The sequence below is a fragment of the Actinomadura kijaniata genome (assembly GCF_014138665.1).
In the GTDB taxonomy this organism is placed as follows: Bacteria; Actinomycetota; Actinomycetes; order Streptosporangiales; family Streptosporangiaceae; genus Spirillospora; species Spirillospora kijaniata.
Window position 1 is genome coordinate 169673 of the sequence record NZ_JACJIA010000004.1, and the last position, 115343, is coordinate 285015.

Sequence of the window (115343 nt, forward strand, 5' to 3'; positions counted from 1 at the left end):
GGCATGACCACCGGCCCCTACCAGGCGTACGTCTACTCGTACCCCCACAAGACCGCCTACCGGCCGCTCGATCCGCGGCCGTCGCTGCGGGAGGTGTGGGCGGGGGAGGACACCCGCGCGCTCTTCCTGTACCTGCACGTGCCGTTCTGCGAGATGCGCTGCGGCTTCTGCAACCTGTTCACCCGCACCGGCGCGCCCGAGGAGCTGACCGGCGCCTACCTGGACGCCCTGGAACGCCAGGCCGCCGCCGTCTGCGACGCGGTCGGGGACGCGACGTTCGCGACGGCCGCGTTCGGCGGCGGCACCCCCACCTACTTCACCGCCGCCGAGCTGGAGCGCCTCTGCGACATCGCCGGACGCTTCGCCGACCTGCGTTCGGTGCCGCTCGGCGTGGAGACCTCGCCGGCCACCGCCACCCCCGACCGCCTCGCCGTCCTGGCCGAACGCGGCACCACCCGGATCTCCATCGGCGTGCAGAGCTTCGTCGACGCCGAGGCGCGCGCCGCCGTCCGCCCGCAGAAACGCGCCGAGGTGGAGACCGCCCTCGGCAACATCCGCGCCGCCGCCATCCCCGTCCTCAACATCGACCTGATCTACGGCATCGCCGGCCAGACCCCCGCGTCCTGGCGGTACTCCCTGGACGCCGCCCTCGCCTGGCGGCCCGAGGAGATCTACCTGTACCCGCTGTACGTGCGCCCGCTGACCGGCCTCGGCAAGATCGGCCGCGAGTGGGACGACCAGCGCCTGGAGCTGTACCGCGCCGGCCGCGACCACCTGCTGGAGGCGGGCTACGAGCAGGTGTCCATGCGGATGTTCCGGCTGCCGGGCTCGGCGGGCGGCACCGAGTACTGCTGCCAGACCGACGGGATGGTCGGCCTGGGGTGCGGGGCGCGCTCGTACACGTCGGACCTGCACTACTCGTTCGAGTACGCGGTGGGGGCGGGCCAGGTCCGCGCGATCATCGACGACTACGTGCGGGCCGAGGACTTCACCACGGCCCGCGTGGGCTTCCGGCTGGACGCCGCCGAACGCCGCCGCCGCCACCTCCTCCAGTCGCTGCTCCAGGCGGACGGCCTGGACCGGGGGCTCTACCGCGCCCGGTTCGGCACCGACCCGCTGGACGACTTCCCCGAGGGCCTCAAGCCGTTCGCCGACCGGGGCTGGCTGGCGGAGACCCCGGACCTGCTGCGCCTGACCCCCGAGGGCCTGGCGCACTCGGACGCGATCGGCCCGGCGCTGTTCTCGGCCGAGGTCCGCGCCCTGATGGACGCCTACGAGGCCCGCTGATGGACGCCGGGCACCTGACGATCCTCTACCGGGGTCCGCTGGCGAGCTGCGACTACGACTGCCCGTACTGCCCGTTCGCCAAGCGGCGCGACACCCCCGGGCAGCTCCGCGCCGACCGGGCCGCGCTGGAACGTTTCACCGCCTGGGTCGCCGACCGGGACCATCCGGTCTCGGTGCTGTTCACGCCGTGGGGTGAGGGCCTGGTGCGCTCCTGGTACCGCAGGGCGCTGGTCGAGCTGAGCCGCCTCCCGCACGTGCGGCGCGTCGCCATCCAGACCAACCTGAGCCACCGCACCGCCTGGACCGCCGACGCCGACCCCGCGCGCCTCGCCCTGTGGGCGACCTACCATCCCGGCCAGACGCCCTATGAGCGGTTCCTGACCAAGACCCATGAGCTGGCCGGACGCGGCATCCGGTTCAGTGTCGGGATCGTGGGACAGCCCGAGCACCTGGCCGACGCCTGCCGCCTGCGCGCCGACCTGCCCGGCCACGTCTACCTGTGGGTGAACGCCGCCGAGGGCCGCTCCTACACCGACGCCGAGGCCGCCGAGTGGACGGCGATCGACCCGCTGTTCTCCTACAGCCGTCACCCGCACGCGAGCCTCGGCCGCGCCTGCCACACGGGCGAGACCGTGGTCTCCGTGGACGGCGAGGGGACGGTCCGCCGCTGCCACTTCGTGCCCACCGTCCTCGGGAACCTCTACGACGGTTCGTTCCGCGCGGCCCTGGGGCCCCGCCCCTGCCCCCTGGACACCTGCGACTGCCACATCGGCTACGTCCACCTGAAGCCGCTCGGCCTCTACGACGTCTTCGCCGGAGGGATCCTCGAACGCATCCCCCACCTGGCCTGATCCGCGACGGAGGAGGCGGGCGGAACGGGTGTGAACCCGAAGGGGTGCTTGTGGTGATACATCTCCGACAAGTCCCCCAGAAGGGTCGTTTCCCCATGGACGTTCTCCGTTTGCTCCGCTGCCTGGGCCACCGGTTGGACCACCGCACTCCACCGACGATGGAGTTCCAGCGGGACCGGCTGCTCCGGGTGATCGCGGGGGAACGGTGAAGCGAGTCCTCGTCTGGGCGTCGGTCGCGACGGCGGCCGTCACCGTGACCGGCAGCCTGTCCGCCTACGGCTACTACTGGCGGCTGCAGAGCAGCATCCGGCAGGAGGACACCGACCGGCTGATCGGCGGCAACCGCCCGCCCAAGCTCAACGACGCCCTCAACGTCCTGGTCCTGGGCTCCGACACCCGCAAGGGCGCCAACGCCCGGTACGGCCGCGGGCACCAGCACGAGGCGCCCAAGTCGGACACCATGATCCTCATGCACCTGTCGCCGGGCGGCGGCCAGGTGCTCGGGGTCAGCTTCCCGCGCGACCTGCTGGTGCCGATCCCGCCCTGCGCCCGCCCGGACGGGACGGTCGTGCCCGGCGCGCCGCAGGCCATGCTCAACGAGGCGATCGGGCGCGCCGGGCCGTCCTGCACGATCAAGACGATCGAGAAGCTCGCCGGCATCCACATCGACCACTTCGTGCAGGTGGACTTCACCGGCTTCAAGGAGATCACCACGGCGATCGGCGGTGTGCCGATCTGCCTGCCGAAGGACGTCAGGGACAAGGACTCGGGGTTCCGCAAGCCCAAGGGCACGCACCGGGTGCAGGGCGAGGAGGCCCTGGCCTACTTCCGGCTGCGCAAGAACATCGGCGACAACTCCGACACCCAGCGGATCAAGCGCCAGCAGATGTTCCTCGGGGCCATGGCCAAGCAGGCGACCAGCACCGGCGTGCTCGCCGACCCGGGGCGGCTGAACGGGCTGCTGACCTCCGTGGCCAGATCGCTGACCACCGACAAGGGGCTCCGCCTGACGAACATGCTGAGGATCGCCCAGAGCCTGCAGGGCATCGACCCCGGCAGGATCCGGTTCATGACCGTGCCGAGCGGCCCGTGGGCGCGGGACCCGGACCGGATCGTGCTCAGCGACGGCGCGCAGCCGTTCTTCACCGCGCTGCGCAACGACACGACCGTGCCCGAGCCGGTCAAGGCCGCCGCCATCCCCGCCAGGGTCCGGGTGCTCAACGGCTCGGGCGTCCAGGGCCGGGCCCGCGTGGTCGGCGACCAGCTCGCCGAGCGGAAGTACACCGTCACCAAGGTCGGCAACCTGGCCGCCCCCACCGCCAGGACGGTGATCCGCCACGCCCCCGCCGACGCGGCCGCCGCCAGGGCCCTGGCCGCACTGATCCCCGGAGCCGCGACCAGGCCCGGTGCCAGGTCCGTCCCCGGCGTCCTCGACCTGGTCATCGGCGCGAACTTCACCCGCGTCAAGGGCGGCGGCATCCCCCGGCAGCAGGGCGAACACCGCGCCACCGACGACATCTGCGGCCCCACCAAGACCTGACCTCGCCGCCCCCGCTCCGGTCACGCCCCACCCGACCGTGACCCGGCCCGATCACAGCCCCGCCCGGTCGTGACCGTGGCTGGTCGTGGCCTCGGTCGGCGGCGGCTTCGTTCAGTCGCGGTTCCTGCTGGTCGTGGGTTCTGGTCGGGCGCGGGCCTTGGGCCGGGGCGGATGTCCCTTGGTGGCGTGGGGAAGTTGTCACCAAGGGACATCCCTCGCGGTCCCGGAAGGGCAGCTCTGGGGGAGGACGGTCAGCGCCGCTGCCGGGGGAGGCGGTCCCCCGGGCCCCCGCGGTGCCGGCTGACCGGCCCTCCTCGGGCCGCCGCGGTCCCGGCGGGACGCGCGGCCCGTCAGGTCTCCTTCTCGGGGCGGTAGTCGGCCTCGGATATCCCGAACGTCCAGGCGACGCCCTCGCGGGCCGTCCGCGTCGTCGGGGGGACCCGCAGGTGGTAGGTGCGGTACGAGCCGTCCGGCTCGGGGGTGGAGTTGACCACCTCGACCATCACCACCGGCTCGTCGCCCGGCAGGTCGATCCGCCACAGCACGCCGGTCTCGTCGCGGTGCAGCGGGCGGGCGCCGGTCTCGGCCAGGTACCGGTCGTAGCCGAAGATCTCCAGCATGACGCGGCGGAGCTCGGCGTTCTCCTCGGCGGCGATCCGCTCCACGGTGAGGTCGCCGAGGGTGCCGACGAAGTCGGCGGGGACCGGCATGCCGCGCCAGGCGTGCAGGGCGAAGCCGTCGGCGTAGGCGAGGGCGGGGCCGTCGCCGCGGTGCAGGCGGCCCGGCTCGTCGCGGTGCAGCTCCGTCGGGCGCTCCGAGACGATCACCAGGCGTTCGTAGGGCCACCACCAGCCCGCGTTCCGCGCGGCCTCGGCCAGCCCCGGCGGCAGCCGGTCCAGCTCGTCGAACTGGGCCAGCCAGGGCGCGTCGTGCTGGCCCAGCACCGCGTCCAGCGTCGCCGCGCGCAGCAGCGACTCGGCCCGCGAGCCCTCCTCGGCCAGCGCGCCGATCGCCTGCCGGACGCGGACGACGAGGTCCTGCGTCCCGGACCACAGCGGCGCGCCCGTGCGGGCCCAGGACCGGGCCCACCGCTGCGGGCCGAGCGCCTCGCAGGCGGCGGCGCGGGCGGCCTCCCAGGGGCGGGTGCGCACGGCGTCGCGGACCGACGCGCCCGCGTCGGCGGGCACCCGCGGCACCGCCAGCCCGGCCTCGCGCAGCACCTTCTCGTGCCCGGCGATGGCGGCGGCGGCCAGGGCGCCCCGCGCGGGGGAGGAGACCCACAGGAAGCGCTCGGGTGCGGGCAGCCCGGCGGCGGTGTAGGCGGCGGTGATCCCGGCCTCGGCGCGGGCCCGGTCGCCGGGGCCGGTGGCGAACGCGGCGGTCTGCCAGGCCAGCATCAGGCCCGCGTGGTCGAGGGGTTCGATGTCCAGGGTGTTCATGACCGGTGCTCTCAATCTGCGACGACGCGGACGCTGCCGGGCACGTACTCGCGCTGCCGGATCACCCGGTACCAGCCCTTCGGCAGCGAGATCGGGGCGTGCTCCTCGTGCGACAGCCGGCCCCCGGCGGGGAGATGGAGGTGGTCGGGCACCAGCGGGTCGGGGTCGCGCAGCAGCACGCCCTCGGCGGTCAGCGCGTGCGCGTGCCCGGTGGCCTCGCCCAGCGCCAGCACGATCCGGCCCCGCCCGTCGCGCGGCGTGGGCGGCAGGTTCCGAACGGTCTCCGGCACCGCCTCTTCGGCGACCGGCACGATGAGGATGTCTCCCTGTCGGTACATGTCGCGCAAGGTAGACGGCGCCACTGACACTTTGGCCCGGCCGCAGGTCACACGGCTGATCGCCGCGTCCGCCGCCGGGTCAGTAGCCGCGGGTGCGGCGGGCCGCCGGGCGGGCCCACCGGCCGCCCGCGCTGAGGCCGACCCGCTGGAACGCCCGCACCAGCTCGGTGCCCAGGTTCACGCCCGCGCCCAGGGCCAGCGCCGTGGACAGCGCCGCGACCAGGCTCAGCGCGCCCGCCGCGGCCTCCCCGGTGTTGAGCTCCACCATGCCCCGGTACAGCAGCGTCCCGGGCAGCAGCGGGGAGATCGCCGGAACGATGAACGGCAGCGACGGGGCGTTGCGCCGCCGGGCCAGCAGGCTGCCCAGCGCCCCGATCAGCACCGCCGACACCGCCGCCGCCAGCACCGGCTTGACGTGCGCGTTCAGCAGCAGCACGTAGACGATCCAGATCAGCGCGCCGCCGACCGCCGCCGGAAGCAGCACGTCGCGCGGCACCGCCAGGCAGATCGCGAACGTCAGCGACACCGTCGCCGCCGCCAGCACCGGGACCGGCGTCAGCAGCGCCGGGAAGTCGGGCAGGTGGGAGACGCTGACGTCGACGTCCAGCGACACCGCCGCGTACACGGCCACGCCGAGCCCCGCCACGATCGCGGTGATGATGAAGAAGACCTCCAGCAGCCGCGCGCCCGCGCTGACCAGGTCGCCGGTGATGCCGTCCTGGACGCTGGCGACCAGCGGGCGGCCCGGCAGCAGCGCCAGCACCGCGCCGGTCACGATCGTGGAGGCGCGGCCGGGGCTGTCGGCGGCCACCACCACGATCGCCGCCGCCGTCGCGCCGATCGCCGCCGCCACCGCGAGCTGGAAGAACTCGGCGATGCCGCGCCGCGCCAGCCAGGCGGCGGTGCGGTCGCCGCACAGCGTCGCCACGAACGCCGTGGCCGCCACGATCGTCCCGCCGCCCACCAGCACGCCCGCCGACGCCGCGATCAGCCCCAGCGACACCACCATCAGCCACGGCGGGTACGGGCCCCGGCCGCGCTTGATCTCGGCGAGCCGCCGGTGCGCCTCGTCCAGCTCCAGCATGCCGATGGACGCCTGCTGGACGAGCGCGTGCAGCTCGGTGAGCCGCCAGAACGCCGGGGTGCGGCGGCGGATCGCGCGGGCGGCGGTGACCGGCGGGGCCCCGTTGCCCGGATGCGCCGACACCATCAGGCTGGTGAACATCACCTGGACCTCGCAGCGCGGCAGCTCGTAGGCGACCGCGAGGCTGAGCATGGCCTCGTTGACGCGCTCGGTGGACTCGCCGCTGGCCAGCAGCAGCTCCCCGACGCGCAGCACCAGGTCCAGGGCGCGCGGATCGACGACCTCGCCGGGCTCGTCCTCGGGGGGCTCCGGCGGCGTCCCGTCCATCAGCACCTGCCAGCTGCGCCGCAGTCGTTCCGACGTCCCCATGGGTGAGCGCGTCCTCCGGCCCCTCGACTCCCGTTCCCGCCCGCGAGGCTACCCGCGATGATCTGTTCCTTATCCCCGGAAAAGGGGTGTCCTTTTCCACAGCGTCGAGGCGTGAACGCGCTCGGTGACCTTGGCGCGATCCGGCCACGCCCCTCAAGATCCGAACTTCTGCAGGTCAGAGGCCTTCTAACAGGGATCCACCCTCTACGGCAAGGAGCCGCAGTGAACATCCGACGCATCGCGGTGGCCGGTCTGGCCGCCGCCGGAGTCGCCCTCGGGGCGGCCGCGGTGGCGACGCCGGCGTCCGCCGACACCTCCCCCTACGCGGAGGGCACCACCCTCGGGCCCTGGCCCGTCCTCAAACGTCCCGTCAAGAACGAGAACGTCCGCGCCCTCCAGTGGTTCCTGAACTGCCTGGGCCACAAGGTCGACAAGCCCTCCAACTTCGGACCCGCCACCCAGGACAGGGTGAGGCGGTTCCAGCACACCTACCGGATCCCCGGCGGCGCCGACGGCAACGTGGGCGCCTACACCTGGACGGCCATCCTCGGCAAGGCCCGGCCCATGGGCTACAAGCAGCGCAACGACTGCGTCAGCGCGCTCCAGGTCCTGCTGAACAAGTGGGACTACGGCCACGACCTGGCCATCGACGGTGCGCACGGCGACAACACCCGGACGAAGCTCAGGCGGTTCCAGCACGGGCACGGGCTGCCCGTCACCGGCCACCCCGACACGAACACCCTCTACAAGCTGATCGCCACGCGGCCTCACGTCGCCAAGTGACAGGCCACCCTCCCCGGGCCACGCGACGGCTCCCCGCGACGGCGCGGCGGAGCCGTCCCTGACCCTCCCGATCCCTGACCGGGGATATCCACAGAACGCGGTTCTGTCACCCTGGTGTCGGCGGGGGCTGGTACCAAGGAGCGATGAGCACTCCAGCCGTTCCGGACGACGCCCTCCGCCACGAGGCCGAACGCGTTCTGCGCGCGCTCGCCGGGGACCACGCCCGGCTGCGCGACGACCAGTGGACCGCGATACGCGCGCTCGTCGTCGAACGACGGCGGGCGCTGGTCGTGCAGCGCACCGGCTGGGGCAAGTCGGCGGTGTACTTCGTGGCGACGCGGCTGCTGCGCGAACGCGGCGCGGGCCCCACGGTGATCGTCTCGCCGCTGCTGGCGCTCATGCGCAACCAGATCTCCGCCGCCGAACGCGCCGGGATCCACGCCCGCACGGTCAACTCCGCCAACGTCGACGACTGGGACGCCGTGTTCGCCGAGGTCGAGGCGGGCGCGGTGGACGTGCTGCTGGTCAGCCCCGAACGCCTCAACAACCCCGACTTCCGCGACCAGGTCCTGCCCAAGCTCGCCGTCGGCGCGGGACTGGTCGTGGTGGACGAGGCGCACTGCATCTCCGACTGGGGCCACGACTTCCGGCCCGACTACCGGCGGCTGCGGACCCTGCTGGCCGACCTGCCGCCGGGCGTCCCGGTGCTGGCCACCACCGCCACCGCCAACGCCCGCGTCACCGCCGACGTCGCCGAGCAGCTGTCCACCGACGACACCCTCGTGCTGCGCGGCCCCCTCGAACGCGACTCGCTGCACCTGTCGGTCGTCCGGCTGCCGTCGGCCGAACAGCGCGTCGCCTGGCTCGCCGAGCAGTTGGACGCGCTGCCCGGCTCCGGGATCGTCTACACCCTCACCGTCGCCGCCGCCCACGAGATCACCGCCCACCTGCGCGACCGCGGCCACGAGGTCGCCGCCTACTCCGGCCAGACCGACCCCGCCGAACGCCTCCAGGCCGAGCAGGACCTCCAGGACAACAAGCTCAAGGCCCTGATCGCCACCAGCGCCCTCGGCATGGGCTTCGACAAGCCCGACCTCGGCTTCATCGTGCACGTCGGGGCCCCGCAGTCGCCGGTCGCCTACTACCAGCAGATCGGCCGCGCCGGACGCGGCGTGGACCGCGCCGAGGTGATCCTGCTGCCGGGCCCGGAGGACCGCGAGATCTGGGCCTACTTCGCGAGCCTGGCGTTCCCGTCCGAGCAGGTCGTCCGCGCGACCCTGGACACCCTCGCCGACGCCGGGCGGCCGCTCTCCCTGCCCGCCCTGGAGACCCGCGTCGACCTGAACCGCGCCCGCCTGGAGATGATGCTCAAGGTCCTGGACGTGGACGGGGCGGTCCGCCGGGTCAAGGGAGGCTGGGAGGCCACCGGCCGGCCCTGGGCCTACGACCGGGACCGCTACGCCCGCGTCGCCGCCGAACGCGAACGCGAGCAGCGCGCCATGCTCGACTACATCGCCACCACCGGCTGCCGCGAGGAGTTCCTGCGCCGCCAGCTCGACGACCCGGAGGCGAGGCCCTGCGGCCGCTGCGACAACTGCACCGGCCGCCACCGCTCCGCCGAGGTCAGCGAGCAGAGCGCGAACCAGGCCCGCGAACGCCTCCACCGCCCCGGCGTGGACCTCGCCCCGCGCCGCATGTGGCCGAGCGGCGTCAAGGACGACCTCGGCGTCTCCGGCCGGATCCCCGCCGACGAGCAGGCCGAGCCGGGCCGCGCCCTCGGCCGCCTCACCGACATCGGCTGGGGCAACCGCCTCCGCCAGATCTTCGCCGAGGGCGCCCCCGACGCCGAGATCACCCCGGAGATGTTCGACGCGGTGGTGAAGGTCCTCTCCTCCTGGGGCTGGACCGACCGCCCCGCCGGCGTCGTGGCGGTCGGCTCCCGCACCCGCCCGCTGCTCGTGGGGAGCCTGGCCCACCGCATCGCCCAGATCGGCCGCCTGCCCTACCTGGGCGAGTTCGCCCCCCTCGGGGAGCCGGCCCCGCGCCGCCACAACAGCGCCCAGCGCCTCCGCTCGGTCTGGCACGCCCTGGCCCTGCCCGACGACGTGGCGGCGGCCGTGTCCGAGGCCGGCGGCCCGATCCTGCTGGTGGACGACCGCACCGACACCGGCTGGACCCTGACGGTGGCGACCCGCCTGCTCCGCAAGGCCGGAGCCCCGGCGGTCCTCCCCCTGGTCCTCGCCGTCCCGAACTGACCGCCCCCCTCCGGCCAAGCCCAGGAAAGGCGCCCGTCCACACCACAGCCACCCCTGACAGGCGGCTTCGGCCTGGGCCGTGTCCGGTGGATCTCGGTGTTCGGCTGAGGTGGATCCGTGTTCTGGGTCGTGATCGCGGGCATGGTGCGTCGTCATGAGCTGACGGCCACGGCGTGGGCACGGATCGAGCCGGTGGATTCCACGATCGTGCGGGCCCACCAGCACGCCGCCGGCGCCCGCAAAAGGAGGATGCGACCCAGACGAACCGGCAAGCGCTCGGCCGGTCCCGCGACGGGCTGACCAGCGAACCGCATCTGACGGTCGACGGCCGCGACCTGCCGTTGGCGCTGGTGGTCACCGCGGGCAACGTCAACGACCGCACCGCCTTTGAGTAGGTCACGAACAGCATCAACGTGCCCTGACCAAGGCGGGGACACCCCGCGCCCGCCCTGACCGCCCCGCCTTCCGCGGGGCCTGCTCCAGACCCGTCCGGAGTCCCACACCGAAGTCCAGCTCCAGATGCAGGTCCGTCCAGCATTGGGCCACCTGCCCACCGTGGAATTGGATCTTACTGACGGCCCAATCGTGCCTTTAGCGTCGTCCGGGTGACCATGGTTCGATATCCCGGGGCGGTCTCCCGTACGACTGTCCGGCCGTTCGGCGGAGCCTGCTCCTTCGCCGCCTGCGGCGTGTTCTGGTCGCACACCTACGGCCCTGCCCAGATCGCTGGCCCTGGCCGGCGCCGCCGGAGCACTCGCCGTCCTGTGGTCCGGCGGCCATCACCTCGCATGAACATGACCGTCTCCACATTCGGCGGCGTCGCCGGTGCGGCCGCGGGATCGGCTGCTCACGCCAGCGGCGGCTAGACCGCGACCTGTCTGTTCGGCGCGACCTTTCTCGCGACCGCCCTCGCCCCGACCCCCCGAACGGAGAACCCGTGAAACCCCGGCTGATCATCTTCGACAACGACGGCGTCCTGGTCGACAGCGAGCCCACCGCACACCGTGTCCTGTCCGACTACCTGACGGAACTGGGCTTCCCCTTCACCCTGGAGGAGTCCTACCGGTACTTCCTCGGCAACGCCGCCCGCACCGTCCACACCGTCGTCGCCGACCGATACGGCGGCACACTCCCCGCGGACTTCACCGCACGCTGCCACGAACGGGTCTTCACCGCCTTCCGCGAGGGCCTGGACGCCGTCCAGGGCGCCTCGACCGTCCTCACCGAGCTACGGCGCCGCGGCATCCCCTACTGCCTGGCGTCCTCCTCCGACCACGCCTGGATCGACCTCACCCTCGACCGATCCGGGCTGCGCCCCCTGCTGCCACCGGACGTGGTCTTCAGCGCCCAGGACGTCGGCGGCATCGGAAAGCCCGCCCCCGACCTGTTCCTCCACGCCGCCACCACGCTCGGCGTCCACCCGCGTGACTGCCTCGTCATCGAGGACAGCCCCAACGGCGTCCGCGCGGCGAACGCCGCCGGCATGCCCGTCCTCGGCTACACCGCCCTCACCCCGGCCGGCCGCCTCATCGAAGCCACATCACTCATCCCGCACCTGACCACTCTCCTCGACCACCTGGACCCACCGAGCCGCTGACACCCGGACCGGAACCGAGAGGATCAGCCACTCCTGCGAGGGAGTACGGCCAACCACAACCGTGATCAAGGCTGATGCCCGTGCCGGGCACCCCGTGCCCACGCCGCGTCCGTGAGCTCATGACGAAACACCATGCCCACCCTCACAGCCCAGGACAGAGATCGATCTCAGCCGGACACCGAGATCCACCGGACACGGCCCAGGGGTGAGGCGCCGGGTTGGCTTTCGGGGTGGGCTTGGTGTCGGGGGCGGTCGTGACGTTGGGTTTCGGGGTGGTCAGGGGGTCTTCGTCCACGGGGCCGCCGGTGGCGGGGGTGCTCGCCGGGGCGTTCGCCGTGGGGTGGCCGACCGGGGGTCGCGTGGCGCTGTCGGGCATGAGGACCGGTACGGCGGCGGCCGTGAGCAGGGCGGCGGCCAGGGCCGTCGCGGCGCGTCTCGTCGCGGGGCGGGCCAGGGTGTGCGCGGGCATGGGCTCTCCTGACGGATGGCGGCCGGGAACCCGATCCTTCGTCACGTGGCGTGACGAGGCAAGCGCCGTGCGGGGCGTGTCGCGGCGCGCGGCCGGGGGCCGCGCGCCACGGGGTCAGCTCTTGATCTGGTTGTCCACGGCTTCCAGGCTCGGGCGGGCCCCCAGGTGCTGCATGGCCTGGGACGCCAGGCGGGCGCCCGACGCCAGGGCCTCCTGCGGGGGCTTGCCGTCCAGCCAGGCCGGCAGGAAGCCCGCCACGAACGCGTCGCCCGCGCCCGTCCCGTCAACGATCTTGTCGACGGGCTCGGCCGCGACCGTGATCGGCTCGGGGCGGCCGTTGGTGAACCACAGCGCGCCGTCCGCGCCGCACATGATGACCACCTGCGGATACCAGGCGGTGAGGACCTTGGCGGCCTGGTCGGGGACGTCGCGGCCGGTCAGGACCTCGGCCTCGTCGGCGTTGACGACCAGCAGCCGGGCGCCCTGCGTCCACTCCAGGAACGGCTCGGCGCCCATCCGCTTGAGCGGGGAGGACGAGCCGCCGTCCACCGAGATCGACATCTGGGCCTTGCGGGCGAGCTCCAGGGCGTGGGTCGCGGCGGCGCGGGAGCCCTCGTTGATCAGGGAGTAGCCGGACATGTGCAGGTGGGTGCCCTGGTTGAACAGGTCCCGGCAGCGCTCGATGTCCTCGGGCAGCAGCGCCGCGTTCGCGCCCGGGTCCGACAGCATGGTGCGGTCGCCCTTGTGGGTGACCAGCACGACGCAGGTGCCGGTGGGGCGCTCCCCGTCCATGACCAGGCGGGCGTCGACGCCGTAGCCCATCAGTTCCATGTCCCGGTTGCGGCCCGCGATGTCGGAGCCGCGGCGGCCGACGAAGGCCACCTCGACGCCCTCCAGGGCGAGCCAGGACGCCACGTTGGCGCCGGAGCCGCCGCCGTGGGTGGTGACCGCGGCCGGCGTGTCGCTGCCCTTGGCGAGGGGGAACGCGGCACGTGCCACGGTGTCGGTCATCAAGTCGCCAACCACGACCACGCGCGTCATGGGAGTCATCACCTCGATCAACACGGCCCGCGTGAGCGGCAGACATGGGCGTGTGCTCGACCGTAACAGCTCTTGACCCCCGATTAGGTCTCGAACGCGCAGCGAAACACGGGAAGCCGCCGGTTTTTCCCGGCCGAGGCCGACGCGGAGCGGCCCGCGACGTGCCTTACCCTCGGGTACGTGACCGAGGAGTATCCGGATCATTGGGAGGCCGACGTCGTCCTCACCGACGGGGGGACGGCGCATCTGCGCCCCATCCGGAGCGACGACGCCGAGCTGCTGCGCGCCTTCTACGCCCGCCTGTCGCCCGAGTCGATCTACTACCGGTTCTTCTCGCCGCGGCCGACGCTGAGCGATCGTGAGATCGCTCACTTCACCACGGTGGACCACGACCGGCGGGTGGCGCTGATCGCGACGATCGGCGGCGCCATGGTGGCGGTGGTCCGCTACGACCGGCTCGCGGACCGGCCGGGGACGGCCGAGGTCGCGTTCCTGGTGGAGGACGCCCACCAGGGCCGGGGGCTGGGCGCGGTGCTGCTGGAGCACATCGCGGCGGCGGCCCGGGAACGCGGCCTGCACCGCTTCGTGGCCAGCGTGCTGCCCGACAACCGGCGGATGACCCGGGTGTTCCGGGAGGCCGGGTACCGGGCCGAACAGCGGTTCGAGGACGGTGTGATCGAACTGGTGCTCGACCTGGAGCCGACCGAGACCTCGGTGGAGGTGACGGCGGCGCGCGAGCACCGGGCCGAGTCGCGGTCGATCCAGCGGCTGCTGTTCCCCTCGTCGGTCGCGGTGATCGGCGCGAGCCGGTCCGAGCACACGGTCGGGCAGACCGTGCTGCGCAACCTGCTCGGCGGGGACTTCACCGGCCCCGTCTACCCGGTGCACCCGACGGCGACGGCGGTGGCCGGGGTGCGCGCCTACGCCTCGGTGCTGGACATCCCCGACGACGTCGATCTGGCCGTGGTCGCGGTGCGGGCCGACTCGGTGCACGAGGTCGTCGAGCAGTGCGCCGGGAAGGGCGTGCGCGGGCTGGTGGTGGTGTCGTCGGGGTTCGGCGAGACCGGACCGGAGGGCCGCGCCCGCCAGGAGGAGCTGGTGCGGCTGGCGCGCGCCTACGGCATGCGCGTGGTCGGCCCCAACTGCCTGGGCGTCGCCAACACCGACCCCGAGGTGCGGCTGAACGCCACCCTCGCGCCGACCATGCCGGGCCGCGGCCCCGTCGGGTTCTTCTCCCAGTCGGGCGCCCTCGGCATCGCGATCCTCCAGCGGACCGCCGAGCGGGGCATCGGCCTGTCCACGTTCGTCTCGGCGGGCAACCGCGCCGACGTGTCCGGCAACGACCTCATGCAGTACTGGGAGGAGGACCCGGCCACCAAGGCGGTCCTGCTCTACCTGGAGTCGCTGGGCAACCCGCGCAAGTTCGCCCGGCTGGCCCGGCGGCTCAGCCGCCGCAAGCCGATCGTGGCGGTCAAGAGCGGCCGCAGCACCCAGGGCGTCCCGCTGGGGCACGCCGCCGCGGCGCTCAGCCTGCCCGACCACGCGGTCAGCGCGCTGTTCGCGCAGGCCGGGGTGATCCGGGTCGAGGACCTGTCGGAGCTGTTCGACGTGGCGCAGCTGCTGGCCTACCAGCCGCTGCCCGCCGGGGACCGCATCGCGATCATCGACAACTCCGACTCGCTGGGGCTGCTGGCCCAGGACGCCGCCGTCGCGCTGGGGCTCCAGGTCCGGCCGCCGGTCAACCTGGGCCCGACCGCCCAGGGCCCCGAGTACGAGGCGGCGCTGCGGGCGGCGCTGGAGGACGACACCGTGGACGCGGTGGTCGCGCTGTTCACGCCGCCGACGATCGGCGGCTACGACGTGACCGTCCCCGAACGGATCCTCCAGCTGGCGGCCGGGAGCGGCAAGCCGATCGTGGCGACCTACCTGGGCTCCAAGGGCATGCCCCCGGACCTGCGGGTCGCCGGGCCCGACGGGAACGCCGCCGAGGGCTCGGTCCCGTCCTACCCGGCCCCCGAGGACGCGGTCCGCGCGCTGGCGTACGTGATCCGCTACGCGCAGTGGCGGCAGCGGCCGCCCGGCCGCCTCCCCGACCTGCCGGGCGCGGACCGCCGCCGCGCGCGGGCCATGGTGGAGGAGTGGCTCGGGGACGGCGGGCCCGTGGAGGCGACCCCGGACCAGGCCGTCGAGCTGCTGGGCTGCTACGGCATCGCCGTCGGCGGCGAGGGGACCGAGAACGGTGTCCCGGCGCGGATCGTGACGATGGAGGACCCGTCGTTCGGCGCGGTGATCTCGTTCGGACTCGCCGACGAGACCGCCGCGCTGCTGGACGACCGGGCCTACCGGCTGGCGCCGCTCACCGACGTGGAGGCCGCCGAGACGGTCCGCGCGGTCCGGACCGCGCCGCTGCTGCTGGGGCACCGGGGCGCCGAGCCGGTGGACGTGGCCGCGCTGGAGGAGCTGCTGCTGCGGGTCTCCCGGCTCGGCGACGACCTGCCGGAGGTGGCCCGGCTGGAGCTGGACCCGGTCACGGTGGACCCGTCCGGGGCCCTCGTCCGCCGGGTCGCGCTGCGGCTGGAACGCCCCCGCGGGCCCCGGCCCGAGCTCGGCCCCCGCAGGCTGGGCTGACCTTTCGGGGCCGGGCCCCGGAGGCCGGCCGTCAGGACGGCGGGGCCGGTTCCGGCTCGGGCGTCGGCGGGATCGGGTCGGGCGTCGGGGTCGGCGGCACCGGGTCGGGCGCGGGGCCCGGCGGCACCGGGTGCGGCGGTGACGGCTCCGGTCCCGGCGCGGGTCCGGGCGGCGGCTCGGGCGGCGGCACCGGAGGCTGCGGCGGGGGAGCCGGGTCCGGCGTGGGAGGCGGCACCGGCGGTGGCGACGGGAGCGGATCCCTGCCGGTCGGGGTCCGACCGGCCGTCTGTCGGAAGGTCATGCCCTCCCCCTACCCCGCCGCGCAACGAATGACCATGTTCGCGTGGGCCGCATGTGCGGCGCACACCACAGACAGGGCAGGATGGGCACCATGAGGGAAACCCGAGCGACGGCTCACGGGTTGCGCACGGCCATCGAGCGCAGCGGCTACTACCCGGCACTCGTCGCGGACGCGGTCGAGTCGGCCATCGGCGACGAGCGGGTGATCGCCTACGTGGTGCACCACGAGGCGACCTTCGACCCCGCCATGGAGGTGCGGCGGCACGTCACGGTGCTGGTGCTGTCGGCCGGGCGGCTGCTGGTCTGCCACACCGACGAGCACCCGCCGGGCGACGGCATGGCGCAGCCGCACGCCTCCACCACGACCGAGGCCGTCCGGCTGGACCGCGTCCAGTCGGTCGCGGTGACCCGGGTGGTGCCCGACCCGGCCTCCTACGCGCCGGGCACCCCGCCCACCGAGGTGGTGCTGACGATCGGCTGGGGCGCGATCGCCCACATCGACCTGGAGCCCGCCACCTGCGGCGACGAGAACTGCGAGGCCGACCACGGCTACACCGGCAGCGTCACCGCCGACGACCTGTCGCTGCGGGTCAGCGAGGCCGCCGACGGCGCGGACGCGGTCACGCAGGTGCTGGCGTTCGCCGAGGCGCTGTCGGCCGCCACCGCCAAGTGACCGCCGGGTGATCACCGGGTGACCGAACGAGCGGAGCGTTCATGAGCGAGGCCGTCTCCACGCGGGCCGTTCCCGGGCCGCCCGTCCCGCGCTACGGCGCGGGCGCGCTCGCCGACCTTCCGGGCTCGGTGCTGGCCGCGCTCGGCGTTCCGGGCGCGGCGAACGTGCTCGGCCTGCCGGAGCTGCCCCGCGCGTGCGTGCTGCTGGTGGACGGGCTCGGCTGGGAGCTGCTGCGCGCCCATCCGGAGGAGGCGCCGTTCCTCGCCTCGCTGGAGGGGCGCCCGCTGACCGCCGGGTTCCCGGCGACCACGGCCACCAGCCTGGGGTCCCTCGGGACGGGGCTGCCGCCGGGCGGGCACGGCCTGCTGGGCGTGCAGGTCGCCGTCCCGGGCACCGGGCGGCTGCTGAACTGCCTGAAGTGGCAGGGCCCGGAGGTCTCGCCGCAGGAGTTCCAGGCCGCCCCGACCGTCTACGAACGGGCCGCCGCCGACGGCGTCGCGGTCGCCTACGTGGGGCTCGGGCTGTACCGGAACACCGGGCTCAGCCTGGCCACCGCGCGGGGCGCGCGCTACCGGGCGGCCGACAGCCTCGGCCAGCTCGTGGGGCGCGCCGAACGGGCCCTCGCCGAGGGCGACCGGGCGTTCGTGACCGTCTACCACGCCGACCTGGACTCCACCGGGCACCGGTTCGGCGTGGCCTCGGCGGACTGGCGCCACCAGTTGCGGTTCGCGGACCTGCTGGCCGAGCGGCTGGCGGCGGTGCTGCCGCCCGGCGCCGCCCTGTACGTCACCGCCGACCACGGCATGACCGACCCGGCCGAACGCGTGGACGTCGACACCGACCCCGGGCTGAACGCGGGCGTGGCGCTGCTGGGCGGCGACGCGCGCGCCCGGTACGTCTACACCGAGCCCGGCGCGCGCGCCGACGTGCTGGCGGCCTGGCGCGAACGCCTCGGCGACCGCGCCTGGGTGTACTCCCGCGAGGAGGCGGTCGCGGCGGGCTGGTTCGGGCCGGTCGAGCCGGACCTGCTGGGCCGGATCGGCGACGTGGTGGCCGTCCCGCACGGCGACCTGGCGATCACCGCGTCCGAGCGCGAGCCGTGGCTGGACCGGATGGTCGGCATGCACGGCTCCCTGGTCCCCGCCGAACTGCTGATCCCGCTGCTGACGACCGCCCGCCCCTGAACCGCGCCGCCGGTGTCCGGTGGCTCTGTACGCTGCGGAAGCGTGACGAACCACGCTTCACCCCTCCCACATCCGGACACCGGGGTACAGACTGGCGATGTGCACCCTCTCATCGACGTGCCCACCCTGGAGCGGCTGCTGGGCGGCCAGTCCCCGCCGGTCCTGCTGGACGTCCGGTGGCATCTGGCCGGACCGCCCGGGATCGAGTCCTACCGGAAGGGGCACCTGCCCGGCGCGGTGTTCGTGGACCTGGACCGCGACGTGGCCGGGCCGCCCGGTCCCGAGGGGCGGCATCCGCTGCCCGCCGCCGCCGACTTCGAGCGCGCCATGCGCCGCGCCGGGGTCCGCGCCGACCGTCCGGTCGTGGTCTACGACGACGCCGACTCCACCGCCGCCGCCCGGCTGTGGTGGACGCTGCGGTACTTCGGCCACCCGCGGGTCCGCGTCCTGGACGGCGGCCACCGCGCCTGGACCGAGGCGGGGCTGCCCGAGACCACCGAGGAGCCGCCGGTCGAACCCGGCGACTTCACGGCGCGGCCCGGCCGGTTGCCGGTGCTGGACGCCGAGGGCGCGGCGGCGCTGGCCGGGGCCGGGGTCCTGCTGGACGCCCGCGCCGCCGAGCGCTACCGGGGCGAGACCGAGCCGATCGACCCGGTGGCGGGTCACATCCCCGGCGCGGTGAACGCCCCCACGCTCGGCAACGTCGGCGTGGACGGCCGCTTCCTGCCCGCCGACCTGCTGCGCGAGCGGTTCGCGAAGCTGGGCGCGACGGACGCGGCTGACGTGGGCGCCTACTGCGGGTCGGGCGTGACGGCGGCCCACGAGATCCTCGCGCTCACCCTCGCGGGCGTTCCGGCGGCGCTGTACGTGGGCTCCTGGTCGAACTGGGTGGCCGACCCGGCCAACCCGATCGCCACCGGCGAACACTGAGCCGCCGGACGGGGTGATCGAGCGTTCACCTGATGTCCGAACGAACAGAGGCTGATCGTTCAATTGCGATCAGCCTCTTGTGTTCGGAAATGTGCGTCTCTAGGGTCTCCTCAACGTCGGCGGAGATCCTCCGTTCCCGACGGTCCCGGCGCCGCAGCGAACGCGAGGTCACCGATGCCCCTGTCCCGACGCGGCTTCCTCACCGCCGCCGCCGGAACCGGCGCCACGCTGCTCGGCGGCGCGGCGTCCGCCGCCCCGGCGCGCGCCGCCGACGAGTTCGACGTCCTCCGGCAGCGCTGGCGCTCGCTGGTGCTGGGCGCGGGGTTCGACGCGGCGGCCGAGCCGTTCCGCGGCAGGCTCGCCGGGCTGGGCGCCGACGCGGCGGACCTGCGCCGGAGCATGGAGCCCGCCGCCGGATCACTCTGGCCCGACCTGGTCTACGCCGACCCCGAGCCCGACACCGACGCCGAGTCCGTCACCCGCTCCGCCGCCGTCACCGGCTCCCTCCAGCGCCTGGTGACCATGGCGCACGCATGGGCGCAGCCCGGCACCGGGCTGACCGGCGACGCCGCCCTGCTCACCGCCGCCACGACCGGCCTCGACCACCTGCACACCCAGGTCTACCGCGCCGGGCAGGCCCGTTATGGCAACTGGTGGCACTGGCAGATCGGCGCGCCGCGCGCCCTGTTCGACCTGTGCGCGATCCTCGGCGACCGGCTGCCCGCCGGCCTGGTCACCGGGCTGGTGGCGGCGGTGGGCCACTTCGTCCCCGACTCGGCGGTCGCGACCTACGGCGGCACCAGCACCGGCGCCAACCGCGTGGACCTGTGCCGCTCGATCGCGTTCACCGGCGTGGTGGGACGCGACGCCGCCCGGCTCGCGCTCGCCCGCGACGCGCTGTCGCCGGTGTTCCCCCACGTCACCACCGGCGACGGCTTCTACCGGGACGGCTCGTTCATCCAGCACGGCTGGGTGCCCTACACGGGCACCTACGGCAACGAGCTGCTCGGCGGCCTGGCGGTCCTGTTCGCGTTGCTGGCCGGGTCGGACTGGGCCGTCACCGACCCGAACCGGCGGCTGTTCCTGGACTCGGTGGAGCGCTCCTACGCTCCGGTGCTGTTCAACGGCCTGATGATGGACGGCGTCTCGGGCCGGGGGATCAGCCGGGGCGCCGCGCCCGGCGACCCCGCGCGGGCCCGCGACGACGACCACGTGCGCGGCCACGCCGTCATCGCCAACATCGCCCTGCTCGCCCAGGGCGCGCCGGCCGCCGAGGCCGCCCGCTGGAAGGGCATGGTCAAGGGCTGGGCGGCCCGCGACGCCTACGCGCCGCTGCTGTCGGACCCGCGCCTGGGCGTCGCCGCGCTGGCCCGCTGCCGGGAGATCCTCGACGACCCCGCGGTCGTGGCCGCCGCCGAGCCGACCGGGCACCGGCTGTTCGCCGCGATGGACCGGGCGGTGCACCGCCGGCCGGGCTGGGCGGCCATGGTGAGCATGTCGTCGGCCCGGATCGCCTTCTACGAGCACGGCAACGGCGAGAACCTGCGCGGCTGGCACACCGGCGCGGGGATGCTCTACTGGTGGGGCGCGGACTCCGGCAACGGCCAGTACTCCGACGCGTTCTGGCCCACCGTCGACCCCTACCGGCTGCCCGGCGTGACGGTCTCGCGCAAGGCCCTGGCCGACGCGGCGGGCGGCGCGTGGGGGGCCGACAAGCCGAACGCGGTGTGGGTCGGCGGGACGACCGACGGCGAGTTCGCGGCCGTCGGGCAGGACACGCGGGGCCTGCACAGCACCCTGACGGCCAGGAAGTCGTGGTTCCTGCTGGACGACGCGGTGATCTGCCTCGGCGGGGGCGTCGCCTGCTCCGACGGGACGGCGGTGGAGTCGGTCTACGACAACCGCAACCTCGGCGCGTCCGGCACGCACGCGCTGACCGTCGACGGAACGGCCCAGCCGGTCGCCCACCCGTGGTCGGCGACGTTCCCGGCGCCCCGCTGGGCGCATCTGGCGGGGTTCGGCGGCTACGTGTTCCTCGACGGCCGGGCCGTGGTGTTCCGCCGGGAGGAGCGGACCGGACGCTGGCGCGACATCAACACCGGCGGGAGCACCACCGCGATCACCCGGCGCTACCTGACGCTCTACCGGCACCACGGCACCGACCCGGTGTCGGGCGGCTACGCCTACCTGGTCATGCCGGGGGCGACGGCGGCCGCCACGGCGGCCCGGGCGGGCGCCCCGTGGGCGACCGTGCTGGCCAACGGGCCCGACCGGCAGGGGATCGCGGTGCCGTCCCTGGGCGTCACGGCGGTGAACTTCTTCGCCGCCGGGTCGGCGGGCGGCGTGACGGTGAGCGCCCCGGCCTCCGTGCTGGTGCGCGAGCGCGGCGACGGCACGGCGGTGGTGTGCGTGGCGGACCCGAGACGTTCGGCCACGACGATCGACGTGACGTGGGCGCGCGCCGTCGCGTCGGTGGTGTCCAGGGATCCGACGGTGACCGTGACCGGCACCGGGGCGTCGCTGGCGCTGCGCGTGAACGCCGCCGGGTCGGCCGGGGCCACGCATCGGCTCGTGGTGCGCCTCTGACCGCTCCGAGGCCGGGTCAGGGCGGGAACGCGGCGCGGTCGGGCTCCGGGAGCCACTGGCGTTCGGGGTCGAACGGCCGGTAGCCGTCCCGGAGGTGGGCGACCAGCAGCGGCAGCGCCGGGTGCCGGTTCTGCCGGTGCCACATCAGCAGCCAGGGGTAGGCCGGGGTCGGGTCGACGATCGGGACGTGCACGACGTCCGGGTGCCAGGGCAGGAGGATCTTCGACCCGACGAAGCTGTACAGGTCGTCGGACCCGCCGATGCGCTCCACGAAGTACTCCATCCCGAAGTCGGGGCCGGAGGTGTCGATGCCGACGCCGAACTCCGCGTTGAGGTACCGGTAGTACTCCGCCCACTCGGTGTCGTGGGCGTTGCCGGGCATCCACGCGGTGGTGCCCGCCAGCTCCGCCATCGGGACCCGCTCGCGCCCGGCGAGCGGGTGGCGGCGGCCGACCAGCAGCTCCAGCGGCTCCACGTAGGCGGGGGCGCGGGCGATCTCGGAGTCGAGGTCGGCGGTGGCGCGGCCGAGGAACGCGTCGATCGTCCCGGCCAGCAGCGCGGGGGCGGCGTCGGTCAGCCCGTCGGAGGTCACGACGTCGATCCCCACGTCCGGATGGGCCTCGTGGAACCTCCGCACCATCTCGATCGACACCAGCCGGGTGCGCAGCACGTCCACCCGCAGCGAGCGCAGGCGGCTGCGCACCAGCTCCACCGCCTGGTCGGCGAGGCCGAGCAGGGCGCGGGCGGGCACCAGGAACGCGCTGCCGTCCGCCGTCGGCTCGGCCCCGGCGCGGGTCCGGAACAGCAGCGTCGCGCCGAGGTCGGCCTCCAGCCGCGCGACCCGCTTGGAGACCGCCTGCTGGCTGAGGCCGAGCAGGTCGGCGGCGTGGCTGAACGACCGTTCGTCGGCCACGGTCACGAAGGCGCGCACCGCGCCCAGATCCAGGTCCACTCAGCTCCTCTTACAACGAACGGTTGTCGGTTCCCGGAGTGTCGAATGTTGGACTCCCCGGTCACCCTGCGGATGGGATGCGTTTCCGAGCAGAAACCTACAACCATGGGGAGTGGGCCGGGTGGACTCCTTCGCGCACCTGCACGTTCATACCGAGTACTCGATGCTCGACGGCGCGGCCAAGGTCGGCGCGCTCGTGGCCGAGGCCGCGCGGCAGGGCATGCCCGCCGTCGCGATGACCGACCACGGCAACATGCACGGGGCCTACGAGTTCCACCAGGAGGCGCGCGGGGCGGGCGTCAAACCGGTCCTGGGCATCGAGGCGTACGTGGCCCCGGCGTCGCGGCGGCACCGCGAGGCGGTGTTCTGGAGCGAGGACCCGGCACTGCGGAGGACCGACGAGAGCACCGGCGCGGGCGGCGACGTCTCCGGACGCGGCCTCTACACGCACCTGACGATGTGGGCGGCCGACGCCGAGGGCCTGCGGAACCTGTTCCGCCTCCAGTCCCGGGCCTGGCTGGAGGGGCGCGCCCAGAAGTACCCGCGCATGGACGACGAGCTGCTGGCCGAGCACGCGCGCGGGGTCATCGCCACGACCGGCTGCCCGTCCGGGGAGGTCCAGACGCGGCTGCGGCTGGGGCAGTACCCGGCGGCCGTCGCGGCGGCCGCCCGCCACCGCGACCTGTTCGGCGCGGAGAACTACTTCGTCGAGCTGATGGACCACGGCCTGCCGATCGAACGCCGCGTCCGCGAGGACCTGCTGCGCATCGCCAAGGAGCTGGGCCTGCGGCCGCTGGTCACCAACGACTCCCACTACGTGACCGAGGACCAGGCGCGGGCGCACGACGCGCTGCTGTGCATCGGGACGGGCAAGCGGCTGGCCGACACCGACCGGTTCCGGTTCTCCGGCAGCGGCTACCACCTCAAGCCCGCCGCGGAGATGCGGGCGGCGTGGGACGCGGAGGTACCCGGCGCCTGCGACAGCACGCTGCTGGTCGCCGAGCGGGTCGGCGACTACGCCGAGGTGTTCGCCCACCGGGACCTGATGCCGCGCTTCCCCGTCCCGGAGGGGGAGACCGAGGCGTCGTGGCTGCGCGCCGAGACGCTGCGGGGCGCGCGCCGCCGCTACGGCGACGACCCGCCGCGCGAGGTGCTGGACCGCATCGACCACGAGCTGTCGGTGATCGAGGACATGGGGTTCCCCGGCTACTTCCTGGTCGTCGCCGACATCTGCCGCCACGCCCGCGCCCAGGGGATCGGGCTCGGGCCGGGCCGCGGGTCGGCGACCGGCTCGATGGTCGCCTACTGCACCGGGATCACCGAGCTGGACCCGCTCGAACACAAGCTGATCTTCGAGCGGTTCCTCAACCCCGAGCGCGTCACCATGCCCGACATCGACCTGGACTTCGACGACCGCCGCCGCGACGAGGTGATCGACTACGTGGCCCGCCGGTACGGCGACGACCGGGTCTGCCAGATCGTCACGTTCAACACCATCAAGGCGAAGGCCGCCGTGAAGGACGCCTGCCGGGTGCTGGGGCTGCCGTACGCGCTGGGCGACCGGATCACCAAGGCGTTCCCCGCCGCCGTGGGAGGCAGGGAGATCCCGCTGTCGGCCGTGCACGACCAGGCCCATCCGCGCCACGGCGAGGCCGCCGAGCTGCGGCGGATGTACGAGACCGACCCCGACGTGCGGCGCGTCCTCGACACCGCCCGCGGCGTGGAGGGGCTGACGCGGGGCACCGGCGTGCACGCGGCCGGGGTGATCCTGTCGTCGGAGCCGCTGCTCGACGTGCTGCCGCTGGTGCGGCCCAAGGCCGACGGCCCGGTGGTCACCGGGTTCCCGTTCACGCAGGCCGAGGACATGGGCCTGCTGAAGATGGACTTCCTCGGCCTGCGCAACCTCACCGTCATCAACGACGCCATCGCGAACGTCCGGGCCAACAAGGGCGTGGACATCGACATCCTGAACGTCCCGCTGGACGATCCGGCCACCTACGCGCTGCTGGCGCGCGGCGACACGCTCGGCGTCTTCCAGCTCGACGGCAACGGGATGCGGTCGCTGCTGAAGATGATGCGGCCGACGGAGTTCACCGACATCGCCGCCGTGTCCGCGCTGTACCGGCCCGGACCGATGGAGATGAACGCCCACGTCAACTACGCGCTGCGCAAGACCGGGCGGCAGAAGGTCGAGCCGATCCACCCCGAGCTGGCCGAGGCGCTGGAACCGATCCTCGGCGACACCTACCACCTGGTCGTCTTCCAGGAGCAGGTGATGGCGATCGCCCAGCGGCTCGCCGGGTACTCGCTGGGGGCGGCCGACATGCTGCGGCGGGCCATGGGCAAGAAGAAGAAGGACGTGCTCGACGCCGAGTGGGACCGCTTCTCCGCCGGGATGCGGGAACGCGGGTTCTCCGGGGAGGCGACGCGGGCCGTGTGGGACGTGCTGGTGCCGTTCAGCGGCTACGGCTTCAACAAGTCGCACACCGCCGGGTACGGGCTGGTGTCGTACTGGACCGCCTACCTGAAGGCCAACCACCCGGCCGAGTACCTGGCGGCGCTGCTGACCTCGGTGGGGGACGACAAGGACAGGATGGCCGTCTACCTGTCGGACTGCCGCCACCTCGGCGTCCGGGTGCTGCCGCCGGACGTCAACGAGAGCGTGGCGGGGTTCGCGGCGGTCGGCGAGGACATCCGGTTCGGGCTGGGGGCGGTCCGCAACGTGGGCGCGGGCGTCGTCGAGGCGATCGTCGCGACGCGGGAGCGGACGGGGCCGTTCACCGACCTCGCGGGCTTCCTGGCCGGGGTCCCGGCGGTCGTGTGCAACAAGCGGGTGATCGAGTCGCTGGCGAAGGCGGGCGCGTTCGACGGGCTGGGGCATCCCCGCCGCGCGATCGTGGAGGTCCACGAGCAGGCGGTGGACGCGGCCGTGGACGTCAAGCGGCACGAGGCGCACGGGCAGGACGCGCTGTTCGGGGCGTCGGCCGAACCCGGCGGGGGCCTGACGGTGACCGTGTCCGACGCCGAGTGGGACCGGGCCACGCTGCTCGCCCACGAACGCGACATGCTCGGCCTCTACGTCTCCAGCCATCCGCTGGACGGCGCCGAGGGGCTGCTGCGGGCCCACCGGGACCTGCCGATCGCCGCCCTGCCGGCCTCCGGGCGCGCCGACGGGCACGTGCGCGTGAGCGGGATCATCGCCGGGCTCCAGCGCAAGGTGACCAAGCGCGGCGAGCCGTGGGCGATCGTCACCCTGGAGGACCACGACGCGTCACTGGAATGCCTGGTCTTCCCCAAGAGCCACCTGCTGTACGGCGAACTGCTCGCCGAGGACCGGGTGGTCTCGCTCCGGGGGCGCCTGAACCTGCGCGACGAGACGCTCGGCCTGCACGTGGAGGAGGTCGGCGTCCTGGACGTCACCGTCCGGGAGAGCCCGGTGGTGCTGTCGGTGGCGGAGGCCCGGGTGACGGTGAACCTGGTCCGCGAACTGCGGAACGTGCTCACCGCGCACCCGGGCGGCACCCCCGTCCACCTGCGCATGCGGCGCCCGCCGGGCGGCCGGGACGTGCTGTTCGACCTGCCGGGCTTCCGGGTGGAGCCCGGCCCGGCGTTCTACGGCGACGTCAAGTCGCTGCTCGGGGCGAACTCGGTCGAGTCGCCCTGAGGGGCGTCGTCGGTCTGGGGTTCGGGCGCCGCCCTGCGGGCGGCGCGCCGGTCGCGGCCCTCGCGCAGCACCCGGGTCAGCGGTTCGGCGGCGCGGGCCAGCAGCGGACCGGCGATCGCGAGGATCAGCACGTACGCGGCGGCCAGCGGCCCCAGCTTCGGGTTGATCCCGGCGGAGACGGCCAGCCCGGCGATGACGATGTTGAACTCGCCGCGCGGGACCAGCGCCGTCCCGGCGCGGGCCCGGCCGGTGGCCGACACGCCCGCGCGCCGGGCCGCGTACCAGCCGGTGGCGAACTTGCTCGCGACGCCGACCACCGCCAGCAGCGCCGCGACGCCCAGCACCGGCGGCAGCGCCGAGGGATCGGTGTTCAGGCCGAAGAACACGAAGAACACGGCCGCGAACAGGTCCCGCAGCGGCGACAGCAGCTCGCGCGCGGTGTGCGCCAGCGGCCCCGACAGCGCGATGCCGACCAGGAACGCGCCGACCGCCGCCGACACCTGCAACTGCTGCGCCACCCCGGCCACCAGCAGCGTGAACCCGAGGACCTTCAGCAGCAGCACCTCGTCGGTGGGGCTGGCGATGAACCGTTCGACCCACTGCCCGTGCCGCAGCGCCACCAGCAGGATCACGGTGATCGTCGCGGCGGCGATGGCCAGCGTGGTCGCCCCGGCCGCCAGCCCGGCCCCGGCCAGCACCGCCGTGAGGATCGGCAGGTAGGCGGCCATCGTCAGGTCCTCGAACACCAGGATCGACAGCACCGCCGGGGCCTCCCGGTTGCCCAGCCAGCCCAGGTCGCCCATCACCTTGGCGGTGATGCCGGAGGAGGTCACGTAGGTGATGCCGCCGAGCGCGACCGCCGCGACCGGCCCCCAGCCGAGCAGCAGCGCCGCGACCACGCCGGGGGCGGCGTTCACCACCAGGTCCACCAGGCCCGGGACGGCGGAGGTGCGCAACGTTCCCACCAGTTCCCCGGCGGTGTACTCCAGGCCGAGGGTGAACAGCAGCAGGATCACCCCGACCTCGGCGCCGATCGCGACGAAGTTCTCGCTGGCGCCCAGCGGCAGCAGCCCGCCGTCCCCGAACGCCAGCCCCGCCACCAGGTACAGCGGGATCGCCGACACCGAGAAGCGCACCGCCACGGCGCCCAGCAGACCCAGCGCGAGGATGATCGCGCCCAGTTCGATCAGCTGGACCGCCGCCTCCTGCGAACCGCCCGCCAGCACCGGCCCGGACGCGTGCCATGAGGAGGTCAGTGACATGCGCTCACTCGCCGGCGGTGAGGATGCGGGCGACGGCGGCGGCCCCCTCGGCGGTCCCGACGGCCACCACCACGTCGTCCCCCTGGAACACGAAGTCCGGGCGCGGGCTGGCGATCACCTGCCCGTTGCGCACCACCGCCACGATCGACGCGCCGGTCCGCGTCCGCGCCCGCGTGTCGCCGAGCGACCGTCCCGCGTAGGGCGACGCGGCCGAGATCGGGATCTGCTCGGTGACCAGCCCCTCGACCTGCCGGTTCAGCTCCGCCAGACGCTCCACGACCCGGCCGGTGCCCAGCAGCTCGGCCAGGGCGTTGGCCTCCTCCCCGGTGAGCTGCACCGACACGACGCAGGTGTCGGGATCGTGCTTGTCGTACACGACGAGGTCCCGCCGTCCGGTGCGGTGCGACACGACCCCGAGTTGGCGTCCCCGCTCGGTGGTGACCACGTGCCGCAACCCGATCCCCGGCAACGACGTCCGCTCGACGTCCATGACAAGCCTCCGTTTCCCTATACAGGACAGCCCGAAATGCAGCCCTATGCTCTCAGAGGTTGTCTCCGATCCCGACATGCCCATGGGAGGGGCCCAGCGCGGTGGGCAGGTCAGGAGCCGGTGAGGTCGTCGGGGAAGGACGCCTCGGTGGAGTCGGTGTCGGGCACGAGGACGGCGAGTATGTCCGCCGCGGCCTTCGCCTGGTCGGCGGAGCGCGGCAGCATGACGCTCTCGTAGGCGTTGAGCGCCGCGTCGATGGTGGGGTGCGCGATGACGGCCTGGGCGAGTTCGGCTCCGTCGAGCATGGCCAGGTTGGCGCCGACACCGACGGGTGGCATGAGGTGCGCGGCGTCGCCTAGCAGGGTGATGCCGGGGACGCGCTCCCAGGTGTGGGGGACGGGGAGGACGTACAGCGGTCGGCTGACGAACGGTCCCTCGTTGAGGCGCAGGAGGGCGAGCAGGCTGTCATCGAAACCTTCGTAGACATCGAGCAGGCGGGCGCGAACGGCGTCGCTGTCACCGAGGTCGAGGTCGGCGTTCCAGCCGAGCGGGCTGCGGAAGGCCGCGTAGACGCGGATGCCACCATCGCCGTCGCGCTGGGCGATCAGGGATCTGCGGCCCGCGTTGGCGAACAGGGAACCGTTTCCGACGAGGTCGGCGATGGCGGGGTGGCGCTCGTCGGCGTCGGCGAAGTGGATTTCGACGAAATCGATGTCGCCGTAGGCGGGCCGGGCGCCGGAAACGGCGGGACGGATCCGGGACCATGCGCCGTCCGCGCCGACGACCAGATCGAAATCCTCGACCGTTCCGTCGGCGAGTTCGAGGCGGGCCCTTCCGTCCGGGAGAGGAGCGGCGGCCCGTGCCGCCCGGCCCCAGCGAACGGTGCCGGGGGTCAGGGAATCCAGCAGGAGGGCGCGCAGCCGACCTCGGTCGATCTCGGGGGCGGCGACGTCGTCGGGCCGGGGGAGGTGATGGTGGAGCAGCGTGGCGTGGCGGTCCATCAGGCGCATTTCCTGGCCTTCGGGGCGCGCGAGGGCGAGGAACTCCTCGAAGAGGCCGGCGGCTCGCAGAGCGACCTGGCCGGTGTCGGCACGGATGTCGAGGGAGCCGCCCTGGGATCGGGCGGCGAGATCGGCCTCGCGTTCGAAAACGGTGACGGGTACGCGGTGGTTCTGCAGGACGCGAGCGCAGACGAGACCACCGGGGCCTGCTCCGACGATGGCGATGCGGGGGGCGCTGGACATGGGGGAGTCCTTTCGAGAACGAAGATTCGGTTGCTGCCGGAAAGGGGACGACGCCCGAGCGGTCGCCCCCGTGGGTATCGGCAGTGCGCGGCCCCGTTCGTTGATTCCTCGTCCGAGACGGGAGAAGCGTCTTGGGGCCAGCGCGCCGATCATGTCTATCGCATGGTCCGTCAGCGCGTAATCGATTTTTTTCGGGCCGTGGAGCGGGGCGTTCGTCTGAACCTCGATGTCCGTGAGGCCGGGACCGGTTCCTGATCGGGACGCTCCGGCCTGTTCCCGCGCCTCGCCATCCAACGCCATGACCTGCAGGTTGTCCCGCCAGAGGAGCCCTTCGCGAACGCCTCCGGACGCGAGGCGGCACCGCCTCGGTCGGCGGCCTCCTGGGCGGTGGTTCGGCTGCCTAAAATATTTAGGTAAACTCTTAATAGTTGTAGGCCAAGGGGAGGCTGTTATGGTTCGAGCGGGGCTGCCCGCGGGTGACAAGGGCGTCGAGATCTGGCTTCCGCACACGGAGACCAGCGAGCTGATCGCCCTGCGCGCCGACGCTCCCATCGAGCGGGCGCCGGACGTCGGGCGCCGGGTGTGGCTGCACCACGGCAGTTCCCTCAGCCACGGCTCGAACGCCCCCACCCGACCGCCACCCGACCGCCACCTGGCCGGTCCTCGCCGCGGTCCGGGCCGGGGTGGAACTGATCAATCCGGGGTTCAGCGGCGGCGCGCTGCTGGATCCGTTCTCCGCCCGTGCGATGCGGGACACCCCTGCGGTCCACGGCTTCCTCGACACCATCCGTGAGGGGCGTCCGACCACGCCGCTGCTGGTGGTGTCCCCACCCCGTGTCCGGCCCAGGAGGACACCTCCGGCCCTCTCGTGCCCGACCTCGGCGGCTGTCGATCCTCTGGCGGAGGGGAGCCTGACCGGCGGGCGACGGTGTGGTTCGAAGTGAGGGCATCCGATGCCAGCGAGGGATCCGTGGGCGAACACGAAGGACCCCGCATGGGAACGGACGTCTCTGATCTGGCCATGCGGAGCGCGTTGCCTCTGGCGGCTGCGATCCTTCGGGCCGCCTATGAGGAGGCGATGCGGTGCGGAGCCTGAGTTGAGCTGCGGCGCGTTGTCGGCAACGCGCCGCAACTCAATCGGGCGGGGTCAGCCTGCGCCGAAGCAGAGGAAGCCCGCCACGCCTGGAGGGCGCGGTGCGGAGGCCAGGGCTTGGGCGGGGGAGCGGCCCTCGGCGAGTGCCCTGTGGAACGTCGCCATCAACGCCGGGGCCTCCTCGTCGCGGATCGGGGTGACGCTGGCGACGACCGTCGCGGTGCCCCGGGCCAGGAGCGCGCCGACCATTCCTATCGCGGCATCGCCCGCTTCGGAGCGGCCGATGTCGCAGGCCGACAGGACGACGGTGCGGGGAAGGCGTTCCACCTCCTCAAGGTCGTGGACGAACAGCGGGCCGTCGGACAGCCGCAGGTGGGAGAAGAGGGCGTTGCCGTCGCGGAACTCGCCGTGCGCGGCCACGTGCGCCAGGGACGCGCCGTTCAGCGCGTCGCGGACGGTTTCGGCGTCGGCGTTCCGGCCCTGGAGGACGCGGGCGTTCGGATAGTGGTGGCGGAGGGCGTCGACCTCTCGTCCGGCATGGGTCAGGTCCGGGCCCGAGGCCAGGAGCACATGGCCGGGTTCCCTCTGACGTCGTACCGCGTGGAACCACGCCGTCGCCGAGGGGGCGACGGTGAACGGGCGGCCCGTCAGCGACGGCAGCGCCGCCCACGGAACGGTGTGCAGGGGACCGGTCGGAACCAGGACCAGTTCGCGGTCGGTCACCTCGGCCTGGAGCGGCTGAAGGATTCGGTCGTTCAGGTCCGTGCAGGTGATGGAGAGTCCCGTTTCCGTTCGGAGGTCCTCTTGCTCTGCGGCTCGTCGGACCGCCGCCCTTGTGAGGCTCGCCGCGCGGGCGATGTCGTTGAACGGGCCCAGGCGATGACGGCGTGGGCGGCCGTCGCGGATCGTCACCGCGTGCAGGTCCGCGCCGACACGGATCAGTTCGACGAGTACGCGTTCACCAAGGGCCGCCGCCACCTCCGGAGTCCCCGCGCGGGTCGACGGCTCCGCACGCGGGGCCGGGCGGCGGTAACGTTCCGTGCGGATCTCTCCTTCCAGGGCGTTCAGGCGCCGGAACAGGTCCGGCGCGGGCTCGCCGTCAGCCGTCGTCGCTGTTCGGGAACGGCTGAGCGCGCGGAGCCGGGCCAGCGCGGCGGCACGGTCGCTGTCCCGTGGCGGGCCGGGTTCGTGGGGGCGGCGGAGCAGGGTGCGGCGGCGTTCCTCCAGCGACAGCAGCTCGCGGGCCGAACGCGCCAGGCTCAGCCCCAGGTCCGCCAGCTCCGTGGCCAGGTCGGCGGCGCGGGCGCGGAGTTCCAGCGCGGCGAAGACCTCCGCGTGGTCCTCCACCACCCGCAGCCCCGACCAGACCGCCGCCACCGCGCCGTTGAGGTCGTCGCGGGAACGGCGCTCCAGCGCCAGCGCGTGCCAGGCCGCCGCCCGCAGCGCCGCCGGGCCCCGGACGCGGAAACGGCTCACCTGCTCCAGCAGGTGGCCGGCCGGACGTCCCAGGTCCAGGGCCGTGCGGGCCGCCATGATGCGCGCCTCCGCCGCCGCCTCCGTCCAGCCGCCCCGTTCTAGGCGGTCGGCCGTCGCGGTCGCCGAGCTCAGGAAGACCGGCGAACGCTCTCCCGCCGTCCAGCGCGCGCGAAGCAGGACGTGCTCGGCCAGCAGCATCCAGCCCGCCCGTTCCTGGGCCGCGAACGTCGCGCGCGCCCGTTCCGCCGTCGCCGCCGCGCGCTCGGGATCGTTGTCGGACAGCTCGGCGTGGGCCAGCAGGAGCAGGCCGTCGGCGAGGTCGCAGTCGTGCCCCTGCTCCGCCGCCTCGTTCAGGGTGGCGGCGAGCAGGGCCCTCGCCTCGTCGACCAGGCCCGCCATCAGCAGCGTCTCGGCGCGTTCCAGGCGGCACTGGGTCAGACGCTCGCCGACCAGCCCCGGCTCGGCCAGCGCGAACAGCTCCAGCGCCTGCGGCAGGTCGCCCCGGCGGGCCACCACGAACGCCAACGCGCCCCGGGCGATCGCCGTCTGGTAGGTCAGGTCGGCCCGCGTCGCCACCTCGACGGCTTCGCGCAGCGCCGGTTCCGCGCCGCACAGCGCCCCCTGCATCGCGCGGGACACGCCCAACGTCGTCAGCAGGCCCGCCAACGACGCCGGGTCATCGCTCCGGCGGATCCGCGACAGCACCCGTTCCGCCGTCTCCCGCGCCTCGCCGAAGCGCCCCGCCCGCGCCAGCGCGCACGCCAGGTTCGCCGTCAGGCGGTCCGCGTCCGCCGACGGCAGCTCCTCCCCGACGCCGGACGCCTCCACCAGCGCCGCCGTCACCTCTCCCCGCGCCGCCAGCAGGCCCACCAGGTGAACGCGGACCCGCGCCACCTCGCGTGGCCCCCGCTCCGCCGCCACCGACAGCGCCGTCCGCAGCAGCCCCAGTCCCTCGGTCAACCGGCCCCGCTCGGCGGCGGCCACTCCTTCGCGTTGCAGCTCGGCGAGGTTCAAAGGCGCACCCAGCTCGTCACGATCGACGCCGTGTCCGGCAGGTCGAACACCAGGCTCACCAGCCCGTCCGGCACCGCCGGGAACGCGAACTGCCCCGCCGGGTCGACGTCGGCCGTCCACTCCGCCGCCCCCCGCCGCAGGTGCCGCAGCCGCGCCCGCGCGGGCGTCGACGGCGTGACCCGGCCGGTGATCTCGTGGCCGTGGTCCAGCCGCGTCACCTCGATCTCGATGACCGCGTCCGTCCCGGTGAACGTCAGCCGCCGCGCCGTGCCCCGCAGCGCCGCCGTGGAGTAGCGCGGCTCCATCGTCAGCTCCGCCAGGACCGCGCCCGGGACGCGGGACGCCAGCGCGGCGCGCGCCGCCGCCGTCACGTGCGGCGGCACCGGGTCCAGGGCGTCGAACGCGGCGCGGACACGGGCCGTCAGGTCGTCGTCGTTCACTGTTCGAGCCTCCGGTTCAGGGCGGCCAGGCAGCGGGCCCGGGTCGGGCCGATGCTGCCGACCGGCATGTCGAGGAGGTCGGCGAGGTCGGCGTAGCTCGGCGCGGTCGCCAGCAGCCGCAGCAGCACCTGGCAGCGGCGCGGCAGCCCCTGGAGCGCGAGCGCGACCCGGTCGAGGCGGTCCCGGGCCAGCACCACCCGCTCGGGCCGCTGGTGCTCGGGGACGGGCGGATCGCCCGGGTCGTCCGGCCGTTCCCGCACGCGGCGGCGGGCCGCGCGCACGCTCTCGCGGCGCGCCGTGGTCGACAGCCATCCGCCGACCGCCGCCGCGTCCTCGACCCGGTCGAGCCGCTCCACCAGCCGAAGCCACGCGGTCTGCACGACGTCACCGGCGTCGGCCTCGTTCAGCCCGTGCGCACGCGCGATCGACCACAGCATGGCGCTGTGCCGCTCCACCAGGCGGTCCCAGGCCGCGCCGTCGCCGTCGCGCGCCCGCGCCACCAGACGGGCGATGTCGTCCTGTCCCTCCAGGGCCACGAAGTCTCCTCCCGGGCCCCCCGCTGAGCAGGACCCTAGACGCTCCGGTCACGGGCCGTCGCGGACGGTTACCGCATCGCGTCCAGGTTGTTCTCAAGAACTGATGGTTAAAGAGGGATGAGACGGGGAAACAGTGGCGACCGGGTCGCGCCCGGTGCGTTACTGGGAGAGTGATCGCGCGTGCTCGGATCGTGGCGGCCGTGGCCGGTGCGCTGCCGCTGCTCGCCTTTCCCGCGCCCGGACTCGGCTGGCTGGCATGGGTGGCGCTGGTGCCGGGAATCCTCGTGATCCGCGCCGCCGCGAGCGTCCGCGAGGCCGCCGCGCGGGGCTGGTGGTTCGGAGCCGGGTACCTGCTCGCCGCCCTGTACTGGACGCTGCCGAACATCGGCCCCGGCCTGCTGCTGGTGGCGCTGGTGTTCGGCGCGCCGTGGGCGGCGTGGGGCGCGGCCGTGCGGTGGCTCGTCCCCGAACGGCCCCTGGCCGCGCTCGCCGTGCTCCCCAGCGTCTGGGTCGTCATCGAACTCCTCCGCTCCTGGCCGCAGCTCGGCGGGCCGTGGGCGCTGCTCGGCGCGAGCCAGTGGGCGTACCCGCCGGTGCTCGGGCTGGCGGCGCTCGGCGGGGTGTGGCTGGTGTCGTTCGCGCTGGTCGTCGTGAACGTCGCCGTGGTGCTGGTCCTGTCCAGCAGACGCCGCTACGCGCTGGCCGCCGCGGTCGTCGCCGCCGGGCCCCTCGTCTCCGCGACGCGGGACGCCGAACCCGAACGCACCCTCCGCGTCGCTCTCATTCAGCCCGGTGTCATCCGCGATCCGGCCGCCCGTCTCGCCGAAGGCGAACGAATCACCGGAAACCTTCCGCCCGCCGATCTCGTCGTCTGGGGTGAGAGCAGCGTCAGCCACGACCTCAGGAGCCGCACCGACGTGACCGCACGACTGACCGCCCTCGCCGCGCGCGGCGAGCTGCTCGTCAACGAGGACGCCCGTGACGCCTCCGGCCGCATCTCCAAGAGCGCCGTGCTGGTCGGACCGGACGGTCCCCGCGCCCGCTACGTCAAGACGCGCCTGGTGCCGTTCGGCGAGTACGTCCCGTTCCGGCCGGCGTTCGGCTGGCTGACCCGCGTCAGCCGGGCGGCGGGAGAGGACCGCGTGCCCGGCACCGGCGCGACCACCCTCACCGCCGCCGGGACCACGGTCGGCCCCCTGATCTGCTTCGAGTCGGCGTTCCCCGACCTCGGCCGCGCGGTGACGCGGCGCGGCGCGCGGCTGCTGGTCTACCAGTCGTCCACCGCGACCTTCCAGGAGAGCTGGGCGCCGCCGCAGCACGCGTCGCTCGCGGCGGTGCGCGCGGCCGAGACCGGGCGGCCCGCCGTGCAGGCCGCGCTCACGGGGGTGTCGGCGGCGTTCGACGCGCGCGGCCGGAGACTGGCGTGGCTGGACACCGGACAGCGCGGCGCCGCCGTGGTGACCGTGCCGCTGCCACCCGACGACCCGACCCCCTACGTGCGGTTCGGGGACTACGTCGCGTACCTGTCCCTGGCCGTCTCCACCGGCGCTGCGCTGGCGGCGGCCCGGAAGTATCCAGAAAGTTCCATGATCTCTGGCACAAAGTGCCAGCGACGAAGGCGGCGGAGTGAGCAAGGGTTCGGCAAACAGCAAACGCGTGGTGGTGCGTCCGGTGTCCATGATGCAGAATGAGGGGCGCGGACGCCGTCTTCGGGACGGACGAGGCCGTAGGGGAAGACGAGCCTCGGTACAGATCCAGGAGGTCCGGTGACCGCACGTGGCGTCTTCTACGTCCACTCCGCGCCACCTGCGCTGAGCCCGCACATCGAATGGGCCGCCGCAGGTGTTCTCGGCGTGCCCGTTTCTCTAGAGTGGGCCGACCAGCCCGCCGCCCCGGGCACGCTGCGCGCCGAACTGCACTGGGAGGGGAAGGCCGGCACCGCCGCGGGCATCACCTCCGCCCTGCGGAACTGGAAGCTGCTGCGCTTCGAGGTCACCGAGGACCCCACGCCGGGCTGTGACGGGATCCGCTACAGCTTCACCCCGACGCTCGGCGTCTTCATGGGCGTGATCGGCGCCAACGGCGACATCATGGTCCCCGAGGACCGGTTGCGCGCCGCGATGGCCAACGCCGCCGTCGGCAAGACCACCCTGGAGATCGAGCTGGACCGCCTGCTCGGCACGCCGTGGGACAACGAACTGGAGCCGTTCCGCCGCGCCGGCGACGGCGCCCCGGTCCGCTGGCTCCACGCTGCTGTTTGATGGCCTTTCGGCCCGAACCCCTCGCCCGGGGGCTCGGGAACCGACCGAAAAGCGGGCGAGCGCTGCATCGCTTCGCGATCTTCCGCGGGGGGCCTCGCCTTCGGCTTTGACCCCCGCCTCAGCCTCCGGACGCGCTCGCGTGCGGGCTGAGGTTCGTCTTAACCGTGGAACCCCCACCGCCTCCAGGCGGTGGGGGTTTCCTCGTACGGACGCTCGAAGGCCCGGCGACCTGTGGTGGTCACCGGGCCTTCGAGCGCGTTCTTATGGCGGGTGTCGCCGTGCTGTGCGTCAGACGGCGCGGCGGAAGGCGACCGAGACGTTGTGGCCGCCGAAGCCGAACGAGTTGTTGAGGGCCGCGAGGGGGCCGTCGGGCAGTCGGCGCGGCTCGCCGCGCACGATGTCCAGGTCGACCTCGTCGTCCAGGTCCTCCAGGTTGGCGGTGGGCGGCACCAAGCCCTCCCGCAGCGTCAGGATCGTGATCACCGACTCCAGCGCGCCCGCGCCGCCCAGCAGGTGGCCGGTCATGGACTTGGTGCCGGTGACGGTGATCTTCTTGGCCTGCTCCTCGCCGAGCGCGGCCTTGATGGAGTTCAGCTCGGCGATGTCCCCGGCCGGGGTGGAGGTGGCGTGCGCGTTGACGTGCACGATGTCCTCCGGCTTCAGGCCGGCGTCGGTGAGCGCGCGGCGCATCGCCTTGGCCTGGCCCGACCCGCTCGGCTCGGGCAGCACGATGTCGTAGGCGTCGCCGGAGTAGCCGCAGCCGGCCGCGATCGCGTGGATGCGCGCGCCGCGGGCGCGGGCGTGCTCCTCCGACTCCAGGATCATGACGGCGGCGCCCTCGCCGAGCACGAAGCCGTCGCGGTTCTTGTCGTAGGGCCGCGAGGCGCGCTCGGGCTCGTCGTTGCGCGTGGACATCGCGCGCATGGAGCCGAACGACGCCATCTGCAGCGGGTGGATGCACGACTCGGTGCCACCGCAGATCACCACGTCGGCCCGGCCGGCGCGGATCATGTCGATGGCGTAGCCGACGGCCTCGGCGCTGGAGGCGCACGCGCTCACCAGGGCGTGCGAACCGGCCATCGCGCCGAACTCGATGCCCACGTGCCCGGAGGCGCCGTTCGGCATCAGCATCGGGACGGTGAAGGGCGAGACGCGCTTCCAGCCCTTGTCGCGCCAGTCGTCGTAGCTGTTGAGGGCGGTGTGCAGACCGCCGATGCCGGAGGAGATGACCACGCCGAGGCGGTCGCCGTCCACGGTGTCGCCCTCGGGCGCGGGCGCCTCCTCCTCGGCGGCCTTCCGGCCCTTCTTGGCGGGCGGCGCGAAACCGGCGTGGGTCCACGCCTCCCGGGCGGCGATCAACGCGATGGCCTGGTTGCGGTCCAGGCGGCGCAGCTGCGCGCGCGGCATGCTCTCGGCGGGGTCCACCGCCAGCTGGGCGGCGAACTTCACCGGGATCTGATCAAGGATGTCCCAGTCCAGCTTGCGCACCCCGGACTTGCCGGCGAGCAGCGCGGACCAGGTCGACGGCACGTCGCCGCCGAGCGGTGTCGTGGCACCGAGGCCGGTCACGACGACGGTGGTCTTGTCGCTCATCTGAGTGCTCCTCGCAAACTGGGGGTGCGGTCGCGGCGCGCCGTCGCCGTGACGACGGCGCGCCGCCCCTGCGGCCGACCTACTTCTGCAGGTTCTGGACGAAGTTGATGACGTCCTTGACCGTCTTCAGGTTGCGCAGCTCGTCGTCGGGGATCTCGACACCGAACCTGTCCTGGGCGGCCACGGCGATCTCTACCATCGACAGCGAGTCGATGTCGAGGTCGTCGATGAAGTTCTTCTCCGGGGTGACCTCGGACTTGTCAATGCCGACGATCTCGTCGATGATCTCGGCCAGGCCGTCGAGGATCTCCTGCTCGGTGGCAACTGCCATGGTGTTTCCGTTCTCCTTCGGTGGGATGGTCCAGAGCTCAGGCACGGTGACGGCCTAGGGGATCTGGATGACTTGGGCAGCGTAGGCCAGTCCGGCTCCGAACCCGACCAGCAGGGCCGGGGCGCCGGACGGGACCTCGCCGCGCTCGATCATGCGGGCGAGCGCCATCGGGATGGACGCGCCCGAGGTGTTGCCCGCGGTGACGATGTCGCGCGCGACCACGGCGTCGGGCGCCTTGATCTTGCGGGCGATCGCGTCGATGATGCGCAGGTTGGCCTGGTGCGGAACGATCGCGGCCAGGTCCCGCGGCGCCACCCCGGCGCGCTCGCACGCCTCCAGGGCGACCGGCGCGATGGCGGTGGTGGCCCAGCGGAACACCGCCTGGCCGTCCTGCAGGATGAACGTCTCGCGACCCTTGATCATGATGCGGTCGCTCTGGTCGCCCGCGCTGCCCCACACCACGGGGCCGACGCCGGGCGCGTCGCTGGCCGCCACGACCGCCGCGCCCGCGCCGTCGGCGAAGATGATGCAGGTCGACCGGTCGCTCCAGTCGAGCCACTGCGACATCTTCTCCGCACCGATGACCAGCACGTTGCGGGCCGCGCCGGTGCGGACCGCCGAGTCGGCGGCCGACAGCGCGTAGCAGAAGCCGGAGCAGGCGGAGTTGAGGTCGTAGGCGCCGGGCGCGTTGAGGCCCAGCCGGTAGGCGACGCTGGCGGCGTGGTTGGGCATCGGCGTCTCCGCCGAGCACGTCGCGACGATCACCAGGTCGATGTCGTCGGGCGTGAGACCGCTTGTGGCCAGCGCCTTCCCGCCCGCCTGGACGGCCATGTCGACGATGGTCTCCTCGGGCGCGGCGATGCGGCGCTCGCGGATGCCGACGCGGGAGCGGATCCACTCGTCGTTGGTGTCCACCATCTCGGCCAGGTCGTCGTTGGTGACGACCCGCGCGGGCTGGTAGTCGCCGAACGCCAGCACCCGGGAGCCGGGCACGGTCGGCGGGACGCGGAACGTGACGGGCCCGGTCATGAGGTGTGCGCCTTGATCAGGTCGCGGGCCTTGTCGAGGTCCTCGGGGCCCTTGAGGGCCAGTGTCTCGACGCCCTTGAGCTCGCGGCGGGCCAGGCCCACCAGCGTGCCCGCCGGGGGCAGCTCGATGATCGCGGTGACGCCGTTCCCGCGCATGGTCTCCATGCACAGGTCCCAGCGCACCGGGGAGCTGACCTGGGACACCAGGCGGCCCACGTACTCGCGGCCGCTGCCGACGGCCGCGCCGTCCCGGTTGGACAGCAGCGTGATCGCCGGGTCGGCGACCGGGGCGCCCGCGACGAGGCGCTCCAGCGTGGCGACGGCGGGCGCCATGTGCTCGGTGTGGAACGCGCCCGCCACCGACAGCGGACGCAGCCGCGCCTTGGCGGGGGGCTCGTCGGCCAGCGCCGCCAGCTGCTCGGTCGTCCCGGCGGCCACGACCTGGCCCGCGCCGTTGACGTTGGCGGGGGTGAGGCCGTGCTTGCCGATCGCGGCGAGGACCTCCTCGGGGTCGCCGCCCAGCACGGCGGTCATGCCGGTCTCGGTGACGGCGGCGGCCTCGGCCATGGCGCGGCCACGCTCGCGGACCAGCACCAGGGCGGCCTCGGGGGAGAGCACCCCGGCGATCGCGGCCGCGGCGAGCTCGCCGACGCTGTGCCCGGCGACCGCGTCGGGGCGGCCCTCGGGGTACAGCGCCTCGAAGGCGGCCAGCGCGGCGGCGACCAGCAGCGGCTGCGCCACGGCGGTGTCGCGGATCTCCTCGGCGTCGGCCTCGGTGCCGTAGCGGACCAGGTCCAGGCCGGTGACGGCGGACCACCAGGCGAGGCGGTCGGCGACGCCGGGTACCTCAAGCCACGGGTTCAGGAATCCGGGGGTTTGGGCGCCCTGGCCGGGCGATGCGAGGAGAATCACGCGACCCAGCCTGCCCGCCCGGGCCCCCCGCTGCCGATGCCGATCGGCACGAACTTTCGCCAGAGGGCTTTGTACGACCCCTACAAGGCGGCCGAAGCCGACATTGTGCTGTGGGTGCACCGGCCGGGCGGGGCCGTCAGTCCCGCGCGCCCCTCGACTCGAACCGTCCGAGGACGAGGGCGATCCGGAGGGTGAACGCGTTGCGACCGTCGGTGGGCGACAGGCCCGTCAGCTCGGAGACGCGCCGCAGCCGGTACCGGACGGTGTTGGGGTGGACGAACAGCAGCCGCGCGGTGGCCTCCAGCGAGGAGCCCTGCTCCAGATAGGTGGCCAGGGTGTCCAGCAGCGGCGCCCCGGCGGCCAGCATCGGTTTGTAGACCTCCTCCACCAGGTAGCGGCGGGCGGCCTCGTCGCCGTCCAGGGCCCGTTCGGGCAGCAGCTCCGCGGCCAGCACCGGGCGCGGGGCGTCCGGCCAGCCCGCCGCGGCGCGCAGCCCGGCGAGGGCGGCGCGGGCCGAGACGGTGGAGTCGTACAGGTCGTCCACGGGCGGGCCGACCACGACGGGGCCGGGCCCGCACTTGGCGGCGATCCGCCGGGCCGCCTCCAGCGGATCCTCCGCCCCACCGACGATCACGACGACGCGGCGGCCCTGCACCCCGGCCAGCACGTCCACGCGGGCGCGGCGGGCGGCCAGCTGCATCTGGTCGATGCTGGCCTCGGGCTCCTCGTCCTCGGCGGCGTACCCGGCGATGACGACGACGGGCTTGGAGGTCCACCCCAGCGCCGCCGCCCAGGAGTGCATGCCGTCGTCGACCTCGCCGTGCAGCACGGCGTTGACGACCAGGGCCTCCAGCCGGGCGTCCCAGGCGGCGCGGGTCTCGGCGGCCTGCGCGTACACCTGCGCGGCCCCGAACGCCACGTCGCGGGTGTAGCGCAGGATCGCCTCGCGCAGCTGGGCGGCGCCGCCGGGGGCGGCCAGCTCGTCCAGCCGGGTCTCCACCACGTCGATGATCACGCGGACCATGTCGATGGTGTGCTTGAGCTTGATCGACCGCATCAGCTCGCGCGGGGCGGTGCCGAACACCTCCGCGGCGATGGCGGGCCTGCTCTGCTCGGCGTTCTTGAACCACTCCACGAACGCGGCGATGCCCGCCTGGGCGACCAGCCCGATCCAGGAGCGCTGCTCCGGCGGCATCCGCCGGAACCAGGGGAGCTGTTCCTCCATGCTGGCCAGGGCCGCCGTGCCGAAGGTGCCCATCGCCTTCTCCAGACGCGCGGTCGTCTGCGCGCGGAGGGTCGCCTCGTTCGCGTTGTCCACGCCACCAGGGTGCCACCCCGCGGACGGTGGACCGTCCCGCCTGCCTGGTGGGAGCCGGTGCGCGGGCCCGCCGGCGGAAGGCGTCAGCGGTCGCGCCGACCGGTACCGGCCACGTCGGCGGAGCGGCCGAGGGCGACGGCGGTGAGGTTGCGCAGGGACGGGGAGCCGGGGGCGAGATAGTCGCTGTGACCGGCGTTCCCGGCGTCGAAGACCCGCGCGCCGAACGGCCGCGACACCGGGTCGGGGCCCAGCCCCAGCCCGAAGATCCGCACGTGCGGGACGCCCTCCATCCAGTCGGCGGCGCCGCGCCCGGCCCACACGCGGGCGGTGCGTCCCAGCTCGGCCGCCGAGGTCGCCGTGGTGCCGGGGCTGCCGAACAGCGCGATGTCGGTGACGGCGCGCCAGGCCGGTCCGTCGGGACCCCGGCCCTTGAGGGCGGCCCGGCCGCACACCACCGAGCCGTAGCTGTGGCACAGCAGCCCGACGGTGGCCGAGGGGTTGACCTTGTGCAGGTCGACCACGAAGCGGCGCAGCGCGGCGGCGCCCCGGTCGGCGCGCTGCTCGGTGAGCACGTCGCTGCTGAAGGTGCGGGGCGAGGCGTACCCGAGCCACGCCACCACCGCCAGGTCCGGGTCGCCGCCGGTCCGGCGGGCCTGCCCGTACACCGCGCGGATGCCGCCGCCGGGCGCGGACCAGGGCTTGCCCGCGTGGCTGTCGTAGGCGTTCAGGGTGGTGTCGGCGCCGGGCACCAGCAGCGCGACCCGGCGGGCGCGCGTCAGGTCGCCGATCACCTCGACCGCCTGGCCCCGGCCGCGCGCGTCGAAGCCCAGGAACCGCCGCCCGGATGTGAGGAACGCGCCCAGCGCGCGGGCCCGCTCGCGGTCGCCGACCCGGTGCGCGATCTCCAGCGCCCGTTCGATCGAGCGCCGCTCGGCGTCGAACCGGACGTCCAGCGTGGACGCCGCCAGCGACGGCGCCGGCAGGGGCGCCGCGTACGGGTCGGCGTGGCCGGTCCCGGCGGTCGTCAGCAGAACGCCGGAGATCGTCGCGGCGCAGGCCAGGGCTCTGCGCAGCCGTCGTCGGGCGCCCTTGGCAGGCGTGCGATGTGGCGGCATGGTCCGTCTTTCTACCGGATGCCGGGCAGTGGTCCGGGCACCGGGAGGTCGGGGGCGTTCTCAGCGGGGGGCTCTCCGGTGAGATGTACGAACGCGGCCCGAAGTTTGGCTCAAGATCGTTCGAGTCAGGCGGGGGAGCAGGCACAGCCCCGCGAGGACAAGGGCGAACGCGGGCAGCCACACCAGCCGGAGAGGAACCCATTCCAGGCCGTCGGGTGAGGTGTGCAGGCCCGCCAGCGGGCCGGTGGCCAGGAACGCCGCCGCTGTGACGAGCATCATGCCGCTCTGGTGCCACAGGAAGATCGTCATGGCGGCGAGGTTGGCCGTCGCGACCGCCGCCCAGGCGCGGGGGCGGCGGGTCCAGCGGGTGAGCGGGCCGCGCAGCAGCAGCGCCGCGCCGGTCTGCGCCAGCCCGAACGCCACCGCCGCCAGCGTCGGCGGGTTCAGGTTGGACACCGGCGCGCCCGGCACACCGACCATCGCGGCCGGGTAGCCCGCCCCGAGGACGAGCGCGGCGGCGGCGACGGTCCCGCCCGCCAGCAGGCCCGCCGCGGCGCGGCGGCCGCGGAACGCCCCGTCCGCCCACGCGACGCCCAGGGAGAACGGCACCAGCCAGCCGGTCAGCACGGTCGGCCAGCCGATCCACTCCGGCCCGCCCAGCCCGAACCGGGCCAGGTCGAGCGCGGCGGTCGCCGCGACGGCCGCCACCGGCAGCCAGACGCCGACCCGGCGCCACGCCGCCGCGACCAGCGGGGTGGCCGCGACCAGCACGGCGTAGACGACCAGGAACCACAGCGGGCTCAGCACCAGCTTGACCATGCGCCGGAGCGTGTCGCCGTCCAGCCCCGCCCACGCCAGCGCGGCGGTGAGCGGGACCCAGGCCAGCAGCAGGAACGGCACCGGCCGCGCCAGCCGGGCCAGCCGGCGCCCGGCCCGGCGCCGCCAGGAGTCGCCCGGCCGCAGCCCCCTGGCCGCGCCGTACCCGCCGACCAGGAAGAAGACCGCGAGGGTCTGGAACAGCCACGACACCGGGGTCAGCTCCGGCATCGTCCGCAGCGGGCTGGCCACGCGCATCCCGTCCGGGCCGGTGGCGGTGAACGCGGTCACCAGCCAGTGCCCCAGCACGACGCCGAGGATCGCGAGGGCGCGCAGGGCGTCCACGGCCCGGTCCCGGTGGGCGGGGGTGGCGGCCTCGACCCGCGCCGCGAACCGGGTGAACGCGCCGGGGCGCGCGGGCCGGTCGAGGGCGCGCTGGTAGCGGGCGGCGTGCCAGGCGGGCAGCGTCCCGTACCCGGACGTCCCGTACCCGGGCGTCCCGTGCTCAGCCACGGCGCACCTCCGCGTCCCGCCCGAGGGCGATCAGGGTGAGGTTGCGCAGGGCGGTCGAGCCGGCCCGGAGGTAGCCGCTGTGCGGACCCGTCCCGGCGTCGAACCGGACCGCCCCGAACGCCGGGGACACCGGATCGCGCCCGAAGCCGATCCCGAGGGCGCGGACCTTGGGCACGTAGGTCATCCAGTCGCCCTCCGACCGTCCCGCCCACACCCGCGCCGCCGTCCGCAGGCCGGCGGCCGATCCGGCGGTGGTGCCGGGGCTGCCGAACAGCGCGATCTCGTCCACCGGCAGGTCCGGCGCGGCCCGGCCGCACACCACCGAGCCGTAGCTGTGGCACAGCAGGCCGACCTTCGCGCGGGCGTTGACGGCGTGGATCCCGGCGACCAGGCGGCGCAGCTCGCGGGCCCCGTCGTCGGCGCGGCCGGCGGTCAGCACGACCGGGCCGCGCGTCGAGGGCGACGCGTAGCCCAGCCAGGCGACCACCGCCAGGCGGACGCCGGGCGCGGCGCGGCGGGCCTGGTCGGCCAGGGCCCGCGCGCCGCCGCCCGCCCACTTGGGCGAGTCGAAGTTGACCAGGTTCCCGTCGGCGCCGGGCACCACGACCGCGACCCGGTCGGCGCGCTCCAGGTCGCCGAGGACCTCCACGACGCGGCCGTCGCCGCGCGCGTCGAACGACAGGAACCGCCGCCCCGGCCTCAGGAAGCCCGCCAGGGCGCGGGCGCGGCCGGCGTCGCGGACGCGTTCGGCGGTGGCGTGGGCGCGGCCGATCTCCCGGTGGGCCGCCGCGTACCGGGCCGGCAGCGTCGCCGGGGCCATCTCCGGCAGCGCGCCGGGGGCGGCGTAGGGCTCGCCCCCCGCGTGCGCCGAGGCGAACGGGGCCGTGATCGCCAGGGTCGCCGCGGCGGCCGCGTATCTGCGCATCGGGGGGAGTCCTTCCTGGTCAGTGGCTTTCGCCGACACCAGGACGCTAGGAATCCCGACCCGTAACGCGGATCAACCGACGGTGCTCACCCGCGGCGTGGCACCAGGGTGTGACGCGGACCAATCCGCGTTTCGAAATCCCGACCCGCGGGCGCGGCCGAGGCCACTTCGGAACAGGCTCTAGTCACCGGGGCGCACCAGCCCCACCTCGTAGGCGTACACGATCGCCTGGGGGCGGTCGCGCAGCCCCAGCTTCATGAGGATCCGCCCGAAGTGGGTCTTGACGGTCTGCTCGGCCACGACCAGCTCGGCGGCGATCTCGCCGTTGGACAGGCCGCGCGCGACCAGCGCCAGCACCTCGGTCTCGCGCTCGGTGAGCTCGGCGAGCCGGGCGCGCGACGGGGAGCGGGGCGCGCCCAGCCGGGAGAACTCCGAGATCAGCCGCTTGGTGATGGACGGCGACAGCAGCGCGTCGCCGGCCGCCACGACCCGCACCGCGTCGGCCAGCTCGCCCGCCGAGGCGTCCTTGAGCAGGAACCCGCTGGCCCCGGCGCGCAGCGCCTCGTACACGTAGTCGTCCAGGTCGAAGGTGGTCAGCATCAGCACCTTCGGCGGGTCGGTGGCGTCGGGGGAGCCGTCCAGCAGGCGGCGGGTGGCCTCCAGGCCGTCCATGACGGGCATCCGCACGTCCATCAGCACCACGTCGGGCCGCAGGTCGGCGACGACGCGCAGGCCCTCCGCGCCGTTGACGGCCTCCCCGACCACCTCGATGTCGGGCTGGGCGTTCAGCAGCACCCCGAACCCGGCCCGCACCATTCCCTGGTCATCGACGATCACCACCCGGATGCTCACGAGGCACGCTCCTTCACGGGCAGGACGGCGGTCACGGTGAATCCCCCTTCGGGTCCGGGTGCGGCGGTGAGGCTCCCGCCCAGCATCGCGGCCCGCTCGCGCATGCCGGTCAGGCCGTGGCCGCCGCCGGGCGGCGACGGGGTGGGGCGCTGGCCGTCGGCGGGCGGGCCGTTGACGACGTGCAGGCGGACGTCGTCGTCGCGGCGTTCGGCGGCGAGCGTGACGTGCGAGCCGGGGGCGTGGCGCATGGCGTTGCTCAGCGCCTCCTGGAGGATGCGGTAGGCGGTGAGGCCGACGCCCTGCGGCAGGTCCGCCAGGTCGCCGTCGAGGTGCTCGGTGACGTGCAGTCCCGCGCTGCGGGCGTTGGAGACCAGCTCGTCGAGGCGCTCCAGGCCGGGCTGCGGGGCGGTCTCCGCGCCGCTCTCCGAACGCAGCACCCCCAGGATGCGGCGCATCTCGGTGAGCGCGTCCAGCGCCGTCGAGCGGATCTCCGACAGGTCCCGGCGGGTCTCGTCGGGAAGCTCGGTGACCTTGTAGGGGGCCGCCTCGGCCTGAATGGCGATCATCGACATGTGGTGGGCGACCACGTCGTGCAGCTCCCGGGCGATGCGCTGGCGCTCGGTCAGCACCGCCTCGGCCTCACGGTGCCGCTCCTCCTGCTCGGCCAGCTCCCGGCGGGCCACCTGCCGCTGCCGGACCAGGTAGCCCGCCAGCAGTGGCAGCAGCAGCAGCGCGATCGCGCCGGCGGCCGTCGCCCGGTCGATCAGCAGCACCCCGGCCACCGAGACCATCCCGACGCCGACGGTGACGTCGCGGGGGCAGCGCGCGGCGACCTGGTACAGGCACAGCATCGCCACGATCGTGCCGCCGGGCGTGTAGGGGGTGAACAGCGGCGGCCGGGGGTCGAACAGCAGCGTCGCCAGCGCGACCATCCGCCACGCCCCCAGCGGATGCCGCTGCCGCACCGCCAGCGGCACCGCCACCGCGACGGCGATGAGCAGCAGCGTCTGGGGGCCGGGAACGTCGGTGGGCAGGCCGGGGCGCACCGCGTTGTCCAGCAGCGCCTGCCGGTAGTCGACGGCCGAGTTCCGCAGCACCGACCAGGTGCCGAACAGCACCGCCAGCGTGACGCCCAGGTCGAAGACCTGCACGACCGCCCCGAACGGCAGCCGCCCGACCCTGATCGCCCGCGTCCAGCGCAGCCAGAACGGCCACGGCCGGTCGAGGGGCGGCGCGGGGTCGGGCCGCCCGGACCACAGGGCGGCGACCAGCGGGCGCCACAGCAGCGCGAGGGTGTCGCGCACGCCGGGGGACCCGGAGGTGTCGGCGGTCATGTCGCGCGTTCCCGGACGGGCAGGGCGGCGGTCACGGCGAACCCTCCTTCCGGCGTGGGCCCGGCGGTGAGGCTCCCGCCCAGCATCGACGTCCGCTCGCGCATGCCGGTCAGGCCGTGGCCGGTGCCGGGCGGCGAGGGGGTGGGGCGGTGGCCGTCGGCGGGCGGGCCGTTGACGACCTTCAGGCACAGGACGCCGCCGGTGTGGGCGACGTCGAGTTCGACGCGGGAACCGGGGGCGTGGCGCATGGCGTTGCTCAGTGCCTCCTGGAGGATGCGGTAGGCGGTGAGGCCGACGCCCTGCGGCAGGTCCGCCAGGTCGCCGTCGGCGGTCGTGGTGAGGTGGAGCCCGGCGTTGCGGGCGTTGGAGACCAGCTCGTCGAGGCGTTCCAGGCCGGGTTGCGGGGCGGTCTCCGCGCCGTTCTGCGAGCGGAGGACGCCCAGGATGCGGCGCATCTCGGTGAGCGCGTCCAGCGCCGTCGAGCGGATCTCCGACAGGTCCCGGCGGGTCTCGCCGTGCATGCCGGGGACCTTGTAGGGCGCGGCCTCGGCCTGGATGGCGATCATCGACATGTGGTGGGCGACCACGTCGTGCAGCTCCCGGGCGATGCGCTGGCGTTCGGTGTGGAGCACCTCGGTCTCGCGGTGCCGCCGCTCCTGCTCGGCCAGCTCACGGCGGGCCACCCGCCGCTGCCGGACCAGATGGCCCCACAGCAGGGGGACCAGCAGCAGCGCCACCGCGACGGCGGCCTTGGGCGGCGCGAGGACCCACACCCCCACCACCGAGACCATGCCGACGCCGACGGTGACGTCGCGGGGGCCCCGCGCGGCGACCTGGTACAGGCACAGCAGCGCCACGACCACGGCGTGGGGCAGGTACGTGCCGGGCAGCCACGGCAGGAAGGCCACCACGACCGTCACGGCGGCGCTCATCCGCCAGGCCCCCAGCGGGTGCCGCTGCCGCAGGGCGAGCGGGAGCACCGCCGCGAGGGCGAGGAGGAACAGCGCGCCGGACGAGTGGTGGGACGTGTGCAGCCGCGCCTCGTGGATCAGCCGCGAGTAGCCGGTGGACAGCAGGGACACCGCGACGACCAGGTCGACGGCCTGCGCGACGGCCTGCGCGACCGTCCCGAACGGCAGCCGCCCGACCCCGGTCCGCCGGGTCCAGCGCAGCCCCACCGGCCAGGGCCGGTCGCGCGGCGCGGGATCGGCGCGGCCGGTGAGCGCGGCGGCGACCGGCCGGGTCAGCAGCGCCCGCGTCTCCCGCGCCCCCCGCCGTTCGCCCCTCTCGCCGGTCACCCTCCCAGCCTAGGGATCCGCGGAACGGCCCGGATGCCCCCGCGGTGCCACGCGGCCGTCATACCGGGGTAGGGGGTCACAGCAGGCCGTGCCAGAGCTGCTCCACGATCAGCGACCACCAGTGGTCCTCCTCGCGCAGCGCCTCCCGGTCGATCCCGGCCAGCTGCTCCTGGAGCCCGGCCACGACCTTCCCCACCAGGTACGGGTCGCGCGCCGCCGCCATCCGCTGCCGCCCGCGCGTCAGCAGCGCCAGCGACCGGGCGAACGCCGCGACGTCGCCGTTGACGAACCGCGCCGTCCCCTCGTACGGGTCGACCGCCCGCACCCGGCCGTCGTCCGCCCCGACGCCCAGCACGCACATCCCGTCGCCGCCGAACGCCCACAGGTCGGCGAAGCGTCCGGCGTGCGGCGCGCCGGTCCGCCCGAGCGCGTCCGCCATCGGCCGCAGCGGGCCCAGGTCGAACAGGTAGGGGATCCGCATCGGCAGGCCCGCGCCGGTCAGGTCCGCCGCCACGTGCGGGGCCAGGCCCGCGGCCGACACCTCGGCCGGGGTGTAGCGGTGCACCGCGCCGTGCCCGAACACGCGGGTCAGCAGCTCGTTGAGCCGGTCGGGGCCGAGCGGCGCGGCGGGCGGGACGTCGGCGGGCGGCGGGACGGGCGAGGGCCCGGGCGGCGGCGGCTGCCCGGCGGCCAGCGCGGTCCGCGCGGCGTACCGGGCGACGGTGGCGACGGCGGCGGCCCGTTCGGCGCGGGTGGCGCCGTAGTCCTCGCTGTGGCTGAACTCGGCGTCCGGCGGGGCGATCCGCGCCAGGACGGCCTCGCAGTAGCAGCCGGGCAGGCGGCAGAACGCCAGCTCCGAGTGGACCGCGAGCACCGCCTCCGAGGGGACGCCGAGGCGTTCGAACTCCTCCCAGACCTGCCAGAACGGCGGCGGCATCCCCGGTCCCGACAGCTTGGCGACGAACGCCTCGCCGCCGTCCGGCGTCCGGTACCGGACGGCCATGGAGTTGCCGGGGCCGACGACCGGCTCCTCCGCCGGAGCGTGGCCGCGCTGCTGCATCCGTTCCGCCTCTCACCTCGGGTGACGTTCTCCGGAGAAGTCTGGCAGGTACCCGCGTGCCGCGCGGACCGGAGCGGGGTGTTCGCTGGGACCGGACAACCCCTGCGCGGCGACCTCCGGGAGGACGACCGATGACCGACATCACGCACCGTTTCGTGGAGTCCGCGAGCGGGCTGCGCATGCACGTGGCCGAGGCGGGCGAGGGCCCGCTGGTGCTGCTGCTGCACGGCTTCCCCGAGTGCTGGTACTCCTGGCGGCACCAGCTCCGGGCGCTGGCCGAGGCCGGGTTCCACGCCGTCGCGCCCGACCAGCGCGGCTACGCCCGCACCGGCGGCCCGGCGGAGGTGGACCAGTACACGATCCTGCACCTGGCCGGGGACGCGGTCGGCCTGATCGACGCGCTCGGCGAGGAACGGGCGGTGGTCGTGGGGCACGACTGGGGCGCGCCGGTCGCGTGGGCGGTGGCGCAGCTGCGGCCGGACCGGGTGCGGGGCGTGGCGGCCCTGTCGGTGCCGCACCGGCCGCGGTCGTCGCGGCCGCCGGTCGCGACGATGCGCGAGCTGTTCGGCGACGGCTTCTACATGGTGCACTTCCAGCGGCCGGACGTGCCCGAGGCCGAGCTCGGCCGCGACCCGGAGGCGACGTTCCGGGGGATGCTGTACGCGGCCTCCGGCGACGCGCCCGGCTTCCTGCCGGTCGTCCCCGAGGGCGGCGGCTTCCTGGACGTCTGCCCGCTGCCGGAGGAGACGCCCGCCTGGCTGACCGAGGAGGACATCGCCACCTACGTCGCCGAGTACGCGGACTCGGGCTTCGCCGGGCCGGTCAACTGGTACCGCAACCTCGACCGCAACTGGGACCTCACCGCCGCCTGGCACCGCGCCCCGGTCACCCCGCCCGCCCTGTTCGTCGCCGGGGACCGCGACGTGGTGGCGACCGGGGCCCGCGACGTCATCGACCGGATGCGCGACTTCGTGCCCGACCTGCGCGACACGGTCTGGCTTCCCGGCTGCGGCCACTGGACCCAGCAGGAACGTCCCGCCGAGGTGAACGAGGCCCTGCTGGGCTTCCTGCGCTCGCTGTGATCAGATCCGCCAGGTGACCGTGATCGGGGTCCCGCGCCGGGCCCGCTCCCCGGCGGCGGGCCGCTGCGTGTCGACCCGGCCGCCCTCGCTGGCGGTGTCGGGCAGCACCAGCCCGGCCCGCAGGGCGACCCGGCGCGCCTCGAGCTCGGTGAGCCCGACCAGGCTGGGCACGGTGACCTGCCCGCCGGAGGAGGGGGAGCCGGAGGGGGGCGGGACGGCCTCGGGACCGGTGGAGATCACCAGCAGGACGGGCGTCCCCTCGGGCACCAGGGCCCCGGCGTCGGGGTTCGTCGCGATGACCGTGCCCGCGGGCCGGTCCGACGTCCGCCGCCGCGCGGAGTGGCCCAGGCCCTCGGACTTCAGGATCGCGACCGCGGCGCCCTCGGAGGTTCCGATGAGCTCGGGCACCCGCACCTTCGTTCGCTCCGCGGCGCTGGGGGTGGCGCCGCTGCCGGTGCCGGTCCCGGTCCTGGTGCTGGTGCCGTCGCGCAGGTTCAGGTAGCCGAGGTAGCCGCCTCCGCCGAGCAGGCCGACCAGGACGGCGGCCGCGAGCCCCTTGCGGGCCCGCCCGCCAGAACGCCGCGGCGGGGGCGCCTGCGTCCTGTCGGCCGACGACGCGTCGCCGGGACGGGACGCGGGAGCGCGCGGGGCCGTGGTCTGCGGGGCGGGCGCGGCGGCGTGGGCGCTGCCCTGTTCGAGGAGGCCCTCCTCCGGGCGGGAGGGGGCGGCGGCCCGCTCCGTGTCCGGCTCCGCCGCGGCGGGGGCGTCCTGGCCGAGCAGGTGGTGCAGCAGTCCCATGGCGGTGGGGCGCTCGGCGGGGTCCTTGGCCAGGGCCCGCGCCACCAGGTCGCGCAGCGGCCCCTCCAGCGCGCCCAGGTCCGGCTCGGCGTTCAGGATGCGGCCGATCACCGCCGGGATGCTGTCCTGGCCGAACGGCGGGGCGCCGTTGGCGGCGAAGCAGAGCGTCGCGCCCCAGGCGAAGACGTCGGCGGCGGGGCCGACCGGCGTCCCGCCGCCCATCTGCTCGGGGGCCATGTACGCCGGGGTGCCCACCACCCCGCTGGTCACCGTGGCCGCCGCGTCCAGGGCCTTGGCGATCCCGAAGTCGATCACGCGCGGGCCGTCGCCGCCCAGCAGCACGTTGTGCGGCTTGAAGTCGCGGTGGACCAGGCCCGCGCGGTGGATCGCGACCAGCGCGGTGGCGGTGCCGATCGCCAGCCGCTCCAGCGCCCCCTCGCTCAGCGGGCCGTTGTCGGCGACCGCCCGGTTCAGCGGCGTGCCCTCGACGTACTCGCTGACGATGTAGGGGCGGTCCCCGGCCAGATCGGCGTCCAGCACCTGGGCCGTGCAGAAGCGCGCGACCCGCTTGGCGGCGGCCAGCTCCTGGACGAACCGCCTGCGCCCCACCGAGTCCTGCTCGGGCTGGGTGTGCAGCAGCTTCACCGCCACCCGCCCGCCGCCGGCGTCCTCGCCCAGCAGCACCACGCCCTGGCCGCCCTGGCCGAGCCTGCCGAGCATCCGGTACGCGCCCAGCCGCTCGGGGTCTTCCGGGCGAAGGGGGGAGGGAGTCGTCAAGGATGGCTCCTGGGGGCGAGCGCGTTCCGTCCGGGGCCGGCGCCGGCCGGACGGTGCCGATCGACATCGGCGGTCCGAATTATGCCTTCCGCTGGGCCGGAACCGGAGCCGCCGGGCGGGCCAACGGAAATGTCGGGGGCGGGGCGTACGGTCGGCGGAGTGAACCGTACCGACCGGCTGTACGCACTGGTGGAGGAGTTGCGGGCCTGCGCGCCGCGCCGCCGCACCGCCGCACCGCCCGCGAGCTGGCCGCGCGCTTCGAGGTCAGCGTCCGCACCGTCGAACGCGACATCGGCGCGCTCCAGCAGGCGGGCGTTCCCGTCTACGCCGACGTGGGCCGGGGCGGCGGGTACACGCTGGACAGGAGCCGCACCCTGCCGCCGCTGAACTTCACCCCCGCCGAGGCCGTCGCGGTCGCGATCACGCTGGGCCGGGCGGAGGGGTCGCCGTTCGCGCGCAGCGCCCGCACCGCCCTGCACAAGATCGTCACCGCGATGTCGGCCGCTGACGGCGAGGCCGCCCGCGAGCTGGCGGGCCGCATCCACTTCCTCACCGCCCCGGACGCCGCGGCCCCGGCCTCGGTCCCGGCGGTCCTGGAGGAGGCGATGGCGGCCCGCCGGGTGGTGCGCATCGGCTACGTGGACGCGGCGGGCGCCGAGACCGAGCGCGACGTGGAGCCGGTGGCGTTCACCTCCGGGGCCGAGGGCTGGTACCTGATCGGCTGGTGCCGGCTGCGCGGCAGGGCCCGCGTCTTCCGCACCGACCGCGTCCGCCGCGCCGCCCTGCTGGAGGAGGCGGTCCCCGACCGGGACTTCGACGGGTTCGGTGGCCTGCCGGACTGGCTGGAGGCACGCGCCCTGGAATTCCTCTGAAAACACCGACACAGGGTTGTCGCACAGGTGTTCGAGTATTTCGGGGACGGCAGGAACCGACCCTAGGAGCGACACCCATGAGCACTCCCGCCTTCAACTCGGTCGCGTGGTTCGAGATCGGCACCGACCGGCCCGCCGAGGTCGAGCGTTTCTACGGCGAGCTGTTCGACTGGACCTTCCGGGTGGACGAGAGTGAGGAGCTGGCCTACCACGAGGTCACCACGCCCGGCGCGGACGCCCCGAGCGGCGGCGTCTTCCCGTCCGGGGGCCGCTTCCCCGACTACGCGGTGTTCTACGTGGTGGTGAAGGACGTGGCCGCGACCGTGGCCAGGGCGGAGGAGCTGGGCGGCAAGGTGATCGTCCCGCCGACGACCGCCGACAGCGGCCTGGTCTTCGCCCAGCTGCACGACAGCGCGGGCCACCACTTCGGCGTCTTCTCCCCGCCCCCGGTGGACTGACGCGCGGCGGCCCCTCCGGCGAACGGCCCGGAGGGGCCGCCGCGCGTCAGTCCTCGCCGTAGCGCTCGTAGGCGTCGAACTCGCCGAACCCGTCCTCGATCCAACCCTCGTTCCGCCACGTCCCGGTCCCGTCGAGCGGGCCCTGATGGACGAGCACGAGATAGCTGCCCCGGTGACCGGCCAGGCGCACCCGCTCCCCGTGGCTGAACAGGAACAGGGAGGCGCTGACGTCGGGCTCCCCCGCGAAGCGCTGCATCCCCAGCACCCCTTCCCAGGCCGTCCGGAAGGCCGTCCCCGAGGGCGCCCGGCTCCGGACCCGGCAGGAGAACCAGTCGTCGGCCACGTCGAGGTCGACCACGGTCACCTCCTGGCCGAGGTACCGGCCGAGGCTCGCCACCAGCGCCGGGACGTCCGCGCCCCCGCTCACCGGTCCGGCCCCGGCGGCTGGGTCAGGGCCCTCAGGGCGGGACGCAGCAGGTCCGCGACGCGGTCGGGGGACGCGTCGCGGAGGGCGGGGAGGCCGAGCAGCCGGTGGCCGATGGCCGCGCCGAGGACCGTGGTCAGGGCCAGGGCGGCGCGCAGCCCGGCGTCCTCGCCGGGGACGGCGGCGCCGACGCTGTCGATCCGCGCGCCGAGGGCCCGGCGCGCGTGCTCGGCGGCGTCCGGGTCGGTGAGCATCGAGCGCATCGTGGCCAGCGTCCCCTCGGGGAGGCCGCCGAGCTTCAGGCCCAGGCCGGTCAGCAGGTGCTCGACGAGCGCGTCCCCGTCGGGGCCGACCGGGCCCGGCGGGGACGCGGGAACGCGCGCGGCCCGGGTGAACAGCTCGCGTTTGGTCCCGAAGTACTGCATCACGAGCGCCGGGTCCACGCGCGCCGCGGAGGCCACCGCGCGGATCGTGGTCCGGTCGAAACCGCGTTCGGCGAACAGCGTGCGGGCGCTGTCGAGGATGCGCGCCTCGGTGGCCCGGCGGCGCTCGGCGCGGGAGGTGGGAGGGCCGGACACGGCTTCACTCTACAGACGTTGACCGAACGGGGAGGGCGCCCATGCCACGGACGCCCGCCGAGGGCGGGGTGCACGAGTTCCCGTTCGCCTTCCCCGTCCTCCTCCACTTGGAAGGCCGGGCGCTTGTCCTGGCAGGGCTTGGTGGTAGGCCGGGGCTCGTCGTGGCTGTGTTCCATGCGGCCGTTCGTGGGATTCGGAGCGGTCCCGGAACGTCGAAGGGCGCCCCTCCGGGGAGGGGCGCCCTTCGGGGGGATCACGGCCTACACCTCCGTGATCCCCGTGGGGAACGTCAGGCGTCGCCGCCGGTGTTGCTCTCGCGGGTCTGGACGCCGCCCGCGAAGACCGTGCTGACGTCGGCGTTGAGCTGGTAGCGCTCGATCGCCTCCTTCAGCGCCTCCGGCTTCATCTCGCCCGCGCGGACCAGGCGGGTCAGCACCGCCAGGACGATCGACGCCGCGTCCACGTGGAAGAAGCGCCGCGCCGCCGCGCGCGTGTCGGAGAAGCCGAAGCCGTCGGTGCCCAGCGACGAGTAGTCGCCGGGGACCCAGCGGGCGACCTGGTCGGGGACCGCGCGCATGAAGTCCGACACCGCGACGATCGGGCCGGGGACGTTCTCCAGCGTCCGGGTGACGTAGGGGACGCGCTGCTCGGCGTCCGGGTGGAGCAGGTTCCACTCGTCGCAGGCCACCGCGTCGCGGGCCAGCTCGTTCCACGAGGTCGCCGACCACACGTCGGCCGCCACGCCCCACTCCTCGGCCAGCAGGCGCTGGGCCTCCAGCGCCCAGCGCAGCGCCACGCCGGAGCCGAGGATCTGCGCCTTCGGGGCGTCGCCGTTGACCTCGGGGGCGCCCTGGTAGCGGTACAGGCCCTTCAGCAGGCCCTGGACGTCCAGGCCCTCCGGCTCGGCGGGCTGCTGGTACGGCTCGTTGTAGACGGTGAGGTAGTAGAAGACGTTCTCGCCGTTCGGGTGCTCCTCCGACGAGCCGTACATGCGCCGCAGGGCGTCCTGCGTGATGTGGGCCAGCTCGTAGGCCCAGGCCGGGTCGTAGTGGACGCAGGCCGGGTTCGTCGCCGCGATCAGCGGGGAGTGCCCGTCGGCGTGCTGGAGGCCCTCGCCGGTCAGGGTGGTGCGGCCCGCCGTCGCGCCCAGCAGGAAGCCCCGGCCCATCTGGTCGCCGAACGCCCACATCTGGTCGGCGGTCCGCTGGAACCCGAACATCGAGTAGAAGATGTAGACCGGGATCATGTGCTCGCCGTGCGTGGCGTAGGTGGTGCCCGCCGCGATCGTGGAGGCCATCGACCCGGCCTCGCTGATGCCCTCGTGGAGCATCTGGCCCTGCGGCGACTCCTTCCACGACAGCAGGAGCTTGCGGTCCACGCCCTCGTAGGTCTGCCCGTGCGGGGAGTAGATCTTGGCGGTCGGGAACAGCGAGTCCATGCCGAACGTGCGGTACTCGTCCGGCGCGATCGGCACGAACCGGGCCCCGATGCTCTCGTCCTTGATCAGGTCCTTGAGCAGCCGGACGAACGCCATCGTGGTGGCGATGTTCTGCTTGCCCGAGCCCTTCTTCAGCTCGCTGTAGACGGCGTCGCCGGGCAGCTTCAGCGGCTTGGCCCGCACCACGCGCCGGGGCAGGAAGCCGCCGAGGGCCGCGCGGCGCTCGCGCATGTACTGGATCTCGTCGGAGTCCTCGCCCGGATGGTAGTAGGGCGGCAGCTCGCCCTCCAGGGCCGAGTCGGGGATCTCCAGGTACAGCCGGTCCCGGAACTCCTTCAGCTCCGCCTTGGTGAGCTTCTTCATCTGGTGGGTGGCGTTGCGGGCCTCGAAGTCGGTGCCCAGCGTCCAGCCCTTGATCGTGTGCGCCAGGATCACCGTCGGCTGGCCGACGTGCTCGCGGGCGGCCTTGAACGCCGCGTACACCTTGCGGTAGTCGTGCCCGCCGCGCGACAGCTTGCGCAGGTCGTCGTCCGACAGGTGGGCGACCATCTTGCGCAGCCGGGGGTCGTCGCCGAAGAACTTCTCGCGGATGTAGGAGCCCGACTCGACGGTGAACGTCTGGAACTGCCCGTCCGGCGTGGTGTTCATCTTGTTGACCAGCACGCCGTCGGCGTCCTGCGCCAGCAGCGGGTCCCAGTCGCGGCCCCAGACGACCTTGATGACGTTCCAGCCCGCGCCCCGGAAGAACGCCTCCAGCTCCTGGATGATCTTGCCGTTGCCGCGCACCGGGCCGTCGAGCTGCTGGAGGTTGCAGTTGACGACGAACGTCAGGTTGTCGAGCTCCTCGCGGGCGGCCAGGCCGATCGCGCCCAGCGACTCGGGCTCGCCCATCTCGCCGTCGCCGAGGAACGCCCACACGTGCGACCGCGACGTGTCCTTGATCTTGCGGTTGTACAGGTAGCGGTTGAAGCGGGCCTGGTAGACCGCGTCGATCGCGGTGAGGCCCATGGACACCGTGGGGAACTCCCAGAAGTCCGGCATCAGCCGCGGGTGCGGGTAGGACGACAGGCCGCCGCCCGGATGCGAGATCTCCTGCCGGAACCCGTCGAGCTTGTCCTCGGGCAGGCGGCCCTCCAGGTAGGCGCGGGCGTAGATGCCCGGCGCGGCGTGCCCCTGGAGGAACACCTGGTCGCCGGACTCGCCGTGGTCCTTGCCGCGGAAGAAGTGGTTGAAGCCCACCTCGTAGAGCGAGGCCGCGGAGGCGTAGGTGGCGATGTGGCCGCCGACGCCGAGGCCCGGCCGGTTGCCGCGGGAGACCATGACCGCCGCGTTCCAGCGGATGTAGGCGCGGATCCGGCGCTCGACGTGCTCGTCGCCGGGGAACCAGGGCTCGTGCTCGGGCGGGATGGTGTTGATGAAGTCGGTGCTGCTCAGCGCGGGAACGCCGACGTGCTGCTCGCGGGCCCGCTCCAGCAGGCGCAGCATCACGTACCGGGCCCGGCCGGGCCCCTCGGTCTTGATGACCGTGTCCAGCGACTCCAGCCACTCCCGGGTCTCGTCCGGGTTGATGTCGGGCAGCTGGCTCGGCAGCCCGTCACTGATGATGGAAAAGCGTTGACGTCCGGAAGCCACGGGGTCCCCTCTGTGCTTACCGTCAGGTGGTCGGAACGACTGTTCGTCGCCGTGGTTCGTGATCCATCGTCGCCGTTCGCGACGGCGGGCGCATCTCTACCAACCGGTAATCATTCTCGCCGGTCAACGTCGCTCTACACAGGCGTGTGGCCCGATTTTTCCGGACTCGTCCCCAGACCTTGCAAACCCCTCTCGACGCGGCGCGCCGGACGTACGAAGGTAGGACGTGAACACGCCCGGACGACCTTGGCGAGAGGCCGTACGCCTGGGGGAGCTGATGAACGCATCCGTGGGAGACCGGCTGCACGTGCACGGCAACACCGTGGGGCAGCCGGACAGGGCAGGCGAGATCATCGAGGTGCGCGGGCCCGAGGGCGGGCCGCCGTTCGTCGTCCGCTTCGACGACGGGCACACCGGCCTGGTATTCCCCGGGCCGGACGCGGTCGTGGAGCCGCGGACCGGTGAGGGGGTCCCGACCGAGCGTTAACCCCGGCCGACCGGGTAGACCTGTGATCATGAAGAGCACCGTGATCCAGGTGACGACCGGAAGCCGGGAGGCCGTGCACGACCTGACGTCCGAGTGCGAGCGGTTCGCCTCGGAGGCCGCCTCGGAGACCGGCGGTGACGGGCTGCTGCACGTGTTCGTGCCGCACGCCACCGCCGGCGTCGCCATCCTGGAACTGGGCGCGGGCAGCGACGACGACCTGCTGAGCGCGCTGGGGGACCTGCTCCCCGCCGACGACCGCTGGCGGCACGCGCACGGCTCGCGCGGGCACGGCCGGTCGCACGTCATGCCCGCCCTGATCCCCCCGTACGCGACCGTCCCGGTGCTGTCGGGGAGGCTGGCGCTGGGGACCTGGCAGTCGATCGCCCTGGTCGACCTGAACGTCGACAACCGCGAACGCCAGGTACGGTTGTCCTTCCTTGCGGGATGAGCGTGGGTTGTTACGCTCTGTTGATGACGGGTCACCGGGATCCGGTCGATCGGAGCGACGAGCCGAGCAAAAGCCGAGAAGACACTTGCGCAAGGGGCCCTTACTTGTGTGGACTGTCCCGCAAAACACGCGACGGAGCGGGGACCCGGCCACCACGTTCGGGAATGGAACACGACGACCCCGCCACCGGGCGGACTATCGACCATGGGAGGACTTTCGTGAGCGCGACCGCGGGCCAGGCGCAGTCTGAGCGCAGCCTGGCCGAACGGCTCGGCTTCAAGCCGGACCAGGTGGTGCAGGAGATCGGCTGGGATGACGACGTCGACGAGGACCTGCGCGACGCCATCGAGGCCGTCACGGGCAAGGAGCTGGTCGATGAGGACTACGAGGACGTGGTCGACGTCGTGCTGCTGTGGTGGCGGGAAGAGGACGGCGACCTGTTCGACGAGCTCACGAACGCCATTGTCCCCCTGGCCGACGGCGGCCACATCTGGCTGCTGACGCCCAAGGCGGGCCGGGACGGGCACGTCGAGCCCAGCGACATCGGCGACGCCGCCACGTCCGCGGGTCTGACCCAGACCAAGAGCATCAGCGCCGCCAAGGAGTGGTCGGGCACGCGCCTGGTCTCACCGAAGGTCCACAAGTAGCCGAACGGCCCGCCGCCGCGGGCCGCCCGGACATCCGCCCGTCACCCGGGGGTGGCAGACTGACGGTCGCCCCCACGCTCGTGGGGGGAACGACCCCCGCCCCGGGCGGGGCCGATCCGCGGGAGAGGCATTGGCGGTCAACGTAGGCGACGTCGCACCGGACTTCGAGCTGAAGGACCAGCACGGGACCCCGGTGAAGCTGTCGGACTTCCGGGGGAGGAAGAACGTCGTCCTGGTGTTCTACCCCCTGGCGTTCAGCGGCGTGTGCACCGGCGAGCTCTGCGCGATCCGCGACGAGCTGCCGACGCTCGTCGGCGACGACGCCACGCAGGTGCTGGCCGTCTCGGTCGACTCGATGTTCGCGCTGCGCGCCTGGGCCGACCAGGAGGGGTACCGGTTCCCGCTGCTGTCGGACTTCTGGCCGCACGGCGGTGTGGCGCAGAGGTACGGCGTGTTCAACGAGGAGAAGGGCCTGGCGAAGCGGGGCACCTTCATCATCGACACCGAGGGCGTCGTCCGCTGGAAGGTCGAGAACGACCTTCCCGACGCCCGCGACCTCGACGAGTACCGCAAGGCGCTCGCGAACCTCTGAGTGATCCGGGCCGGGTCCGGCCACCGCCGGCCCCGGCCCCGCACCTTTTGGAGGTGTGATGCCCTGCTTCCGCTGCGGGGCGCGGCAGACCGACCCGGCAGGCGGCGCGAGCCCGTGGAAACGCGGCGTCCGGGCCGACCACCAGGTGCTGGTCTGCCCTCTCTGCCAGACCGCCCACGACTGGACCGCCGACCTGGACCGCTGCGAGGACTGCGGCTCCACGGCGCTGCTGTGCCGGCTGGGCGAGGTCGAGTGCCGCGACTGCGGTCACACCCGCGAGGCGGTCCGGGAGCCGGCCGACGGGGACCGCCCCCTGGTCCACTCGGGCGGGCCGTCCTCGGACACCGCCCTGGCCGAGGAGGTCGCGGCGGCCCTGAGCCGCGTGCTGCGGCGCGGCGTCGTGGGCTGACCGGCCCTTCCGTCATGACCGGAACCGGCCAGCGTTCCGGTCACTGACCCGGTCACTTCCGGTCACCGCTACGGCGCCCGCGATGTGGCCGTTGCCACAGATTTGTCGCCGAATGGCGGTGACGTGGTCTTTTGTGGGTTGACGGCCCCGGCGCGCACTGGAACGTTGTATCGCAACATCCGGCGGCGACGGACGGGGAGGGCGCCATGCCGTACCTGCTCCTGCGGTTGATCAACCGGGTCGCCGACCGTGCCTGGCGCGTCCCCGCGGCGGTGCTGCTGGTGGCCGCGGTGGGCGGCTGGGCGCTGATGACGGCGTTCGAACCGGCGGACTCCAAGCTCAGGGACCCGCTGCACTACCTGTGGTACTTCTTCGTCAGCGGGACGACCACCGGCTACGGCGACCTGTACCCCACCACGACGGGCGGCCGGATCGGCGGCGCGATGGTGATCGTCGCCGGCCTCACCGCCGGGCTGGTGCTGTTCGCGGAGCTGACGCTGTGGATGGCGAAGGGCAGGACCATGAAGGCCACCGGCCGGGCGCAGTTGCACCACCGTGACCACCTGGTGGTCGTCGGCTACCACCGGGAGGGGCTGCGGGCGATCATCAGCCAGCTGCGCGCCGACCCGGCCTACGCCCGCGTGCCGGTCGTCACGGTGTTCTGGCCCGACCAGATGAGCGGGGAGAACCCCGACCCGGAGCTGTACGACGTGGTGCTGCGCGACGAGAGCGCCTACGCGCGGGCCCGCCTGGAGACCGCCCGCACCGTGCTGGTGGTCGGCCGCGACGACGACGAGACCGTGCGGGTCATGCTCGGGGTGCACGCCCACCTGCGCCGCACCGGCGGGCCGGTGCCGCACCTGCTGGCGGGCGTGCACGAGGGGGTGCGCCGCGCCGAGTTCGCCGAGGCGCTGGAGCTGATCGACCCCGACATCGAGCCGGTGGACGTGGACGACCCGGCCGTGGTCGCGGTGGCGATCCGCAATCCCGGGGTCGCCTCGATCTACCACAACCTCGCCAGCACGCTGGACGGCGACTCCTCGCTGTTCCGCCTGGACGTGCCCGAGGACGCGGGCGAGTGGCCGCGCGTCGAGGTGGCGATCTTCCTGCTGCGGCGGGGCTGCACGCTGCTGGCGGTCGGCGACTCGCACCGTCCCAACGCCCGCTTCCGGCTGTCGTCCACGCCGGACGAGACGGTCCGCGGCGGACAGTCCCTGGCGGTGGTGGCGGCCGAGCGCCCCGAGATCCGCTGGAAGGAGCTGGCGGCCGCGGTGCCGCCGGTCTCGGCCGCCTCCTGAGGGCGTCCCCGCACGGGAGAGGCCGGGAGGCCCCCGGCGCCCAGGCGGGGGGTCCTCCCGGCCGTGACGGAGCCGCGCGGCCCGGTGTCCCGGGGCCTCCCCGCGCGCCTCGTGGCCGCTACGCCGCTACGACCGCTACGCCGCCTGCTGCCGGCGGTCGGCGTCGAGCAGGTGGTACAGCAGCAGGAGCTGGGTGATGGCCAGCGGGTCGCTGGCGCCCGAGTCGCCGTACCGGCCCAGCGCCGCCGGGTCGAGGTCGGCGCGGCCCGCCAGCCGTTCCCAGATCGCCTTCTTGACGGGCCCGGACTCCTCGGGGGAGACGTAGCCGTGGACGTGCAGGGCGTCGACGGGACGGCCGTCGGTGTCGCGGTGCAGGCGCAGGTGCATGGCCGTGTCGCCGCCGGGCGGGGCCGCCTCCGCCAGGACCGGGCCGAGCTCGGGGTGGTCGATGGTGGGGCGCAGCAGCAGCTCGGCCGACAGCGGCGTGTCCGGCGGGTCGGCGCGGCCCGCGACCGGCGCGAACCGGACGACGATGTCGGCCCAGCGGCGCTGCGGGCGGATGTAGGCGGCGCTCTCGGGTTCGCGGCGGGCCAGCTCGGCGCGGACCTGCCCGGGGGTGTAGCCGCGGTTGGCGCAGTCGCGGCGGACCTTCCAGGCGTGGCGCAGCGGCTCGGGCGGGTCCAGGTAGACGGTGATGTCGAAGCAGGCGCGCGCCAGCCGGGTGTGCAGCGGCAGCAGCCCCTCGACGATCACGAAGTCGCGGGGCCGGACCAGCTCGGGCCGGACGAGCCGGCCGGTGCCGTGGTCGTAGACCGGTTTGAGGATCGGCTCGCCCAGCGACAGCAGTTGCAGGTGCTGCTCCATGATGTCGACGTGGTTGCAGTCGGGGTGCAGCGCCGTGAACGGCCTGCCCGCCCGTTCCCGCCGGTCGAAGCGGTGGTAGTCGTCCACGCAGACGGCGGTCATCCGGTCCGCCCCCAGACACCGCACCAGCCCCCTGGTGAGCGTCGTCTTGCCCGCCGCGCTGTCCCCGGCGATGGCGAGCATGACGGGGCGGCGGCCCGATCCGCGCGCCCGGAGCATGTGCACGATCCGATGGGGCACCTTGCCTCCTAGCGTGCCGACGTCGTCCGGTGCCCGGACGGTAGAACGGGCGGCGGGCCGCGGCCTCACCCGAACGGGGGAGAGCACGGGTGAAACCCGGGAGAAGCCTGACGCCACGGGGGCTACTGGCGGGTAGCAAGGGTTGTTATCGTGCCGGGATGGGCGTGCCCGTACGCGTCGTCCTGGTGGACGACCACGAGATGATCCTGGCCGGGCTGAAGGCGATGCTGGCCGGGTTCGCCGGGCGGGTGCGGGTGGTGGGGCAGGCGGGGACGTCCGCCGACGCCGCCCGGCTCGTGGCGGCGCTGCGGCCCGACGTGGTGCTGCTGGACGTCCGGCTGGGGCCGGAGAGCGGCCTGGACGTGTGCCGGACGCTGACCGGCCTGGCCCCCGAGTCGCGGGTGGTGTTCCTGTCGGTCTACGACGACGAGCAGTACGTCTTCGAGGCGCTGCGTGCGGGCGCCGGCGGCTACCTGCTGAAACGCGTCGACGGACCGGAGCTGGTGCGGCGGCTGGAGGAGGTCGCCCGCGGCGAGACCGTCGTCGATCCCACCCTCGCCGGGCGGATGGCGGTGACGGCGGCGCGGCTGCGGCGCGGCGAGTTCTGGCCGGGCGCCGACCGGGGCCTCACCCAGCGCGAGAGCGAGGTGCTGTCGCTGCTGGTCGGCGGGTTGTCGAACAAGGCGATCGCGGCGCGGCTGGTGGTCAGCGAGGAGACCGTCAAGAGCCATCTGCGGACCCTGTACCGGAAGCTGGAGGTGGCCGACCGGTCCGCGGCGGTCGCGCTGGCGCTGCGGGAGGGGCTGTACCGGTGACGGCCGCGCTGGACCTGCTGGCGGGCCGGGGACGGGACCTGCTGGTCCGGGTCGTCGCGGTCGCGTGCTCGGGGCGGACGCTGCCGTCGATGGCCGAGGAGCTGGCCGGGCTGGTGGTGCGGTCGGGCGAGGCGCTCGTGTTCTGCGACGCGTACGTCCTGGACGAGTGCGGGCGGGTCATGGAGGGCGCGGGCCGGGCCGTCCCGCTGGGGGAGGGGGACGTCGGGTGGGCCGCGGCGCACGGGCGGGCCCGGCGGCACCGCGACGGGCGCGGCGTCGCGGTGCCCGTGCACAGCGGGCCCGCGGTCATCGGGGTCCTCGACGTCCGGTCGGCGGGCCCCTGCCGCGAGCCGGACGTGGCACTGGTCGGGGCGCTGGCCGAGCTGTTCGCGCCGGTGCTGTGCTCGTGCCGCCGCCTGCGCACCGCCCGGGAGCGCGAGTTCGCCGCCGAGCGCTTCGCCGAACGCGCCGTCCAGGTCCAGGAGGCCGAGCGGTCCCGGCTCAGCCGCGAGATCCACGACGGGATCGCCCAGCGCCTGGCCAGCCTGGGCTTCCACCTGTCGGCGGCGCAGGCGGCGCTGGAGGGCCCCGGGCTGGACGGGCCCGCGCCGTCCGGCGCCCGCGCCCAGATCGCCCGCGCGCGCGAGCTGTGCGAGCTGGCCGCCGCCGAGACGCGGGCGGCGATCGGCGGGCTGCGGCCCCCGGTCCTGGACGACCTGGGGCTGCCCGCCGCGCTGGCGACGCTGGCGCGGGAGGCGGGCGCGCCCACCTCGCGCGGGGCGGTGGACGTGACCGTCACCGTGACCGGGGAGCTGGAGGAGCCGCTGCCCGACCACGTGCAGACCGCGCTGTACCGGATCGCGCAGGAGGCGGTCGGCAACTGCCTGCGGCACGCCGCCGCCACCTGCGTCGACCTGCTGCTGGAGCACGACCGCGACCGCGTCCGGCTGACCGTCGCCGACGACGGGGTGGGGTTCGCGCCGCGGCAGGGCCGCCGGTCCGGGGCCTACGGGCTGCGCGGCATGGCCGAACGCGCCGAGCTGCTGGGCGGCCGGTTCACGGTCACCAGCCGCCCCGGCGCCGGCACCACCGTCGAGGCGGTCGTCCCGATCAGGAATGGATCACCCGGAAGGTGATCCCGGCCTTCTGGAGGCGGTCGATCAGCGCGTCGCCCATCGCGACCGCCGTGGTGACCTGGCCGGAGCTCGGCGGCAGGTCGTCGAAGGCCAGGCACAGCGCCGACTCGGCCAGCATCTTCGCGGTCTCGCCGTAGCCGGGGTCGCCGCCCGCGACCTCGGTGACCACGCGCCTGCCGCCGCCCTCGCCGACGAACTTCACGCTGAACCACGCCTTGGCGCGCTTCTCCGGCGGCGGGCCCTCGCCCGCCCCGCGCACCCGCAGCAGCAGCGCGCGGGTCGGCGGCAGCTGCGCCAGCGCCGTCACGGCCGTGGCGCCGACGGCCAGCCCGACCGCCGACGGCAGCCGCCTGGTCGCCACGTAGGGGGCGTAGGAGAAGTCCGGGCCGTACCGGTCCAGCGCCGCCGCCGACCGCAGCACGATCTGCGGGTCGATCGTCGGCATCGGCAGCGTCCAGCCGTTCACCCCCGAGCGGGGCACGGGCCGCCGCGAGATCCGCACCCGCCGTCCCTCCGGCTTCGGCGCGGCGCGGTGGTACTCGCGCTCGGAGCGGACCATGCCGGGGATGTCGGCGAAGATCCCGACGGCCGAGTGCAGGGTGCCGCCGGAGAAGTCGCCCGAGCCCCGCACGAACCCCTCCACGTGCAGCGGAACGCCCGCCGGGAGCCGCTTGACGGTGAAGTACGCGCCCAGGTCCTGCGGGATCGAGTCGAACCCGCAGGCGTGCACGATCCGCGCGCCCGTGCGCACGGCCTCCTCGTGGTGGCGCACGTACATCCGGTTCACGAACGTCGGCTCGCCGGTCAGGTCCACGTAGTCGGTCCCGTTGCGGGCGCACGCGGCGACCAGCGGCTCGCCGTGCCTCACGTACGGGCCGACGGTGGTGATGACGACGCGCGTCCGCGCGGCCAGCTCCTCGACCGACGCGGTGTCGGCGGTGTCGGCGTGCAGCAGCGGCAGGTCGGCGCAGGCCGGGTCGATCGCGGCCAGCCGGTCGCGGACCGCCGCCAGCCTCTCCTGGTTGCGCCCGGCCAGCGCCCACTTGGCGAAGGGCGGCGCGTGCCGCGCCAGGTACTCGGCGGTCAGCCCGCCGGTGAAGCCGGTGGCGCCGAAGAGGACGAGGTCGTACGGGCGTTCGGCGGTCATCGTGGACCCCTTTCGCGTGGTCGCGGATGCGGGCGCCCTGCCCCCAGGGTTTTCCGAATCCGATTCTGTCGTGTCGTGGCCGCTCCGGCGCGCTCCGGTGCGCGATGTGACCGACCCCACGCGCCCGGCGGGGCGTCAGCGGGGCCGGGACCAGCCCGGGGCCTCCAGGAGATGATCCACGAACAGCCGGGTCGTCGGGGTCGGATCGGGCCCGCCCACGGCGTGCCAGGGGCGGTGCAGCGGCGTTCCGGGCGCGTCGATCTCGACCAGGGAGCCGTCCGCCAGGTGGCCGCGGACCGCGTCACGGGACAGCAGGGCGACGCCCAGCCCCGCCGCCGCGCCCGCGACCACCGCGCCGTTGGAGCCGAGGACCAGGCGGGGCGGGGCGACGTCGCGTTCGGCCAGGTACGCCTCGGCCGTCGCGCGGGTGCCCGAGCCCGGCTCGCGCATCACCCACGGCGTCGTGGCCGGGTCGAACGCCGCCGCCGGCGCGGGCGCGCCCACCACGACCAGGTCGTTGGGCCGCCGCGCCAGCACGGTCGCCGCGATGCCGGCGGGCGGCCGTCCGGCCAGCACCAGATCGGCCCGGTGGGCGGCCAGGCTGCTCCACACCTGGCGGCGCGGCCCCACCTCCAGGGCCAGGTCCACCTCCGGCCAGCGGGCGCGGAACGAGGCCAGCAGCTCCGGCAGGACCTGGTCGGCGGCCGTGGTCACCGCCGCCAGGCGCAGCGGGCCGCGCGCCGGGTCGGCCGCGCCCCGCGCCGCCGCGCGCCCCTGCTCCAGCAGGCCGAGGACCCGGCGGGCGTAGGAGGCGTAGACCGTCCCGGCGGGGGTGAGCGCCAGGCCGCGCCCCTCGCGGCGGACCAGCGCGACGCCGAGGTCCCGGGCCAGCGCCGCCAGCGCCGCCGACACCGCCGACTCGGTCACGTACAGCCGCCGCGCCGCCTCCCGCACCGACCCGGCGTCGGCCACCGCCACGAACGTCCGCAGCCGCGCCTCGGTCACGGCGACCTCCTGGTTCAAGCCCTCGCTCAGGTGTGGGCCGGAAACACTTGATGGACGATGCGAGTATCGCCGGGCGACGCTCGGGACGTCCACGAACCCCGACCCGAGCGGAGGGCCATGAGCGCGGGCAGATGGTCGGCGGGTGTGATCCCGTACGCGGAGATGGGCTACTGGCGGCCCGACTACCGGCCGAAGGACGGCGACGTGCTGGCCGCGTTCCGGATCACGCCGCAGCCGGGCGTCCCGCCGGAGGAGGCGGGCGCGGCCGTCGCCGGGGAGTCGTCCACCGCCACCTGGACGGTGGTGTGGACCGACCGGCTCACCTCCCACGAGAACTACCAGGCCAAGTGCTACCGGGTGGAGGCGGTGCCGGGGCGCGAGGGGCAGTTCATCGCCTCCATCGCCTACGACCTGGACCTGTTCGAGGAGGGCTCGATCGCCAACCTCACCTCCTCGATCATCGGGAACGTCTTCGGGTTCAAGGCGCTGCGGGCGCTGCGGCTGGAGGACATGCGGATCCCGCCGCACTACGTCAAGACGTTCCAGGGCCCGGCGCACGGGATCGTGATGGAGCGCGAGTACCTCGGCAAGTTCGGGCGCCCGCTGCTGGGCGCGACGGTCAAGCCGAAACTCGGGCTGTCGGCGCGCAACTACGGGCGCGTCGTGTACGAGGCGCTGCGCGGCGGCCTGGACTTCACCAAGGACGACGAGAACATCAACTCCCAGCCGTTCATGCGCTGGCGCGACCGGTTCCTGTACTGCATGGAGGGCGTCAACCGGGCCGTCGCCGCGACCGGCGAGGTCAAGGGGCACTACCTCAACGTCACCGCCGCCACGATGGAGGACATGTACGAGCGCGCCGAGTTCGCGCGCGACCTCGGCAGCGTCATCGTGATGATCGACCTGACCGTCGGCTACACCGCGATCCAGTCGATGGCCCGGTGGGCGCGGGCCAACGGGATGCTGCTGCACCTGCACCGCGCCGGGCACTCCACCTACACGCGGCAGAAGACCCACGGCGTCAGCTTCCGCGTGATCGCCAAGTGGATGCGGCTGGCCGGCGTCGACCACATCCACGCCGGGACGGTCGTCGGCAAGCTGGAGGGCGACCCCCACAGCGTCGCGGGCTTCTACGACACCCTGCGCCTCGACAGGATCGCCGCGGATCCGGTGAAGGGCCTGTACTTCGACCAGGACTGGGCGTCGATGCCGGGCACGATGCCGGTGGCGTCCGGCGGCATCCACGCCGGGCAGATGCACCAGCTGCTGCACCACCTGGGCGAGGACGTGGTCCTCCAGTTCGGCGGCGGGACGATCGGGCACCCGATGGGGATCGCCGCCGGGGCCGCCGCCAACCGCGTCGCCCTCGAAGCGATGATCAAGGCGCGCAACGAGGGCCGTGACCTCCTCGCCGAGGGCCCCGACATCCTGCGGGCCGCCGCCCGGCACAGCCGCGAGCTGGAGGTCGCGCTGTCCACCTGGGGCGACGTGACGTTCAGCTACGAGTCCACCGACACCCCCGACGTCGTCGAGACCCCTGTGAGCCTGTGATGCGCGTGACCCAAGGGACGTTCTCCCACCTGCCCGACCTCACCGACGACGAGATCGCCGCGCAGGTCGCCTACGCCCTGGAGCGGGGCTGGCCGTGCTCGGTGGAGTTCACCGACGACCCGCACCCGCGCAACGCGTACTGGGAGATGTGGGGCCTGCCGATGTTCGACCTGGCCGACCCCGCCGGGGTGCTGTACGAGGTCAACGAGTGCCGCCGCGCCTACCCGGGCCACTACGTCCGGGTGAACGCCTACGACGCGGGCTACGGGCGGCAGACGACGGCGTTGCAGTTCATCGTGCAGCGCCCGGCCGTCGAACCGGGGTTCCGGCTGGACCGGGAGGAGACCTCCGACCGCCGCGTCCGCTACCGGATCCACCCCTACGCGCTTGACCGGCCGCAGGGCGAGCGGTACGCATGACCCCGCCCGTCACCGCACCTTCGATCGCGACGTTCTTCGGTCCGGACCGGGCGGCGCCATGACCGGGCGGCCCGCCTTCGGCATGCGTTCGGCGGACGGCCCGGCGGACGGCCCGGCGGACGAGGCCCCCGCCGGGCCGCTGCCCCCCGACGCCCGCGTGGACCTGGCCCGCGAACGCGCCGAGTCCCAGGCCGACGAGGTCCTGGACTCCCTGGACCGCGACCTGGTCGGCCTGGCCCCGGTGAAGGCCCGCGTCCGCGAGATCGCCGCGCTGCTGCTGGTGGACCGCGTCCGGGCGCGCTTCGGCATCGACTCGGGCCGCCCCAACCTGCACATGTGCTTCACCGGCGGCCCCGGCACGGGCAAGACGACCGTCGCGGTCCGCCTCGCCGAACTGCTGCACCGCCTCGGCTACGTCCGCAAGGGCCACCTGGTGCCGGTCACCCGCGACGACCTGGTCGGCCAGTACGTCGGGCACACCGCGCCCAAGACCAAGGAGGTCCTCAAGCGCGCCATGGGCGGCGTCCTGTTCATCGACGAGGCCTACCACCTGTACCGGGCCGAGAACGAACGCGACTACGGCCAGGAGGCCATCGAGATCCTCCTCCAGGTCATGGAGAACCAGCGCGACGACCTCGTCGTCGTCCTGGCGGGCTACAAGGACCGCATGGACGCGTTCTTCGCCTCCAACCCCGGCATGAGCTCCCGCATCGCCCACCACATCGACTTCCCCGACTACGAACCCGCCGAACTGGAGGAGATCGGCCGCCTGATGATGGCCCGCGAGGGCTACCGGCTCGCCCCCGAGACCGTTCCAGTCTTCCGCGACTACCTGCGGCGACGCCGCGTCCGGCCGCGGTTCGCCAACGCCCGTTCGGTCCGCAACGCGATCGAGCGCGCCCGCCTGCGCCACGCCGGCCGGCTGCTGGCCGCCCCCGGCGAGGTGGACCTGGCCGCCCTCACCACCCTGCTGCCCGAGGACTTCCTGGCCAGCCGCGTCTTCGAATGAGACCGCGATCACACACGGACAAGGGATGCCCCCGCCCATGTCCTAAGGTTGAAGGGCTCAAGACATGAATGTGGGGGAGACGGTGCTGAACCCTGAGGATCTGTACGAGCTGGACGCCGACCTGCCGGAGCTGACGGGCCCGGTCCTGCTGCACAGCATCGACGGGTTCGTGGACGCCGGATCGGTCGGGCAGCTCGTGCGCGAACACCTGCTGGACGCCCTCGACCACCGCGTCATCGCGCGGTTCGACGTGGACTCCCTGATCGACTACCGGGCCCGCCGCCCGACGATGATCTACGACCGCGACCACTGGGCCTCCTACGACGCCCCCGAGCTGGTCCTGCGCCTGCTGCACGACGAGGTCGGCACGCCGTTCCTGCTGCTGACCGGGCCCGAGCCCGACCGGATGTGGGAGGGCTTCGTCGCCGCCGTCCGCTCGCTGGTGGACCGCCTGAACGTCCGCCTCGTCGTCGGATTCCACGGCATCCCGATGGGCGTTCCGCACACCCGCCCGGTGGGGATGACCTCGCACGCGACCCGGCCGGAGCTGATCACGCGCTCCTCGTGGTTCGACAAGGTCCAGGTGCCCGGCAGCGCCGCGGCCCTGCTGGAGTACCGGCTGGGCGAGTCCGGCCACGACGCGCTCGGCTTCGCCGTCCACGTCCCGCACTACCTGGCCCAGACCACCTACCCGACCGCCGCCGTCGCCGCCCTCGACGCGGTGATCGCCGCCACCGGCCTGGTGCTGCCCTCCGCCGCCCTCCGCGAGGCCGCCCTCACGACCGACGCCGAGATCACCGAGCAGGTCAGCGGCAACGAGGAGGTCGAGAAGGTCGTGCGCGCCCTGGAGCAGCAGTACGACGCGTTCGCGGGCGCCGCCGACCGCGAGAGCCTGCTCGCCGAGGCCCGGGACATGCCGACGGCCGAGGAGCTGGCCGCCCAGTTCGAACGCTTCCTGGCCGAACAGGACGGCGGCGACCCCCAGCCATGATCCGTTTCGCGCACCCACCCCGGAACCGGGTACGCTTTCCCGGTCACCGAGGCACGAACGTGCCCACGGGCGCGTAGCTCAGGGGTAGAGCACTCGCCTTACAAGCGAGGGGTCGCAGGTTCGAAACCTGCCGCGCCCACCAGCCATAAAGACCCCGTTTCCGATCATGGAAACGGGGTCTTTTCGCAGCCAGGGCGATCCTCCAAGGCTCTTGTCATACCGCCATGGATCGGGGCGCGGGCGTGCCCTGGTCGCGACCGTCGCCGTAGGCGTGCCATGCGGTGGCCAGGCGGCGCGCCGCCTCGGTCAGCGTGTCGGGGGCGGCGAGGAAGTGGATCCGGATGAACTCCCTGCTGCCTCCCGAGGCGTCCAGCCCGCTGCCGGGCAGCACGGCGACGCCGTGGCGGAGGGCTGTCTGCGCGAAGGAGTCGCCGTCGCCGCGGGGGAGGCGCACCCACAGGGTCTGACCGCCGGTGACGGGTGGGGCCTGCCACTGCGGCAGCCGCCGTGCCAGTTCCGCGCGCAGGTGGTCATGGCGGGCCCGGCGGTCCGCCGCGATGTCCTGGCACAGGGTCTCCAGGTGGGGCAGCAGCTCGGCGGCGGCGAGCTGCGCGGTGACGTTCCCCCCGAGGTCGTGAACCGCTCGGAGCCTGGCGAGGCGGTCGATCACGGGCCGCGGGGCCCGTATCCAGCCGATGCGCAGCCCGCCCCAGACGCTCTTGCTGAGCGAGCCCACGGAGATGACCGTTTCGCCGAACGCAGCGAGTGGAGGTGGTGTCTCCTGCCCGGGAAGCGCCAGGTGGGCGAGGATTTCGTCGTCGATGAGCGGCACGCTCGCCGCGGCGGCGGCGGCGACGAGCCGTCGGCGCGCCAGCGACGGCAGTACCGCTCCGGTCGGGTTGTGGTGGGTGGACACGAGGTAGGCGAGTTCCAGGCGGCGGTCAGAGGTCCGGACCCTCGCTTCGAAGCCGTCCAGGCCGACGGGGAGCGCCTCCAGGGACGTGGTCTGTTCGCGGAAGGCCTCGAGCGCGCCGGGGTAGGTGGGCGCCTCGACGAGCACCGTGCCGCCGGGCTCGACGAAGGCGCGGGCGAGCAGGGAGAGGGCTTGCTGGCCGCCGTTGGTGACCAGCACCTGCCCGGGGCCGGTCGGCACCCCACGCCCCGTGTAGTGGTCGGCGACCGCACGGCGCAGCCGCCAGTGGCCCGACGGGTGGTAGCCGATGTCGCTCGTGACCGTGGCCAGCTGGGGCAAGGCCCGCTCGTAGGCCGTCAGCAGCATCGCCGGCGGCGCGGACGGGGCGGCGCATGCCAGGAGGATCACGTCGTCGTCCCGGGGTTCGAGCAGGTGCAGGAAGACCGGCGCGCCCGTGCTCTCCCGGGGTCCGGGGCGCGGTGGCCCGGCCACGCGGGTCCCGCTTCCCTGGCGTCGGCTGATCCGGCCTTCCAGGCGCAGCTGGTCGTACGCGGCCACGACGGTCCCGCGTCCTACCGCGAGCACGGACGCGAGGGCCCGGTCGGGTGGCAGCGTGGTGCCGGACGGCAGCTCGCCCTCGTCGACGAGGCGCCTCAGCCGCGCGGCGAGCAGGAGGTACAGCGGTCCGCGGCCGGCGGACCACCGGCCCAGACGGTCGGCCAGCTCGGCCGGGTCCATCGACATGATCGAGTTCTTCCGGACGCGATCGAGATGATTGGTTCGTTCGACGGACCAATCATGGCGCATTGGCTCTGCCAGCCGTCCACGATGACGGCGAGGATCGCGACATGACCACACAACACGAGGACCTGCGGCAGCTCGCCGCGGTATCGGTGCCCGAGGCCGTCGCCGTGCTCCCGGGGCCCTTCCAGCAGCGCGATCTGGCAATGGTCAACGACACCACCGTCGTCCGCCTCGCTCGTCTGGAAGACGAGTTCCCCTGGCACCATCACGACGAGGACGAGCTGTTCCTGTGCTGGGACGGCACCTTTGAGATCCAGTTGGAGGGGCGGGACCCGGTGGTGCTGAAGGCGGGCGAACTCTTCGTCGTCCCCAGGGGCGTACGGCACCGCCCCGTCGCTGAGAAGGCCGCCCACATCCTGCTGATCGAGCACCCGGACACCAAGCAGTACGGAAGCTGACCCCGAGGGGCTTCACCGCCCGTGTCCGGTCCGGGCACTCGTCACCGGACGTCGGCTTGCCGCATGGCCCGGGAACGCGGCAGGCCGACGCTCCGTCCTTGCCCTCCGTTCGACTTCCTGGGCCCGGAGCACTCCGGCATGTCGCCGCGTCTGCGCTGTCAGGGGAGAGTCGTCCCTCCCCCGGACGCCGAGAGGTCAGGACGGGAGGGTGGCGCGTAGGGCTGTTATGCACTTGAGGACTTCGGGGCGGTTGTCGGCCGCTTTGATCCAGGCGGGTAGGCGTTCCAGGAGGCTGCCTGAGCCTGTCCAGCCTCCTCGTTCGCGTAGGCGGGCGGCCACGTAGGCTTCCAGCAGGTCCAGGTGGCGTTGGTTGTAGGCCCACAGGACGTGGCCGCAGCATGGGCGTTGCAGCCACAGCGGCAGGTCGAAGTAGGGGTCGTTCGGGCCGGTGAGGTGGGGGACCAGCAGGGGGCCGCCGTGGGTGAAGTAGGGGTCTCCGTCGTCGCCGCGCTGCCAGCGGCGTGGCGTCCACTCGGCGGTGTGGCCGCACCCCGTGCAGCTCAGCCGGTGCGGCGCCGTCAGGAGGCCGATCACGTAGCGATGGCCTTCGCGGTGGTCGGGGTGAACGACCACGACGGCCCGTGCGTCGCAGCGGGGGCAGCGGACCAGGATCTCGTCGCCGAAGTTCCAGAGCCGCCACCCCGGGTCCTGGAAGCGCTCGTCGGTCATGCTTGATCTTTCCATGGCGGCCCCGGACGCAGGACAATGCCCGGGTGGGCAAGGATTCCTCTCGGATGGTCGGCGCGTCGCTCGGTGAGCTGCTGGCCTGGCTGGTCGATGGGGAGCCTCGGGTTCGGAGGTTGGCGGCCGCTTATCTTGGGGACCGGCTCGTCCAGGACTGCCGGGCGGGGCTTGAGGTCTCGTCGGTCGTGATGCCGCTGGTCGAGGCTCTGTCGCGGGAGACCGATCCCGTGGTGCAGGAGGAGATCGCTCACTCGCTCGGGTATCTGGTCGAGTACGGCACCGTTCCGCAGAGTATTGTCCGGCCGCTTCGGGAGTGTCTGCCGCGGCTTCACGCCGGGGCCGCCGAGCATGTCAACGACGTCCTTGGGGCGGTGCGGTGACGCTCAGTTCGGGGACGGGCTGGCGAGTTCCTGGAGCAGGTCCAGCGAGCGGACGGGTTCCGCGCGCCGGACCCTTCCGGCCTCGACCAGCACCGCGAACGGCGTGCCCGGCACCCGGTACTCGTTGAGCAGGGCCTGTTCGCCGGTGTGCACCGGGATGACGTTCCCGGCGCCCATCGGCAGCGGGTCGCCCGCGAAGACGGCCCGCATCGGGACGACGTCGCCGGTGGCGGCCAGGTCGAGGGCCTTCTCCAGTACCGCCGGGCAGCCTCCGCAGCCCGAGCTGAGGAACAGCAGCAGCGTCGGGCCGGACGGCGCGGGGGCGAGCCGGTCCAGGCCGGGGGCGCGGGACCCGGCCGGGAGGCCCAGTTCGGGAACGCGCGCCCGGAGCGACCGGACCTGCCGGTTCATCCTGAGCAGGAGCAGGGTGAGCACCAGGAGGACGGCCCAGACGAGGACGTCGGTCTCGACATGATCCATGGCGCCGCCCCCTAGTTCGCCGGGCGCGGCGCGGCGAGTGCGGGCAGCTCCCAGACCAGGGCGCCGAGGGTGGCTCCCGCCAGGACCGCGACCAGGAGGTCCGGCGCGTCCACGGACGCCGCGTGCGCCGCGCCGCCGGCGGCCACGGCGGCGACGGCCGCCAGCGCCACGGCCCTGAGCGGGACCCAGCCGGTCATGGGCGTTCCCGCCGCCGAGCACCCGCAGGGCACCGCGGCCTCGCTGGTGCGGGTGACGTGCCAGGTGTAGGCGCCGTAGCCCGCCATCAGCGCGGCCGCGCAGACCATCGCGGCCGTGAGGGCTCCGTCGTGCCCGCCCAGCAGGCCGAACGCGCCGAGCCCCGCCGGTACGGCTTCGATGACCGGCACCAGGACCGCCAGCGGGCGGACGAAGCGCTCCGGCACCGTCGCGTGCGCGCGCAGCGCGTCCCGCAGGACGAACGGTTTCAGCGCGTGCCCCGCCGCGCCCGAGATCAGCACGAGCGTCACCAGCGCGGCCGCGATCGCATAACCCATTCGTGTTCACCTCCATGAATCCCCTGGTCGGTGCCGACTATAACCCGCGGCCAAGTGACGGCGCGGAAACCCGTCGTGACGTATGCGCGATGACCAGGCCGTTTCGGCGACGGCCGAAGTGACTGGTTCGCGGGGCGTCCGGTGGCACACGATGGGGGTGCGCCGAAAGATTGGGGTAGTGGATGGATCTGCGGTACCACGCCTATGCGATGGCCGATCCCGTCTTTTATGACTCGCCGTCCAGCGACACCCGGGAGACCGACGGCTACTCCGACGACCTCCCCCTGCCGGACGGCTGGGAACGTCGGCGCGTGGGGGTCTGGGTGATGCAGGGCCACGACGGGTTGACCATGCCTGACCAGGGCTGGAAGATCCATGTGTCGGCCGGTCTGGACAACGCCTGGCCCGTCCTCGAACTGGTCGCCAAATACTGCGTCGAGCAGGAAATGCCTTTCAAGTTCCTGCGCAGCAGAAGGACGTTGCTGGCCCGCAGCAGCAAGTACGCCGAACGCGGCGGCAGCGGAAAGTTCATCACGATCTACCCCGCCGACGAAGGCGCTCTGGAAAAGACCCTCCATGAACTCGGTGGAATGCTGGAAGGGCAGCCCGGCCCCTATATCTTGAGCGATCTGCGCTGGCGTTCGGGGCCGCTGTTCGTGCGCTACGGCGCTTTCAAGGAGAAATTCTGCCGGGACGGGCGCGGCGAGATGGTGCCCGCGATCGCGCGCCCGGACGGCGTGCTGGTGCCCGACGCCAGGGACCCGGTGTTCCGGGTGCCCGCGTGGGTGGAGGTGCCCGGCTTCCTGCGGGAGGCCATCGACGCCCGGGAGAACGGGACCGTCGAGGACTTCCCCTACCGGATCGAGAAGGCGCTGCACTTCTCCAACGGCGGCGGCCTCTACCGCGCCGTGGACGAGCGCACCGGCCGCAGGGTCCTGGTGAAGGAGGCGCGGCCGATGGCGGGCCTGGACCGCGCCGAGGACGACGCCGTCGTCCGGCTCGAACGCGAGCACGGCCTGCTGCTCCGCCTCGCCGACCTGGACTGCATCCCCGACCTGGTCGAGTACCGGAGCTGGTGGGAGCACCGCTTCCTCGTGCGGGAGTACGTCGAGGGCGAGACCCTCACCCACCACATGGTGCGCCGCAACCCGATGCTGCACTACGGCGCGACGCCGCAGGAGGTCGCCGGCTACACCGAGTGGGCGCTCGGCGTCGTCGACCGGGTGGAGAGCGCGCTCGGCCGGCTGCACGAACGCGGCGTGGTCTTCGGCGACCTGCACCCCGGCAACATCATCGTCCGGGACGACGACTCCATCGTGTTCGTCGACTTCGAGCTGGTCGCCGAGGCGGAGGAGGCGACGCACCCGGCGCTCGGCGCGCCCGGCTACCAGGCCCCGCCCGACTACACCGGGTTCGCCATCGACCGCTACGCGCTCGGCTGCATCAGGCTCGCGGTCTTCACCTCCCTCACCGCGACGCTGCACTGGGACGACCGCAAGGTCGAGCAGTTCCTCGACGTGATCTGCGAGTCCTTCCCGCTGCCGCCGGACTACGCCGACCGGATCCGCCGCGACCTCGCCCGCCCGGCGCCGGCGGACGGCGCGCCGCCGATCTGGCGCGAGCCGACGCCCGCCACCTGGCCGGACACGCGGGCCGGGATCGCCGCCGCGATCCTCGACACGGCCACGCCCGAGCGCGCCGACCGGCTCTTCCCGGGCGACATCGAGCAGTTCGCGACCAGCGTCGGTGGGATCGGGTTCGGCCACGGCGCGGCGGGCGTGCTGTGGGCGCTGGCCGAGGCGGGCGCCGGCCGCTTCCCCGACCACGAGGACTGGGTGCGGGACGCCGTCGCCAGGGCGCAACGGCCGCCGCCCGGCTTCTACGACGGCGTCGCGGGCGTCGCCCACGTCCTGGACCGGCTCGGCCGCGCCGACGAGGCCCGCGAGCTCATGGAGCACGCGCCCGCCGCGACGGGGGCGACCGACAACAGCCTCTACCGGGGGCTGGCGGGCATCGGCCTCAACCAGCTCCACTTCGCCCGCGTCACGGGCGAGGCGTCGTTCGCCGCGGCGGCCGAGGAGACCGCCGGCCGGGTGGTCGCGAACCTGCGCCGCAAGACGGAGGGCGCCTACCGGGCGGGCCTGATGTACGGCTCCTCCGGCCCGGCCCTGTTCCTCGTCCGGATGTTCGAGGCGACGGGCGACGGCCACTGGCTGGACGAGGCCGAACGCGCCCTGCACCGCGAGCTGGACGCCTGCAAGTGGACGCAGAAGGACAGCACGCTCCAGGTCGACGAGGGCTGGCGGGTCCTTCCGTACGTCGCCACCGGCAGCGTGGGCATCGGCATCGCGCTGCACGAGTTCCTGCGGCACCGCCCGGCGCCGCGCTTCACCGAGGCGCAGGAGGGGATCCGGAGGGCGGCGGCTCCCGCGTACTTCGTGCAGAGCGGCCTGCTCAACGGACGGTCCGGCATCCTCGCCTACCTGCTGCACGTCGGGGCCGGCCGGGAGGACCCGGTCGTCCGGACGCACCTGCGCAACCTCGGCTGGCACGCCGTCCCGTACCCCGGCCGGGGCGAGGACGCCCCGGCGCCCGGCGCGCGGCGGACCGCGTTCATCGGGGACCAGCTGCTGCGCCTGTCCATGGACCTCGCCACGGGCTCCGCCGGGGTCCTGGCCACGGTCGAGGCGGCCCTGGGCGGCCACCCCCTGAGACTCCCCTTCCTCCATCCGGAGGAAGGGGCGAGCACGCGACCCCGGGGGAGGAGGTGAACATCCACCATGGCATCCATCCTTGAGCTCCAGGACCTGGAGGTCGAGCGCGCCAGCTCGGCCGCCGACAGCAACGCCAGCGTCTGGGAGTGCTGCAGCACGGGCAGCTGGGTTCCCTTCACCTGCTGCTGACGCCCGCACACCGTTCCACCGATGAGAGGTGACAGTCCCATGGCGTCGATCCTGGAACTCCAGAACCTGGACGTCGAGCACGCCCGCGGCGAGAACCGCTCCGACTGGAGCCTGTGGGAGTGCTGTAGCACGGGAAGCCTGTTCGCCTGCTGCTGAACAGCGCTGACCGAGGCCGCCGAAGCGGCACCCATGTGAAACGACCGCCCGGGGCGGTGGGGACTCCCACCGCCCCGGGCGGACCACCATCAGCGAGGAGCACGACAGGAATGCACGCCGACCGGCTGCTCGTCCAGGCGCTGCGCGCCGGCCCCGGGTGGACGGCCCTCCTGGTCGCCGCGACGCTGCTGAACGCGGTGTGCGCGCTCGCCCTGCCCGCCGCGATCGGCGCGGTCACCGACGCGGTGCTCGCCCGCGACGCGGGCCGCGGCGCCGGGGCCCCGCTGGGCTGGCTGGCGGCGGCGCTCGGCGGCGTGGCGCTGGGCACGGCGCTGTCCCGGCTCGCCGAGGTGTACTGCGGCACGGCCGCGACCAGGGAGCTGCGGACGCGCCTGGTCACGCACGTGCTGGCCCTCGGGGTGCCGGGGACGCGCGCGTTCACGCCCGGCGACCTGGCCAGCCGCGCCGTCACCGGCGCGCCGCAGGCCGGCGCGGTCGCGCGGTCGGTGGTCAGCGCGGTCGCGGGGCTGCTGATGTCGGTCGGCGGCGTGGTCGCGCTGTGGCTGATCGACTGGCGGCTGGTGGCGGCGGTGGGCGGCGCGGTCCCGATCGGGCTGCTGCTCATGCGCGTCTTCGTCCGGGACGCCTCCGACCTGGTCACCGAGTACCAGGAGGCGCAGGGCGAGATCGCCGCGCGGATGACCGACGCGCTCACCGGCATCCGCACCATCCGCGCCGCCGGGACCTGGCGGCGCGAGGCCGACCGGGTCCTGGCCCCGCTGCCGGGCCTGTCGGACTCCGGGCGGCGGCTCTGGCACGCCTACGGGCGGATGCAGGGGCAGGGCCGCCTGATCGTCCCGCTGGCCGAGATCGCGGCGCTGGCCGTCGCCGGGCGGGGCGTCCTGACCGGTCGGCTGTCGGCGGGGGAGATGCTCGCGGCGGCGGGCTACGCCCCGATGGCGCTGGGCCTGGTCGGCCAGATCCCCCTGCTGCTGGCCCTGGCGCGGCTGCGGGCGGGGGCGCGCCGCCTGGCCGAGGTGCTGTCGGTCCCCGCCCCCGGCGGCGGCGACCGCGCGCTGCCGCCCGGCCCCGGCGCGCTGGTCCTGCGCGGGGTGACCGTGCGGACGCCGGACGGGCCGCTGCTCGACGCGGTCGACCTGACCGTCCCGCCCGGCCGGACGGTGGCGGTGGTCGGCCGGTCCGGCGCGGGCAAGACGACGCTCGCCGCCGTGGCCGGGCGCCTCCTCGACCCCGACGAGGGGCGGGTGCTCCTGGACGGGGTCCCGCTGCGCGAGCTCGCGCCCGCCGCGCTGCGCGCGCAGGTCGCCTACGCCTTCGAACGCCCCGACCTCCAGGGGACCACGATCGCCGACGCCATCGCCTACGGCTGCCCGTCCGCGCCGCCCCGCGCGGTCGAACGGGCGGCCGCGCTCGCGCGGGCGGACGGCTTCGTCCGGCTGCTCCCGGCGGGCTTCGACACGCCCGTCGCGGACACGCCCCTGTCCGGCGGGGAACGGCAGCGGCTCGGGCTGGCCCGGGCCTTCGTCCGGAACGCCCGCCTGATCATCCTCGACGACGCGACCTCCAGCCTCGACTCGGTGACCGAGGCGCAGGTGGCGGCCGCGCTCGCGGAGGCCGCCGCGACCCGCACCCGGCTGGTGGTCGCGCACCGCGCCGGGACCGCCGCGCGCGCCGACCTGGTCCTGTGGCTGGACTCCGGCCGGGTGCGCGCGCTCCGCCCGCACCGCGAGCTGTGGGCCGATCCGGACTACCGGGCGATGTTCGAGCCGGCGCCGGCGGAGCGCGCGTGACGGGGGGCGCGGCGCGCTGGTTCGCCGCCCAGCTGCGGACCGAACGGCGCGGCCTGGCCGGGGTGCTGGCGTGGTCGGTCGCGGCGGCGCTCCCGGCGCTGGTGTCCGGACGGCTGATCGCGCTCGCCGTCGACCAGGGCTTCCTGCGCGGACGCGGCACGGTCGGCCTGGCGTGGCTGGGGGCGCTCGCGGCGGCGACGGCGGTCGGCGCGCTGGGCGCGCGGCAGATCCCGCGCGCGCTCGGCGGGGCCCTGGAGCCGGTGCGCGACCGGCTCGTCCGCCGGATCGTGGCCGGCGCGCTGCGCCGCGCGCTGGCCGGCCGGCCCGATCCGGGCGTGGTCGCGAAGCTGACCGAGCAGACCGAGACCGTCCGGGACACCGGCGCGGGGCTGCTGCTCGGGATGCAGCAGGTCGGCATGGCGGTGGTCGCGGCCGCGATCGGGCTGCTGCTGCTCGCGCCCGTCACGGCGCTGCTGGTCCTCCCGCCGGTGCTGGCGGCGCTGCTGCTGCTCTCCCGGCTGCTGCCGGAGCTGATGGCGCGGCACCGGGCCCTGCTGGCGGCCGAGGACCGCGTCGCGGCGACCGTCGGCGGCCTGACCGCGGCGGTGCGCGACGTGGTCGCGTGCGGGGCCGGGCCCCGGGCCGGGGCCGAGGCGGCGGCGGTCTTCGCCGAGCAGGCCGCGGCCGAACGCGCCGTCGCCCGCGCCGACGCGCTGCGCACCGCGCTCGGCATCGTCGGCGGCCAGCTGTCGCTGGTCGTCCTGCTGGCCGCCGCGCCCTGGCTGGTGGCCTCCGGGCGGCTCAGCCCCGGCGAGGTGCTCGGCGCGCTCACCTACGTGACGACCGGCCTGCAACCGGCGCTGCGCGCGGCCGTGCAGAGCACCGGGGGTTCCGGCGTGCGGCTGGCGGTGACCCTGCAACGCCTCCTGGACGGCTCCGCGGACGAACCCGACCCCGCGCCCGCCGGAGGGCGCGTCCCGGGCCGCCTCGACCTGTCGGTGGAGGGGCTCACGTTCGCCTACGGCGCCGGTGCCGAACCGGTCGTGCGCGACCTGGACCTGACCGTGCCGCACGGGACGCACCTGGCCGTCGTCGGCCCCAGCGGGATCGGCAAGTCGACCCTGGCCGACCTGCTCACCGGGGTCGCCGTCCCGCAGGCGGGCCGGGTCCGCGTCGGCGGCGTGCCGCTCGCCGAGACCGATCCCGCCTGGAGGCGCCGGTCGGTCGCGATCATCCCGCAGGAGGCGTACGTCTTCAGCGGCACGCTCGCCGAGAACCTCGCCTACCTGCGCCCGGACGCCGCCGAGGCCGAGCTCGACGCCGCCGTCGCCGCGCTGGGCCTGGCGCCGCTGCGCGCCCGGCTCGGCGGGTACGGGGCCGCGCTCGGGCCGCGTTCGGGCCTGACGCCGGGGGAGCGGCAGCTCGTCGCGCTCGCCCGCGTCTGGCTCAGCCCCGCGCGGATCGTGGTGCTGGACGAGGCGACCTGCCACCTCGACCCCGCCGCCGAGGCCCGCGTGGAGCACGCCTTCCGGGACCGGCCCGGCACCCTGGTCGTCATCGCGCACCGGCTCAGCTCGGCGCGCCGCGCCGACCGCGTCCTGGTGATGGACGGGACCCGCCCCCGGCTGGGCACCCACGGGGAACTCCTCCGGGACTCCCCGCTCTACGCCGACCTGGTCGGGGCCTGGACCGTTCACCCCGCGGCGCGGTAGCCGCTCAGCCGGGCGGTTCGAGCCCGTGCTGCCGCAGCCGCGCCCGCCGCAGGTCGTCGGCGCTGATCATCACCGTCAGCGTGCTCGCCACCAGCACCAGCAGCGCGACCGCCACGCGCGCCCACCCTTCGGCGGGCAGCGCCGCGAACGCCGCGCAGACCGGCGCCATCAGCCCCAGGTGCCGGAGCAGGATCCGCCCGCGCCATCCGGCGTCGGTGAGGTCGTGCCGCACCCACTCCCGGTTCTGCGGCGGCAACCGGAAGCCGAGCGCGTAACGCACCCTTCCCCCCACTCCCGGATCCCCGGGCAGCCGACCCATACCGCTCCCCTTCCCCGACCGGAGGCCCCCGCGCTTAGGACATGAAGCGTCCTAACGCCCGGTTACCTTCCCCGCATGACCCACACCAGCGACACCTTCCTCGTGACCGGCGCCACCGGGACCGTCGGCCGCCAGATCGTCCGTGAGCTCCTCGAACGCGGCCACGCCGTCCGCGCGCTGACCCGCGACCCCGCGAACGCCTCCCTTCCCGGGGGCGTCGAGGCCGTCCGGGGCGACCTGACCGACCCCGCGAGCCTGGCGCCCGCCCTCGACGGCGCCGCCGGGCTCCACCTGATCACCTTCGGCGGCGGCTACGAGCCGCTGGAGACCGGCCCGGAGATCGTCGAGCTGGCCCGCGGGGCGGGCGTGCGCCGGGTCACCGTCCTCAACGGCGGCGGCCCCACCCCGCTCCAGGACGCGGTCCGCGCGAGCGACCTGGAGTGGACCGTGGTGGCGCCGGTCGAGTTCATGGCCAACGCGCTGGACTGGGCCGAGTCCGTCCGCACCGAGGACACCGTGCGCGCGGCGTTCGTCGACCGCCACAGCGCCATGGTCCACGAGGCCGACATCGGCGCGGTCGCCGCGACGGCCCTCACCGCCCCCGGCCACGCGGGCGAGGAGTACGTGGTCACCGGCCCGCAGGCCCTGACCGTCCGCGACCAGGTCGTGGCCGTCGCCGCCGCCCGGGGCCGCGAGATCCGCCTCGTCGAGCTGAGCGAGGACGAGGCCGTGGCCCGGTGGCGCGCGGAGGGCCACGACGAGGAGACGATCGCCTGGTTCGTCGAGACCCTCAAGAACACCCCGCCGGTCGGCCGCACGGTCGTCGACACCGTCGAACGCGTCACCGGCCGCCCGGCCCGCACCTTCGCCCGGTGGGCCGCCGAGAACGCCTCGGCGTTCACCGCCTCCTGACCAGGCGGTCAGTCCCGCGCCGCGGCCTCGATCGCCCGCTTCATCTCCACCGCGCCGCGTTCGACGCGGATCCGGATCTCGGCGGCGAGCGCGTGGGGCAGCACGTCGGTGGTCCAGATCAGGCGCCCCGCCCGCGCGCCCTCGACCACCGCGTAGGCCAGGCGGTGCGCCTCGTCGTCGACGTCGAGGATCAGTTCGCGGATCACGCGCCCGTCGGGAAAGGCCAGGAACCGCTGGTCGCCCTCGATCCGGGTCCCGGCGACACGGCCGGGCAGCAGCCGCTCGTGCACGGCGCCGACGTCGCGCAGCACGTCCCAGACGTGCCCGGGGGACGCGTCGATCACGATCCCGTGGCGGATGGAGGCCAAGACGCCGGGGCTCCTCTCGGGCGGAACGGATCACCGGCGCCCAACCCAGCCGCAAGTGTCCGGCTCCGGACCGGAGGTGGAAGATCACCCGAAACCTGTGGAGACCGCCCTTGGACGGCGCCGGAGCACCTAAAGTGATCTTGTCTTGTGAACCAAGAGGAAGACGGTGCGCATGCGTTCATCTCTCGGGCTGGCCTGCGGGCTGGCGATGGCCGCGGTCCTGCTGCCCGCCCCCGCGTACGCCGCCGAGCCGTCGGCGCAGGTCATCGAGGCCGCGACGGGGGTCAAGGGGGTCGTGCGGCCCTCCGGCGGCGGCGCGGAGGAGGTCGGGGCGGTCACGACGCGTGACAAGGTGTGGGGCTCGACGACGACGGTGCGGATCCCCCGGGACGCCCGGCGCGGGGTGGCCGTCGCCGACAGCGGTTCGGGCTCGGTGGTGCTGGGGCTGCCGGGCGGCGGCCGTCCCACCGTCAGCGCGAAGGGGACGGTCGTCTACCCCGGGCCCGGGTTCCGGACGGCGGTGCAGACCACGACCGACGGGACCGTGCGAGGCCTGGTCGAGGCCAAGGGGCCGGGGACGTTCCGGTTCCCGCTGACGGTCCCGCGGGGCGCCCGGCTCACGCGGAACGCCGACGGCAGCCTCGACGTCATGCGGGCAGGGACGCCCGTCGGTCACATCGACGCGCCCTGGGCCAGGAGCGCCGGGGGCGGGAAGGTCCCCGCCTCGTTCGGGGTCGAGGGCGCCACCGTCGTGCTGAACCTCGGCCGGGGCGGCGCGTCCCCGGTCGTGGCGGGCCTGGCCTACCACGCGGCTCCCGGCAAGGGCGGCTACCGGGGCGCGGCGACCATCGACGCCACGAAGAGGACCAGGACCTGGACCGGGAAGGAGATGCGGCAGGCCCAGCCGCTCGACGCGCCCGAGGTCGCCCCCGGCCGGACCGACCGCTCCGGGACCGGGCGGACGGCGCCCGCGACCGCCGCCGCCACCGACCCCGCCGTGGGCGCGATGTTCTTCAGCTTCCTGGGCATCAAGAAGCGCTGCACGGCCACGATCGTCCACCGCAACCTGATCGCGACGGCGGCCCACTGCATCCAGCAGGGCGGCGTCATCTTCAACCAGTGGACCTTCGCCCCGCAGTACGACAACGGCGCCACCCCCTACGGCTCGTGGAAGATCAAGACGATCTACTACGACCAGCGGTGGGGCAAGCTGAACAACAACCCCGACTTCGACTACGCGTTCATCTCCCTGCAACCGCGGAACGGCAAGTACGTCGGGGACGTGGTGCCGTGGGGCCGCGCGGACATCACCGACCTGTCGTGGCGCGGCGCCTGCTCGGGCGACAACTGCCCGGAGATCCCCACCCACGTCACCGGATACCCCAAGAACCGCACCACCCCTCTGGAGTGCTTCACCCGGAGCCGCCTGGTCTACATCTCCGAGAACGGTGAGAAGGGGAGCTACTACTACACCTTCCCGTGCAAGGGCTACGCCGAGGGCGTCAGCGGCACGGCCCTGGTCGGGCAGTTCCCCGAGCAGGGCCACCCCGGCTACGAGGTCATCTTCGGCGTGCTGGGCGGGTACCAGGGAGGCGGCGACACCGACGACGTCTCGTACGCCTCGTACTGGGTCGACGGCAAGGTGCTGTTCGACGACGCAAAGAGCAAGGCCGTCTAGGTCCTGGGGGCCGGACGCCGAGGGTCCCGCGAGCCGACGGCTCGCGGGACCCTCGTCCGTCCACGGGCCATGGCACCATCGACCGACGGGACCGTGCCGAGGAGGTACCGCTGAACGACGCGCCCACCGGACACAGCGCCGGGCTCCACGAACTGGCGGCGATCCTCGCCGACGCCGCCCGCCATCTCGCCTCCGCCGACCGCGCCATCGACCGGGCCCTGCGCGAGCGCACCCGCGCCGTCGGCCTCATCCGCCCCCGGGTCCGCGCCGCCGCCCGCGCCCGCGCCCGCCTCCGCGCCGTCGACCGGGCACTCGACCGCGCCCCGGGCCTCGTCCCGGCCGGGTCCGGCGACCCGCCCTTCGACGCCGCCCTCCTCTCCTTCCGCGTCGACGCCCTCGCCCGCGCGCTCTGCTCCGTCCCCTCCTACGAGCTCCCCGCCGACCGTTCGGAGATCCGCGGCTGGATCCGCCTGCTCGGCCGGGCGCTGGGCCTGGACATCGGTCTCGTCCCCCGCGTCGGACCCGACGGCGTCCGCGGCCTCCAGGGCGATCTCGCCGAGGCGGTGCAGCACGCGCGGGCCCGCGTGGAGGCGCTGCTGAACGCCCGGGACGAGCCCGGCCGCGAGGACGGGGAGAACGACACCGCCGGGTAGGAGGCGCGAACGTGACCCGCCGTTCGCCATGCCGGTGGCCGAGGGGGCGGCGGCCGGTAGGCCCCCGCCGGTTCCCCGTCGGGGGCCTACCGCCTGTCCAGGCCCTGGCCGGGCGCGGCTCAGGCTAGGTCAGGGCCTTGGCCATGTTCGAGGCGAACTTCTCCCATGTGCTGTGGGCGCCGGTCCTGTTCGCCCAGTCCGGGACCGACGGGTTGGCCACGTAGGCGTAGACGTGCAGGCGCAGGACCTTCTTCTTGTCCTGGTACCAGCGGAAGTAGACCGTGGAGCCCTTGCCGTCGAAGTGCCCCTTCTGCGCGACGAAGTACCAGCCGTACTTTCCCCGGGGGTAGAACTTGACCGGGGCGTTGCACACCTTCTTGAACCAGCAGGCCTTGAGCGGCAGCTTCTGCCCCCTCTTGGGGTACTTCTTCGGCGCGCCCGAAACCGGGAAGGTGCAGTTGAAGCAGCTCTTCAGCTTCTTCATCGCCTTGGACGGGTGCTTTTTGGCGACCGTGTACGTGATGCACCTGAAGGTGGAAGGAAAGCAGTGGCCCGCCGTGAAGGTGTAGCTGTAGAGCTTGCGCAGCTTCTTCGCCTTGACTTCGGTCGCCACGGAAGCCGGTGTCGGGGCGGCGGCAGGCGCCGCCTGCGCGATCGCAGGGGTGACCGGCTTCCGTGCCTGGGCGGCGGCGCCCGTGCCGGGGGTGGCGAGCACCAGCGCGCCGGAGGCGACGGTCGCCACCAAGACCTTTCTCAAAAGGCTCATGCAACCTTCCTTACGAGGGGAGTCTTCTTTCCGGGAGGGAGAGCGTCGGGACCGGACCGTTCGACGTGACCCGAGCCTCCCCGCACCTGGTTGGGAACAGGTTGGAATCCGGTTGGAGAGCCGCCGGCCGGTGGGTCGGATACCTCGGGACATGGGGAAAACGGCACGGGCTGATCACGCCCATTCTCGATATTCCAGGGGGAATCGGTGCTGCCCGGATCCACGGCCGGCGCGGCCGCCGTGCTGTGCGCCGTCATGGTGGGACCCGTGCTCACGACGGGGAACGCCGCCGCCCACACCCGGCAGGCCGCCCGGACCGTCCAGACCGCCCAAGCCGTCCGGGCTCCGTACGACCGGGTGCTGTCGAACCCGTCGCTCGCCCGCGCCACCAGGGCGTTCGTCAGGGCGGCGGCGCGGCGGCGGCAGCGGGTGACGAGGGTCGTCACGGAGCGGTCCGGAACGATCCGGCTGGTCGTGCGCACCCGCCAGCGGGGCCGCAGACCTACGAGCCGGCCAAGCGCAAGGCCTACACCGCCGTGACGTTCGGTCGGCCCACCAGCCGGCTCGTCGGCAACGCCACCATCAGGCAGCTACCCGGCACCCTGGCGCTGCCCGGCGGCGTCCCGGTCAAGCGCCGCGGCTTCCGGGTCGCGTGCATCGGGGTGGGCGGCGCCCCCGACGGCCGGATCGACGAGGCGATCGCCCGCACGGTCCGGGCGGCCCTGCGCGGCTGACCCTGCGCGGCTGACCCTGCGCGGCTGACCCTCGCGGCACATCCCGGCCGGGCCGGTCAGCCGGTCCGGCCGTCCAGAGGCGACCACCCGCCGGTGCGGCGGAGGGGAGGGAAGCCCGTCACGGACGTCCAGCCGGTGCGGGGCGGCCACTGCCCCCGGGGCGGCTCCGGGTGGACGCCGACGACGGCCAGCGGCGGCAGGTCGTCCCGGTGCCACAGCTCGCGCCACTGGTCGCGGGTCACCACCAGGTGGCGGAGCCCGGACAGGTCGGCGATCGTGGCGAGATCGACGGTCGCGGACGAGACGTCCAGCGCCCACAGGCGGGGAACGGCGCGCAGCGGGGCCAGGTCGACGGGGGTCCCGGACGCGACCGTCAGCGAACGCAGCCCGGCGTGGTCGGCCAACGGCGCCAGATCGACCGACTCCAGTTCGAGTTCCAGGACCTCGACCGGCAGGGCGCGCAGCGGGGCCAGGTCAGGGCGGCCGGGACCGGACAGGACCGCCTTGCGTACGTTGGGCAGCGCCTTGAGGAAGCCGAGGTCCTCCACATCGGTCACCCGGAGGTCCTGGACGCGGGGACGGACCTGGAACGCGTCGATGCTCCGCGCGTCGGTGTACAGGGTGCGCGCGTCCTCCACCTTCCTCTGGGAGGGCAGGTCGGGCTCGCTCCTGAGGTCGTCGCCACGGCGCGTGTGGTCCCCCCGCTCCAGCGCCTCCACGAGCCGCCGCAGGAACGTGGTGACCGAGTCGGCGACGTACAGGGGCGCTTTCCGGAAGCCGACGCCGATCTTGATGACCTGTCCGGGACGCCCGCCGGCGGCGGGGTCCATGTCCACGGCGAGCCAGTTGCCGCCGGTGTCGTGCGCGAACCGGATCCACCCGGGCCGCAGGAGCGAGCGCCGCACGGTATGCGCGGGAACGGCGTCGAGCACGGGCGCGCGTTGCGGCTCGTGCTCCCATTCCCGGTCGGCCCACTCGTCGTCCTCCTCGCCCACCTCCCCGGCGCGGATCCAGGGCTTCCGGTCGAACAGCGGGGTGACGAGGGTGCCGTCGCCGTCGGCGACGCGGTAGAGGGCGCGCAGGTCGGCGGGCAGGGCGACACCGAGCCTGTCCTCCAGGTCGTCCAGCTCCGCGTCGTCGGCGGGCGGCGGCAGCCGTTCCTCGTGGCCGAGGATCTCCGCGCGCCGCCGCATGAGCTCGCGCAGGAGCCGCACCGCCTCCCGCGGATCGCCGGCCGGGGCGGCGGACGCCGGGGCGTCCTGCTCGTCGCCCCGGTCGGGCGGAACGAAGTCCTCGTCGCAGACGTAGAGGGTCGGCCGCTCGTGCTCGACGGGCTCGGCGGGCTCGCCGACGGTCGCCTCGAACCGGCCCGCCGCCTCCACGTCGAGCACCAGGTGCACCGGCCTGCGGCCCACGAGCCTGACGACGTCCAGGGCCCGGTCCGACAGGTCGAGCGCGACGCGGCGGCTCTCGCCGCCGGCGAGCGTGAAGGAGGGTTCGCCGTGAACGGCGCCGTCGTCGCGGACGTGCCAGCGCAGGCGCGCGCGTTCCCAGCCGGGGGGTGCGGCGGCGGCGATCCGCGCCGCGAGTTCGTCCAGGACGGGGGGAGCTGTCATGCTGCCGCAACCTAGCGGACGACTCCGACACCGCCCGCCCGGTGGGCACGGGCATGGTAAAGGAATTTTGAACCTCTTCGGCTGTCCTGGAGGACCAAGGAAAAGGGGGAACGGGAACCCGGCGTGTCCTGGTATCCCTTTCTGACTGGTCGGTCATTGTCCGCGGGAAAACGCGTGCCCCCGGCGAAGGCGGTCACGCTCAGCGATCAACTCGCGCCTTGACGGACGGCCAATCCGATATTTAGAAATGACTATGTAATGCGCTCTGTCGAGAGTGACGAGAACTGCTCTTGGTGAGCTTTCGTTCACCGGCGCGAACGCTGTCGGTCGGTGACGCTCCGCGCGGGGGATCATGTGCTCAGCATTCACTTCACGGCGGACGACCTTGCCCGGATCCGGGTGTCGGGCGCCCGCCCGGCATGGGAGACGGTCCTCAGCGCGCGGTCGCTGCGCGACCGTGCGCGCCACCCCGTGCTGGGGAGCTGGCGTGCGCGGACGCTGGAGGTGATGCCGGCCGCCAGCCGGATGCTGCTCGCGCTGTGCCCGCCCGCCGGAAGATTCGCGGAATTCCTCATATCCGAGAGGGGCGCGCGCGAATGGGAGGGGGATCTCGACGCGATCCTGGGGACCCCGCCGGACCGGATCAGGAATGATCTTGTCGGGCTCGCGTGGCGGGGCCGCCCGCCCGAATGGGCCGCCGCCCTCGCGGCCGGGGAGGGAAAGGCGCTGCACGCCCTCGGCCGGGCGCTGCGCGATTACCACCGGATCGGAATAGCGCCCTATTGGGAGGAAATTCAGGCGCGGGTGGAAGTCGACCGCGCTTTCCGGCTCCGCGTCCTCGCCGACGGCGGGGTGGAGCAGCTGCTGGCCACGCTCGACACGGCCGTCCGGTGGGACTCGGGGACCCTGGAGCTGCCGCAGGCCGGTGAGCGGCGCGTGCGGCTGGACGGGCGGGGCGTCGTGCTGGCCCCCTCGGTCTTCTGCGGCCGCCAGGCGGTGATCAGGGAACGGTCCGACCGGCCGCCGGTGCTGTTCTTCCCGGTCGTGATGGGGTTCGGCAGGCCGCTCGCGGTGACGGGCGGGGACGACCGCCGGCCGGACGCCCTGTCGGCGCTCCTGGGGCGGACGCGCGCCGCCGCCCTGCAGGAGGCGGCCGACGGCACGACCACCACGGAGCTGGCCCGCCGGCTGGAGGTGGGCCTGTCCACGGCCAGCGAGCACGTGAAGGTGCTGCGCGAGGCCGGGCTGATCGCGACGGGCCGGATGGGGCGCGAGGCGGTGCACACGGTGACGCCGCTGGGGGCGGCGCTGTCGCGCACCGGGTGCTGCGCGCGGCCGTCGGTCCCCGACCCCGGCCGGTGAGCCCCGCGGGCCGGGCGCCCGCGCGGACCTGCCGGGCGGGGCGCGCGCGGCGCGCGCGGCGCGCGTCAGACTGTCGGGCATGGCGGAACTGGACGGGGAACCGGTCGGGGTCGAGCAGCTCGCGGCGTTGGCGCTGGTCAACTACGGGCACTTCACCACGATGCGGGTCGAGGGCGGGGGCGTGCGCGGGCTCGCGCTCCATCTGGACCGGCTCACGCGCGACTGCCGGGCGCTGTTCGGCGTCGAGCCGGACGTCGAGCGGGTGCGGCGCCTCGCGCGGCGGGCCGCCGCCGGAGCCGCCGCGCCCGTCGTCGTCCGGGTCACCCTCTTCGACCCCGGCCTGGACATCGGGCGGCCCGTGAGCAACGGCGAGCCCCGCGTGCTCGTCACCGCGCGGGCCGCCGGGGAGCGGCCGGTGCCGGGGATGAGGGTCGGGACCGTCCGGTACGCGCGGGACCTGCCCGCGGTCAAGCACGTGGGGCTGTTCGGGGCCGTGCGGCGGCGGAGGGACGCGCAGGCCGAGGGGTTCGACGACGCGCTGTTCGTGGACGCCGGCGCGTCCGTCACCGAGGGGACCACCTGGAACGTCGGCTTCTTCGACGGGCGGCGGGTCGTGTGGCCCGACGCCGAGGTGCTGCCCGGGGTGACGATGCGGCTGCTGCGGGGGAGCGTCCGGCCGGTGGGGGTCGCCGACCTCGCCGGGATGGAGGCCGCGTTCGCCACCAACGCGGCCGTGGGGGTGCGGGCGATCACCGCCGTGGACGGGCGGGCGTTCCCCGCCGACCATCCCGTGCTCGACGCGCTGCGCCGGGAGTACGCGGCGGTCCCGCTCGACCCGCTCTGACCCCGCCGGAGGCCCGAAAAGTGGGAGTGTGACCGGCTTCTCATCGACGTTCGGCCTGGTCAGGGTTCGTTTAACGTGCCGTTCACAAATGGGCAACAGGTCCGAAATGCCGTATTGCCACTCTCATCACGGCCGAGACGACGGACCGGCCGCGGGAAGACTAAGGAGTCGACGATGAGCTACAAGGCCGAATACATCTGGGTCGACGGCACCGAGCCCACCGCGCGGCTCCGCTCCAAGACCAGGATCCTTGCCGACGGCGCCGAGCTGCCCGACTGGGGCTTCGACGGCTCCAGCACCAACCAGGCCCCCGGTGACAACTCCGACTGCGTGCTCAAGCCGGTCTTCGTCGTACCGGACCCGCTGCGCGGCGGCGAGAACAAGCTGGTGCTGTGCGAGGTGTACCTGGTGGACGGCAACCCGCACCCCACCAACAACCGCGCCAGGCTGCGCCCGGTGGCCGAGAAGTACGCCGCCCACGACGCCTGGTTCGGCATCGAGCAGGAGTACACCTTCTTCCAGGCCGGCCGGCCGCTCGGCTTCCCCGAGACCGGTTTCCCCGCCCCGCAGGGCCCGTACTACTGCGGCGTGGGCGCCGACGAGGTCTTCGGCCGCGAGATCGTCGAGCGCCACCTGGACGCCTGCCTGGAGGCCGGGATCAAGGTCTCCGGCATCAACGCCGAGGTCATGCCCGGCCAGTGGGAGTTCCAGATCGGCCCGGCCGGCCCGATCGAGGTCGCCGACCACCTGTGGGTCGCGCGCTGGCTGCTCTACCGCATCGCCGAGGAGTACGACGTCGCCGCCACCCTCGACCCCAAGCCCGCCAAGGGCGACTGGAACGGCGCCGGCGCGCACACCAACTTCTCCACCAAGGCCATGCGCGAGGGCTACGACGCCATCCTCACCGCCTGCGACGCGCTCGGCGCCGAGGGCAAGGTCGAGGAGCACATCGCGGGCTACGGCGCGGGCATCCAGGAGCGCCTGACCGGCCAGCACGAGACCGCCCCGTGGAACGTCTACAGCTACGGCGTCTCCGACCGCGGCGCGTCGGTGCGCATCCCGTGGCAGGTCCAGGTGGACAAGAAGGGCTACATCGAGGACCGCCGCCCGAACGCCAACATCGACCCCTACAACGTCACCCGCCTGCTGGTGAACACCTGCTGCGAGGCCCTGGAGAAGGCCGGCCAGGTCTGATCCGGCCCGCCGAGGGCATGCGCCGCGGCCCGGTCCCCCGCCCGGGGGCCGGGCCGCGGCGCGTTCCCGGGCGCCGGCGCCCTCAGGAGCCGGTGCCCGCGGTGATGTCGAAGGAGGCCGCCAGCAGGGCCAGGACGGGGAAGACGACGCGCGGCGGCATCCGGTAGGTGGCCCGCTCGGACTGCTCCACCAGGCCCGCGGCCGACAGGGCCTTCAGATGGTGGTAGAGCTGCCCGGTCGAGCCCAGGTTCAGCTCGGCCTGCAGGTCCGCCACCGTGCGGGGGCCCACCAGCAGCAGGCGCAGCAGCTCCAGGCGGGCGGGCTGGCCCGCCGCCTGGAGGACCGCCGCCAGCGGGGCCGACGGGGTCTCCAGCAGGGCGGCGGGGGAGCGGGACACCTGCCAGGCCCACTCGTAGCCGCCCAGGCGGGCCTCGCCGCCGTAGGTGACGTGGCCCGACTCGTCCGGCTCGGCGGGCGCGGGCGGGGGAGAGCCCTGGAGGCGTCGTTCCAGCTCCGCGACGCGGGCCTCCAGGGCGGTCAGCCGTTCCTCGGTGCTCAGGATGGTGCCTTTCGTCGGGTCAGGGCCGTGCGGACCCGCTCCGGGTAGCCCGGAGTGTCCGACAGTTTGATGACGAACTGCTGGTGAGCGTAACTCCGCAACGCCTCGAACCAGAGCGCGGGTGGCATGCGCCGCATGCTGAGGACCGTGACGCGGACCGTCCCGTCCGCGGCGACCGTGTAGACCGCCTCGGCGAGGACGCCGGGGAGCGAGCCGCCCTTGGCCCCCATGCGGACGATCCGGTCGTTCAGCGGGCCCCGGCGCGTCGGCCACTCCAGATGGCGGCGGGCCACGGCCGACGCCTTGGCGGAGACCAGCCTCCCCGTCGCGACGCGGCCCATGAGACCGGCCAGGGTCGCCGGGGCGATCGGCTCGGTCGTCTCGGTCCAGGCCGCCTGCACGTCGATCCCGGGCAGCGTGGCCGGGGGCCGCCGGTGGACGGTGTAGTCGCGCATGCAGCGCTCGGCGCGGGCGCGGCGCTCCCGGGCGGGCAGGGCCGCCAGCCTCCGGATGCCGTCGAGGGAGTCGAACTCGCCGTTGCCGCAGGGGCCGAAGGCCAGCAGCATCTGCCCGCCCAGGGAGGGGATCGCGGCCGGCGGCCGGCCGCCGAGGGCCGCCGCCCTGAGCAGGGCCCGCTCGCCCAGGCGGTGGCGCAGGTAGTCGGTGGCCGCGTTGTCGCTGTACTCGATCATCGCGGTGACCAGCTGGTCGAGGGTGGCGGTGCGCCCGATGCCGAGCTCCTTCACCGCCCGCGGGTGGGCACCGCCGTCGGTGCCCGGGATGTGGTACGCCTCCCAGGCGCGGAGGCTGACGCGTTCGGCGGGGTCCAGGCGGCCGCGGGCGACCGCCGTCGCGTAGGCCGCCAGATGCACGATCTTGATCGCGGAGGCCACGGGCGCCGGGGCGCCGCCCCGGTGGGCGACCTCCGGCGGGCGGCCCGGACGGTAGGTGACCAGGGCCGCGTCCCCGGGGTGCGCCGTCAGGTGGCGGAGGACGTCCTCGGCGGTGCCGAAGTCCTCGGTCGCGCCGGCGGGGGCGGCGGGGGCGGTGGTGTCGGCGGCGTGCACGGTCTGCTGGTGGGCTGCGCAGCCGGTGGCCAGAACGGTGGCCAGGGCCGCGGCGAGGAAGCGCCTCATGGCGGCACTGTATCCGGAAATCCGTAATTACGGAATCTCCCAAATCCGGAGGGTCGCCAAATCACCGCAAAGTGTTGCGAGCGCGCGCGTCCGGGGGAACGTCGCCGGGTAGCAACCCTGCATCGCATCGGGGAGGGGACATGGCCGAGACTCCGTTCGAGCCGTTCTTCGACGGTGGGTCCGCCGAACCCCGGCGCGAGCGCAGCCTGGGACCCCGTTACGGGCGGTCGTTCCGGTGCCGCTCGGCCGCGCGGCGCGACCTGTGCGCCGAACGGTTCATCGCGCTGCACGAGGCCGCCGCCGACGACGAGCCGGCGGCGGACCTCCGCCGGGTGTGGGGCGGGGGACTGCTCACGGCGGCGGGGGCCGGAGGGCTGGCCGCCCTCGTGGCGGTGATCGCGCGGGGCTCCGTCGGGCTGCCCTTCCCCGCCTTCCTCACCGCGGAGGCCGGGCCCGGGGCGGCGGGGTTCGCCTACGGGGTGTGCGCGACCGCGGCCACCCTGCAGGCCACCGCGCTGCTGCACCTGCTGCTGACCACGGCGGCGCGCCCGGTGCGGGCGTTCTGCTGGATCGGCGGGATCGTCGTCGTGCTGCTGACGCTGCTGCCGCTCACGCTGCACGCGCCGCTCGACGCCGTGCTGCTCACCTCGGGGATCAACGCGGTCGGCGGATCCGGCGTCGTCGCGCTGCTGGCCGCCATGGCGCGCGCCGCGCGGGACGGGTTCCCCTAACGGCCCACGCTGATCGTCAGGGGCTCGGGCGCGCGGGCCGTGGTGACCCGGACCGGGACCAGGCGGCGGCGGACGTGCAGCTCCACCGGGTCGGCGGGGGCGAAGACCAGCAGGTCGCGGTGCATCCCGGCGAAACCCAGGACCAGGTGGGCCGCCCAGGTGCCGCGGGGCAGCGGGTCGTCGACGAACGCGCGGGTCAGCGGGACCGCCGCGGTGTAGCCCAGCCGGTCCGGGCCCGCCTCCAGCATCGCGATCACCTCGTAGGTCGCGCCCCCGCGCTCGTGCAGCACCAGCGTCGCCGAGACCGGCGTCTCGGCGGCGGGCACGGCGAGGTGGCCGCGCACGACCAGCTCCTCGTCGTCGGCGTTCCAGGCGAGCGCGTCGGCCGTGGTCGATCCGGCGGGATGGGGCGCGCCGCCGACGTCCAGCGCCAGCCCGCCGCCCCGCGGGGCGAAGTAGGCGATCACCATGGTCGAGTCCGGCAGGAACCGGCGCCGCGGCATGCTGTCCAGGCCGGGGTGGTAGGCGAGCGGCGCGGTGGCGGGGCCGGCGCGCAGGGACACGTCCCACAGGCCCCGGGGGAGGGCGCCGGCCGCGACGGACGCGGCGAAACCGGCGTCCCGGACCTCGGCGGGCAGCTCGTGGACGCGGTCGCCGTCGCGTTCGCGCAGGACCAGCGCGACGTCGGTGGCGGGTCCGGGCAGCGTGCCCCGCAGCCGCAGCGTGGCCCCGTCCCAGCGCACCTCGTCCAGAAGCGGATCGGACATCAGGCCCCCCTGCCCCGTCGTTTCCGCGGACCATCCTGCCGCACGGGATCAGGAACGCTTGAAGCGGGGCAGCAGGTCGGCCAGGTCGAGCGCGCCCGAGCCGACCGCGGCGTACAGCTGGTCGACGTCGGCGTAGCCCAGGGCGCGGGCCACCGCCAGGGAGTCGCCGTGCGCCTCGGCCGACAGCAGGTCGACCCGGCCCGCCAGGGCGCGGGCCAGGCGGCCGCGGCCGGTCTCGGCCGCCTCCTCGGCGCGGCGCCGGGCCAGCCACCGCTGGACGTGGACGCGCGCGGGGGCGGTCACCGCGAACGACAGCCACTCCTCGGAGGGGACGCCCTCGGGGTCGGTGAGGACCTCCACCACGTTCCCGCTGCGCAGCTCCGCCGACAGCGGGACCAGCCGCCCGTTGACCAGGGCGCCGATGCAGTGGCCGCCGGTGGCGGCGCCCAGCGCGTAGGCGAAGTCCAGCGCGGTCGCCCCGTCCGGCAGCGTGATCACCTCACCGGTCGGGGTGAACACCGCGACGCTGCCCTCCGCCAGGTCGGCGCGCAGGCCGTCCAGGAACTCCGCCGACGGGACGCCCGACTGCCAGGCCAGCAGGCGGCTCAGCCACACCAGGTCGCGCCGCCCGGCCACGGTGCTGGTCGCCTCGTCGGGCGCGGACCGGATGTGCGCGACGATCCCGTACTCGGCGACCGGGTGCATGTCCCGGCTGCGGATGATGACCTCGATCGGGTCGCCGTCCGGGGTGATCACGCGGGTGTGCAGCGACCGGTACATGTTGTACTTCGGCAGCGCGATGAAGTCGCGGACCTGGCCGGGGATCGGGTGCATCGCCGCGTGGACCGCGCCGAGCGCGACGTAGCACTCCTGCTCGGCGCCGTCCACCACCAGCAGCAGCCGCGCCGCCTCGCAGGGGCGCAGCCCGGTCACGTCCCCGTCCAGGGCCCGGTGCACCGCGTACAGGTGCGAGGGGCGGATCTCGACGCGTCCGGTGACGCCGTGCTCGGCCAGCGAGGCGCGGACGAGCCGCCGCGCGGGGGCGAACGCGGCCGGCGCCCCGCGCAGCGCCAGGGTCACGGCCCGCTCGGTGGCGGCGTGGGCGGCCGGGTCGGCGGCGGCGAACGCCAGGTCGTCCATCTCCCGCTTCAGCACGTGGATGCCCAGCCGCTCGGCGAACGGCACCAGCAGCTCGTGCGACGCCTTGGCGATGCGCGCACGCTTGTGCGGCGGCTGGAAGCCCAGGGTGCGCAGGTTGTGCAGCCGGTCCGCCAGCTTGATCACCAGGACGCGCAGATCGTCCGCCGCCGCCAGCAGGATCTTGCGGAACGTCTCGGCCTCGGCGCGCTCGCCCCACCGCTTCCCGTCCAGCTTGGTGACCCCGTCCACCAGCACCGCGACCCGCTCGCCGAAGTCGGAGCGGACCTCGCCGAGCGTGTAGGGGGTGTCCTCGACGGTGTCGTGCAGCAGCGCCGCCACCAGCGTGGTGGTGTCCATCCCCATCTCCGCCAGGATCATCGCGACCGCGAGCGGATGGGTGATGTAGGGCGCGCCCGACTTGCGGCGCTGGTCCCGGTGCAGGCGCTCGGCGACCTCGTAGCCGCGCAGCAGCGCGGCCTCGTCGGCGCCGGGGTAGGCGGCGCGGTGCGCGGCCAGCAGCGGCGCGACGGCGGGGCGGACCGGGTCGGGGGCGCGGCGGCGCAGCGGGAGCCGGCGGCGGGTGACCGGAACGGTCACCCCCCGGGGTGCGCCTGCCGGATTGAGGGTCGCCATCACGCCCACCTGCCCGCCTGACCGGTAGCGCCACTGCTACTGGCTGTAATCACCATTATGCGCGACGCCCCCGGCGGCGCGCGAGCCGGGTCCACGGCCCCGGTCGCCCGGACCTCTCGGGCGATGACCATTCCCGGCCATCCCGGCGTTCGGTACCGCTATTTAACGCGTACTTCACAGGGCTGTGATATTGGTCTCAACCCGCACGGTATGGGAAAGTCTTGTACGAGCCAGACCGGCTTTGGACAATACGGCACTCACCGGTTCCCTGAATGGAGATGGATAATAACGAAATGATTCTCTTCCCCCGCAACCTGCGCGACGCCGCGTCCAACGCCGCCCACCTGCTGGTGTACGGTCACATCGCCGACCTGCGCCCGATGCCGACCTCGCTCGTCGACGACGGGCCCAAGCGCTCGGTCTACCGCTACCGGTCCCCCGAGGGCGTCGTCCCGGCCGGGCCGCCGGTGCTGTTCGTGCCGCCGCTGGCGGCTCCGGCCCGCTGCTACGACCTGCGCCGGGGGTGCAGCCTGGCCGAGCACGTGGTGACCGCCGGGCGGCGCAGCTACCTGCTGGACTACGGGCCGATCGGGTTCGCCGACCGTGACCTGGGCTTCGCCGAGTGGGTGGGGGAGGTGCTGCCCGGCGCGATCCGCGCGGTCAGCCGGGACGCCGGGGGGCAGCCGGTCCAGCTGGTCGGCTGGTGCCTGGGCGGGATCTTCTCGCTGCTGGCGGCCGCGGCCGATCCGGGGCTGCCGATCGCCTCGGTCGCCGTGATCGCCACCCCGGTCGACACCCGGCGGATCGGCCTGGTCGCGCCGCTGCGGCCGATCGCCCGGCTCACCGGGGGCGTGGAGGCCGGCATGGTGAACGCGGTGTTCGGGGGACTGCCGCGGCCACTGGTCAAACGCGCCTACCAGCTCGTCGGGCTGGACAAATACCTGCTGCGCCCTTACAAGGTGCTGACCAACCTTGACAACGCCGAGTTCCTGGCGCAGATCGAGGCGGTTGATAATTTCACCAACTCGATGCTGGCGTACCCCGGCCGCACCGTCGCGCAGATTTATCACGACCTATTCCGGAACAACGCGCTGACCGGCGACGGCATGGACGTCGGCGGCGAGCGGATCCGGCTACGGGACGTGAAGGTGCCGGTTCTGGCCATCGCGGGGCGGGGCGACGGCGTGGCCCCGGTCGCGGCGGTGCGGCCGCTCACCCGGCTGCTGGAGAACGCCCCCGAGGTGCGCTTCAAGGTCGCGGCGGGCGGGCACCTGGGGGTGCTGACCGGCCGGTCGGCGATGCGCACGACCTGGCGGCACCTGGACGCGTGGCTGGACGAGGGCACCGTCCGGCACGGCATCCGCCCGCAGCGCCGCGAGGTCCTCGCCGAGATATAGGCACCGGCGCCTGGAGTGGATCAAGGCCCGCCGCCGTCCGGGTCAAGGAAGCCTCCAGGAAGCCTCTGGAGTCCCCCGCGATGAGCGTGCTCCCTGGTGTGTCGCCTCCGTGGTCGGAGAGTCGCCGACCGTAGTGTTGCGCAGCGTCGCGGGCCCCGGCCCGCGCTCCAGGGTTTCGCCCGCCGCCCGCCGGACCCGTCCCCCAAGGGGGTACGGCGGGCGCGGGCCAGGGTTTCGAGCCGCGCGGCGGAACGGGTCAACCGCCGCGCGGGACGTCGGGGGGCAGGGTCAATGACGGCAGGGTCGGGCCGTACGGCTGTCGCGAACGGCACAGTCCGTGCCAGCGGCGCGGACGCGGCGAACGGCGCACTCCGGGCGGGTTTCCGAGGCCGCCCGCGCGCCGAGATCATCGGGGTCGGGCCGTTCGGCCGGCCCGCCCCGCACCTGACGGTCGCGGTCGCCCGGGCCGGGGGCCTCGGCGTGCTGGACCTCGGCACCGACGCGGCGTCCGCCCGCGCCGCGCTCGCCGACGTCGGGCGCTGGTGGAACGGCCCGTTCGGGATCCGGGTGGCCGCCGGGTGCGCGCTGCGCCCGGAGGAGCTGCCCCCCGCCGTGGACACCGTCCTGGTCGACGCCGCCGCCCTCGACCCGTCCGGGGAGCCCTCCGGCGCGGCCGGCACGGCCGGGCCGGACGAGCGGTACCCGGACGTCGTCGCGTTCGCGCGGGGCCGCCGCCTGCTGGTGGAGGTCGTGGACCCCGCCGAGGCCGCCGCCGCGCTGCGGGCGGGCGAACGCGTCGCCGCCGCGCACGGCGGGCCGGGCCTGCACGGGCTGGTCGCGCGGGGCTGCGAGGCGGGCGGCCGGGTCGGGGAGCTGACGACGTTCGTGCTGCTCCAGCACCTGCTGTCGGACCCGCGCGTGGACGTGCCGGTGGTGGCGGCGGGCGGCATCGGCCCGCACACCGCCGCCGCGGCCGTCGCCGGGGGCGCGGCGGGCGTGCTGCTGGACACGCAGCTGGCGCTGGTCCGGGAGACGGACCTGCCCGCCGACGTGGCCGCCGCGCTGCGCGCCATGGACGGCGGCGAGACCCGCGTGGTCGAGGACGCCGACGGCCTGCGGTACCGCGTCTACACCCGTCCCGACCTGCCGGAGCCGGAGCTGGCCGGCCTGGACGCCGCCGCGGCCGCCGCCCGGCTGGGCGCCTCGGGGCTGCGGTCGCGGCTGCTGCCGGTCGGGCAGGACGGGGCGCTGGCCGCCGCGCTCGCCGACCGGTACAAGACCGCCGGGGGCGTCGTGCAGGCGGTCCGCGAGCAGATCGCCGCGAGCCTGCGCGCCGCCGTGCGCGCCGAGCCGCTGTCGCCGCGCGACAACCCGCCCGGCGCGGCCATCAGCCGGGACTACCCGGTCGTGCAGGGCCCGATGACGCGGGTCAGCGACCGGTCGGCGTTCGCCGCCGCCGTCGCGCAGGAGGGCGGGCTGCCGTTCCTGGCGCTGGCGCTGATGGGCGGCCGGGAGGTCCGCGAGCTGCTGACCGAGACCGCGGACCGGCTCGGCGACCGGCCGTGGGGCGTGGGCGTGCTGGGGTTCGCGCCGCCGGAGCTGCGCGAGGAGCAGCTCGCGGCGGTGCTGGCGGTGCGCCCGCCGTACGCGCTGATCGCGGGCGGGCGGCCGTCGCAGGCCGCGCCGCTGGAGGAGGCCGGGATCGCCACCTACCTGCACGTGCCGTCGCCGGGGCTGCTGGAGCGGTTCCTGGCCGAGGGCGCGCGCCGGTTCGTGTTCGAGGGCATGGAGTGCGGCGGCCACGTCGGGCCGCGCGCCAGCTTCCCGCTCTGGGAGGCGCAGGTCCAGCGGCTGCTGGACTTCGCCGACGCCCACCCCGGGGCGGCCGCCGGGATGTCGGTGCTGTTCGCGGGCGGCGTCCACGACGAGCGCTCCGGCGCGATGGTCGCGGCGCTGGCCGGGCCGCTGGCCGAGCGCGGCGCCGACGTCCGCGTGCTGATGGGCACCGCCTACCTGTTCACCTACGAGGCCGTCGCGGCGGGCGCGATCCTGCCGGGCTTCCAGCGCGCCGCCGTCGAGTGCGACGGGACCGCGCTGCTGGAGACCTCGCCGGGGCTCGCCACCCGGTGCGCGCGGACCCCGTACGTGGAGGCGTTCGAGCGGACCCGCCGCGAGCTGGAGGAGGCGGGCGCCCCGCGCCAGGAGATGTGGGCCCGGCTGGAGGAGCTGAACCTCGGGCGACTGCGCGTCGCCAGCAAGGGCCTGCGCCGCGCCGGGACCGACGGCGCCGACGGCTCCGACGGGGCCGGGGGCGCGCTGGAGACCGTCGGGCCCGAGGAGCAGCACCGCGAGGGCATGTACATGATCGGACAGGTCGCGGCGCTGCGGTCGGCCACCACCAGCATCACCGGCCTGCACGAGCAGGTCACCACCGGCGCGACCTGCTTCCTGGCCGCCCGCGCCGCCGCGCTCGGCGTGGCCGCCGGGGACGACGGGCCCGCCGCCCGGTACTCGGCGGAGGCCGCGCCGCTGGACATCGCGATCGTCGGGATGGACTGCGTGTTCCCCGGCGCCCGCGACGCCGACGAGTACTGGGCCGCGATCGTCGCGGGCCGCGACGCCGTCACCGAGGTCCCCGCCGACCGCTGGGACGCCGGGGTCTACTACGACCCGGCCGCCACGCGCGACGGCGCGGGGGAGCGGACGCCGTCCAAGTGGGGCGGGTTCCTGCCGGACGTCCCGTTCGACGCGCTCGCCTACGGGCTCCCGCCCAACTCCCTGTCCAGCGTCGAGCCGGTGCAGCTGCTCGCGCTGGAGGTCGCGGCGCGGGCGCTGCGGGACGCCGGGTACGAGGACCGGCCGTTCGACCGCTCGCGGACCTCGGTGTTCTTCGGTGTCGAGGGCGGAACGGACCTGGGCGCCGCCTACAGCGCCCGCGCGCTCCTGCCGGGCTACTACGGCCGGGTCCCCGAGGGGCTGGACGAGCAGCTCCCCCGGCTGACCGAGGACTCCTTCCCCGGCGTGCTCACCAACGTCATCGCCGGGCGCATCGCCAACCGCCTGGACCTCGGCGGCGCGAACTACACCGTGGACGCCGCCTGCGCCGCGTCGCTGGCCGCGCTCGACGCCGCCTGCAAGGAACTGGTCACCGGCACCAGCGACATGGTGCTGTGCGGCGGCGCGGACGTGCACAACGGCATCTACGACTACCTGCTGTTCTCCTCGGTGCAGGCGCTGTCGCCCCGGGGCCGCTGCGCCCCCTTCGACAGCGACGCCGACGGGATCGCGCTCGGCGAGGGCGTGGCGTGCGTGGTGCTCAAGCGGCTGGCCGACGCCGAACGCGACGGCGACCGCGTCTACGCCGTCATCAGGTCGGTCGCCGGGTCCAGCGACGGCCGCTCCCTCGGCCTGACCGCCCCGCGCGCCGAGGGCCAGCGGCTGGCGCTGGACCGCGCCTACTCCCGCGCCGGGATCTCCCCGGCCCGGGTCGGCCTGGTCGAGGCGCACGGCACCGGCACCGAGGTCGGCGACCGCACCGAGCTGGCCGTCCTCACCGAGACCTACACCGCCGCCGGGGCCGCGCCCGGCTCGGTCACGCTCGGGTCGGTCAAGTCGCAGATCGGGCACACCAAGTGCGCCGCCGGGCTCGCCGGGCTGATCAAGACGGCGTACGCGCTGCACACCGGGACGCTGCCGGGCACGCTGCACCTGACCCGGCCGAACCAGGCGTGGGACGCCGACTCCAGCCCGTTCGTGTTCGGCCGGGCCGCGCGGCCCTGGGCCGTCGAGCCGGGCCGCCGGTACGCCGGGCTGAGCGGGTTCGGGTTCGGTGGCGCGAACTTCCACGCCGTCCTCGGCGGCTACGACGGCGCGCCCGAGCCGGTGTCGGGGCTGGCCGAGTGGCCCGCCGAGCTGTTCCTGATCCGGGGCGCCGACCCGGCCGCCGCCCGCGCCGAGATCGACCGGCTGGACGCGCTGCGCGCCCGCGGCGCGGCACGGCTGCGCGACCTGGCCCGCACCTGCGCCGAGAGCACCGGCGAGGTGCGGTTCGCGCTGGTCGCCACCGACGTCGACGACCTGGCGGTCAAGTTCGCCGCCGCCCGCGAGGGACGGTCCGCGCCGGGCGTGTTCGTCCGCGACGAGGCGCGGGAGAGCGGGCAGGTCGCGTTCCTGTACCCGGGGCAGGGCAGCCAGCGGCCGGGGATGCTCGCCGACCTGTTCGTGGCGTTCCCCCGGTTGCAGCGGCTGCTGCGGCTGGCCGGGGGCCGGTACGCCGAGCCGATGTTCCCGCCCGCCGCGTTCACCCCCGCCGGGACCGAGCGCCGGCGCGCCGCGCTCACCGACACCCGCGTCGCGCAGCCCGCCCTCGGCATCGCCGGGCTCGCCGCGCACCGGCTGCTCACCGAGCTGGGCATCCGCCCCGACCTGGCCGCCGGGCACAGCTACGGCGAGCTGGTCGCGCTGTGCGCCGCCGGGGTGTTCGGCGAGCAGGACCTGATCGAGCTGTCGGCCGCCCGCGCCGAGGCGATCCTGGCGGCCGCCCGCAACGGCGCCGTCGCCGACCCCGGCGCGATGGCCGCCGTCACCGCCACGCTGGACGAGGTGCGCGCCGCGCTGTCGGGGATCTCCGAGGTCGTCATCGCCAACCACAACGCGCCCCGCCAGGTCGTCATCTCCGGTTCGGCGTCCGGGCTGGCCAACGCGCTGCGGTCGCTGGCGGAGCGGGGGCTGTCGGCCGAGCGGATCCCGGTCGCGTGCGCGTTCCACAGCCCGCTGGTCGCCGGGGCCGCCGCGCCGCTGCGCGCCGAGCTGGCCGCCCGCGACCTGCGGTCCCCGGCGTTCCCGGTGTGGTCCAACACCACCGCCGCGCCCTACGACACCGACCCCGCCGAGCTGGCCGCGACCCTCGCCGGGCAGGTCGCCGCGCCGGTCCGGTTCGTCGAGCAGGTCGAGGCGATGTACGCGGCCGGGGCCCGGGTGTTCGTGGAGGCCGGGCCGGGCCGGGTCCTCACCCGGCTCGTCGGCGAGATCCTCGGCGACCGGCCGCACACGGCCGTGGCCTGCGACGCCCCCGGCGAACGCGGCCTGGAGCGGCTGCTGACGGCGTTCGCCGAGCTCGCCGCCGCCGGGGTCGCGGTGGACGCGCTGTCGCTGTTCGCCGGGCGCGACGCGCGCGTCCTGACGGCCGCCGACGCCGAGCGGCGGCCCGGCTGGATCGTCAACGGGCACCTCGTCCGCACCGCCGACGGCGAGTACCCGGCCAACGCGCTGCGCCCCGCCCGGCGGGTCGCGCCGCCCGCCACGGGCACCGTCGTGCCCGAGACGCCGGACCCGCGCGGCGTCGCCGAGCAGGCGGTCCTGGACTACCTGCGCACCAGCCGCGAGCTGGTCGCCGCCCAGCGCGACGTCGTGCTGGGCCTGCTGGGCGCCGCCGGGACCGGGGAGGCGGAGCCGCCGCCGGTGCCCGAGGCCGAGCCGACGGCCCGGACTCCCAAGGTGCCCGCGCCGCGCCCGGTGGTGCCCGGCGAGGTCGTGCCGCCCGCCCCGCGCCCGGCGGTGCCGGCCCCGGCCCCCGAGCCCGCCGCCCCGCCCGGCCCGGACGAGATCCGCGCCGCCGTGCTGTCGGTGATCGGCTCCCGTACCGGCTACCCCGAGCCGATGCTCGGCGAGGACCTGGACCTGGAGGCCGACCTGTCGATCGACTCCATCAAGCGCACCGAGATCATCGGTGAGCTGGCCGAGCGGGTCGGCCTGGCCGCCCCGGGCGTGCGGCTGGAGGAGCCGGTCGTCGAGCGGCTCGCCCGGATCAAGACCATCGGCGAGATCGTCTCCTGGATCGGCGACCGCCTCGGCGCCGGGACCGCCCCGGCCGCCCCGGCCGCCGCGACCGCCGAGATCGCGCCGCTGACCCCGGCCGACTCCGGCGTCCCGGTCGTCGCCGCGCCGCTGCGGCAGGTGGTGCGCCTGGCGGACCTGCCGCCGCTGCCGGTGCCCGAGGCGCGGCCCGGCGCGTTCGCCGGCCGCCGCTTCGTGATCGTCGACGACGGCTGCGGCATCGCGCTGGAGCTGGCCGCCCTGCTGGAGCAGCAGGGCGCGCAGGTCCGCACCCCGCTGGAGCCCGACAGCCCCTGCGACGGACTGATCCACCTGGCCGCGCTGCGGCCCGGCGGCGGCCCGGTGCTGCCCGGCGCCTACGGCGGCGTCCGCGACGCCCTGCTGGGCGGCCTGCGCTGGCTGGTGCTGGCGACCGGCGCGGGCGGCGCGTTCGGGGAGCGGTTCGACGGCGGCGGCGTCGGCGACCCCACGCCCGGCGCGGGGCTGCGCGGCCTGGCCCGCACCCTGGCCCGGGAGTTCCCCGAGACGCTGGTGCGCGCGGTGGACGTCGACACCAAGGACAGCCCGCGCGCGGTCGCGCTGCGGATCCTCGCCGAGATGACGGCGGCGGGCCAGCCGGTCGTCGTCGGCTACGAGGGCGACCAGCGCCGCACGCTCCAGATCGTCCCGGCCCCGCTGCCGGAGGACGCGCCCGCCGTGCCGGACCTGACCGCCGACAGCGTGGTCCTGCTGACCGGCGGGGCGCGCGGCATCACCGCCCGCGTCGCGCTGGAGCTGGCCCGCGCCACCGGCTGCCACGTCGAGCTGGTCGGCCGCACGCCCGAGCCCGCCGGGGCCGAGGATCCGGCGCTGGCCGGGGCCGCCGACCAGGCGGCGCTGCGCCGCGCGCTGGTCGCGCAGGGCGGCCGCACCCCCGCCGAGATCGAGGCCACCGTCCGGCGGGTGCTGGCCGAACGCGAGGTCCGCGCCACCCTCACCGGGCTCGGCGCGCACGCCGCGTCGGTCCGCTACCACGCGGTGGACGTGCGCGACCCGCAGGCCGTCCGCACGGTCGTCGAGGACGTCCACGCCCGGCACGGCCGTCTCGACGGCGTGGTCCACGGGGCCGGGCTGCTGGAGGACCGCAGGGTGCGGGACAAGGACGCCGCGTCGTTCGACCGGGTCTACCGCACCAAGGTGGACGGGGCGTGCGCGCTGGCCGCCGCGCTCCGGCCGGACACGGCGTTCTTCGTGGTGTTCGGCAGCGTCTCCGGCGTGCACGGCAACCAGGGCCAGGCCGACTACGCGGCCGCCAACGACGCCTGCGACACCCTCGCCCGGGTGTGGCGCACCCGGATGCGCGGCCGCGTGCTGGTCGCCGACTGGGGCCCGTGGGCGGGCGGCGGCATGGTCACGCCGGAGCTCGCCCGCGAGTACGCCCGGCGCGGCGTCGCGCTGATCGACCCCGACGCGGGCGTGGCGGCGCTGCTCGCCGAGATCGCCGCCGGCGACGAGGTCCAGGTCGTCCTGTCCGGGGTCGCCGAGTGAACGCGCACACGCCACCCCGACCGGGAAACACCGGAAACGAAACGACCAGAGCAGCTTCGAACGGCAGCGCCCCACCGAACGAAACCGAAGCCGCGGCCCCGCGCGAGCGCGTGTCGTCTGGGCCGGCCTGCGTGCGGAGTGGACGCGGTGTCGTCGCGGTCGACAGGCGTGGCGGTGTGCCGGGGGATCGCGCGTTGTCGGGCGGAACCGGGGCCACGGGGGCGCGCGGGTGTGCGTCGTTCGGGGTGGTCCGTGGGCGGAGTGGGGGCTTGTGGGCGGAGCGGTGGGGCCGCGTGGGGGTGGGGGTATGAGTGCGCACGAGCCCATCGCGATCGTCGGGGTCGGGGCGGTGTTCCCCGGGGCCGGGTCGGCGGCGGCGTTGTGGCGCAACGTCCGTGCCGGGACCGACGCGATCACCGAGGTGCCCGCGCACCGCTGGGACCCCGACCTGTACTACGACCCCGACGCCCACCGGGCCGCGCCGCGCGGCGACCGGTTCTACTGCCGCCGGGGCGGGTTCGTGGACGACCTGGCGACGTTCGACCCGGCCCGGTTCGGGATCATGCCCGCGGCCGTCGCGGGCATGGAGCCCGACCAGCTGCTGGCGCTGCGCACCGCCGCCGAGGCGCTGGCCGACGCGGGCGGCGCCGAACGGCTGCCCGACCGCGCCCGCGTCGGCGTGGTGATCGGCCGGGGCGGCTACATCACGCCGGGCGTCGCGCGGTTCGACCAGCGGGTGCGGACCTCGCACCAGCTCGCGTCCGTGCTGGCCGAGCTGCTGCCGGAGGTGGACGCCGGCCGGATCGAGGAGATCCGGCGCGCGTTCTGCGACCGGCTCGGACCCGACGGCCCCGACGCCTCGGTCGGCCTCGTCCCGAACTTCGCGGCCTCCCGCATCGCCAACCGCTTCGACCTGCGCGGCCCCGCCTACACGCTGGACGCCGCGTGCGCGTCGTCGCTGCTGGCCGTCGAGCACGCCGTGCGGGCGCTGCGCGGCGGGCAGTGCGACGCGATGCTGGCCGGGGCCGTCCACCACGCGCACCACGCGACGGTGTGGAGCGTGTTCAGCCAGCTCCGGGCGCTGAGCCCGAGCGGGCGCATCCGGCCGTTCGACCGGTCCGCCGACGGCACGCTGCTGTCGGAGGGCACCGGCATGGTGCTGCTCAAGCGCCTGGCCGACGCCGAACGCGCCGGGGACCGCGTCTACGCGGTGGTCCGGGGCGTCGGCTCCGCCAGCGACGGCCGCGCCGCGTCCCTGATGAGCCCGCTGGTCGAGGGCCAGGTCCTGGCGGTGGAACGCGCCTGGGCCGACGCCGGGCTGGACCCGGCCGCCGCCGACGCGGTCGGGCTGGTCGAGGCGCACGGCACCGGCACCCCGGCGGGCGACGAGGCGGAGCTGGCGACGCTGCGCCGGGTGTTCGGCACCGCCGGGCCCCCGCTGCCGATCGGCACCGTCAAGTCGATGATCGGGCACGCGATGCCCGCCGGCGGCATCGCCGGGCTGATCAAGGCGGCGTTCGCGCTGCGTGACGGCGTGCTGCCGCCGACCCTGCACGTCGAGGAGCCGCACCCGGCGATGGCGGGCACCCGCCTGACCCCGGTCCACGTGGCGGCCGACTGGGAGCGCCCGCCCACCGCCCCGCGCCGCGCCGTGGTGAACGCCTTCGGCTTCGGCGGCGCGAACGCCCACGTCATCCTGGAGGAACCGCCGGGCGCCGGGCACCCGGCGCCGCGGATCCTCAGCGCGCCCCGGGACGGCGGCGAGGCGGTGCTGCGGCTGTCGGCCGCCTCCGCCGCCGAGCTGGCCGCCCTGCTCGACGGCGACGACGACGCGCTGCTGGCCCGCGCGGGGGAGGAGCCCGCCGACCTGCCCTGCCGCCTGGCGATCGTCGGCCCCACCGCGCGCGGGCTCGACCTGGCCCGCGCCGTCGCGCGCCGGGGAACGCCGTGGCGGGGCCGCAGCGACATCTGGTTCACGCCCCGGCCGCTGCTGGCGGACGGCGGCCGGGTCGCGTTCCTCTACCCCGGCTTCGAGCCCGCCTTCCAGCCGCGCGTCGACGACGTCGCCGACCGTCTCGGGCTTCCGCGCCCCCGGCTGACCGGACGCGACGACCTGGTCGGCCACGCCTCCGACGTCATGGCCGTGGGGCTGCTGCTCACCCGCGCGCTGGCCGGGCTCGGCGTCGAGCCCGACGTCGCCGCCGGGCACAGCCTCGGCGAGTGGACCGCGATGATCGCGGCGGGGATGTACGAGCCGGACGCGGTCGACGCGTTCCTGGCCGCGGTCGACCACGACGGCCTGGACGTCCCCGACGTCGCCTACGCCGCGCTCGGCTGCGGGGCCGACCGGGCCGCCGAGGCCGCCGCGCGCGCCGAGGGCGTCGTCGTGTCCCACGACAACTGCCCCCACCAGTCGGTGGTCTGCGGCCCGCCCGACCAGGTCCGCGAGGTCCTGGCCCGGCTGGCGGCCGACGGGGTGATGGGACAGGAGCTGCCGTTCCGGTCGGGGTTCCACACCCCGATGGCGGAGGCGTACCTGGAGTCGGCGCACCGCTCGTTCGACGCGCTGCCGATCCGCCCGGCGCGGGTGCCGCTGTGGTCGGCGACGACCGCCGCGCCGTTCCCCGCCGAGCCCGCCCGGATCCGCGAGCTGATCGTGCGGCACCTGCTGGAGCCGGTGCGGTTCGGCGCGCTGACCGAGGAGCTGCACGCGGCCGGGGTGCGGGCGTTCGTGCAGGTCGGTCCGGGCGGCCTCGCCGGGTTCGTGGGCGACCGGCTCGGCGACCGCGACCACCTGGCGATGGCCGCCAACGTGCCCCGGCGCGACGGCATGGCCCAGCTGCGCCGCGTCGTGGCCGCGCTGTGGGTCGAGGGCCACGGCTCGCGGGCCCGCGCCGCCGGGCACGACGGGCCGTCCGCCGTGCGGCTCGACCTCGGCACGCCCCTGGTCCGCCTGGACGGCGCGGTCCCGCCGCTGCGCATCGCCGAGCCCGCGCCCGCCGGGCCGCCCGTCGCGCCGCCCGCCACCGGTCCGGTCGTCGCCGAGCTGGACGCCCTGCTGCGCGACGCCGCCGCCAGCGCCCGGTCGGTCGTCGACGCGCTGCACACCACCGCGCCCCCGCGGGCCGCCGAACGCACCACGCGCCGCACGTTCTCGCTGGAGACGATGCCCTACGTCCGCGACCACTGCCTGGTCCCGCAGCGCGCGGACTGGCCGGACCTCTCCGACCGGTTCCCGGTGGTGCCGCTGACGACGCTGCTGGAGGTCATGGCCGACGCGGCGCGCGAGCTGTTCCCCGGCCTGGTCGTGGTCGGCGTGGAGAACGTGCGGGCCCTGCGCTGGCTCGTCGCCGTCCCCGCCACCACCACCGACGTCCACGCCCGCCGCGAGCCCGCGCCGCCCGCGCCGGGCGCGCCGCGCCGCGTCAAGGTCGTCGTCCGGGGCCACGCCGACGGGACCGTGCTGCTGGCCGAACGCCACCCGGCTCCGCCCGCCCCCGACCGCACGCCGCTGACCGGCGAGGCGCCCCCGCCGGTCACCGCCGAACGGCTCTACGCCGAGCGCTACATGTTCCACGGCCCGCTCTACCGGGGCGTCACCGGGATCGACGCGCTCGCCGCCGACGGCCTGCGCGGCACCCTGACCGCGCTGCCCACGCCGGGCGCGCTGATGGACAGCGCCGGGCAGCTGTGCGGCCACTGGATCCAGATCCACGGCGACCGGGACCAGACGGTCTTCCCGGTCGGCGTCGAACGCGTCACCTGGTACGGGCCGCCGCCGCCCGACGGGGAGCGCCTGACCGCGACCGTCCGGAACCGCTCGGTGTCCGACACCGCCATCCGCAGCGACTGCGAGCTGGTCGGCGCCGACGGCCGCGTGTGGTGCCGCGTCGAGGGGTGGAGCACGCGCCGCATCCACACCGACGGGCCGGTGTGGCGGCTGCGCTTCACCCCCGAGGTGTCGGCGGTCGGCGAGCCGCGGGAGGGCGGCTGGACGCTGGCGCGCCGCCGCTGGGACGGCGGCGCCGCCCGCGACCTGCTGATGCGGCAGTACCTCAACGCCGCCGAACGCGCCGAGTACCAGGCCCTCACGCCGCGCGCGCGGGGACCGTGGCTGCTCGGCCGGATCGCGGCCAAGGACGCGGTGCGGCACCGGCTGTGGGAGCGGGGCCACGGGCCGCTGTTCCCCGCCGAGCTGACCGTCCGCAACGACGCCGCCGGACGGCCCGAGGTGACCGGGCCGTTCGACGAGCCGCTGGCGGTGTCGATCGCGCACACCCCCGACCTGGGGGTCGCGCTGGTCCGCGCCGGCGGCGAGCCCGCCGGGATCGACGTCGAACGGGCCGGCGCGGGCGCCGCCGCCGTCGAGACGGTCGCGCTCACCGAGGGCGAACGCGACCTGCTGGCGTCCATGTCCGGCGACCGCGCCACCGCGGCGACGCGGCTGTGGACCGCCAAGGAGGCCGTCGCCAAGGCCGCCGGGACCGGGCTGCGGGGGCGGCCCCGCGACTTCGTCGTCACCGCCGCCGACCCCGACCGGCTGCTGGTCGGCAACGGCGGGACGGTCACGGTCGTGCGCTCGACGCTGGTCGACGGGCACGTCGTGACCTGGACCGACACCGCCGGGCACACCGCCGCGGCGGGGACCGGAGCACAGGACACGGGGGAGAACAGGACATGACACGGGTGCTGGACGAGGTCGTGGCGATGCTGGTCGAGGTGGTCGGGGAGGACTTCCTGCTGGACGTGGAGGTCGGCCCGGACACGACGTTCAACGACGACCTGGCGCTGGAGAGCATCGAGTTCGTCGCGCTGGCCGAGAAGCTCCAGCTGCGCTACGGCCCGGCGATCGACTTCGCGGCGTTCATCGCCGACATGGACCTGGACCAGATCCTCGCCATGTCGGTGGGGGACCTGGTCGCCCACATCGAGTCGCGGCTGTCGCCCGCGGCCGTGTGACCCGGCCCGACCATGGCCTACGTGTGCGTCCGGGGCGTGCGGCACCACGTCGTCGACCTGGGCCGGGAGCTTCCCGGCGCCCCCGCCGACCCCGTGGTGATGCTGCACGGCCTGCTCACCGGCAGCGCCGCGTCCTGGTTCTTCACGGTCGCGCCCGCGCTGGCGCGCACCCGCCGCGTCCGGCTGCCCGACTGGCGCGGGCACGGCCGCAGCGAGCGCACCCCGACCGGTTACGGCACCGCCGCGCTCGCCGCCGACCTGGCCGACCTGACCACCGACCTGCCGCCGTTCGCGCTGGTCGGGCACAGCTACGGGGCGGCCGTCGCGGTCCGCTTCGCGCTGACCCGGCCGGGCCGGGTGACGCGGCTGGCGCTGGTGGACCCGCCGTTCCAGCCGGTCGGCGCGGCCGACCTGGGCCGCGTGTTCACGGCGGCGACGCCGCTCGGCGAGCGCGCGGCGGCGCTGGTCGGCGAGACCAGCCTGCTGGCGGACCTGGCCGCCGAGCCGGCCGTCACCGCCGCCGACCTGGCCGCCCTGGACGGCCTGCCGACGCTGGCGGTGGCCGGGTCCGACTCGCCGTTCCGCCCGGCCCTGGACCTGGTCGGCCGGGCCCTGCCGGGCGCCCGCCGCCACGTGCTGACCGGCGGCCACGACCTGCACGTCACCGCGCGGGCGCGGCTGACACCCCTGCTGACGACCTTTCTGGAGGACACCGAATGCCCGAGGTGACCGCACGCGGCGTGCGGTTCCACGTCCAGACGATGGAACCGTGCGGACCGTGTCCGCCCGATCCGCCCGATCCGCCCACCGTGGTGTTCGTCCACGGGCTGGTCATGGACAACCTGTCCAGCTTCTACTACACCCTGGCCGGGCCGGTGGCCGCCGCCGGGGCCCGCGCGGTCCTGTACGACCTGCGCGGCCACGGCCGCAGCGAACGCACCCCGCGCGGGTACTCCGACGCCGAGGCCGTCGCCGACCTGTTCGCGGTGCTGGACGCCCTCGGCCACACCCGCCCGGTGTACCTGGTGGCCAACAGCTTCGGCGGCGTCGTCGCGCTGAACGCGGCGCTGGCCCGCCCCGAGCGCGTCGCCGGGATGGTCCTGGTCGAGGCGCACGGCCCGGCCGAACGGCCCGGCGGGTGGAACGAGAACATGCTCAACACGCTCGGCAAGTCCGCTCTGGCGCTGGAGTACGAGCGGCTCGCCGACCAGCTCCTGGCGATCGGCTGGCGGCAGCGCGGAAGGCAGGCCGCCGTCGCCGACGCGCTGGTCAACGGCACCAGCCTGCTGGACGAGGTGGCGGCGGTGGAGCCGGTGCGGCCCGCCGACCTGGCCGCCGTCGCCTGCCCGGTGCTGGCGGTCTACGGGGAGCGCTCCGACGTGGCCGGGGCCGGGCGGCTGCTGCTGCGCTCGGTCCCCGACTGCACGCTGCACGTCATACCGGGTCTCGCGCACACCGTGCTGCGCGAGGGCACCGCGGAACTGCTGGAGGTCATGCTGCCGTGGCTTTCCCACCACGCGGGCACGAGGGTCCCCGTCACGGCGGGGGCGGGAGGTGCGCTGTGAACGGACGTTCGTCGAAGGCCCGCCGGGTGCGGGTGCCGTCGCTGCTGGGGGACCTGCCGGCGCCCGACGGCCGGGTCGCGGGCCGCGAGGCCGACAGCGGCCGCCGCCGGTTCCTGTTCGTGGTCCCGCCCCTGACCGGGCACGTCAACCCGACGGTGGCGGTCGCCTCCGAGCTGACCCGGCGCGGCCACCGGGTCGCCTGGGCCGGGCACACCCCGACCCTGGAGGGGCTGCTGAAGCCCGGCTCGAAGATCTACCCGGCGGAGGACGAGGCGTTCGCCGCGCACGTGGAGCAGGCCCGCCGGCACTGGACGACGCTGCGCGGCCCGGCGGCGCTGAAGTTCCTGTGGGACGGGTTCATCATCCCGCTCGGGCACGCGATGATGCCGGGCGTCCAGACCGCGATCGAGCGGTTCCGGCCCGACGTGGTGGTGTGCGACCAGCAGACCCTGGCCGGGCCCGTCGCCGCCCGGCTGCACGACCTCCCGTGGGCGACGTCGGCGACGACCTCGGCGGAGTTCACCCGGCCGCTGGCGGGCATGCCGCTGGTCGAGGAGTGGGTGCGTGACCAGATCGGCGAGTTCCAGCTCGACCACGGCATCGAGGACCTGCTGGACCTGCGCTTCTCCGACCACCTGGTGCTGGTGTTCTCCACCGCCGCGCTGATCGGCGACACCTCGATCTTCCCCGACCACTTCGCGTTCGTCGGCCCCGTGCTGGGCCGCCCGCCCGGCAACGACTTCCCCTGGGAGTGGCTGGACGAGGACCGGCCCTCGGTGCTGGTGTCGCTGGGCACCCTCAACGGCCCCGCCGGAGAGCGGTTCTTCCAGGTCGCCGCCGAGGCCGTCAAGGACATGGACGTGCAGGCCGTGTTCGTCACCCCGCCCGGGACCCTCCCCGACCCGCCGCCGAACCTGCTGGTGCGCGGCCACGTCCCGCAGCTGGAGCTGCTGGAGCGGATGTCGGCCGTCATCACCCACGGGGGCCACAACACCGTCGTGGAGGCCCTCGCCAACGGCCTGCCGCTGGTCGTCGCCCCGATCCGCGACGACCAGCCGGTGATCGCCCGGCAGGTCGTGGCGTCCGGCGCCGGGCTGACCGTCCGGTTCGCGCGGGTCCGCGCCGAGGAGCTGCGCGAGGCCCTGCACCGGGTGCTGACCGAGGAGGCGTTCCGGTCGGCCGCCGACCGGGTCCGGCGGTCGTTCGCCGAGGCCGGGGGCGCCGCGCAGGCCGCCGACCGCCTGGAGAAGCTGACGTGAGCTGGCCGTCACCGTCGCTGACGGCGCTGCTGTCGATGCCGCTGACGACGGCGTTCCCCCTGCTGGTCACGGGCGGGGTGGTCGCGCGCGCCACGTGGCTGCGGGTGCGGCTGGCCCCGCTGCGGCGGGTGTCGTCGGGCTGGTCGCCGGAGCTGCCGCGCCCCGTCGCCGAGCTCGACATCACGTCCGGCGAGGAGTTCGCGCTGGTCGCCGTGGACGGCGCGGTCGTGTCGGGCCACGTGCGGCGCGCCGCCCGCGGCCACGCCCGGGGCAGCGGTCTGCAGGTGCTGGACCTGGTCCCGGCGAACCTGCCGGTGGAACGCGCCCTGGACCTGGCCCGCCACACCGACCTGCGGCGCCACCGGACCGACCCGCTGGTGGCGGGACGCGGCGCGGGCTTCGCGGTGCTGGCGACGCGGGAGCTGCTGACCCGCGCCAACGTCCGGCCCGGCACGCTGGACCCCGGCGCGCTCGGCGCGGTCACCGTCCGGCTGCGGCAGTACGCCGAGCGCGCCGGGCTGGCCGTCGTGCCGTGCCCCGCCACGCCCCGCCGCCCCGCGTGCCGGGGACGGCGGGCGTGGCTGCGCGGTCTCGGCGTGCCGGTCCCGAGGACGGTGGCCCGGTCGGCGGCGGGCTGGCTGGCCGTGCTGGCCGCGGTGTGGGCCGGGGCGTGGGGCGGGTCGCCGTGGGGATGGGCGGCGCTGGCCGCGTACTGCGCGGCCCCGTACCTGGTGTTCGCCGGGACGCCGCTGAAGCCGCGCGACCTGCACCGGGCGGCGCTGCTGCGGCCGCTGCTGGCGCCGTGGAACTGGTGGCAGACCCTCACCGACGAGCCGACCCCCTGGGAACGGCGGCGGGCCCGCCGCGAGCAGGCCGCCCGCGACCGGTACCGCGAGGAGTACCGCCGGGGCGTCGAACGGTTCCTCGAACCGCGCCGCCCCGACTGCCCGTGGTGCGGGTCGCGGTCCCTGACCGTCCAGGTGACCAGCGGCGACGTCCTCCAGGCCAAGCCGGGCCGGTTCACGCTGGAGCGGTGCGGCGACTGCCGGCACGTCTTCCAGAACCCCCGGCTGACCCCCGAGGGGATGGAGTTCTACTACCGCGACGTCTACGACGGGCTCGGCGCGGAGACCGCCGAACGCGCCCTGGCGGCGCAGCGCCCCTTCCACGCGGCCCGCGCCGCGCTGGTCGCCGCCCACGCCACGCCCCGCACCTGGCTGGACGTCGGCACCGGGCTCGGCCACTTCGGCCGCGTCGCCCGCACCGTGCTGCCCGACACCGCGTTCGACGGCCTGGACGTGGGCTCGGGCGTGCGCAAGGGCGCGCGGCGCGGCTGGCTGCGGCACGGGTACCGGGGGCGGTTCGCCGACCTGGCCGAGGACCTGGCCGGACGGTACGACGTGATCAGCATGCACCACTACCTGGAGCACACCCCCGACCCGCTCGCCGAGCTGGACGTGGCGGCCAAGACGCTGCGGCCGGGCGGCCACCTGCTGGTCGAGATGCCCGACCCCGACAGCCGCCTGGGCCGCCGGCTGGGCCGGTTCTGGCTGCCGTGGATGCAGCCCCAGCACCTGCACCTGGTCCCGATCGGGAACCTGGTGCAGGCGCTGGAACTGCGCGGCTTCCGGATCGTGGCGCGGCAGCGGCGCGCGGCGCACCAGCGGTACGACCTGACGCTCGCGGCGGTGGTCGCGCTCACCGCGTTCGCGCCGCCGCCGGACCGGCCCTGGGCGCCGGGCCCGCCCACGGCCCGCGACCGGCTGCGCCGGGCGGTCGCGCTCGCCGCGGCCGGGCCGCTGCTGGCGGCGGCCCGGCTGGCCGACCGCGTGCTGGTGCCGCTGGTCCCGGGCGCCTCCAACGCCTACCGGGTGCTGGCGCGGAAGGCCGAGGGGTGAGCCGCGCCGCGGTGGACGCCGGGCCGGGCCCGGCGCTCGCGCTCGCCGCCGACCCGGAGCTGCGGATCACCGCCCACGTCCACGAACGCGCCCACGGGTCGCCCCCGGCCGCGCTCCGCCGGGTCCGCGGCGGGCTGGTGCTGCTCGGCGGGGCCGGGTCCGCGCTGACCGTCGCCCTGCCGTGGGGGACGGTCGTCACGGCCGGGCCCGACCCGGACGGCGCGGTGTCGCTGTACTCGATGAACCGGTACACCGACGCGTTCACCGCCGGGCGGGGAGGGCTGCGGGCCGCGCTGGCGGCCGGGGCCGTCCCGCCGTGGACCGCGCCCGCCGTGACCGCGCTGCTCGCCCACGCCGACCCCGCGCCGGGCGCGCGCCTGGTGGTGAACCGGCAGCTGCCCGCCGAGACGGGGCTGATGACGGGCGCGGAGACGGCGTGCGCGGTGACGCTCGCGCTGGGCGACCTGTACGGGCCGCCCGCCCGTGACCCGGCCCCGGACCCGGCGTACGCGGCGTCGCTGCACGCCCGCGAGGGCCACGCGATGCTGGTGACCGGCGGCGCGGCCGTGCGGCACCTGCCGTGCGACCTGCGCGCGGCCGGGCTCCGCCTGCTGGTGGCGGTCGTGGGGGCCGGGGCGGCGGCGTCCACCGCCGGGCCG

The 115343-nt window shown here is 74.7% G+C and carries 98 protein-coding genes, 1 tRNA gene and 1 pseudogene (2 of these 100 running past the window's edge); 57 read left to right on the forward strand and 43 right to left on the reverse strand.

Going from position 1 to position 115343, the window contains the following annotated elements; all coding sequences use genetic code 11:
- From HNR61_RS16845 to HNR61_RS16860, 4 genes are all read left to right on the forward strand, one after another.
- Nucleotides 1-7, forward strand: partial view of an STM4013/SEN3800 family hydrolase gene (locus tag HNR61_RS16845; protein WP_182844111.1) — the 3' end only. Its footprint begins 794 nt before the window's first position; the window shows 7 of its 801 coding nt (coding positions 795-801); its start codon lies off the left edge, out of view; its stop codon occupies nt 5-7.
- Nucleotides 4-1287 (forward strand): STM4012 family radical SAM protein, encoded by a 1284-nt coding sequence (locus HNR61_RS16850; protein WP_182844112.1) that lies wholly within the window; start codon nt 4-6, stop codon nt 1285-1287. Before HNR61_RS16845 ends, HNR61_RS16850 begins: the two co-directional genes overlap by 4 nt.
- Nucleotides 1287-2138, forward strand: a complete 852-nt coding sequence (locus tag HNR61_RS16855) for an STM4011 family radical SAM protein (protein ID WP_182844113.1) — start codon at nt 1287-1289, stop codon at nt 2136-2138. Before HNR61_RS16850 ends, HNR61_RS16855 begins: the two co-directional genes overlap by 1 nt.
- A gap of 205 nt (nt 2139-2343) precedes the next feature.
- On the forward strand, nt 2344-3678 hold the full coding sequence (locus tag HNR61_RS16860; protein ID WP_182844114.1) for an LCP family protein: 1335 nt from the start codon (nt 2344-2346) through the stop codon (nt 3676-3678).
- A 350-nt stretch (nt 3679-4028) separates the two neighbouring features.
- On the opposite strand, the gene HNR61_RS16865 is transcribed toward HNR61_RS16860, so the two are convergent.
- From HNR61_RS16865 to HNR61_RS16875, 3 genes are all read right to left on the reverse strand, one after another.
- A complete protein-coding gene (locus tag HNR61_RS16865) occupies nt 4029-5117 on the reverse strand; it encodes a DUF6745 domain-containing protein (RefSeq protein ID WP_220509451.1) in 1089 nt (362 codons plus the stop codon).
- Nucleotides 5118-5128: 11 nt separating this feature from the next.
- Nucleotides 5129-5455, reverse strand: a complete 327-nt coding sequence (locus HNR61_RS16870; RefSeq protein ID WP_067814328.1) for a DUF8820 family protein — start codon at nt 5453-5455, stop codon at nt 5129-5131.
- A gap of 79 nt (nt 5456-5534) precedes the next feature.
- Nucleotides 5535-6908, reverse strand: a complete 1374-nt coding sequence (locus tag HNR61_RS16875) for a threonine/serine exporter family protein (RefSeq protein ID WP_246442961.1) — start codon at nt 6906-6908, stop codon at nt 5535-5537.
- Between the two features lie 222 nt (nt 6909-7130).
- Between HNR61_RS16875 and HNR61_RS16880 the strand changes: the two genes are divergently transcribed.
- From HNR61_RS16880 to HNR61_RS16895, 4 genes are all read left to right on the forward strand, one after another.
- Complete coding sequence (locus HNR61_RS16880; RefSeq protein WP_182844115.1) at nt 7131-7691, forward strand: peptidoglycan-binding domain-containing protein; 561 nt, start codon at nt 7131-7133, stop codon at nt 7689-7691.
- A gap of 143 nt (nt 7692-7834) precedes the next feature.
- Complete coding sequence (locus tag HNR61_RS16885; protein ID WP_182844116.1) at nt 7835-9946, forward strand: RecQ family ATP-dependent DNA helicase; 2112 nt, start codon at nt 7835-7837, stop codon at nt 9944-9946.
- Between the two features lie 173 nt (nt 9947-10119).
- A complete protein-coding gene (locus HNR61_RS16890; protein ID WP_182844117.1) occupies nt 10120-10341 on the forward strand; it encodes a hypothetical protein in 222 nt (73 codons plus the stop codon).
- Nucleotides 10342-10883: 542 nt separating this feature from the next.
- Nucleotides 10884-11543: an HAD family hydrolase gene (locus tag HNR61_RS16895; RefSeq protein ID WP_182844118.1), complete on the forward strand. Its 660-nt coding sequence runs from the start codon at nt 10884-10886 to the stop codon at nt 11541-11543.
- Nucleotides 11544-12126: 583 nt separating this feature from the next.
- Here HNR61_RS16895 and HNR61_RS16900 read toward each other — a convergent pair.
- Nucleotides 12127-13053 carry a carbohydrate kinase family protein gene (locus HNR61_RS16900; RefSeq protein ID WP_182844119.1) on the reverse strand — a complete coding sequence of 309 codons (927 nt, stop codon included), beginning with the start codon at nt 13051-13053 and terminating at the stop codon, nt 12127-12129.
- Between the two features lie 180 nt (nt 13054-13233).
- Here HNR61_RS16900 and HNR61_RS16905 point away from each other — a divergent pair, with 180 nt between their 5' ends.
- The 5 genes from HNR61_RS16905 to HNR61_RS16925 all read left to right on the forward strand — a co-directional run bounded on the left by HNR61_RS16905 (nt 13234) and on the right by HNR61_RS16925 (nt 21354).
- Nucleotides 13234-15681 (forward strand): bifunctional acetate--CoA ligase family protein/GNAT family N-acetyltransferase, encoded by a 2448-nt coding sequence (locus HNR61_RS16905; RefSeq protein ID WP_182844120.1) that lies wholly within the window; start codon nt 13234-13236, stop codon nt 15679-15681.
- 391 nt (nt 15682-16072) lie between these two features.
- Nucleotides 16073-16654, forward strand: a complete 582-nt coding sequence (locus HNR61_RS16910) for a DUF5998 family protein (RefSeq protein WP_067814318.1) — start codon at nt 16073-16075, stop codon at nt 16652-16654.
- 41 nt (nt 16655-16695) lie between these two features.
- Entirely contained in the window at nt 16696-17838 is a 1143-nt protein-coding gene (locus HNR61_RS16915) for an alkaline phosphatase family protein (RefSeq protein ID WP_182844121.1), read from the forward strand.
- Between the two features lie 99 nt (nt 17839-17937).
- Nucleotides 17938-18768 (forward strand): sulfurtransferase, encoded by an 831-nt coding sequence (locus HNR61_RS16920; protein WP_182844122.1) that lies wholly within the window; start codon nt 17938-17940, stop codon nt 18766-18768.
- 174 nt (nt 18769-18942) lie between these two features.
- Nucleotides 18943-21354, forward strand: coding sequence for a polysaccharide lyase 8 family protein (locus HNR61_RS16925; protein ID WP_182844123.1), 2412 nt, complete (start codon nt 18943-18945; stop codon nt 21352-21354).
- 16 nt (nt 21355-21370) lie between these two features.
- Here the strand turns inward: HNR61_RS16925 and HNR61_RS16930 are convergent, their stop codons facing one another.
- A complete protein-coding gene (locus tag HNR61_RS16930) occupies nt 21371-22306 on the reverse strand; it encodes a LysR family transcriptional regulator (protein ID WP_182844124.1) in 936 nt (311 codons plus the stop codon).
- A 121-nt stretch (nt 22307-22427) separates the two neighbouring features.
- On the opposite strand from HNR61_RS16930, the gene dnaE reads away from it, so the two are divergent.
- Entirely contained in the window at nt 22428-25970 is a 3543-nt protein-coding gene (gene dnaE / locus HNR61_RS16935) for a DNA polymerase III subunit alpha (RefSeq protein WP_182844125.1), read from the forward strand.
- On the opposite strand, the gene HNR61_RS16940 is transcribed toward dnaE, so the two are convergent.
- The 3 genes from HNR61_RS16940 to HNR61_RS16950 all read right to left on the reverse strand — a co-directional run bounded on the left by HNR61_RS16940 (nt 25919) and on the right by HNR61_RS16950 (nt 28966).
- Nucleotides 25919-27232: a cation:proton antiporter gene (locus HNR61_RS16940; protein ID WP_182844126.1), complete on the reverse strand. Its 1314-nt coding sequence runs from the start codon at nt 27230-27232 to the stop codon at nt 25919-25921. The genes dnaE and HNR61_RS16940 overlap by 52 nt on opposite strands.
- A gap of 4 nt (nt 27233-27236) precedes the next feature.
- Nucleotides 27237-27722, reverse strand: a complete 486-nt coding sequence (locus tag HNR61_RS16945; RefSeq protein WP_067814307.1) for a cation:proton antiporter regulatory subunit — start codon at nt 27720-27722, stop codon at nt 27237-27239.
- 110 nt (nt 27723-27832) lie between these two features.
- On the reverse strand, nt 27833-28966 hold the full coding sequence (locus HNR61_RS16950) for an FAD-dependent oxidoreductase (RefSeq protein WP_182844127.1): 1134 nt from the start codon (nt 28964-28966) through the stop codon (nt 27833-27835).
- A 439-nt stretch (nt 28967-29405) separates the two neighbouring features.
- Here HNR61_RS16950 and HNR61_RS47795 point away from each other — a divergent pair.
- Nucleotides 29406-29891, forward strand: a pseudogene (locus tag HNR61_RS47795) (SGNH/GDSL hydrolase family protein); the annotation flags it as partial.
- Nucleotides 29892-30113: 222 nt separating this feature from the next.
- On the opposite strand, the gene HNR61_RS49200 reads toward HNR61_RS47795, so the two are convergent.
- The 3 genes from HNR61_RS49200 to HNR61_RS16965 are packed head-to-tail and all read right to left on the reverse strand — an operon-like array spanning nt 30114 to nt 33525.
- Nucleotides 30114-32549 (reverse strand): CHAT domain-containing protein, encoded by a 2436-nt coding sequence (locus tag HNR61_RS49200; RefSeq protein WP_281400469.1) that lies wholly within the window; start codon nt 32547-32549, stop codon nt 30114-30116.
- Complete coding sequence (locus HNR61_RS16960; protein ID WP_182844128.1) at nt 32546-32989, reverse strand: hypothetical protein; 444 nt, start codon at nt 32987-32989, stop codon at nt 32546-32548. Before HNR61_RS16960 ends, HNR61_RS49200 begins: the two co-directional genes overlap by 4 nt.
- Entirely contained in the window at nt 32986-33525 is a 540-nt protein-coding gene (locus HNR61_RS16965) for an RNA polymerase sigma factor (protein WP_312897933.1), read from the reverse strand. The genes HNR61_RS16960 and HNR61_RS16965 overlap by 4 nt, the downstream gene beginning before the upstream one ends.
- A gap of 170 nt (nt 33526-33695) precedes the next feature.
- On the opposite strand from HNR61_RS16965, the gene lnt reads away from it, so the two are divergent.
- Nucleotides 33696-35216, forward strand: a complete 1521-nt coding sequence (gene lnt, locus HNR61_RS16970) for an apolipoprotein N-acyltransferase (RefSeq protein WP_182844129.1) — start codon at nt 33696-33698, stop codon at nt 35214-35216.
- 75 nt (nt 35217-35291) lie between these two features.
- A complete protein-coding gene (locus HNR61_RS16975) occupies nt 35292-35786 on the forward strand; it encodes a DUF3145 domain-containing protein (RefSeq protein ID WP_067814295.1) in 495 nt (164 codons plus the stop codon).
- A gap of 288 nt (nt 35787-36074) precedes the next feature.
- Here the strand turns inward: HNR61_RS16975 and HNR61_RS16980 are convergent, their stop codons facing one another.
- The 12 genes from HNR61_RS16980 to HNR61_RS17035 form a co-directional block, all read right to left on the reverse strand.
- A complete protein-coding gene (locus HNR61_RS16980; protein ID WP_182844130.1) occupies nt 36075-37379 on the reverse strand; it encodes a beta-ketoacyl-[acyl-carrier-protein] synthase family protein in 1305 nt (434 codons plus the stop codon).
- A 79-nt stretch (nt 37380-37458) separates the two neighbouring features.
- The gene (locus HNR61_RS16985) at nt 37459-37710 is read right to left on the reverse strand and encodes an acyl carrier protein (RefSeq protein ID WP_182844131.1); all 252 of its coding nucleotides are present in this window, start codon (nt 37708-37710) and stop codon (nt 37459-37461) included.
- Between the two features lie 54 nt (nt 37711-37764).
- Complete coding sequence (locus tag HNR61_RS16990) at nt 37765-38739, reverse strand: beta-ketoacyl-ACP synthase III (protein WP_182844132.1); 975 nt, start codon at nt 38737-38739, stop codon at nt 37765-37767.
- Nucleotides 38736-39650, reverse strand: a complete 915-nt coding sequence (locus HNR61_RS16995; protein WP_182844133.1) for an ACP S-malonyltransferase — start codon at nt 39648-39650, stop codon at nt 38736-38738. The genes HNR61_RS16990 and HNR61_RS16995 overlap by 4 nt, the downstream gene beginning before the upstream one ends.
- A gap of 136 nt (nt 39651-39786) precedes the next feature.
- Complete coding sequence (locus HNR61_RS17000) at nt 39787-40968, reverse strand: PucR family transcriptional regulator (protein ID WP_067814287.1); 1182 nt, start codon at nt 40966-40968, stop codon at nt 39787-39789.
- An 83-nt stretch (nt 40969-41051) separates the two neighbouring features.
- The gene (locus tag HNR61_RS17005; protein WP_182844134.1) at nt 41052-42083 is read right to left on the reverse strand and encodes an alpha/beta hydrolase; all 1032 of its coding nucleotides are present in this window, start codon (nt 42081-42083) and stop codon (nt 41052-41054) included.
- Between the two features lie 60 nt (nt 42084-42143).
- On the reverse strand, nt 42144-43412 hold the full coding sequence (locus HNR61_RS17010) for an acyltransferase family protein (RefSeq protein WP_312897934.1): 1269 nt from the start codon (nt 43410-43412) through the stop codon (nt 42144-42146).
- A complete protein-coding gene (locus tag HNR61_RS17015; protein WP_182844135.1) occupies nt 43405-44337 on the reverse strand; it encodes an alpha/beta hydrolase in 933 nt (310 codons plus the stop codon). The genes HNR61_RS17010 and HNR61_RS17015 overlap by 8 nt, the downstream gene beginning before the upstream one ends.
- A gap of 180 nt (nt 44338-44517) precedes the next feature.
- Nucleotides 44518-45189, reverse strand: coding sequence for a response regulator (locus HNR61_RS17020; protein ID WP_182844136.1), 672 nt, complete (start codon nt 45187-45189; stop codon nt 44518-44520).
- Entirely contained in the window at nt 45186-46523 is a 1338-nt protein-coding gene (locus HNR61_RS17025; RefSeq protein WP_246442967.1) for a sensor histidine kinase, read from the reverse strand. Before HNR61_RS17025 ends, HNR61_RS17020 begins: the two co-directional genes overlap by 4 nt.
- On the reverse strand, nt 46520-47821 hold the full coding sequence (locus HNR61_RS17030) for a sensor histidine kinase (RefSeq protein ID WP_312897935.1): 1302 nt from the start codon (nt 47819-47821) through the stop codon (nt 46520-46522). Before HNR61_RS17030 ends, HNR61_RS17025 begins: the two co-directional genes overlap by 4 nt.
- Nucleotides 47822-47897: 76 nt before the next feature.
- Entirely contained in the window at nt 47898-48881 is a 984-nt protein-coding gene (locus HNR61_RS17035) for an SUKH-4 family immunity protein (protein WP_182844137.1), read from the reverse strand.
- A 131-nt stretch (nt 48882-49012) separates the two neighbouring features.
- Between HNR61_RS17035 and HNR61_RS17040 the strand changes: the two genes are divergently transcribed.
- Nucleotides 49013-49963, forward strand: a complete 951-nt coding sequence (locus tag HNR61_RS17040) for an alpha/beta fold hydrolase (protein WP_182844138.1) — start codon at nt 49013-49015, stop codon at nt 49961-49963.
- Here HNR61_RS17040 and HNR61_RS17045 read toward each other — a convergent pair whose 3' ends face one another.
- A complete protein-coding gene (locus tag HNR61_RS17045) occupies nt 49964-51538 on the reverse strand; it encodes a protein kinase domain-containing protein (protein ID WP_182844139.1) in 1575 nt (524 codons plus the stop codon).
- A gap of 2 nt (nt 51539-51540) precedes the next feature.
- Between HNR61_RS17045 and HNR61_RS17050 the strand changes: the two genes are divergently transcribed.
- Together HNR61_RS17050 and HNR61_RS17055 are read left to right on the forward strand one after the other, a co-directional pair.
- Nucleotides 51541-52410, forward strand: a complete 870-nt coding sequence (locus HNR61_RS17050; protein WP_182844140.1) for a helix-turn-helix transcriptional regulator — start codon at nt 51541-51543, stop codon at nt 52408-52410.
- A gap of 77 nt (nt 52411-52487) precedes the next feature.
- Nucleotides 52488-52868 carry a VOC family protein gene (locus tag HNR61_RS17055; protein WP_182844141.1) on the forward strand — a complete coding sequence of 127 codons (381 nt, stop codon included), beginning with the start codon at nt 52488-52490 and terminating at the stop codon, nt 52866-52868.
- A 46-nt stretch (nt 52869-52914) separates the two neighbouring features.
- Here HNR61_RS17055 and HNR61_RS17060 read toward each other — a convergent pair whose 3' ends face one another.
- The 3 genes from HNR61_RS17060 to aceE form a co-directional block, all read right to left on the reverse strand.
- On the reverse strand, nt 52915-53295 hold the full coding sequence (locus HNR61_RS17060) for a hypothetical protein (protein ID WP_182844142.1): 381 nt from the start codon (nt 53293-53295) through the stop codon (nt 52915-52917).
- Entirely contained in the window at nt 53292-53870 is a 579-nt protein-coding gene (locus HNR61_RS17065; protein ID WP_182844143.1) for a TetR/AcrR family transcriptional regulator, read from the reverse strand. Before HNR61_RS17065 ends, HNR61_RS17060 begins: the two co-directional genes overlap by 4 nt.
- 289 nt (nt 53871-54159) lie before the next feature.
- Nucleotides 54160-56940, reverse strand: a complete 2781-nt coding sequence (gene aceE / locus HNR61_RS17070) for a pyruvate dehydrogenase (acetyl-transferring), homodimeric type (RefSeq protein ID WP_182844144.1) — start codon at nt 56938-56940, stop codon at nt 54160-54162.
- 277 nt (nt 56941-57217) lie between these two features.
- Here aceE and HNR61_RS17075 point away from each other — a divergent pair, with 277 nt between their 5' ends.
- The 6 genes from HNR61_RS17075 (at nt 57218) to HNR61_RS17100 (ending at nt 60821) form a co-directional block, all read left to right on the forward strand.
- A complete protein-coding gene (locus tag HNR61_RS17075) occupies nt 57218-57427 on the forward strand; it encodes a DUF1918 domain-containing protein (RefSeq protein ID WP_182844145.1) in 210 nt (69 codons plus the stop codon).
- Nucleotides 57428-57455: 28 nt separating this feature from the next.
- Nucleotides 57456-57875: a secondary thiamine-phosphate synthase enzyme YjbQ gene (locus tag HNR61_RS17080; RefSeq protein WP_067823312.1), complete on the forward strand. Its 420-nt coding sequence runs from the start codon at nt 57456-57458 to the stop codon at nt 57873-57875.
- Between the two features lie 218 nt (nt 57876-58093).
- Nucleotides 58094-58522 (forward strand): DUF3052 domain-containing protein, encoded by a 429-nt coding sequence (locus tag HNR61_RS17085; protein WP_067823205.1) that lies wholly within the window; start codon nt 58094-58096, stop codon nt 58520-58522.
- Nucleotides 58523-58652: 130 nt separating this feature from the next.
- Nucleotides 58653-59114 carry a peroxiredoxin gene (locus HNR61_RS17090; RefSeq protein ID WP_182844146.1) on the forward strand — a complete coding sequence of 154 codons (462 nt, stop codon included), beginning with the start codon at nt 58653-58655 and terminating at the stop codon, nt 59112-59114.
- A gap of 58 nt (nt 59115-59172) precedes the next feature.
- A complete protein-coding gene (locus tag HNR61_RS17095; protein ID WP_182844147.1) occupies nt 59173-59523 on the forward strand; it encodes a hypothetical protein in 351 nt (116 codons plus the stop codon).
- Nucleotides 59524-59729: 206 nt separating this feature from the next.
- On the forward strand, nt 59730-60821 hold the full coding sequence (locus HNR61_RS17100) for a potassium channel family protein (protein WP_182844148.1): 1092 nt from the start codon (nt 59730-59732) through the stop codon (nt 60819-60821).
- A 135-nt stretch (nt 60822-60956) separates the two neighbouring features.
- Here the strand turns inward: HNR61_RS17100 and HNR61_RS17105 are convergent, their stop codons facing one another.
- A complete protein-coding gene (locus tag HNR61_RS17105) occupies nt 60957-61925 on the reverse strand; it encodes a phosphoribulokinase (protein WP_312897936.1) in 969 nt (322 codons plus the stop codon).
- A gap of 158 nt (nt 61926-62083) precedes the next feature.
- On the opposite strand from HNR61_RS17105, the gene HNR61_RS17110 reads away from it, so the two are divergent.
- Nucleotides 62084-62740: a response regulator gene (locus HNR61_RS17110; RefSeq protein ID WP_182844149.1), complete on the forward strand. Its 657-nt coding sequence runs from the start codon at nt 62084-62086 to the stop codon at nt 62738-62740.
- Entirely contained in the window at nt 62737-63876 is a 1140-nt protein-coding gene (locus HNR61_RS17115; RefSeq protein ID WP_182844150.1) for a sensor histidine kinase, read from the forward strand. The genes HNR61_RS17110 and HNR61_RS17115 overlap by 4 nt, the downstream gene beginning before the upstream one ends.
- Here the strand turns inward: HNR61_RS17115 and HNR61_RS17120 are convergent.
- Together HNR61_RS17120 and HNR61_RS17125 are read right to left on the reverse strand one after the other, a co-directional pair.
- Nucleotides 63851-65023, reverse strand: a complete 1173-nt coding sequence (locus HNR61_RS17120) for a saccharopine dehydrogenase family protein (protein ID WP_182844151.1) — start codon at nt 65021-65023, stop codon at nt 63851-63853. The genes HNR61_RS17115 and HNR61_RS17120 overlap by 26 nt on opposite strands.
- Nucleotides 65024-65158: 135 nt before the next feature.
- Nucleotides 65159-66028 carry a LysR substrate-binding domain-containing protein gene (locus tag HNR61_RS17125; RefSeq protein ID WP_182844152.1) on the reverse strand — a complete coding sequence of 290 codons (870 nt, stop codon included), beginning with the start codon at nt 66026-66028 and terminating at the stop codon, nt 65159-65161.
- A 117-nt stretch (nt 66029-66145) separates the two neighbouring features.
- Here HNR61_RS17125 and HNR61_RS17130 point away from each other — a divergent pair, with 117 nt between their 5' ends.
- From HNR61_RS17130 to HNR61_RS17150, 5 genes are all read left to right on the forward strand, one after another.
- Entirely contained in the window at nt 66146-67579 is a 1434-nt protein-coding gene (locus tag HNR61_RS17130) for a form I ribulose bisphosphate carboxylase large subunit (RefSeq protein WP_182844153.1), read from the forward strand.
- The gene (locus tag HNR61_RS17135; RefSeq protein ID WP_182844154.1) at nt 67579-67998 is read left to right on the forward strand and encodes a ribulose bisphosphate carboxylase small subunit; all 420 of its coding nucleotides are present in this window, start codon (nt 67579-67581) and stop codon (nt 67996-67998) included. The genes HNR61_RS17130 and HNR61_RS17135 overlap by 1 nt, the downstream gene beginning before the upstream one ends.
- Before the next feature lie 58 nt (nt 67999-68056).
- Nucleotides 68057-69007, forward strand: a complete 951-nt coding sequence (gene cbbX, locus HNR61_RS17140) for a CbbX protein (RefSeq protein ID WP_182844155.1) — start codon at nt 68057-68059, stop codon at nt 69005-69007.
- Between the two features lie 64 nt (nt 69008-69071).
- On the forward strand, nt 69072-69998 hold the full coding sequence (locus HNR61_RS17145; protein ID WP_182844156.1) for a proteasome assembly chaperone family protein: 927 nt from the start codon (nt 69072-69074) through the stop codon (nt 69996-69998).
- A 67-nt stretch (nt 69999-70065) separates the two neighbouring features.
- Nucleotides 70066-70140, forward strand: a tRNA-Val gene (locus HNR61_RS17150).
- 72 nt (nt 70141-70212) lie between these two features.
- Here HNR61_RS17150 and HNR61_RS17155 read toward each other — a convergent pair.
- A complete protein-coding gene (locus tag HNR61_RS17155) occupies nt 70213-71655 on the reverse strand; it encodes an aminotransferase-like domain-containing protein (protein ID WP_312897937.1) in 1443 nt (480 codons plus the stop codon).
- 104 nt (nt 71656-71759) lie between these two features.
- Between HNR61_RS17155 and HNR61_RS17160 the strand changes: the two genes are divergently transcribed.
- Nucleotides 71760-72113 carry a cupin domain-containing protein gene (locus HNR61_RS17160; protein ID WP_182844157.1) on the forward strand — a complete coding sequence of 118 codons (354 nt, stop codon included), beginning with the start codon at nt 71760-71762 and terminating at the stop codon, nt 72111-72113.
- A 195-nt stretch (nt 72114-72308) separates the two neighbouring features.
- On the opposite strand, the gene HNR61_RS17165 is transcribed toward HNR61_RS17160, so the two are convergent.
- On the reverse strand, nt 72309-72842 hold the full coding sequence (locus tag HNR61_RS17165; RefSeq protein WP_182844158.1) for a hypothetical protein: 534 nt from the start codon (nt 72840-72842) through the stop codon (nt 72309-72311).
- 44 nt (nt 72843-72886) lie between these two features.
- Between HNR61_RS17165 and HNR61_RS17170 the strand changes: the two genes are divergently transcribed.
- Nucleotides 72887-73237, forward strand: a complete 351-nt coding sequence (locus HNR61_RS17170; RefSeq protein ID WP_182844159.1) for a hypothetical protein — start codon at nt 72887-72889, stop codon at nt 73235-73237.
- Nucleotides 73238-73240: 3 nt separating this feature from the next.
- On the opposite strand, the gene HNR61_RS17175 is transcribed toward HNR61_RS17170, so the two are convergent.
- Both HNR61_RS17175 and HNR61_RS17180 read right to left on the reverse strand, forming a co-directional pair.
- Nucleotides 73241-73717: a hypothetical protein gene (locus HNR61_RS17175; protein ID WP_182844160.1), complete on the reverse strand. Its 477-nt coding sequence runs from the start codon at nt 73715-73717 to the stop codon at nt 73241-73243.
- Between the two features lie 11 nt (nt 73718-73728).
- Nucleotides 73729-74250: a MauE/DoxX family redox-associated membrane protein gene (locus HNR61_RS17180; RefSeq protein WP_182844161.1), complete on the reverse strand. Its 522-nt coding sequence runs from the start codon at nt 74248-74250 to the stop codon at nt 73729-73731.
- Nucleotides 74251-74432: 182 nt separating this feature from the next.
- Between HNR61_RS17180 and lanKC the strand changes: the two genes are divergently transcribed.
- From lanKC to HNR61_RS17205, 5 genes are all read left to right on the forward strand, one after another.
- Nucleotides 74433-77021: a class III lanthionine synthetase LanKC gene (lanKC, locus tag HNR61_RS17185; protein ID WP_182844162.1), complete on the forward strand. Its 2589-nt coding sequence runs from the start codon at nt 74433-74435 to the stop codon at nt 77019-77021.
- 9 nt (nt 77022-77030) lie between these two features.
- Nucleotides 77031-77153 carry a SapB/AmfS family lanthipeptide gene (locus tag HNR61_RS17190; protein ID WP_182844163.1) on the forward strand — a complete coding sequence of 41 codons (123 nt, stop codon included), beginning with the start codon at nt 77031-77033 and terminating at the stop codon, nt 77151-77153.
- A 21-nt stretch (nt 77154-77174) separates the two neighbouring features.
- Nucleotides 77175-77309 (forward strand): SapB/AmfS family lanthipeptide, encoded by a 135-nt coding sequence (locus HNR61_RS17195; protein ID WP_182844164.1) that lies wholly within the window; start codon nt 77175-77177, stop codon nt 77307-77309.
- Nucleotides 77310-77419: 110 nt separating this feature from the next.
- Entirely contained in the window at nt 77420-79120 is a 1701-nt protein-coding gene (locus tag HNR61_RS17200) for an ABC transporter ATP-binding protein (protein WP_182844165.1), read from the forward strand.
- Nucleotides 79117-80832, forward strand: coding sequence for an ATP-binding cassette domain-containing protein (locus HNR61_RS17205; RefSeq protein WP_220509454.1), 1716 nt, complete (start codon nt 79117-79119; stop codon nt 80830-80832). The genes HNR61_RS17200 and HNR61_RS17205 overlap by 4 nt, the downstream gene beginning before the upstream one ends.
- A 4-nt stretch (nt 80833-80836) precedes the next feature.
- Here the strand turns inward: HNR61_RS17205 and HNR61_RS17210 are convergent, their stop codons facing one another.
- The gene (locus HNR61_RS17210; RefSeq protein WP_182844166.1) at nt 80837-81112 is read right to left on the reverse strand and encodes a DUF5313 family protein; all 276 of its coding nucleotides are present in this window, start codon (nt 81110-81112) and stop codon (nt 80837-80839) included.
- A gap of 114 nt (nt 81113-81226) precedes the next feature.
- Here HNR61_RS17210 and HNR61_RS17215 point away from each other — a divergent pair, with 114 nt between their 5' ends.
- Complete coding sequence (locus tag HNR61_RS17215) at nt 81227-82063, forward strand: NAD(P)H-binding protein (RefSeq protein ID WP_182844167.1); 837 nt, start codon at nt 81227-81229, stop codon at nt 82061-82063.
- Between the two features lie 8 nt (nt 82064-82071).
- Here HNR61_RS17215 and HNR61_RS17220 read toward each other — a convergent pair whose 3' ends face one another.
- A complete protein-coding gene (locus HNR61_RS17220) occupies nt 82072-82431 on the reverse strand; it encodes an SRPBCC family protein (protein WP_182844168.1) in 360 nt (119 codons plus the stop codon).
- A gap of 172 nt (nt 82432-82603) precedes the next feature.
- Here HNR61_RS17220 and HNR61_RS17225 point away from each other — a divergent pair, with 172 nt between their 5' ends.
- Nucleotides 82604-84109 carry a trypsin-like serine peptidase gene (locus HNR61_RS17225; protein ID WP_182844169.1) on the forward strand — a complete coding sequence of 502 codons (1506 nt, stop codon included), beginning with the start codon at nt 82604-82606 and terminating at the stop codon, nt 84107-84109.
- On the opposite strand, the gene HNR61_RS17230 is transcribed toward HNR61_RS17225, so the two are convergent.
- Complete coding sequence (locus HNR61_RS17230) at nt 84106-84681, reverse strand: hypothetical protein (protein ID WP_182844170.1); 576 nt, start codon at nt 84679-84681, stop codon at nt 84106-84108. The genes HNR61_RS17225 and HNR61_RS17230 overlap by 4 nt on opposite strands.
- Before the next feature lie 205 nt (nt 84682-84886).
- The gene (locus HNR61_RS17235) at nt 84887-85528 is read right to left on the reverse strand and encodes a hypothetical protein (RefSeq protein ID WP_182844171.1); all 642 of its coding nucleotides are present in this window, start codon (nt 85526-85528) and stop codon (nt 84887-84889) included.
- 207 nt (nt 85529-85735) lie between these two features.
- On the opposite strand from HNR61_RS17235, the gene HNR61_RS47805 reads away from it, so the two are divergent.
- Both HNR61_RS47805 and HNR61_RS47810 read left to right on the forward strand, forming a co-directional pair.
- Nucleotides 85736-86068 carry a hypothetical protein gene (locus HNR61_RS47805; protein ID WP_246442971.1) on the forward strand — a complete coding sequence of 111 codons (333 nt, stop codon included), beginning with the start codon at nt 85736-85738 and terminating at the stop codon, nt 86066-86068.
- A complete protein-coding gene (locus HNR61_RS47810) occupies nt 86065-86262 on the forward strand; it encodes a heme-binding protein (RefSeq protein WP_312897938.1) in 198 nt (65 codons plus the stop codon). Before HNR61_RS47805 ends, HNR61_RS47810 begins: the two co-directional genes overlap by 4 nt.
- Before the next feature lie 56 nt (nt 86263-86318).
- Here HNR61_RS47810 and HNR61_RS17245 read toward each other — a convergent pair whose 3' ends face one another.
- Nucleotides 86319-87878 (reverse strand): SMI1/KNR4 family protein, encoded by a 1560-nt coding sequence (locus HNR61_RS17245; protein ID WP_182844173.1) that lies wholly within the window; start codon nt 87876-87878, stop codon nt 86319-86321.
- Between the two features lie 354 nt (nt 87879-88232).
- Between HNR61_RS17245 and HNR61_RS49935 the strand changes: the two genes are divergently transcribed.
- The 3 genes from HNR61_RS49935 to glnII all read left to right on the forward strand — a co-directional run bounded on the left by HNR61_RS49935 (nt 88233) and on the right by glnII (nt 91278).
- Entirely contained in the window at nt 88233-89240 is a 1008-nt protein-coding gene (locus HNR61_RS49935; RefSeq protein ID WP_182844174.1) for a winged helix-turn-helix domain-containing protein, read from the forward strand.
- Nucleotides 89241-89319: 79 nt separating this feature from the next.
- Entirely contained in the window at nt 89320-90084 is a 765-nt protein-coding gene (locus HNR61_RS17255) for an aminotransferase class IV (RefSeq protein ID WP_182844175.1), read from the forward strand.
- Nucleotides 90085-90258: 174 nt separating this feature from the next.
- Nucleotides 90259-91278, forward strand: a complete 1020-nt coding sequence (gene glnII / locus HNR61_RS17260) for a glutamine synthetase GlnII (protein WP_182844176.1) — start codon at nt 90259-90261, stop codon at nt 91276-91278.
- An 82-nt stretch (nt 91279-91360) separates the two neighbouring features.
- Here glnII and HNR61_RS49940 read toward each other — a convergent pair whose 3' ends face one another.
- Together HNR61_RS49940 and HNR61_RS17270 are read right to left on the reverse strand one after the other, a co-directional pair.
- Nucleotides 91361-91675, reverse strand: a complete 315-nt coding sequence (locus HNR61_RS49940; RefSeq protein WP_220509455.1) for a helix-turn-helix domain-containing protein — start codon at nt 91673-91675, stop codon at nt 91361-91363.
- Between the two features lie 158 nt (nt 91676-91833).
- Nucleotides 91834-92973 carry a serine hydrolase gene (locus HNR61_RS17270; RefSeq protein ID WP_182844177.1) on the reverse strand — a complete coding sequence of 380 codons (1140 nt, stop codon included), beginning with the start codon at nt 92971-92973 and terminating at the stop codon, nt 91834-91836.
- A gap of 140 nt (nt 92974-93113) precedes the next feature.
- On the opposite strand from HNR61_RS17270, the gene HNR61_RS17275 reads away from it, so the two are divergent.
- Nucleotides 93114-93704 carry a DUF6069 family protein gene (locus HNR61_RS17275; protein WP_182844178.1) on the forward strand — a complete coding sequence of 197 codons (591 nt, stop codon included), beginning with the start codon at nt 93114-93116 and terminating at the stop codon, nt 93702-93704.
- On the opposite strand, the gene HNR61_RS17280 is transcribed toward HNR61_RS17275, so the two are convergent.
- Both HNR61_RS17280 and HNR61_RS17285 read right to left on the reverse strand, forming a co-directional pair.
- Nucleotides 93701-94471 carry a hypothetical protein gene (locus tag HNR61_RS17280; RefSeq protein WP_182844179.1) on the reverse strand — a complete coding sequence of 257 codons (771 nt, stop codon included), beginning with the start codon at nt 94469-94471 and terminating at the stop codon, nt 93701-93703. The two genes, HNR61_RS17275 and HNR61_RS17280, sit on opposite strands and share 4 nt — an antisense overlap.
- A 48-nt stretch (nt 94472-94519) precedes the next feature.
- The gene (locus HNR61_RS17285) at nt 94520-96208 is read right to left on the reverse strand and encodes a RelA/SpoT family protein (protein ID WP_312897939.1); all 1689 of its coding nucleotides are present in this window, start codon (nt 96206-96208) and stop codon (nt 94520-94522) included.
- 329 nt (nt 96209-96537) lie between these two features.
- On the opposite strand from HNR61_RS17285, the gene HNR61_RS17290 reads away from it, so the two are divergent.
- From HNR61_RS17290 to HNR61_RS17330, 9 genes are all read left to right on the forward strand, one after another.
- Nucleotides 96538-97641: a polyhydroxyalkanoate synthase family protein gene (locus HNR61_RS17290; RefSeq protein WP_182844181.1), complete on the forward strand. Its 1104-nt coding sequence runs from the start codon at nt 96538-96540 to the stop codon at nt 97639-97641.
- A 291-nt stretch (nt 97642-97932) separates the two neighbouring features.
- Nucleotides 97933-105003, forward strand: a complete 7071-nt coding sequence (locus tag HNR61_RS17295) for a type I polyketide synthase (protein WP_182844182.1) — start codon at nt 97933-97935, stop codon at nt 105001-105003.
- A 307-nt stretch (nt 105004-105310) separates the two neighbouring features.
- Complete coding sequence (locus HNR61_RS17300) at nt 105311-109684, forward strand: beta-ketoacyl synthase N-terminal-like domain-containing protein (protein ID WP_182844183.1); 4374 nt, start codon at nt 105311-105313, stop codon at nt 109682-109684.
- Nucleotides 109681-109962 carry a phosphopantetheine-binding protein gene (locus HNR61_RS17305; protein ID WP_182844184.1) on the forward strand — a complete coding sequence of 94 codons (282 nt, stop codon included), beginning with the start codon at nt 109681-109683 and terminating at the stop codon, nt 109960-109962. The genes HNR61_RS17300 and HNR61_RS17305 overlap by 4 nt, the downstream gene beginning before the upstream one ends.
- Before the next feature lie 21 nt (nt 109963-109983).
- Nucleotides 109984-110691, forward strand: coding sequence for an alpha/beta fold hydrolase (locus HNR61_RS17310; RefSeq protein ID WP_182844185.1), 708 nt, complete (start codon nt 109984-109986; stop codon nt 110689-110691).
- Nucleotides 110679-111527: an alpha/beta fold hydrolase gene (locus tag HNR61_RS17315; protein WP_182844186.1), complete on the forward strand. Its 849-nt coding sequence runs from the start codon at nt 110679-110681 to the stop codon at nt 111525-111527. The genes HNR61_RS17310 and HNR61_RS17315 overlap by 13 nt, the downstream gene beginning before the upstream one ends.
- Nucleotides 111524-112786 (forward strand): glycosyltransferase, encoded by a 1263-nt coding sequence (locus HNR61_RS17320; protein WP_312897940.1) that lies wholly within the window; start codon nt 111524-111526, stop codon nt 112784-112786. The genes HNR61_RS17315 and HNR61_RS17320 overlap by 4 nt, the downstream gene beginning before the upstream one ends.
- Nucleotides 112783-114684: a class I SAM-dependent methyltransferase gene (locus HNR61_RS49210; protein ID WP_312897941.1), complete on the forward strand. Its 1902-nt coding sequence runs from the start codon at nt 112783-112785 to the stop codon at nt 114682-114684. Before HNR61_RS17320 ends, HNR61_RS49210 begins: the two co-directional genes overlap by 4 nt.
- On the forward strand, nt 114681-115343 hold the 5' portion of the coding sequence (locus tag HNR61_RS17330) for a hypothetical protein (RefSeq protein WP_182844187.1). 294 nt of this gene lie beyond the right edge of the window; the window shows 663 of its 957 coding nt (coding positions 1-663); its start codon is at nt 114681-114683; its stop codon lies off the right edge, out of view. The genes HNR61_RS49210 and HNR61_RS17330 overlap by 4 nt, the downstream gene beginning before the upstream one ends.

Bases quoted from the DNA above. Each gene is read 5' to 3' on its own strand.
- HNR61_RS16910 (WP_067814318.1), top strand. From the start codon at position 16,073: ATGAGGGAAACCCGAGCGACGGCTCACGGGTTGCGCACGGCCATCGAG.
- HNR61_RS16985 (WP_182844131.1), bottom strand. From the start codon at position 37,710: ATGGCAGTTGCCACCGAGCAGGAGATCCTCGACGGCCTGGCCGAGATC.
- HNR61_RS17215 (WP_182844167.1), top strand. From the start codon at position 81,227: ATGACCCACACCAGCGACACCTTCCTCGTGACCGGCGCCACCGGGACC.
- HNR61_RS17145 (WP_182844156.1), top strand. From the start codon at position 69,072: ATGAATGTGGGGGAGACGGTGCTGAACCCTGAGGATCTGTACGAGCTG.
- HNR61_RS17280 (WP_182844179.1), bottom strand. From the start codon at position 94,471: ATGTCCGATCCGCTTCTGGACGAGGTGCGCTGGGACGGGGCCACGCTG.
- HNR61_RS16915 (WP_182844121.1), top strand. From the start codon at position 16,696: ATGAGCGAGGCCGTCTCCACGCGGGCCGTTCCCGGGCCGCCCGTCCCG.
- HNR61_RS16850 (WP_182844112.1), top strand. From the start codon at position 4: ATGACCACCGGCCCCTACCAGGCGTACGTCTACTCGTACCCCCACAAG.
- HNR61_RS16945 (WP_067814307.1), bottom strand. From the start codon at position 27,722: ATGGACGTCGAGCGGACGTCGTTGCCGGGGATCGGGTTGCGGCACGTG.
- HNR61_RS16940 (WP_182844126.1), bottom strand. From the start codon at position 27,232: ATGTCACTGACCTCCTCATGGCACGCGTCCGGGCCGGTGCTGGCGGGC.
- HNR61_RS17175 (WP_182844160.1), bottom strand. From the start codon at position 73,717: ATGGATCATGTCGAGACCGACGTCCTCGTCTGGGCCGTCCTCCTGGTG.
- HNR61_RS17235 (WP_182844171.1), bottom strand. From the start codon at position 85,528: ATGAGCCTTTTGAGAAAGGTCTTGGTGGCGACCGTCGCCTCCGGCGCG.
- HNR61_RS17225 (WP_182844169.1), top strand. From the start codon at position 82,604: ATGCGTTCATCTCTCGGGCTGGCCTGCGGGCTGGCGATGGCCGCGGTC.
- lanKC (WP_182844162.1), top strand. From the start codon at position 74,433: ATGGATCTGCGGTACCACGCCTATGCGATGGCCGATCCCGTCTTTTAT.
- HNR61_RS17005 (WP_182844134.1), bottom strand. From the start codon at position 42,083: ATGCCGCCACATCGCACGCCTGCCAAGGGCGCCCGACGACGGCTGCGC.
- HNR61_RS17195 (WP_182844164.1), top strand. From the start codon at position 77,175: ATGAGAGGTGACAGTCCCATGGCGTCGATCCTGGAACTCCAGAACCTG.
- HNR61_RS16980 (WP_182844130.1), bottom strand. From the start codon at position 37,379: ATGAGCGACAAGACCACCGTCGTCGTGACCGGCCTCGGTGCCACGACA.
- HNR61_RS17110 (WP_182844149.1), top strand. From the start codon at position 62,084: ATGGGCGTGCCCGTACGCGTCGTCCTGGTGGACGACCACGAGATGATC.
- HNR61_RS17300 (WP_182844183.1), top strand. From the start codon at position 105,311: ATGAGTGCGCACGAGCCCATCGCGATCGTCGGGGTCGGGGCGGTGTTC.
- HNR61_RS17100 (WP_182844148.1), top strand. From the start codon at position 59,730: ATGCCGTACCTGCTCCTGCGGTTGATCAACCGGGTCGCCGACCGTGCC.
- HNR61_RS17275 (WP_182844178.1), top strand. From the start codon at position 93,114: ATGGCCGAGACTCCGTTCGAGCCGTTCTTCGACGGTGGGTCCGCCGAA.
- HNR61_RS17015 (WP_182844135.1), bottom strand. From the start codon at position 44,337: ATGCGCAGATACGCGGCCGCCGCGGCGACCCTGGCGATCACGGCCCCG.
- HNR61_RS17155 (WP_312897937.1), bottom strand. From the start codon at position 71,655: ATGTCGATGGACCCGGCCGAGCTGGCCGACCGTCTGGGCCGGTGGTCC.
- HNR61_RS16855 (WP_182844113.1), top strand. From the start codon at position 1,287: ATGGACGCCGGGCACCTGACGATCCTCTACCGGGGTCCGCTGGCGAGC.
- HNR61_RS16950 (WP_182844127.1), bottom strand. From the start codon at position 28,966: ATGTCCAGCGCCCCCCGCATCGCCATCGTCGGAGCAGGCCCCGGTGGT.
- HNR61_RS17025 (WP_246442967.1), bottom strand. From the start codon at position 46,523: ATGACCGCCGACACCTCCGGGTCCCCCGGCGTGCGCGACACCCTCGCG.
- HNR61_RS17295 (WP_182844182.1), top strand. From the start codon at position 97,933: ATGACGGCAGGGTCGGGCCGTACGGCTGTCGCGAACGGCACAGTCCGT.
- HNR61_RS17095 (WP_182844147.1), top strand. From the start codon at position 59,173: ATGCCCTGCTTCCGCTGCGGGGCGCGGCAGACCGACCCGGCAGGCGGC.
- HNR61_RS17035 (WP_182844137.1), bottom strand. From the start codon at position 48,881: ATGCAGCAGCGCGGCCACGCTCCGGCGGAGGAGCCGGTCGTCGGCCCC.
- HNR61_RS17080 (WP_067823312.1), top strand. From the start codon at position 57,456: ATGAAGAGCACCGTGATCCAGGTGACGACCGGAAGCCGGGAGGCCGTG.
- HNR61_RS17165 (WP_182844158.1), bottom strand. From the start codon at position 72,842: ATGACCGACGAGCGCTTCCAGGACCCGGGGTGGCGGCTCTGGAACTTC.
- HNR61_RS16885 (WP_182844116.1), top strand. From the start codon at position 7,835: ATGAGCACTCCAGCCGTTCCGGACGACGCCCTCCGCCACGAGGCCGAA.
- HNR61_RS17315 (WP_182844186.1), top strand. From the start codon at position 110,679: ATGCCCGAGGTGACCGCACGCGGCGTGCGGTTCCACGTCCAGACGATG.
- HNR61_RS17200 (WP_182844165.1), top strand. From the start codon at position 77,420: ATGCACGCCGACCGGCTGCTCGTCCAGGCGCTGCGCGCCGGCCCCGGG.
- HNR61_RS16875 (WP_246442961.1), bottom strand. From the start codon at position 6,908: ATGGGGACGTCGGAACGACTGCGGCGCAGCTGGCAGGTGCTGATGGAC.
- HNR61_RS17305 (WP_182844184.1), top strand. From the start codon at position 109,681: ATGACACGGGTGCTGGACGAGGTCGTGGCGATGCTGGTCGAGGTGGTC.
- HNR61_RS16990 (WP_182844132.1), bottom strand. From the start codon at position 38,739: ATGACCGGGCCCGTCACGTTCCGCGTCCCGCCGACCGTGCCCGGCTCC.
- HNR61_RS16870 (WP_067814328.1), bottom strand. From the start codon at position 5,455: ATGTACCGACAGGGAGACATCCTCATCGTGCCGGTCGCCGAAGAGGCG.
- cbbX (WP_182844155.1), top strand. From the start codon at position 68,057: ATGACCGGGCGGCCCGCCTTCGGCATGCGTTCGGCGGACGGCCCGGCG.
- HNR61_RS17050 (WP_182844140.1), top strand. From the start codon at position 51,541: ATGGCTCCTGGGGGCGAGCGCGTTCCGTCCGGGGCCGGCGCCGGCCGG.
- HNR61_RS17290 (WP_182844181.1), top strand. From the start codon at position 96,538: ATGATTCTCTTCCCCCGCAACCTGCGCGACGCCGCGTCCAACGCCGCC.
- HNR61_RS17270 (WP_182844177.1), bottom strand. From the start codon at position 92,973: ATGAGGCGCTTCCTCGCCGCGGCCCTGGCCACCGTTCTGGCCACCGGC.
- HNR61_RS17255 (WP_182844175.1), top strand. From the start codon at position 89,320: ATGGCGGAACTGGACGGGGAACCGGTCGGGGTCGAGCAGCTCGCGGCG.
- HNR61_RS16865 (WP_220509451.1), bottom strand. From the start codon at position 5,117: ATGAACACCCTGGACATCGAACCCCTCGACCACGCGGGCCTGATGCTG.
- HNR61_RS17135 (WP_182844154.1), top strand. From the start codon at position 67,579: ATGCGCGTGACCCAAGGGACGTTCTCCCACCTGCCCGACCTCACCGAC.
- HNR61_RS16900 (WP_182844119.1), bottom strand. From the start codon at position 13,053: ATGACGCGCGTGGTCGTGGTTGGCGACTTGATGACCGACACCGTGGCA.
- HNR61_RS17130 (WP_182844153.1), top strand. From the start codon at position 66,146: ATGAGCGCGGGCAGATGGTCGGCGGGTGTGATCCCGTACGCGGAGATG.
- HNR61_RS17120 (WP_182844151.1), bottom strand. From the start codon at position 65,023: ATGACCGCCGAACGCCCGTACGACCTCGTCCTCTTCGGCGCCACCGGC.
- glnII (WP_182844176.1), top strand. From the start codon at position 90,259: ATGAGCTACAAGGCCGAATACATCTGGGTCGACGGCACCGAGCCCACC.
- HNR61_RS17245 (WP_182844173.1), bottom strand. From the start codon at position 87,878: ATGACAGCTCCCCCCGTCCTGGACGAACTCGCGGCGCGGATCGCCGCC.
- HNR61_RS17190 (WP_182844163.1), top strand. From the start codon at position 77,031: ATGGCATCCATCCTTGAGCTCCAGGACCTGGAGGTCGAGCGCGCCAGC.
- HNR61_RS16925 (WP_182844123.1), top strand. From the start codon at position 18,943: ATGCCCCTGTCCCGACGCGGCTTCCTCACCGCCGCCGCCGGAACCGGC.
- HNR61_RS17075 (WP_182844145.1), top strand. From the start codon at position 57,218: ATGAACGCATCCGTGGGAGACCGGCTGCACGTGCACGGCAACACCGTG.
- HNR61_RS17040 (WP_182844138.1), top strand. From the start codon at position 49,013: ATGACCGACATCACGCACCGTTTCGTGGAGTCCGCGAGCGGGCTGCGC.
- HNR61_RS17055 (WP_182844141.1), top strand. From the start codon at position 52,488: ATGAGCACTCCCGCCTTCAACTCGGTCGCGTGGTTCGAGATCGGCACC.
- HNR61_RS17180 (WP_182844161.1), bottom strand. From the start codon at position 74,250: ATGGGTTATGCGATCGCGGCCGCGCTGGTGACGCTCGTGCTGATCTCG.
- HNR61_RS17160 (WP_182844157.1), top strand. From the start codon at position 71,760: ATGACCACACAACACGAGGACCTGCGGCAGCTCGCCGCGGTATCGGTG.